This is a genomic window from Paenibacillus apis (assembly GCF_018333295.1).
Lineage (GTDB): Bacteria > Bacillota > Bacilli > Paenibacillales > Paenibacillaceae > Fontibacillus > Fontibacillus antibioticophila.
In genome coordinates this window covers 1-89299 of sequence record NZ_BORS01000019.1, presented here as the reverse complement: position 1 = coordinate 89299, position 89299 = coordinate 1, and the positions used below count along the sequence as shown (strand labels likewise).

Genomic DNA, 89299 nt, shown 5'->3' with positions numbered 1-89299 from the left:
TCCTGTTGTTCGATAAATTCGGTTGGCGAACCAAATTTATTGTAACATCGGGAGGAATTTTTTTGGTACATCGCTGGAAGCTCTCCTGAACCATACGCATAGCGTATGGTTTTCTTTTGACAAAAAAGACAGGAAGCTGAAGTACAGCTCCCTGCCAAAACAATTAAGTACTATATAAGTTGAACTAAAGATTGTACACTGGAGGCAACGTGTGAAGTGTGCTTACGATCGCTGTTGTTCGCGGATTTCTTTAATTGAACTAAGATATTATACGGTAGAAATCCACTCACAAAGGCGAACGCTTACGAGCATATGCTCCCGAAGTAGCTTCCTTTCAGAAAGCTTTTACTTCAGCACACTTCACACTTATGCCCTTTCTGTGCATTTTTTTAGTTCAACTTATATAGTTGATCAGCCTCTCTTAAATACCGTAGATCGCTTTGAATTTTTCCTCCAGATAAGCTGCGAGATAATCCGGATTCAGCGGCTCGCCCGTAATGTTCATGATAATCTCGGCAGGCTTGAGACTCTTGCCGTGTTTATAAATGTTCTCGGTCAGCCATTCCTTGATCGGCGTAAAGTTGCCATCTTCCACAAAGCCGTCAAATTGCGGAAGCTCCTTGCGGAGTGTATTTGTAATCTGTGCCGCATACATATTCCCAAGCGCATAGGATGGGAAGTATCCGAAGCTTCCTCCTGACCAATGCACATCCTGCAATACCCCCAGGCCGTCATTTGGCGGTGTTAGTCCCAGATAGGCCTTGTATTTCTCATTCCACACCTTTGGCAGCTCGCTGATAGGCAAGCCTTCGTTGAAGATCATCTTCTCAATCTCATAGCGAATAATAATGTGCAGATTGTATGTCAGCTCGTCCGCTTCCGTCCGGATCAGGGAGTTCTCGACCCGGTTAGCTGCGCGGTAGAACTGTTCTGCGGTCACGTCCTTCAGCTGCTCCGGGAAGTGCTGTTGAAGCTCTCCGTAATATCTTGTCCAGAATGCCTGGCTGCGGCCGATGATATTCTCCCAGAAACGGGACTGGGATTCATGAATGCCCATCGAGGTTCCCTGGCTCAGCGGCGTGCCTGCCAGCTCAGGAGAGACATTTTGCTCATACAAGGCATGACCGCCTTCATGAAGCGTACTGAACATCGAGCTGGTAGGATCATCCTGCAAGTAATGCGTAGTGATCCGAACATCACCCTGGTTCAGAGTAATTTCGAAGGGATGTACCGTTTCATCCAGACGCCCTGCCTCAAAGTCATAGCCAATTTGCTCGAGCAGGAAAAGCCCTATCTTTTCTTGCTGTCCTTTATCATACAGCTGATTCAAGAACGGAGCCTCCGGCTTGTTCGGTGAAGAGGTGATTGCATCCACAAGGGGGACGATTCTGTCACGGAACTGCCCGAATACCTGGTCCAGCTTTTCTACAGTCAAATCGGGCTCGTACATATCCAGGAGCGTATCATAACGGGTATCCTTCGGGCCCCAATAGTCAATAAACTCCTGCGTCAGCTCCACAATTCGGGTCAAGTAGGGTTCAAAGCCTGCGAAATCATTGTTTTCCTTGAAATCAGCCCATAGGGTCTCCGCATGCGCAGTAAGCTCAACATACTCCTGATACTTCTCCGGAGGAATTTTAACGCTGCGGTCGTATTCTTCTTGAACCAATTCCACCAGTCTGCGGCCTGTCGCATCCAGCTCGCCAAGCACAGTGTCATGATTAAGGTAGCTCAAGTATTGTCCCATTTCAGGCGAGGTTTGAAGCTTGAATGCTTCAGTCGAGAGAAGTCCGATCGTCTCAGATCGTGCTTCGGCTCCCTTTCTCGGCGCACCTGTACGCAAATCCCAGTGCATCAGGCTAACAGCCTCTTGGTAGCTGCTGATTTTACGCAAGAGATCCAGAAATAATTTCCATTGTTCTGCCGTTTCCTGCTTCATGAATACTACCACCTCGGTTTCATGATTTTTCTATTCTTCTTGATGATACTTTTTACAAACCGTATAATCAAATTTTAAGAACACTTATTTGCTTACCCAATTGCCAAAGGTCGCTAACAAAGGACACAAAAAAAAGGAGGAGATTCATTTGAGCCAGCTGCACTCAATACTTGATCACAACCAGGAGTTTGTAGCCAATAAGGAGTACGAGTCGTACATTACCGACAAGTTTCCGGAGAAGAAGATGGTCATCGTTACTTGCATGGATACACGGCTGGTGGAACTTCTTCCACGAGCAATGAATTTACGTAATGGAGATGCGAAGATTATCAAGAACGCAGGCGCGGTTATTTCCCAACCCTTCGGTAGTGTTATGCGCAGTCTTCTCGTAGCGATCTATGAACTGAAGGCCGCAGAGGTATTCATCGTTGGTCATACGGGTTGCGGGATGGCCGCGCTAAATGCTGACCGGGTCATTCATTCCATGCAGGATCAAGGCATTTCCGATGAGGTGCTTAACACACTGGAGAACTCGGGCATTAAACTGCACAAATGGCTGCGGGGCTTTGAGAATGAGAAGGAAGGCGTGATTCAAACGGTGAACATCGTGAAGAAGCATCCGCTGCTCCCCCCGAACATTCCTGTGCATGGCCTGCTGATTGATTCAACAACAGGTGCACTTGAACTGATCATCGATGGAAACAATGCATAAGAAAGCGAAGGTGAACCTCAGCTATGAACTTCAATGAATTGCCGGATCGTCGTGGAACCTTATCATATAAATGGGATCAACGGGAGAAGTTATTTGGCGGCGAAGATGTCTTGCCGCTTTGGGTAGCCGATATGGACTTCAAATGCTCCCCCGCGATTGTAGAGGCCGTCGTAGCGAGGGCGTCCCAGGGCATCTACGGCTACACGATCAAGAGCAAGGAATATGTGGACGCGATCACAGGATGGTTCCGAGACAGACACCATTGGACGATGGATTCTTCCTGGCTGACGGACTCTCCAGGCGTTGTCCCTTCCTTAAGCATAGCCGTTCGTACTCTTACCTCTCCAGGCGACCAGGTGATTGTAATGTCCCCGGTTTATAATCCTTTTTATGATGTGATCGTGAAAAATGAACGAACCATCGCGGATAGTCCCTTGATCCTCAAGGATGGGCGCTATGAAATGGATTTTGTCGCTTTGGAGAAGCACATGCGTGACGGCGCAAAGCTGGTTCTGCTCTGCAGTCCTCATAATCCCGGAGGACGCGTGTGGACGAAGGAGGAATTGCTTCAGCTTGGAGACCTGTGCATCAAATACGATGTGCAAGTCGTTGCAGACGAAATTCACTGCGATCTCGTCTTTGACGGCAACACGCACTATCCCTTTGCTTCCTTGTCATCCGCCTTGGCCGAACGGACCGTCACCTGCCTTGCCCCATCGAAGACGTTTAATATTCCCGGATTGCAGACCTCGTTCGTCGCTATTTCCAATCCTGATCTGAAGCGTCTTTTTGATGGAGAGGTGTCCGCTCTGTCTATCGGCTCGGTCAATTTCTTCGGACCTACCGCGACCATCGCCGCTTATACCCAAGGTGAGCCCTGGTTGGAAGCAGTGCTCACCTATGTCAAGGATAATCATGATTATGCGATTCAATATTTAGGCGAGCATTTGCCCGGCCTGACTCCGGTTCCTTCAGAGGGAACCTATCTCCTCTGGGTGGACTGTCGTTCCTTAGGACTTGCCCCCGCCGCATTAAAGCGGTTAATGTACCGGGATGCTAAAATTGCCTTCAACGAGGGTTCGATTTATGGCAAGACTGGCGTGGGCTTCCTCCGCATTAATCTGGCTTGTCCCAGAGATGTGTTGGCCGAAGCGCTCACGCGCTTTACGCAAGCTATCGAGCGTATCGGTTCTTAAAATGAACTGAATTCCCTATGCATCGAATGTCTTCCTTCCTCATACATCAATGGTATAGAGGAAGGAGGGATGTCGGTGAATTACGGTCCTTCGCTGGAACAGCGGGCCCTATTCTTCGCCGCAATTTGCGGACAGACTTATGTCCAATTCAACAATCCGGACGGCGTCTTCGTCGTTCCGTTTTCCTATCAATTCCACGGTACAATTTTCGCAAAATCTATATCCGGAACCAAGGAACGGTTTGGCTTCATCTTGGAGTCGTCCGAGGAGATCATTATCGCCTTTCGCGGCACAAGCTCGGCCCAAGACTGGATTTCCGATTTTATCGCCTCTCAAAAGCGTTATCCTTACCTGAAAGGCCCCCTGTACACACACAAAGGCTTCACTGACATTTACGCTTCATCCAGAAACAAATTAATTGCCTCGATTCGTAAGCTGCCTACCTCTAAGAAACTGTATATTACAGGTCATAGTCTTGGCGGGGCCTTGGCGACCTTATGCGCCTTGGATCTAGCCGCTAATACCTCTTTCACTTCTATCCAGCTATTTACCTTCGGTTCTCCCAGAGTTGGAGATCCAGCCTTCAGCAAAGCCTGTGCCCAATATTTATCTGACAGTTATCGCATTGCCAATCTGTTTGATATTGTGCCGCTTGCCCCTCCCAACGTTTACAAACCGCCCAGGCAGGAAGAGGTCTACTACTTCAATCATGTAAAATCTCGCTGGATGCTGGAATTCCAGAACGGCTCGGTCAGCCTGAATCATGTGATCAGCAGCTATTATCAAGAGCTTGCCAGGCAAAATCCTGAGTATGCTGCTTATTTAAGCCGCCAGAACCCAGGTTTTTGCCCCCAATAAGAAAAAGCATAAATACCCGTTGCTGCTGTACAGCGCCGGGTATTTATGCTTTATTATCCTCGTTATTCAATTGTCTTCTGTCCTCCAACCGTCAACCAATCCATATCCAAGACATGGTGTTCATTGATTTGACATCCGAATTTTCTCGCACTCCTCGTCGGGCGGTACCTCCATGTCCTGCATACAGGGGGTGAGTTCCCGCGTACACGATAGTCACAAGCCGCGCTGTCACGGACGCGTCTTCTCGGGTGAGGCTATCGCCTGTAGTACGCTTCGCTTACCTTTTCCATCGGAATCGCGCTCCTTCTTAGCAAGCTAATTCTTGCATGGAATGGAAAACTCCTACTGCGCATCATCATCGGAACCGCTTGTGAGCAGGTACTTCTGATGATGTCTTTATTCTACCTGCAAACACTTAAAATTTAAAGTTCTGTAAGCGCTCTTAAGCGCGTGTTCTACACTCTCCTCGGACGTGAACGAAGCTCAGTAAGATATTCCATACTTTTCCTCTCTATTTCTAACTTTTTCGAGTATTTTCAAATAGGCAAGCAAGGGCTTTTCCGCTTGGAAAAGCCCTTGCTCCATTTAGATAGAGGTGCTCTGAAGCGGTTTTCCCATCTCCAAAAGCTGTTTGTTCCGGGACAAAAGCAGAGACATGACGACCATCAACGCCCCTGTTCCAATAAGCAGCCATTCAATCGCAATGACATCCGCAATCGGACCGAATATCAGCATACCGATAGGCATCATCGACGTTGAGATCATGCTGAATATCCCAAAGATTCGGCCAAGATAGCTCTCATCAACCCTCTCCTGTATCATCACGGTTGTCGGCGTATTGAAGAGCGGTACGGCAATCCCGAAAGCGCCCATAAACGCCAGATAGAGCCAAAAGAACGGCGCTATACCGAGGGCAAACGTGCAGACGGCCATGATCAAACTGGCGAAAGCCATCGTATGGACTTTATTGCGGAATCCGCCCCAGGAAGCGATGATAGCACCACCGGCCATCATGCCGATTGAGAAGGCGATCTCAATCGCCGTCAGCCGCCATACATCGTCTCCAAATGTCCGGGTGACCTGAAGCGGAGTCAGAAACGATGCCGGAGCCATCAGCACGAAAAATACGGCAAAGAACAGGAAGAAGGATTTCAAATAGGGATGCTGTTGAATATAGGTCAACCCTTGTTTGAAATCGGCAAGATAGCTCGTTGTTTGCTCGGCAGCCGCCTTTACGTGTACCGGAATTTTAAAGAACAAAAGCAAGGTCAGAATAGCAATCGCTGCTGTAATCACATCAATGAAGAAGATCGCTTCGAGTGTAGCCATGGTAAGTAATGCTGCGCTGGCCATAGGAGCCACAAACATCATTACCGCTTGCAAGGTCCCGTTTATGCCGTTAACTTGTGTGAGCTTGTCGGAAGGCACGATCTGCGGCAGTATGGCTCCGACTGCAGGAGATTGGATTCCGGCGCCAACCGCCCGGATCGCTGCCATCACGAATAACAGCCAGATCTCCTTATATCCAAGCAGGAAAACAATCGCCAGAATGAATGTCGCAATGGCTATCATGCCATCTGCCATAATGATTAGCCTTTTTCGGTTATATCGGTCCGCCCATACGCCAGCAACTGGAGATAACAAAAAGGTTGGAATGAACCCGCATACAATGTATAAGGTCATCATCAGACCAGACTCGGTAGTGAGGGTGATGTACCACATGATCGCGTATTGCACAAGTGAAGATCCGAATAGCGAAATCGTTTGGCTGCTTAAAAACAGGATAATATTCCTTTTCCAATTCTCCATAAAAACCCCCAGTATTGTTTATTGAATATACTGTTTATATAGTACACTAATATTCAAGCTATGACAATCCAAACGAAGGAAATTAGAATAATACTAGTTTAGCCCAACTTAGCGGACTCAGCCATTCTCCTCAAACGGAGCTCGATGCCGTCCAGAATCAATTCGAGTCCAAAGTCGAATTCCTGATCCAGGTCCTCCATACCGTTGTCATCTGAGGAATTATCGCCGGACATCAGTAACGGATGCAAATTCGGGAATTGTTCCTCGCTTGCAAGCTCTTTGAGTATACGGCCATAATCCTCCCCTGTGAATTCGCCAAAGCTCTTTCCCGTCTGAAACGTCCTGGACATATCGACCAATAATTGTCCGCACGCTCTGGCGTAATTGCTCAAGAGCAGGATAATGCCTGTCTTGAAGTTCGGACCGATCTCGAAGCCGCTGAGTCCCTGAAGCGTCCAATCCACGATCCGCAGCGTATTCGGCGTAATCGGAACCCCCGAAATTGGAATATCGGTGATCCAAGGGTGGTTCCGAAAGACAGATATGGTGCTCCACACAAAATATTTCATGTTATCTCGCCAATCCGCCGAGTCTATGTGTTCCGGCAGTTTCAATTCATACACGGCCTCCTGCATGAGCAACAGAAGATCGTCCTTGCTGGGTATATAACGGTATAAGGACATAGCGGTGTGACCGAGCGAGGCTGCGACTCGGCTCATGGAAACCGCGGATAAACCATCTTCATCGGCGATGGCAATCGCACTGTCCACGATTTTCTGGATGCTTAGCTCCCGTTTTGGCCCGCGCTGCGGCTCTTTTACCAATCCCCAGGCAATAGCAACTCCTTGAGGCATCTTACTTAAGGCCGTGTTCAGCTGTTCATTGTCTTTCTTTGACATAGTTGAACGTCCCACTTCCCTCTCGATTTACTGTGTATTATCTAAACAGTATATCACAGCATAAAGCCTGCAGACCAAGTATCCGTCAGATACAGAGCTGCAGGCTGTTAATATGACGCTTTAATATTATGGGCCCTTTATTGTTTGACTTCGTTCGCTCCGGTCACTTTTCCATCAATCTTCGCAGAGTTTTTTACATCATCACTGGAGAAATACAGATTTCCATCAATGGTTGCCGTAGCATCCAGGTGAAAGCCTGCTGCTTCAACATAGACATCTCCCTTGACAGTCCCTCCCTGAATCAGAAGATTCTCACTCTTCACCGTTAACTTAGGCACACTCAGGGTATAGCTGTCTGTGATGTTATGGTCTGCATCCTGAGCATACAGGGCAATTTTACGATAAACATCTCCGTCTGCTGCCCCCTTGTCGTGGAAGGTCCCGGCCACGGTTACCTCCTGCTCGATCGCCAGATCATTCAGCGTCGCGATGATCCAGGTCCCTTGCTCGCTAACCGCATTTACGAATGCATCAGACTGGTTCACGATCGATGGGGTTGTCATGGCATCCGCATTTCCGTTTCCATTATTACCGGCATTCGTGTTGCCGTTATTTGTTGTTCCTGTATTTCCGGTATTTGTATTGCCGGTATTCCCGTTATTCGCATTATTTCCGCAGCCGGCCAATAAGGCAATTACCATTCCCCCAACCAATAAGCTCTTAGCAATCTTCACAGTTGTTTCCTCCTCGACAATGTTGAATTTTGTTTGCAGCCGAATATCTTTACGAAACTTTCCATCTGCTGCCGCGTTTAGAAAGATATCAGCACTCCGAATGGACATAGTCTTTCCTGCGTCCGGTTTGGATATTCCATTCGGATAATCATTACCCTTTCCAGGAAGGAAGAATCGATTCCATGAAAATTAACGCGCCAAAAGCTCGAAGATTCGGCGGAATTACGGTTACAATCTTGCTGTTCACTGCGATTCTGGTCTTCCTTGGCTATACTTACACTCATTATTACTCTGTGCGCGTATTCTATCTGGATCAGGCTAAGTATGCCCTTGATCATACTGAGAACGGCAAGTCTCTGTACACATCATCCTCGGGTCCTGAGGTTCTGGTTCAAGAAGCGGGAGACAACCGCGAGCTTTCAATCAACGGCAAGACCTTCTCGATTATTTACGAGAAGGCCTTGAGTGGATTTGCATATGAGGTTCGTTATCCGGAGGGTACGACGTATCGGGTAACCCGTCAAGGAGATATGTTCCTGGCTCTCAATGAACAAGGAGAATTTATTCCCGAGCTCATGTTTGAAGTAAACGGTACCAGAGTGCTTTCTCCGGGAGAAGAGCGATATTTCCCCTCTGCTCTGGTTACCGCAGCGTATCCCTATTTCCACGACTCGCAAGGAAGCTTCGGCATTTTGGTACTGTCCGTTGCTTTGTTTATGTTTGGCTGGTGTACTTTCCGATATGAAAAGTTCCAGCGCATCCTCTTCTGGGCTTCGCTCCGCTGGATTTGGTTCGAGCAGCCCGAGCCTAGCGACTTTTATTTCTTCACGTCCAAAATCAGCGGGATCGTCATCATGCTTGGTTCCATCGTGGTCGCCTTTCAATCTTTGTAGCTGCTCAGTTGAACTAATGATTATACACTAGAGGCCACGTATAAAGTGTACTTACGATCGCTGTTGTTCGCGGATTTCTTGGATTGAACTTAACCATGAAAATGAAGAACTCCGCTCTCAAAGGCGAACGCTTCGCTTCTAGAAGAACACTTTATACTCTTGCCTTTTTCGTGTAGCTTCTAAAGTTCAACTCTCCCTACCCAATACTTACCTTATCGGCAGAGGCGGAAGCGGCAACATCCCCGTACCAGAGCAGCTGCATTTCTTCATTCTGCTCAAGCAGATCATTCAGCGTCCCTTCCGCTTCAATCCGGCCATCCTTCATCACGATGATATGATCCGCTCTGGTAAGCGCCGCTCTCCGATGCGAAACTGCGATGCAGGTTACATCTTGTTCATGGAACAAGCCTTCCCACACCAACTGCTCGGTTTCCACGTCCAAAGCACTGGACAGATCGTCAAAAATATAGAGATCGGCGCTCGCCATCAACATTCTGGCCGTTGCAGCTCGCTGAATCTGTCCGCCGGACAGCATAACGCCCCTTGGTCCGACATAAGTCTCAAGCCCCTTCTCCAGATCCGTAACATCCTTCTCCATAACGGCAAGCCGCAAGGAACGATTCAATCTCCCCTCGCCTCCCCGGCTTCTGCCTTGCACAATGTTCTCTCTTAACGTATCACTGAACAAACGCGGAACCTGAGGAGTATATGCCGCTCTCGGCGGAATCATGAAGGAAGCAGGGTCGATTACCCGGCCGTTCCATAGGATCTGCCCCTCCTGCTTCGGCAAAAGTCCCAGCAGGGTGCGCACCAATGTCGACTTCCCTGATCCGATCCGTCCAGTAATGACCACAAATTGCCCCTTCTTCAAGCTGAGGCTGATATCCGCAATCCCATGCTCGCTGTCAGGATAACGATAGGTCAACTGCCGAACCTCCAGGGAGCGAAGCTGCTGCTTCGGATCGCCCTGAATCTCGGAAAGCTCCGGAGGCTCGGCGTTGAGGTAAGTCTCACGGAAATCCATGATCCGGTCCTCTTCCCCCGGTTGAAACAAGGTTCGCATCCGGTCATATGGAACTTTAAGGCGTTTATGTTGATAGACCATATATCCGAACAAGGAAATACCGTAACCGATGTTAACCAAATACGTGTTAAACAGGGCGAAATCCCCCACGGTGAAGGCGCCTGACCTCATCTCGGCCGCGCACATCAGCAGGATTAAACCGGTGGATATGCTGATAATGTTCTGGCTGATCGACTGCATCCACTGCTTGAACAAATTGTCTCTCAGCGCGGCTTGCCGCCGTTCTTCATTCAGCTTGGCAAATCTTTTATGCACGTGGTTCTCCGACTGTCCCAGCTTCAAGGCCTGCACTGCCCCAAAGCTCTCCGCAATGAAGCTCGTGATCCGGCCTGTCGCTTCCCGGTTCTTCTGCCCGTATTTACGAGCCCGATTCCCGGTTAAATTGTTCAGCAAAGTAACCACAACAAGCGGAAGCACGGCGACCAGTGTAATTTTCCAATTGATCGAAGCCATAATGGCAATGGACACCAGGGAAAATACAAGTCTTCCCCAGAAATCCACCCAGGACTCCACGTAATCGACAACCTCATTGACATCGTCCCGGAAGCGGCTCATAGCCTCGCCCGGTGAAGCCGGCAAGTTTCGCCCCGGCCAGCGCATGATTCCTGCCAGCATATTGGTACGCAAAATCGCCTGTATATGGTAGATATAAGTCACCCATTGATAGAAAGCGGTAAAGAAGGTGCCTACCCGGAACAATCTGGCAACCGCGATGCAAATCAGCGGCACAGCCAGCCACAGGTAATCGGCTTGTTGATCGGCTGCACGGTCAAAGAACCACTGCATGCCAATTCCGATAACGAGCGGAACCGTATGAAAGATGCACCACAATAATCCATTGATAAAAAAGAGAAACGGCGTAAATCGAAACAATCGCCGTATAAAACCCGATACCGTCATGCCAGCTCCTCCTCCCGTCCGGTCATCAGCAGTCTGGCATAATGAGAGCCCGGATCCTCTGCCAGCGCCGTCCGCTCTCCGAATTCCAACATGCGTCCGTTCCCGAGCACCATGATTTTATCGACCTGCTCCAGCGTTGCCAGCCGGTGAGCAATAATTACTCCTGTGGAGCGGCTCATCAGTTGGTCTACAGCTCCTTGCAGCAGCGATTCCGTTGCCGCATCTAATCTCGAGGACGGTTCGTCCAGGATAACTAGGCTGGGCTCTGTCAGAAATACCCGGGTCAAAGCAAACAGCTGCGCTTCACCAGCTGACAATGAAGATCCTCCCGAGCTTAAATGCGTATCTAGCCCTTCAGGCTGCGCGTCGATCCAATGGCGCAGTCCAAGCCGTTCTGTCGTCTCCAGAATTTCCGCATCCGTGATTTCCCCATTAAACAGGGTCAGATTATCGCGAAGGGAGCCGTCGAACAGCTGGACATCCTGCGTCACCATGCCAACCCTGCGGTACAGCGCAGGCAGCTTCATGCTCGTAATGTCAATTCCTCCGACCCGAATGACGCCGCTGTCGATATTATACAGGCGAAGCAGCACCCGGCTGAGACTGGATTTTCCGCTGCCGGTCCTGCCAATGATACCCAGCCGTTCTCCCGGCTTCACCCGGAAAGTAATGTTCTGGAGCACAGGCTTCTCTTCCGTGTAGCTGAAATTAACGTTATCAAATTCCAGCTCCAGAGCACCTTCAGGCAGCACATCTTCCTCCCCGCCCGCAATGTCGCTGTGCAGTGACAGCAGCTCCCGGGAACGCAGCATGCCTGATTTAGCCTTTTGAAATTCCTGAACCTGATCCCCCAACTGCTCAATCGGATCATTCAGCATCTGCGTGTACTGATAGATGAGAAACAAGGTGCCGAGGCTGATCTCCCCTGCAAAATAATACCGAACACCGAGCAGCAGCACTGCCGTCACCGCAAGCGCGAACAAGACCACGGTCGTGTTCCACGGAATCACCCGCATCATCCACGCTCGCCGGCCCTTCAGAAACACGGTGCGCATCAGCTTGAAATACCGGTTCATAACATAGCCCACGTTGCCGTTCCCTTGAACATCCTCGATGCCCGCAATGCGTTCTTCAATCAGTCCGAATAATGAAGCGCTCGCCTCGCGCTCCTGCTTGGAGGAATTAACCCCCCAATTGCGGATCACGACCATAAAGAGAATCGACAGCAGTGTAAATAGGGTCATGACCAATGCGATCGGAACATTGACCGTAAACATAAAGCCAAGGATTCCCGTTAAGAGCACAAAGCTCCCGATGACCTGCACAATGAACATCGCAAAGAAATTCGAGACACTCGTCACATCGCCATCGATCCGTTCGATCATCTCTCCCGGCGTTTTTTCATTGTGAAATTTCATGTCCAGCCGCAGGCAATGCAGAAGCAGATCGCCGCGAAGCCGATTTGTTGCCCGCCAGGAGACGTCATTGCCAAGGTAGCTGACCGCTACCACAATCAACTGATTGGAAAAGGCCACAACCAGAAACAGGCCGGCAAGAAAGAGCAGGCGTTCGAGCGTCCCGCCTTCCGCTGCAGTGTCAATAAATCGCTGGACCACTTGCGGATTGAACAGCTGCATACCGGTGGATGCAAGAAGCAGAACAAGCAGCAACAGCAGCCGCCACTTGACCGGACTTAAGTATTTCATCAGCCATGCCATTGATATTTTCTCTTTTTTGGGCACAGTGCCCACCCCCATCCGCAAACCAAAGATGCATTTGTAATAATTGAAAGGCTATAATTACCATTTTACATGAATATGGGCCGCAGCCAAGTGAAAGAACGATTATAATCTTTCCTTATGCCGCTTCAATTCGCATGCAATCGCTTTGACAGGCTTGCTCTCCAGCTGTCTGACAATTCCTCTACAGCCAGAATGGTACGAATGGCTTCCTGATTCTCCTTGTCAATGTACTTGATTCGGTTTGCGAAAGAGACGGTAACCCCCATCGGGTGCCGCTTTTCCAGGATCAATCTGTCCTCCCGCGAAACCTTCCCTTCCTTCAGCACACGAAAATAAAAACCGGTAAAGCCGGTCTCCTGCACCTTCAGCGGCATGTCCTGAGCTCCGTAACGTGCCGCCAGCTTGTAGCAAGGCTGCCGGGGCTGGCTTATCTGTACCACAGCTTCGCCAAGCAAATAAATGTCTCCGATGCACACTTCGGTCTCCAGAAGGCCCTTGGTCGTCAGGTTTTCTCCGAACGCACCCATTTCCAGCCTTGTTGTGAGCTCGCCTTCCCAATAAGGATAATGCTCGTACGGATATACGCATACCGCCTTGTCTCTGCCGCCGTGATTGACCAGATCCGCCTGCTCATCCCCGTCAAAATTGCAATGGGACAGGAAGATGGCATCCGTGACCGGAAGCTTCTTGATTGCCGACGCTACCTCTCTATTGTTGTACATAAGCGGGGCAGGCTTGCCCGTGTTTAACGATAGGATCTCAGCAGATTTCATCCCTGCCTTCAACCTCCTTGTCGACATTAAAGATTAAAAGAGCCCGAATAGCCTCTATAAACCTGTCTTCATACTCCTTCGACAGCCACTTCTTCGGAATCAGCACGTGCTTGGAAGCATTTCCTTGCAAATAGCTGTAGATAATCTGCGCTTCATCAATTTCGTCACGGGTAGGCCTTTCAGTAGAGGAGGTCGCCCGCTCATGAAGTCGGTTTTTGAGCAGGGATTGGATCTCAGCTTGAGTCCTAGGCGTCTCAAGCTCCTGAGCATGATAAACGCCGCTCCACAGCACCTTGTTTCTATGGATCAAAAACAGCTTGTACAATTCAGCATCCAGTGGCTCCAGACAAAGAATTGCATGATCCTCCTTCATAAATTCAATCACTTGATTCTTGCGCTGTAATGGAATAAGCAGGTTCAGGCGGTCCCTGAATTTCACAGCACCTTCAAAATCATATCTTTCTGCAGCTTCCTGCATCATTTGTTCCATAGCCCGTATTAATTGCTGATCTTCACCGCTAAAAAAGGCATGAATCCTGTCGATAATCCTTTCATACTCCTCCCGGGCTGCGTCATCCACGCACATCCCGATACATTTTCCAAGGGAGTAATTCAGACAGGGCTTGCCGGAGGGCGAAGTCTGATTGCAATCGATCCGGAAGCTGTCTAGAATCCCTTGGATCGCTTCCTCTATTCGATGAATGCTTGAAGTATAAGGTCCGAAGCTTATCCCCCCCTCCCATTCCTCCGGATGATGTGTGACTCGGATACGTCGCCGCTCTTCCCGGGGTTGAATCACGATATAGGTATAAGCAAGTGTATTTTTCATTTTTTTATTGTAGACAGGTTTATATTTATGAATGTAACTGCACTCTAGCAGAAGCGCTTCGAATTCCGTATCCGTCGGGTGAATCTCCAGATCCTTAATCTGGGAGACCATCCGTCTTACTTTGTTGGAATGGGCTTCCGAGAGATGAAAATAAGATTGAACCCGCTGTTTTAAATTTTTGGATTTCCCGACATAAATAATTCCTCCCGCTGCATCCTTCATAAAATAGACCCCCGGTACAGCAGGAAGCAGAGCCAGCTTGTCCTTTAACATTCCGGATTCCTCCTCTTCATCTCTTTGCAGACCACAGATAATACAAGGCCATATTTCAGTCTAACTAATCTCTTTTGATAAGGATAGATGCTTTTTACAGATTTTCAATACAAAAAAGATCCCGGCAGAGTGCGAAGGGTCTGCGCAGGACCTGGACATCAGGAACGGAAGCGCCATCAGCGAGCAAAATACATCGAATTCGCTGTATGGGGCAGGTTGGCCATATGATGTTGATTTACCGAAGCCAGATGTGTATTTGCAGGAAAGCAATCCAGCGGCGGGCCAAGAATCACCGATTGCTTCAGTGGAGCGACCGCTCTCTCGTATTCCTCCTCATTGATACAATAGGCCTGTTTAAAGACCTCTTTAGGCGTACAGCGCAGAAAGTCCGATGCGTATACAATGTCCGGTGTAGGCTCATCAAAAATCGCCAAGATATGGGCTTGCTCAGATTGAGTGATGATCCAGTGGAACCATCCTTTAGGAAGAATAGCTACCTGTCCCGGCTTCAGGCAATAGGTCATCAACCGTTGCTGAAAGGGATTAAAGACGGAAGTGATCACTTCTCCATGGATGACAAAGATCATTTCGCTCGCATTCGTATGCCAATGCGGATTCACCATTACGCCTTTTGTTAGATGAATATTGAAGAAACCGGTTCGGATCGCTGGCAGTTGTTCGCCGAACAATTGTGTAATGTAGTTATGCGGGTCCCGTTTATAATTCAAGACGATATTGGAATCACCGGCCAGTTGAAGATTATTCGATTGCATGAGGTAACCTGTCAAAGCTGTATTCCCCCTCCATAGGTATGTGTCTATCCAATGTATGTCTGATAGAGCCCATATGTTACAGAGAAGGATTCATCCTACATCATGATCTCTTCTACTACAATGTCGCGTTCTACTGATAAATCTACAAATCGTTCATTTACCTGCACCAGCGGACGGAAATAGTCGGTCGGATTATTCCATACGATTCGCGCCGTCTCTCCATTGCTGAGCTTTGCCTGCTTCCCGACGAAATGGGGGAGCAATTGTCGGGTCAGAGCCTGAACCGCCCGCTCGCTCAGTTCTCCAAAGCCCAGATCGTATACCTTCTTGAGCACCGTGAGCAGACCTGGCTTCCCGTTGATCCGATCCGCGGCCGTCAGGTCTACATATCTGTTTGCAACTGCCACGATTTTGGAATACGGATGGATATCATCGGCATTCAGCCCTTGCGGGTAGCCGGTTCCGTCCTCCCGCTCATGATGCTGCAGCGCTACCAGTGCCGGAGCGATATCCGGCATGGAGTCCCTGATAATTTCGTAGCCATAACGGGTATGCCGCTGCATCTCGTCTTTCTGGGCTAGGTTCATTTCCTCCGTTTGATTGCGAAGCTCCTGGCCTACCTTACTCTTGCCAATATCATGAAGACATCCGGCTTTGCCAATCTGGAAGCATTCCTCCCGGCTATAGCCGAGCCATGATGCCAGGTAATAGGACAAAAGACCCACCTGCAAGGAGTGGTTATAAATATTCACGTCTTCCTCACTGAACATAATCATCAGGGAGACCACATCCTTGCTGTGGTCAAACATTTCAACCATCGGCTTAAGACGCTCATCCACCATATTCTGGTTGATTTTGCCTGTTGTCAGCGCCTCCAAAAAGATGGCCTGAAATCCCTTTACCGTACGGTCATAATCTGCCTTGAGCCGCTGCATGAACTGCTCGCGGTTCAACCCTGTGAAGGAATCTTGTTCCTCCCGTTCAAAAATATCTGCGTACTCTATGCTATGGCGGATTAGGAGCGCAATTTCTTCCTTATGTATACTTGTGCCTGCAGGCAGGACATGCAGTCCCGCACGGTTGAAAATATCCGATCTAAGCCTGTCTCCATCGCGAAGGTCCATCACATGTGTCTTCATCCTATTTCCCTCCTTAATTCAACTAACTTAAATATCGTTCATTTGTCCTCTTTATTGAATAGTTCAAAAGTAGGCTCTTCAACGACAGAATAATTTTTCCATCTAAAGCCATTCTATATATTATTCTGTGCATCTAACTCATCAGAAAGGAGTCACAGCGATGCCATTCCGACGGAAAACGCCACTGCCTAAACAAAGAAAAGCCGCTAATTCCTCATCTTCTCCGCAGAGCCAAGACTATGGCACGGATTTGGAGTCCCGTCTGCATTGGCTCGAGAACGAATTTGAGAATTGCGCGGATATTATTATCCGCAGGTTTACAATTAGCACCGGCAATGATTGCGCCATTATATATATCCGCAACATGATCAATCAACTGACCGTACAAAATTCAATCATTCGAAGCTTGCAGCGGGAAGCCGCCGAGCTGGAAGAGTACAATATTTACGAATTCCTGTTTGATGCAAGAGGGCTAACCGCCTCCCAGAACGATGTAATCAGCGACTTGAAGCTGGGAATGGACGCCGTGCTTCGATCCGGAGTATTGCTATTGATTGATGGCGATGAGCGCATGCTCACATTTAATATCTCGGATTATCCAACCCGCTCCATCGAAGAAGCTCCTAATGAGTCGGTTATTCGGGGCCCCCGAGAATCATTTATTGAGGATTTGGAGAAAAATTTGACCTTCCTGCGAAGACGGATTAAGAGCAATCAATTAAAGATTGAGTTCAAAACTTTAGGCAGATTAACAAACACCTCGATTGCAATTGCCTATATTGAGGGGATCTGCAAGCCTGAATTGGTGAAAGAAATAAAGAGACGCATGGCTCATATAGATACGGACAGTATCGATGGAGCGACCAGCATTGAGGAAATCATCGAGGATAACCCCTACTCGCCCTTTCCTCAGCTGCAGTATACGGAACGGCCGGACGTGGTATCCGGATCCATACTCGAAGGTAGAGTTGCGATCTTGGTGGACGGGACGCCTATGGCTTTGCTTGCACCTGTAACCCTTCCCATGCTGTTGCAGTCTGCCGAGGACTATTATCAACGATATATCGCCGCGAACTGGATCCGCTGGATTCGATTCATTTTTGTTGTGGTGTCCCTGCTCCTGCCATCCCTTTATATCGCAGTCACTACATTTCATCCCGAGATGATCCCATCCAAGCTACTAATCACCATCGCAGCGGCTCGGGAAAATGTGCCTTTTCCGGCCTTAATGGAGGCCTTCATGATGGAAATAGCTTTCGAAGCGCTGCGCGAGGCCTCTGTTCGCATTCCGAAGTCAATCGGACAAGCGGTATCGATCATCGGTGCATTAATTATCGGAACAGCAGCTGTTGAAGCAGGAATCGTGTCTGCCGCGATGGTCATTATCGTTTCCTTGACAGGCATCGCGTCCTTCATCATTCCGCACTTTGACTTGGGGTTATCTTTCAGACTTCTGCGGTTTCCAATCATGCTGCTTGCCTCTGTATTGGGCATGTACGGCATTGCCTGCGGATTGATACTGGTCTTCGTCCATCTCGTCCATTTGAAATCGTTCGGAGTACCTTACATGTCACCGGTAGCTCCACTCATTACTAAGGATCTCAACGACACTCTGGTTCGTGCGCCTCGGTGGAAGATGGACAAACGACCGCTGCAATTAACACGCAATACTACTAAGCAAGCCAACCACGCACGAGCATGGACAAAGCAGAAAGGAGAATTGGAATGAGCTTTCTTAACAAACAGCGAAGGTTCCTGGCTATAGTCCTGCTTATTCTGCTTCTGTTTACAGGTGTCGGAGGATGCTGGTCCTCCATGGAACTGAATACCCGGGCTTTTGTTCAATCCGTGTTGATTGATCGGACTGAAGACGGTCAAATTCAACTCTATGTTGGCGTTCCCTTGCCAAATCGCATGGTACCTGGACAAGCGGGCGGAAGCGGCCCTCAAACAGCCGAGCCGTTCACCTTTGTAGGGAAAAAGGCCGAGAACATCTCTCAGGCGCTTCGCTTAATTCAAGTGGATATCTCCAGGAGCCTCTCATTTGGACAGACTAGAGTCATTGTTGTTGGCAGGAGAATGGCAGAGCACGGTATCGACGAGATCATCGAATTCGTCAATCGACAGCCCGCCTTCCGTTTAAGCGCTAATTTGTATGTCACAAGGAACAATGTTGACGAGGTCATGAAAATCCCTCTGGTGTTCGAACGATTTTTGTCCGATATCCTCAAGCGTTATGTGAGTACGCATGTTACTCTGGATACCACGGTCAAGGATTTTAAACTTGCCAAATATAAAGGCGGCGATATCCTCACCCCGCTGGTTGTCTTCGGCAAAGCATCCGAGATCAGTGCGGAGAATCCAAAGAAGAATATGTGGATGGGTTCCGGCGGCGCTGCAATTTTCAGCGGCGGAAAGATGTCTGACATCACCTTGAACCGGAAGGAACTTCAGGGAGCTCTCTGGATCAGCTCACAGATGAAATCATCCATTATTACAGTCTATTCTCCAACCGATGGCAAAGAGATCAGTTGTACAACGGAAGGGGTAAGCACCAGCATTAAGCCCATCATCAAGAATGGACAAATCTCCTTCAAAATCAAGAGTAAAGCCAAGGCCCATGTCCTGTCCTCGATGTCTGACATTGATTTTAAGGATCCTGAGGTCATTCTTCAGGTCGAGAAAATTCTCGATAAAGACACGGAAAGAAGATTACGGCTAGTCATCGATAAGACGCGTCAAGCCCGATCCGATTCCTTTCTTATGAGCCAGTATCTGGATTGGAGATATCCAAAAGCATGGAATTCCATTAAGCATCGATGGAAATCCTATTATGCGACCGAATTACCGATCGAAATCGATGTAAGTATCCGGTTAAATCGAACTGGCGGCGTTTATCGCTCTATTAAACAGGAAACCGAGAAAATACGGTAAAAAAAGGGGAGATACCATGATCGGAATATTGATTATATTCTTGATCACGATCGGGATCAATTGGCGGTTACAAAATAAAGATGATGGTGGAAACAAGGACAGAGTCATCGTTATGATCGTATCTGTCGGATTGTTTCTACTAGCAGAGCTATTCTTCTTCTATCAGGATCAATGGACCATTCCCATGCTGTTAAGAAAAGCTTCAAGCATGCTGTAATGCTAAATTTCCCGGGGCAAGTCAAGGATTGGAGGTCTGGATCATGAATACGAAGGTCACTAATATGTCCGTCTTTTCCCTGTTCAATTTATACAGCTTTACGACGATTATTGCGTTCATGCTTTGCCTTCTGGTCGACGGCAGTGCCTTTTCTACTCCGGCAGCAACGATAGCGGGAGCGATTCTGGGCTGTATGATCGCTTATCCGGCCTATAAAGTAGGTATGTCCAGACCTGGAGAGTTTTTGGGAAATTACGGTCATGAGCTGGTGGGAAAAATCCCGCATTACACCTTTATGATTTATTTTCTACTTGTCAACATCATTATTACGACCATTGATTTAAGACAACTCTCTGATTTTCTATTGGCTGAATACTTGAACGGAACGCCCGGTTGGGTGATTGTGATTATTTTTATGATCTGTGTGGCGTATGTGGTGTATTGCGGGATCGAGACGATTTTTACTGCCGCTCAAGGCATCTTTCTAATCAATGCGTTGTTCTTTTTGCTCATTCCATTCTTTGCATATCAGGAGCTTGAGATGGAAATGTTCAATGCTTTCGTAACCCATCTTCAACCAAAGCAATTCGGCTTTGGAATGATCAAGATCATCTTGACGTTCGGTCAATTAGGATTTCTGTTCCTGCTGTTCCCCTACTTGAAAAAACCGGAAAAGACATTCCGCACCTTTGTGTTTACCACATGCAGTGCGACGGTAGTCTTATTGGCCCACGTTATTTCCGTGCTTCTAACCTTTGGACCCGAGCTCACCGCAAATTTGATGTATCCAGCGATAGACCTGGTTCGTTTTGTTCGGGTGGGCTCGTTCATCGAAACCTTTGATCCAATTCTGATCATCCTGTTTCTAACAAGCGTATTTGTGAAAATATCCTTTAACCTGTTTTTATGTGTACTGTGCTTGAGTCATATTACGGGTGTAAAGGAGTACAAATCCTATGCCCTGCCTGTATCTGCCTTCGTCGGGGCCTACTCGCTTGTGGTTATCCAATCCCAACCTGAGCTGGTTGATTTCCTTGAATATGAATTCATATTCATCTTGGTGGTTGCCGAATTTCTGATCCCTTGGCTCTATTGGATTATGCTGCTGATCCGAACGCATATGCGCAAAGCAAAGCCCGCCGGCTAAACGCCAACGGGCTTGCTGAACAGTTTAAGGTGCAGGTGGAGTGGAGGTGGAGGTGCTTCCTGTGATCGATTGAAGATCAATGAATGGAGTGGCTCCTCCGGTAACAGAAGGGAGACGTCCATCCCATTTCTCCAAAGCCTTTTCCTGAACTTCGATTTGCTTCAGTTGAACCAGCTCAGGCGTAACCTCTTGCTTCTTCAGCTTGAGCGCAGCCGCTTCCGCTTCAGCCTGGGCGATCGTCTGTTGGGCTTCGATCTCGATCCGCTTCAGATCATTGCTGGCCTTCAATGCCTGCTGCTGAGCAACCTGCTTGGCTTCGATCGACTGATTAAAGGCATCGGAGAATTTGAAATTCACGATATTCACTTCGTTCACGATCAAGTCGTATTTGGCCAGACGATTGGTCAAATGCTCACTGATCTCACCGGCTACAAGATCACGTTTAGCGATCAAATCCTCCGCCTGATAACGGGCCGTCACTTCCTTCACAATCTCTTGAATCGCAGGATTAATAATGACCGCATCATAATTGCTGCCGACATTGTTCATCAGTTCGAAAGCCGATTCCTTGTTCACGGAGAAGTTTACCGCCACATGGGTGGATACGGGCTGCAGATCCTTCGAGGATGCCGTTGCATCGGTTTCCGATTTCGTCACCTGTGTATTAACCTGAATAACATTTTGAACAAATGGAATCTTTAAATGAAGGCCGGGTGCCAACACACTGCTGTGCAGCTTACCGAATGTCTTATACAATCCTACATGCCCGTATTCCACTTGAGCCACACTGCTCGCGCCAACAATCAACAATAATACTACCAGCACTGCCGTAGTCGTTAATCCCCTCATATTCCGCACTTTCTTAGGTGATTGGTTTACTGTCTCCATCCTGCTCTCCCCCATATCGTTCTGTTAGTAAGGCCATGTTTGGCAATCTTATCAGTAATACGGGAATAGCAAGTATTGGTCGCAAAAAATTCTAATTACATTTGCCGGGACAACCATGCCCGGTCCTGATTCCATTCCACATGAACCGGAATCTCAAAGAAAGAGGATAACACCTCGCTATTTAACATATCTCTCGTATTTCCCTGCTTGAAAATCTGACCCCGGCGGAGCAGTAATGTCTTGGAGAATAGAGGCAGGATCTCCTCCGTATGGTGGGTTACATACATCATATGAGGCGAATCCGGCAGAGCGCCAAGCTCGGCAATACTGTCCAGCAGCCCTTCTCTGGAGATAAAATCAAGCCCGTTCGCCGCTTCATCCAGAATCAACAGCTTCGGGTTAGCCATCAAAGCCCGGGCAATCAGCAGCTTCTGTTGTTCTCCCTGGGAGCAGGTCTGATACGTTCTGTCCCATAAATGGCCGCACCGTAATTGAACCATTAATTGTCTGGCCCGGTCAAAATCCTCGGGCTCCGGCTGCTCATAAATGCCAATCGACGCATACTTGCCGCTAACAACCAGCCGCTGAGCCGTCTCTCCCCCATGAATTCTCGCTTGAAGAGAAGAGCTGACCCAGCCAATGGATTTACGCAGCTCGCGGAGATCGACCTCTCCGTACTTTTCACCTAGCACTCGTATTTGTCCGGTTGACGGCCAGATATACCCGCAGATCAGATTCAGCAGCGTGGTCTTCCCGGATCCGTTCAATCCAAAGATCGCCCAATGCTCCCCGTCTTCCGCCTTCCAGCTCATATCGCTTAAGACTTCTTTGCCTTCCCGTCTCCAGCTTACCTGCTCCAGCTCCACATAATTGCTCATCACCATCTGCCCCCTTAGGAATTCAATACACCGAATTGAGCCTGATGCAGTCGGCTGTAATGGCCGCCGGCCCCTACCAGGTCTTCATGTCTTCCCTGTTCGGAAATTCCCTCTTCAGAGACAACCACAATTCGGTCTGCATTCTTGATCGTCGCCAGACGGTGAGCGATCACAAGCGTTGTGCGGCCTTCGGACAGCTCAGCCAGCGACTTCTGTATCGCCAGCTCTGTCTCGGTATCCAGCGCAGAAGTCGCTTCATCCAGAATCAGGATCGGCGGATTCTTGAGGAACATTCGCGCAATAGCCAAGCGTTGCTTCTGCCCGCCGGACAGCTTCACACCGCGCTCCCCGATCACCGTCTCCAACCCTTCCGGCTGAGCCAGAATGAATTCCTCCAGCTTGGCGCGGCGTGCCGCCTCCCAAATCTCCTCTTCGTCAGCATCAAGCTTGCCGTAAGAAATATTTTCCCGAATAGAACCCGAGAATAAGTACACATCCTGCTGCACAATCCCGATATTACGGCGAAGTGATGATAGCGTCATCTTCCGGATATCGGTTCCGTCAATGGAGATCGATCCGTCATTAGGTTCATAAAATCTCGGAAGCAAGCTGCACAGGGTCGTCTTCCCGGCTCCAGAAGGTCCGACAAAGGCGACGGTCTCACCGGCCCGAATCCTTAGTGAGATATCATTCAGCACATTGGCCTCGCCGTCATATCCAAAGCTCACGCGGTCGAATACGATATCCCCCTTCAGCCAGCCCGCATCAACTGCATCCGCTTGATCCGTTACATCAGGAGCTGTATCCATAATCTCGAGATAACGCTTGAAGCCCGCTATGCCCTTCGGATAACTCTCGATAATTGCATTAATCTTCTCGATCGGGCGCGTGAATACGTTAGCAAGCAGCAAGAATCCGATAAACTCGCCGTAGGACAGCTCACCGCGAATGACGAACCAGGTTCCGCATACCATAACAAACAAGGATACCAGACGCATCATCATATAATTGATCGACATACTTCCCGCCATAATCTTATAGGCTTGAAGCTTTGTCGTGCGGTATTTTCCATTATTCTCAGCGAACTGCTTCTTCTCGTGTTCTTCGTTGGCAAAAGCTTGGACGACGCGGATCCCGCCGATATTCTCCTCAACTCTTGCATTGAAATCAGCCAGAGCCCCAAACAATCCCCGGTAGGTCTTCGTCATCTTACCATTATAATGAAGCGCTACCCATACAAGCACAGGAACCACTAGGAAGGTCAGTACCGCAAGCTTCCAGTGAATGGACAGCATTAACAGGAAAGAGCCGATCAGCGTCATGAACGCAATAAAGACGTCCTCGGGCCCATGGTGGGCAACCTCGCCAATATTATCCAGGTCATTCGAAATTCGGGACATCAGGTGGCCTGTCTTGTTATTGTCATAAAAGCGAAAGGACAGCTTCTGCAGATGGCCGAACATTTTTCTGCGCATCCGGGTCTCGATATTGACACCCAGCATATGCCCCCAGTAAGTCACGATGTAATTCAATGCCGTATTCAAGACATAAACACCCAGCAATGCGGCGCTTGCCAGAATAATCAGATTCCAATCCTTCCCCGGGAGAAGCTTGTCTACGAATTGATTGACCGCGATCGGAAATCCCAGCTCCAGGAGTCCGGCAATGACCGCACAGCTGAAATCCAGAATGAACAGATTTTTATAAGGCTTATAATATGAAAAAAAGCGGCGTAACATCTATGTCTCTCCTATCTATCTATTTATCTAATGCTGAACACAGTAACACAATTATAACATTTTTCAAAGGCCAAAATTGAATTAAATCAATATTGTTGGCATGGTCATGGCGAAATAAGGTACAATAACAAGCGAATCGGTTTCCCTTCCCGGAAGCCGCTTGAGACACGGAAACCCGTTTACGCATGGAAGGATGGAAGACAAGAATGTATGTAGCAAACGATTGGAAAGATTACGAGGTTATCGATACCGGCAATGGAGAAAAGCTGGAGCGCTGGGGCGATGTAGTGCTTCGCCGTCCGGATCCGCAGATTATCTGGCCCATCCGGGATGAGAATGCCAAATGGCGTGACGTGCATGGCCATTATCACCGCAGCTCTTCAGGCGGCGGACAATGGGAAATGAAAAAATCTCTTCCGGATCGCTGGAGCATCTCTTACGACCGGCTTAAATTCCACATTAAACCGACCAATTTCAAGCATACCGGATTGTTCCCGGAGCAGGCGGCGAACTGGCGCTGGATGATGGACAAGATAGCATCCGCAGGCCGCCCGATTCAAGTTCTTAACCTGTTCGCTTACACCGGAGGAGCGACCGTAGCAGCCGCATCTGCCGGCGCATCCGTTGTACACGTCGATGCAGCCAAGGGCATGGTGCAGTGGGCCAAGGAGAATCTCGCCCTATCAGGTCTTGCTGATCGCCCTGTCCGCTTCATTACCGATGATGTATTCAAATTCGTGCAGCGGGAGCAGCGCCGCGGCAATAAATACGATGCCATCATTATGGATCCGCCATCCTATGGAAGAGGACCGGGCGGTGAAATGTGGAAGCTGGAGACGAGCCTGTACCCCTTCGTCGAATCCTGCATGTCCATACTTTCGGACAATCCGCTGTTCTTCCTGATTAATTCCTATACGACAGGCATCTCACCTACGGTGCTTCATAATATATTGTCCATGACCATCAAACAGCGCTGCGGCGGTACGATCTCTGCAGGTGAACTGGGCCTCCCCATTACCCGCTCCGGTCTGCATCTGCCTTGCGGCATTCTTGGACGGTGGGAGGAATCCTGATGCAAGACATCGCCATCCTGTTCGAGGATAACCACTTGCTTGGAATTGTGAAGCCGGTCAATATCCCGACCCAGGCCGATGCAAGCGGCGATAAAGATCTTCATAACCTGCTCAAGGAGGATCTCCGCCAGAGATATGCCAAGCCCGGCAATGTTTATCTCGGGCTAGTGCACCGGCTTGACCGCCCGGTTGGAGGAGCCATGATCTTTGCCAAAACCTCCAAGGCCGCCTCAAGATTATCGGATGCCGTTCGAACCAGAAAGCTGGAGAAAACCTATTTGGCCGTCGTTCGCGGCAAGCCGGCTCATCCCGAGGGAAGACTGAAGGATACGCTGTTGAAGGATGAACGGACCAATACCGTGAGCATTGTTCCGACTGGAACAATGGGTGGCAAAGAAGCGATTCTTGATTTCAAGATTGTCGGATATGATGCGGAACAGAACCTTAGCTTGGTTCGTGTCAAATTGCTTACAGGCCGCTCTCATCAAATCCGCGTTCAATTAAGCGGAATAGGCTGCCCTTTGTATGGAGATCAGAAGTATGGAGCAGGGCTGAACACTCCTGGGGAGCAACTGGCGCTGTGGTCCGTATATGTCGGCTTTCCCCATCCGGTCAGCAAAACGCCGGTTGACCTGATCTCTCTCCCGCCCAGGGTCTTTCCATGGTCGCTTTGGGAGGAAAGGATCTGCAGGCAAGCAACTGAGGATAGCGTAGCCGGAGGCAATGAATAGAGATTACTAGCATGCTTTATTGAGATCAGAGGACTAGTTAGGTGGGGCAACGGGGCTGTCCCCAAAGTCCCTGAACATAAAAAAGCCGGATGGAAAAGGTGATATTTCCCATCCGGCTTTTTTGTGTTTGCAGGAAGTGGCCGCAGCGCGACGCGAATGCTTTTTGTACGAATTTTCGTATATAACTGCTCCTTGATGCCATCGACTGGAAGAGTTTGAACGATAATTCATACAAATCGCCCTCGTCCCCTCGCTTCACGGGCGCTTTTATACGAAATTTCGTTCAAATTCCTGGATTCAGGCGATGCGGGAGGGATGTTGTGCGACTTTTCGTACAAAACTCCGCCATGGAACCGTCCACCGAGCGAGGTTGGCTGATATTTCGTACAAAAGTCCGGCAACGCTGTACTTAGTCCAATAAAAGAAATCCGCAAACAACAGCGATCGTAAGCATCCTTCACACATTGCCCCCACACGTATAATCATCAGTCGGCTTACAACAAACCCGTGTTCTATTAAAATTTGGACAGCTTGTGTACCGGCCACAATGCCCATCTCAAGAGGGGACGAGACCAATAAGCGAGCACCGTTGTTGCCGTCCACGAGCTGCGTTTATTCTGGATGTATTGATCGTTGATAATATAAGTCCGAGTTGAGGTTGGACTCTTCAGACCGAGCTTCTCCCATTCCGCTGGATCGTTCGAGCCTCCAAGCCTTTGAAGCATGTCCGTTGTTTCAACATCAATTCGGGCTGGAATTTGCTCATAGGCTTGGGTGATTTGCGTGTGAAATTCGTCTATAGGACTGCGGCTGGTCAGGCTCTCCAGATGAATACCCTCGCGAAGATATGAAACATAAGCCAGATGGTCGGCCCAATACTTGTCGATATAAAATAGCCGAACCCGCTGCTCTGCGGGACTCATCCGCTTCATGCCTTTCAGGATGCGGAGCCGCTCCTCATATAGAATTCGCCGCTGATCCTCAACCATATCAGAATAGCTGTTCAGCTCCTGGTGGATATCGAAGTTTTGCCCCATAACAACACGTTGAATATGCGCAACCTTCCTGATAAGCACCGGATCTTCTATGGCCTCCTCCTGCCTAGGAGCATGGAACATTTTATCCATACCGAACCGCAGCAACAGCTCATCCTCCAGGCTGACATAAAATATGGAGGAACCCGGGTCTCCCTGCCGGCCTGAACGTCCGCGAAGCTGATTGTCAATTCGCACGCTTTCGTTCACACAGGTGCCGATCACATATAATCCGCCTAGCTTGGCGACAGCCTCGGCCTGCTCGTCATTCCCTCCTCCAAGTCTGATATCAACGCCGCGGCCCGCCATATTTGTAGACACCGTGACCGCGCCTATTTCCCCTGCATTGGCAATGATTTCTGCTTCTTCCGAATCATTTTTGGCATTCAGCACATGGCAAGGTACATGGGCAACCGCCAGCGCTGCCGCCAGATTATCTGACTCCTCGACGCTTGACGTACCAATGAGAATGGGGCGTCCTGTCGCATGGACAGACGATATTTCCTGCACCAGCGCCTTCAGCTTGGCTTCTTTGTGCGTAAATATCCGGTGCGGATAGTCAATCCGTCTGTTTGGCAGATTCGGCGGGATTTGCAGCACCTGCAGCGCATAAATATGCTTGAAATCCATTGCAGAAGCGAGTGCGGTTGCCGTCATTCCACAGATTTTCGGATACAGGCTGATGAAATGTTGAATGGTGATGGTCCCTAGAATTTTCCCGCCAGACTCCCAATGCACTCCTTCCTTGGCCGCAAGTGCGGCCTGCAGCCCGTTCGGTAAATAACGGTTTTCCGCCACACGGCCAGTATACTCTTCAACCAGCTCAATTTTACCGTCCCTAACGATATAATCGATATCTTTTTTCATTAAAGTTTCCACATGCAGCGCGCAATTTAATGACGTTAACAAATCGGCATTATGACGATCATACAGATTGTCACAACCCAGCAGTTCCTCTGCTTTTGCGGCTCCTGCCTCAATCAAGTAGACATTTCGCTGAAATTCGTCGAATTCATAATGCTCATCCTGCTGCAGCTGCCGAGCCACCTCAGCAAAAGAAAAATCGTCGTTGCTGGAAAATTCCGAATCACCGGCGATGACCAACGGTACCCGAGCTTCGTCAAGGAGCAGGGAATCCGCCTCATCGACGATGACGTAGTGAAAAGGACGATGCACCATATCGGATGGATGTAAAGCAATCGTGTCGCGCAAATAATCGAACCCTGCTTCTTTTGCCGTCACATAGGTTACATCGGCATCATAAACTTCCCGTTTTTCGGACAAGCTCATACCCGCTTGAATCGATTGAACCGTTAATCCTAGAAAACGATAGATCGGTCCCATCCACGCTGCATCCCGCTTCGCCAAGTAATCGTTAAAAGTCAGCACATGTACACCTTCGCCGGTCAATGCATTCAGGTAAGCGGGCATAACCGCAGAGAGCGTCTTCCCTTCCCCGGTGTGCTGCTCGATCAAAAACCGCTCGTGCAAAGCGATGGCGGCCATGATCTGAACATCGTAGGGCTGTAATCCGATCGTTCTCTTCGCCGTCTCGCAGACCAGCGCATAGGCATCGATAAGCAGCTCGTCCAATGGCGTACCCGACTTTGCTTCCCTTTTCAGCCGGACCGATTCCGCTTGCAGCTGCTTATCATCCCATGCCTCCAGGCTCCGTTTCCTGATGAGCTCCACTTTGTCCCGATAGCTCTTCAGCTTTTGCAGATTATCGCGATCTTTAAGTTCTCGGATCAACTTGACGGCTAAATTCATCGGCATCTATCCCTCCCGCTCCTTATTTCTCTATGGCATATCCGTATAAGAAGTTTTTATCATTATATTCTATCTTCGATCCATCTGTCAGGCTATCATGAAGAAACGCGATTTCAGCGAGCGTAAATTAAAACAACGCGCACCGGCGAAATACCGATGCGCGTTGGCAGCTTAAGCCTATTAAACTTCTCTGATTCAGAGGTATAACAACCTCACTAATCTATTCCTATGCTTTCGTGCCTGAAATCTTGCCCAGCAAATAGACGAGAAGCTGCTGGTTATGGGTCGACAGCCGATCGAGCACACCCTCCAGATAGCTATCCCTAAGCCGTACGCCACGCAGGACTTCTTGCTTGCCTTTATCCGTAATCGAGACCCACACGATACGCCGATCTTCCTCATCCCGTTCTCGATGGATGAGTTCGCCGCGCTCCATGCGGTCGAGCAGCATCGTCACCGCGGCCGGAGTTATTGACAGGAACGGAATTAATTCAGAAGGCTTCAGGCTCCCTTCCCGTTCCAGATGCTCCAATACCGCAAGCTGGCTCATCGTCAAAGTTGGAGCCAGTTGCCCCTCCATATGCGTCTGATAATCCTTGGTAATTATCCCAAGCAGCTTGCCGAATTCAGCCGTATGCACATTCTGTCACCCCTCAAGAACGAATCCGAATGATCCTCTATATTTGTACTGTCATGCATTCTTCGACGCTTGAGAGGCAAACTCCTGCTTGACCCCAATGGATTCAAGGTGCTGAAAAGTTGGCTTTTTGAACTCACGCTTAAAGGATCACTTTTCTCCAACCGAATGGATCCTCCAGAACCCCTTTCTGGATTCCTGTAATCGTATCATACAACTTCTTGGAGATTTCGCCGGTATGTCCACCGCTAATTGTAATTTCTTCGCTGTCCCATTTCATCTTGCCGATCGGCGAGATGACTGCAGCCGTTCCTGTACCGAAGGCTTCCTCAAGGGTTCCCGCACTGGAAGCGGCAAACAGTTCCTCTACCGAAATTTTGCGTTCAGTAACCTGATGTCCCCAGGATTGCAGCAAGCGAATAACCGAATCTCTGGTGATTCCGGCAAGAATACTCCCCGAGAGCTCCGGCGTTACGATTTCGCCGGAAATTTTGAAGAATACATTCATGCTCCCGACCTCTTCAATATATTTCTTCTCTACGCCGTCGAGCCAAAGCACCTGAGAATACCCTTCCTTCTGGGCAATCTCCTGGGCCTTGATTCCGGAAGCGTAGTTGCCGGCCGTCTTGGCCGTGCCTGTACCCCCGCGTACTGCACGCACATATTGATTTTCCACAAAGATCGAAACCGGATGAATTCCCTCTGGATAGTAGGATCCGGATGGAGACAAGATTACCATCAGCTTATATTCTCTAGCAGCTCTTACGCCAAGCCCAGGCTCGGTTGCAATAATAAACGGACGGATGTACAAGGAAGACTCCGCCCCATCCGGGATCCAGTCCTGATCCTCCCGAACCAGCGCGATAATTCCATCCAGCAGCAGTTCCTCATCCACTTCAGGAATGCTGATCCGCTCGCTGGATTGATTCAGACGATGCATATTGGCATCGGGCCGGAACAGACAGACATGACCATCTGCTGTTTTGTAGGCCTTCATCCCTTCAAATACCTCCTGGCCATAATGAAACACCATCGCCGAAGGATCCAGCGTTATCGGACCGTAAGGCACGATCATTGGTTCATGCCAGCCCTGATCGGCAGAATAATCCATAACCAGCATGTGGTCTGTAAAATATTTGCCGAAGCCGAGACGATCTCCATCCGGCTTGGTCTTTGGCTGTTCATTGCGAATTACTTTGATCTCTTTCACTGAAATACGCTCCTTTTAAAAATGCCGTTTATATTTGAATTAACTATACGCTTAGCGCTTGCATTGATCAATACCATAGTATCGATTATAATCATAGAAATTATCTATACTATTTCAGTTAAACTGAAGGGGAGAAAAAAATGGAGCACCGTCTGCTTGACTACTTTCTGGTTCTGGCCGAAGAGCTGCATTTCACAAAGGCGGCCGACCGTCTGGGAATTACCCAGCCGACCCTCAGCCATCAGATCAAGCTTCTCGAGCAAGAACTGGGAACACCGTTGTTCCAGCGCTCCGGCAAGAAAACCTATCTTACTTCCGCCGGGAATATACTGATGGAGCATGCGCAGCAGGTGCATCACGAACTCGCCCAGGCCCGTTTGAAGATCGGCGAGCTGTCGGGCTTGAAGCGCGGCAGGCTGCGAATCGGCTGCTCCGGCAACCATTTGCTGACCGAATCGTTGATCTCGTTCCACCAGCTGTACCCGGATATCGAGCTGACCGTGATGGAGCTGGCGACCGATGAGACCCACGAGGGGCTGTTGACGAACCGGCTCGATCTTGGAGTCGTCTTCCTGCCGCTAGAGGATGAGCAATTGATCAGCCGACCGCTGTTCGATGAGGAACTGGTATGCATCATCTCCAAGCATCACAAGCAGGCCGGCATTCCGCAGATCAGCCTGCCGGAGTTAAGTGATGTACCGCTGATTCTGTTTCAGCAGAAATTTCTTGCAAGGCAAATGCTTGATCAGGCTTGCCGCCAAGCCGGGATTGCCTTAAGGCCGGTGATCGAGCTGTCCACCATGGATTCACAGATCCGGATGGCAGAGCAAGGGGTTGGCGCAACGATCCTGCCCGCCTCCTATGCGGCAATTACCCGCTCTACTGACCTGGCTATTATCCCTTTGGCTCCCGCTGCTCCCCGGAAAGAGGTCGGACTTGTCTATAAAAAATCAACCTTCCTAGACCCGGCATTAAATCAATTTATTCTCCATCTGGAGGCGCGTTACCTGCAAGGGAAATAAGCTTCGCAAGCCGCGTCAATGCGCGGCCAGCGAAGCTTATACCTAACTGAGGACGTAAATATCCGCAATATAATCATTTTTAGCGACAGGAACAAGATTCTTGCCCGTCGATTTGCGGTCGGCCAGCGGGGCAGCCTCAGAGCTGAAGCTATGATTCTCGCCTTCCTTCGTCACCGCAGACAACGGCAACGGATCCTTGCAATGGAATCCGCCTGCCAATACGCTGCCATTCGGCTTCACCCGCTTCCCTTCCTTGAATTCGAAGGTTTGCAGGCCTTTCCCGCCCCGGCTTTGCAGCGGGTAATCCAGAAGCAGACTGCGCTTGCCGTACCCGAGATCGGATAAGACGAGCACTTCCCCTTCATCGCCTTCTACCCACAGACCTGTGATCACTTCATCCTCCGCCTTGAGCGTAATGCCTTTCACACCCGCAGATACGCGTCCCATCGGATTTACCTCGGATTCGGCAAACCGGATAGCCATTCCCAGCTTGGTCAAGAGTAAAATCTCTTGCCGATTATAGCTGAGCGTAACCGAAATCACTTCATCACCTGAAGCTACCTTGCAGGCAGCAACCGCTCCGGTGCGCTTCGTCTCGTACTCCTTCAGTTCTGTCCGCTTCACCTGACCGCGCTTCGTAATGAACACCAGGCTGGCCGCAGCCTCATCGAAGCCGGCAAGCGGAATGACGCTGACAATCCGGTCATCCTTGGCGAGCGGAATTACATTAACGATCGCGGTGCCGTTATCCTTCCATTTGAACTCCGGTATCTGATGTACCGGAAGCACGAAATATTGACCATGCTGCGTGAAAATCAACAGATTTTGCAGCGTATTCACGTCAATGATCTGCCGGATGTAGTCGCCATCCTTGACTCCAGATCCGCTGCGCTCTGCTCCGGAACGAGTAAAGGACAGCATACTGGTGCGCTTGATGTACCCGTCGTTCGAAAGGGTGACCAGCACATCCTCCTGAGCCACAAGCACTTCCAGATTCACCTTGAGTTCTTCAACCTCGCCCTGAATTTGAGAACGGCGGTCGATACCGTATTTTTCCCGGATTTCAAGAAGCTCTTTCTTGATCAGTGCGATCAGCTTGCGGTCGCTTTCCAAAATTCCGCGAAGTGTGGCGATCTTCTTCTGAATATCCTCCAGTTCCTTTTGCAACGAGGTAATCTCCAGATTCGTCAGCCGATAGAGCTGCAGGGACAGAATGGAATCCGCTTGACGCTCTGTGAAGCCGAACATCCATTGCAGATTGTTCTGGGCATCCTGCCGGTTCTTCGAAGCCTTGATCGCGGCGATGACCTCATCCAGAATATTCAGCGCCTTCACCAGGCCCTCCAGCACATGGGCGCGATCCTCCAGCTTCTCCAGCTCAAACCGAGTACGGAAGGTAACGACCTCGCGCTGATGCGCAATATAGGCGTCAAGCATCGCTTTAAGTCCCAATTGACGCGGAGCCTTATTCACAATGGCAACCATATTGAAATTGTAGGTCACTTGAAGGTCCGTCTTTTTGAGGAGATAAGCCAAGATCCCCTGGGCATCCGCATCCTTCTTCAATTCCACGACGATTCTCAGGCCGGCACGCCCGCTTTCATCGCGCACCTCGGCAATACCGTCCACTTTTTTCTCCAGACGAATATTCTCCATGGCGGTTACAAGACGAGATTTTACAACCTGATACGGAATTTCAGTAATTACAATTTGTTGTTTACCGCCGCGCAGAGTCTCAATCTCTGTTTTCGAGCGTAAATAAATCCGGCCTTTTCCGGACTCATAGGCCTCACGGATTCCCTCTTCGCCCATAATAATTCCGCCGGTTGGAAAATCCGGTCCCTTAATGTACGCCCGAATATCGCCCAGCTCCAGCTGCGGATTCTCCATCAATGCTACGCAAGCATCTATGACCTCGCGCAAATTATGAGGAGGAATCTCCGTAGCGAATCCGGCTGAAATTCCGCTGGCACCGTTCACCAGCAGATTGGGGAATCTGGAGGGAAGCACGACCGGCTCCATTGCCGTGTTATCGAAATTATCCTTGAACGGAACCGTCCGCTTCTCGATATCTCTTAGCAGCTCCAACGCTATAGGCGAGAGACGCGCTTCCGTATACCGCATCGCCGCCGCCGGATCATCATCCTGCGAGCCCCAGTTCCCGTGTCCGTCCACCAGCACATGTCCCATCTTCCACGGCTGTGCCATCCGCACCATGCCTTCGTATATGGAAGAATCGCCATGCGGGTGATAATTCCCCATGACATCCCCGACCGTCTTGGCCGACTTCCGGTACGGCTTGTCCGGCGTGTTGCCCGAATCGTACATCGCATACAGAATCCGGCGCTGGACAGGCTTCAGTCCGTCTCGTACATCGGGAATCGCCCGGTCCTGAATAATATATTTGGAATACCGGCCAAAGCGGTCACCCACAACTTCCTCGAGAAAAGCCGGTAAAAAATTCTCCAATGAGCTCAATTCATTCACCTTCTATTCCTCATACTCCGTAAAGTCCACGTTTTCGACGATCCAGCGCTTGCGCGGATCGACCTTGTCCCCCATAAGTGTGGATACGCGGCGTTCCGCCTTGGCGGCATCTTCAATCTGTACCTGAAGCATTGTCCGGGTCTCCGGATCCATGGTCGTCTCCCACAGCTGCTCCGGATTCATCTCGCCAAGCCCTTTATAGCGCTGAAGCTCAAAGTTCTTGCCGAATTCCTTCAAATAGTTTTGCAATTGCTCATCGCTCCAGGCATAACGAATCGTCTCCAGCTTTCCGGAACGGCGGGTAATCTTATAGAGCGGCGGTTGAGCAATATACACCCTTCCCGCATCGATCAACGGCTTCATATAACGGTAAAAGAACGTCAGCAGCAGCACCTGGATGTGCGCGCCATCCGTATCCGCATCCGTCATAATGATAATCTTCGAATAGTTGCTGTCCTCGACGGCAAATTCATTGCCGATTCCCGCGCCTATGGCAGCTATGATCGCCCGATACTCATCGTTCTTCATAATATCGGCCAGCTTGGCCTTCTCGGGATTCATCGGCTTGCCCTTCAGCGGCAAGATCGCCTGAATTTTCGAGTCTCTGCCTTGCTTGGCCGATCCGCCCGCCGAGTCCCCTTCCACGATAAACAGCTCGGTCCGGGAAAAATCCTTGGACTGCGCCGGGGTCAGCTTGCCGCCCAGATTCGAGCTCTCGCTCCGCTTCTTCCCGGTGCGCATCTCGTCTCTGGCCTTTCGGGCCGCCTCTCTTGCACGGGACGCCTGAATCGCCTTCTTGATCAGCGTCTGGGCAACCTGAGGATTCTCCTCCAGGAACAGTGCCATTTTCTCGGATACTACAGCATCCACCGCACTTCTGGCCGATGCGCTGCCTAGCTGATCCTTCGTCTGTCCCACGAATTCAACCTCCGACATTTTGACGCTGATCACCGCCATCATGCCTTCCCGCAGGTCATTGCCCTCCAGATTTTTGTCCTTCTCCTTGAGAATCGCATATTTCCGGGCATAATCATTCATCACTCGGGTATAGGCCGTCTTGAAGCCTGTCTCATGGGTTCCTCCGCCCCGGGTCGGGATCGAGTTCACGAAGGAGACCAGGGTCTCGGTGTAGCCCGCATTGTATTGCAGCGCCACCTCCACCTCGATATCATCCCGCTCCGCGTAGAAATGCACCACTTCATGGAGCACATCCTTGCCATCATTCAGGAATTCCACGAACTGGCTGGCTCCGCCCTCGTAAAAAAACTCGTCGGAACGGTCGGACCGCTCGTCCTTCAGGCTGACCTTTAAACCTGAATTCAGAAAGGCGATCTCCTGCAAACGTTCCGCGAGTGTATCGTAGTTCAGTCCGATTCCATTCACAAACACACGTTTGTCCGGTTTAAACGTTACCTTGGTTCCGCTCTTGTTCGTATTGCCCAGTACCTCCAGGCCAGTCACTGGCTCGCCGACATGTTCGACGCCAAGGTCGTCCACCCAATATTCGAAGCGCATGCGATGAACTTTACCTTCCCGGTAAATCTCAACCTCCAGCCACTCCGATAACGCATTTGTTACCGAGGCGCCTACGCCGTGCAAGCCGCCTGATTTCTTATAGCCGGAGCCGCCGAACTTCCCGCCGGCATGCAGAATTGTATATACAACCTGTGGCGTTGGAACACCGGTCTTGTGCATCCCGGTTGGAATCCCCCGCCCATTATCGATTACCGTAACGGAGCCGTCCTTGTTCAGCGAAATGTCGATCTTGGTACAAAATTTGGCCAGATGCTCGTCGACCGCATTGTCTACAATCTCCCATACCAGATGATGAAGTCCCGACGAGCTCGTACTGCCGATATACATACCAGGTCGTTTGCGAACTGCGACAAGCCCTTCGAGCACCTGAATGTCGTCCGCGTCGTATCCCGAAGTTCCGGTTCCGGACGCAGGTCCGTTCGTCCCTTCGAACAAATCGATTTGTTCGGCCATTCATGCTCCCCCTTTTACTTCAATATGTAATCTAAACACACAAAAATGCAAACAGATGTTTTGTTATTCCTTGTCCATTTTAATTCAAGATATCCTGTTTAGTAAAGACAAGGAATGAAACAACCAGCGAACAGGCTGCCCATATCCCCAGCACCAGCAAGGAAAATCCGAGACTCATGCCTTCAATAGGGACCGGAGTCCCAGCTAAATAATCCGTTAGACCCAGATTGACCATAAACAGATATTTTGCACTCGTCCAGGCTGAGGCCATGTTGGTCAAAATGTTGCCCGCGATCAGCGAGGACATCATGATAATAATGCTTGCGGCCGTGCTTCTTACCAGCACCGAGACCATCAGTGCGAGAATCGCCACAACTACTCCTACGTACCAGACCAGACCCGCCTGCATGAACAGGTATTTCCATTGCGGCACTGCATGGACTGAGGATAGATCGACACTTGCTCCCTCCAACCGGAAGCCTGTGAAGACGGGAAGCTGAAATCCCTTGTAGCCAAAAAACATGCCCGAGATCAGATAGCATATCACAAATACAGCAAGCACTGTCAATGACACAAACATCAGCAATGTGATCAGCTTGCTTAGCAGGATCTTCCATCTGCGCACCGGGCGCGTCAGGAGCATCTTTATCGTTCCGGTCGTGCGTTCCGCGGACACGATATCGGATCCCAATCCCATAATCAACAATGGAATAAACAAGGTTGCGGCGTTATCCAAGAACTCGCGTGTGAAGGTAACTCCTCCCGGCGCGGCAGGATTCACGTCATGCTCCAGATAATACTTCATCTGTTGAATATAGACTTGGCGATACTTCTTCCATTCTTCGGGGACCCGGTCACTGCCCAGCGAATTCTGATTGTCCGTGATCGCCTGCTGGACCTCTCTGCGCCAGTCGGTGCCATACTTCTCCCGCTTGCTCTCCGCCTGCTTCATTTGCGCATAAGAGAATACCGGCACCAACACGAGCAGCACGAGCAGGACAACATAGAAACGCTTCTTCCTGATCATCTTCTCAGTTTCATTCCGAACAAGCCCGATGATTTGATTATTCAATGCTCTCACGCTCCGTCATCTCCAGGAACAGCTGCTCAAGAGTGGGATTAATCTTGTGGGCCCCCTGAATTTGAATTCCAGCCTTCACAAGCTGGGGGATGAGCTCCTGGATCTCCTCTTGCCTCATTGCTGTCAGAATGGATCCTTCCATGCTTCCGGTTAACAGCGCATCATCCAGCACCTCCCCCGGATGCTCGATCAGCTGGCAGCCAAGAGCGCGAAGCGCCTCTTCCCCCCGTACTCGGGGAACTAACTGCCAGGCGACATAGCTGCTGCTATTCTGGATCAGGTCGGCCACCGGCCCGGAGGCCAGCACCTTCCCCCGGCTGATGATCGCAACTCTGTCGCACATTAATTGAATTTCGCTCAGCAGATGACTGGAGACTACGACAGCCATTCCCTGATCCGCCAGGCTTCGGATAAACTGTCTGAGCTCCTTGATCCCTTTCGGGTCCAGACCATTCGTCGGCTCATCGAGAATCAGCAGTTTGGGAGCCCCAAGCAATGCCTGGGCAATGCCAAGCCGCTGGCGCATTCCGAGCGAGTAAGTCTTGACCTTGTCATGAATGCGCGCATCCAACCCGACCAAGGCAATTACTTCTTTCAGCCGTTCCTTGGAGATCCCCGGCTGCATCCGGGCAAATTGCTCCAGATTCTCATAGCCGGTCAGATAGCTGTAGACCTCTGGATTCTCCACAATGGAGCCAACATAGGACAGTGCAAGCTCGGGATTGCGATGAACCTGATGTCCGCAAATGCTCACGCTTCCTTCTGTCGGACGAATCAAGTCCACCAGCATCCGGATCGTAGTCGTCTTCCCTGCACCATTCGGACCGAGAAATCCGAAGATCTCGCCTTCTCGTACAGTGAAGGAGACATTCTCCACAATCGTCTTTTTGCCGATCACCTTCTTCAGCCTATCTACCTGAAGAACCACCTCAGGCAGTTTTGCCGCTCGATCCGCATGGCTTTCAAGCTTCATTTGCGCTCCTCCCCCGACACTGTAGTGACAGCAAGTGCCTGAACAATCCGCTCGGCAATCGCCTGGTATCCCTCGCGGTTCGGATGAAAATGATCCTCAGCCAGGTAGCGTCCCGAGTTGAAAGTAAATAAATCGGAAGTAGAAATCGCCAATCCTTGTCCCGTGGAGTCCATCACTGTCGCGGCAAACCGATTCCACTCCTGAACAATCCGGTTCCCCTGCTCCCTTACCTCCTCCAAGTCAGAGAAAGGGTTGTATAGCATGACATATACGAGCTGTGCTTCCGAATTAATCCCGCGGATGGCTTCAACAATCTTCGCAAACCGCTCTTCGGCCTGCTTCAGCTTAACTGAAAGCTGCTCCTCATCCGGCAACTCAGTCATTTGATCCGCTCCAGCGAACAGATCATTCGCTCCGATGGATAGGATGATTACACCAGCTTGACGGAGAGCATATTGCACACCGTCCTCGTCCAGCATTGGCAACAATCCGGAGGTCGTCAGCCCGTTAATTCCAAGGTTATTAACAAGCTTGGAATTGATCCCTTGCTCTTGAAGCAGCTCGGAGGTTGCTCTGGCGAACCCGCTTCCTGTATCGTCTCCGGTTCCCTTCGCCAGAGAATCCCCGACGGCCGTCACATCCATATTGCCAGGATGAATTTGCTGGTCCTTGGACGCTGTACCCTCAAGTCCAGTGGAGATCGTGTCTGACGGTACCGGAAAGATGACGTCGGATACAGCATATACAAATCCGCAGATCAACATCAGCGTGGCTGCTGCTGATGCTGCCCCCGTAATTTTCCAGACTCTGTTTCCCTTCCCCATTCCCTGCCCTCCTAAGGTTGCACTCCTATCTAATCTCTCCCATTCATGCATTAAACATAAAACATCTTGTCCATGAATTGCAAACGGAGCGGCAATAAGAAAGGGCAGTGCCGAAAGGCACTGCCTGGTATGAAACTACTAGCTTGCACGTATCACCCTGACATCGGCGGGAATGATCTTCTCGCCTTCATAGAGCATGAACCGGCCGTTCTGCCATTCCACCCGGAGCAATGCATAATCGTCGGATTGGAACTGCCACACATGCTGTTCTCCGCCTTGCATAAAAGGAGTTCGTCCGGTAACCGTCACCGCTCCGATATACTGCTCCTCCAAATGAAACAGATGGCCGTCCAGTTCAATCTCTACAGGAACCGCATCCGGTGTATCCAGCCTTCCGTCAATCGGCAGATACAGCTGATACTGCAAGGTCTCCCGCTCCTCGATGTGCAGATAGCTGATCTTCACTCCGTCCTGCAGGGTCAAGACGACCGCATTGCGGCTTGCGTTGTGTACGCGGCCTTGTACTGCATAGGTAACCAGCGATACCTCGCACATATCTCCCGGGGCAAGCGACAGCATGCTCTTCTCCACCGCCGGCGGCTCTGCCTTCGCGAACAGCTTCCCGATCCTTCTCCAGACACTCATATCAGACTAGACCTCACTATAAGCTTACTTCTTTTCCTCGTATTGCTTAAGCAATGCAGCCAGCTCATCTTCCACCTGCTGATCCTTGCCAAGCTTGTCAAACTCGTCATCCAGACTCGATGGCTTGTTGAGCATGTCGTTGCTGGCTTCCGCATGAGCTTCCATCTGGAGCATCTTCTCCTCCATCCGCTTCATTCCGCTGCTGGCAGAATCGGCGTTGAAGCCGCCCATTGCCTTGTTGATCTCGGTTTGAGCCTTCGCCGCATTGTAGCGGGCAACCAAGGTTTCACGCTTGTTTTTCATGTCAGCCAATTGCTTGCGCATTTCATCCAGCTTGCCGCGAAGATTGTCTGCGGAAGCTTTATTTTGCTCATACGCTGTCTTGTATTCAGCCATCTTGCCCTCGGCCGTTTTCTTCTCTTCCAGTGCGCGGCGGGCAAGCTCCACGTTCTGAGCCTGTGCGGCCGTATGGGCCTGTTGGGTCCGCTTCGCAACCAGAGCTTCCTGCTCCTCAAAAAGCGCTTTGAACTTCTTCTCAATCGCAATTTGTGCAGCGACAGCCTTTTCAGCGTCCTCCAGATCCTCTTGCATATCCCGGATATACTGGTCGGTCAGCTTGATCGGATCCTCCGCTTTATCAATCATGGCATGAATGTTAGACATGGTCAGGTCACGTAATCTTTTAAAAATCGACATTTAATTAGCCTCCCTAATAAAAATATAGATCTTGATAAATGTTTACGTGCCTTTCATTTATAGGTTTCAACTCTTTTAAATAAAATTGTTTCTATTTGCCTGTTCCGATAAATTCCTGCACCCAATAACCGTTGTAGTAGCCCACACCGATCAGATTATAGTTCTTGTTCAAAATATTTGCCTTGTGTCCCGGACTGTCCATCCAATCCTGCACAACCTCCTTGGCGGACCACTGCCCCTTGGCAATATTCTCGCCGGCGTAACGGTACGTAATATTGAACGCATCCATCATCTCGAAGGGAGAGCCATATACAGGAGATGTGTGATTGAAATAGTTTCTGTTATACATTTCCACGGCCTTGGTCTTGGCCATCTTCGTCAAGTTTGTGTGCACCGTTAGCGGCTTTAATCCGGCTTCGACCCGAATCTGATTAACCAGCTTGACCACCTCGGCGGCCCGTTCCTTCTGTATCTGGGCGTAAAGGGCAGCTACTGCGGTGTTTGTTGCCGCATGAGTGACTTGGCGGCCGGCTTGCCCTGCTCCAATCCCCGTTCCCAAGATGCAGGCGATCATGCCTGCAGAGATCCATTTAATGAATGGCTTCTTCATATGTAATCCTCCCACGAGCTAATCCGCGTTAAGTCGGCAGATGTTTTCTGGATAAAAAATGTGCTTCTTGTCATATTTTAGCATATCCAGGTGCGCAATTCATGGGAAAAAAGTGGCAAAAACCTCTCCGCAAATCAACGAAGGGTGATCGTGATCACCTTTCGGATGCGAAGAGGCATTTTTTTCAACGGAGTGATCCTTTATTTTTTGGAGGCATATTTCCGCATATCGAACGCTACGGCTGCTACAATGATGGCGCCCTTGATAATAAGCTGCCAGTAGGGTCCCACACCGATGAATGTCAAGCCGTAGTTAATGACTGTAAAGATCAGCACCCCCGCCATCACGCCAGGGACCGTGCCAATCCCGCCAGTGGTCGATACTCCGCCTACGACGCAGGCTGCAATTGCATCCAGCTCGTACATGTTCCCGTAGTTGTTGGTTGCGCCGCCGGTTCTGGCTGCTTCCAATACCCCTGCAAGGCCATAGAGCGCGCCGGCAATCGAATAGATGATGATCAGATATTTAGTCACATTGATCCCAGATACCCGCGCCGCTTGCTCGTTGCCGCCAATGGCGTACATATTTTTACCGAGCCGAGTCTTATTGAACAGCACCCATACGATAATACTTACGGCTATAGCGATCAGAACGATGAAGGGAATCTTAAAATCGCCGCTCCCGATGCTCCCCGATCCAATCCTTGTAAAGTCATCGCGCAGACCGCCGATCGGTTGGGACTGATTCGGATCCGTATCGAAATACAGGGAGTTAATTCCGTATATGGCTACCATCGTGCCGAGCGTCGCGATAAATGGCGGAACCTTGAGCTTGGAGACGATAATTCCATTGATCATGCCGAAGATCAGACCGACAACGATGGCAATCAAAATCGGAACAAGCAGCGGAAGATGCTGGAGATCCGGGAAGAATCGCCGCGGATAGTCCTCTACCTGAAGCATGGAAGCCGAAATGACGGCTGTGAGTCCCACCATCCGGCCTGCAGACAGGTCGGTGCCGCCGGTAATGAGAATGAAAGCCACGCCAAGCGCAATAATGACACGGGTTGAAGATTGAACCAAAATATCGCGGAACGTGTTGATGCCGATAAAGTTAGGATTATAAATGGCAATTCCGATAACCAGCACAGCAAGCACGATATAAATGGCGTTTTGAGACACAAACCCTTGTATTTTTCTAATATTTATATTCAAGATTTTATCCTCCTTCTCATTCCGTTAATGCTGGGCAGCCAAGCGCATCACTTCTTCTTCCGTAGCCTGGGCTCCGTCAAGGATTCCTGTGAGCCGGCCTTCGGACATGACCATCACTCGATCAGACATGCCCAGCAGTTCCGGCATTTCGGATGAAATCATGATAATGCTCTTGCCTTGCTTCGCCAGATCCGCAATGAGCGTATAAATCTCATACTTTGCGCCGACGTCAATCCCTCTTGTCGGTTCATCCAATAGCAGGATGTCAGGATCGGTAAGCAGCCAGCGGGCGAGCAGCACCTTCTGTTGATTGCCTCCGGAGAGATTCATTATGAGCGTCTTCGGTGTCGGCGTCTTTGTGCGCAGCTTTTCCACCATCTTGTTGACTTCTTCTTTCTTTCGCTTTTCATTAAGCAAAAAATAAGGGGTCACATAACGCTTCATATTAGCGATCGCCCCATTCTCGTGCACGGACAGCACAGGGAATATCCCAGTTGTGCGCCGCTCCTCGGTAAGCAAGGCCAAGCCATACTTCTTGGCGTCCTCAGGACTTGTAATCCTGACCTCCTTACCGTTAATCGAGACACTTCCCGACGAAATTGCCCGCAGTCCGAACAGCGCTTCGACCAGCTCGGTCCGCTGTGCGCCTACCAGGCCGCCGATCCCGAGAATTTCGCCTTTGCGGAGCTCGAAGCTAATATCCTTGAACGATTTCGGCTCCGGCGAGGTCAAGCCCTCAACCTTCAGGATGACGCCGTTAGGAACGTTAAACCGGTCCGGGAAGCGCTGCGTCAAATCGCGGCCGACCATTTTCGAGATAATCAGATCAGTCGTCAACTCGCTTGCCGGCCAGGTGACGATCTTTTTCCCATCCCGCATAATCGTGACGTCATCAGAGATTCTGAGAATCTCCTCCATCTTGTGTGAAATATAAATGATAGACACGCCGCGCTTCTTCAAATCATTGATGATTCGGAACAAGTGCTCTACTTCGACTCCTGTCAGGGAGGAAGTAGGTTCGTCCATCACGATAATTTGCGAATTAAAGGAAACCGCTTTGGCAATTTCGATAGACTGTATTTTGGAGACCGACAGTTTTCCGACGAGCGTATCCGGACTCAAATCAATATCCAATTGCTTGAACAGATCTTCCGTGTCCTTGTACATCTTCTTGTGGTTGACGAATTTAATCGGTCCCCAGCCCATCATCGGAAACCGCCCGAGCCAGATGTTCTCCATCACATTCCGGAAAGGCACCGGGTGGAGCTCCTGGTGAATCATCGATACCCGATGCCTTAACGCATCGCTGGAATTATTAATCTCAACCTTCTCGCCGTTAATTTTTATTTCGCCATCATCCTGCTTATAAATCCCGAACAAGCATTTCATCAAAGTGGATTTCCCGGCTCCATTTTCCCCCATCAGAGCATGAACGGTCCCCGGTCTGACTTGCAAGGTCACGCCGTCAAGCGCTTTGACACCGGGAAACTCCTTTGATATTCCGATCATTTCCAATGCATATTGCTGTTCTGACACTTGTTTCGCCCCCTAGCAAGGTTAATCGTACAGAGGCACAGTCCTGCTTCTCCTCCAGACTCCATTCCAAAAAATAAAGGAGGTCCGAACCGTCCGGTACGAACCTCCCATTGCTCAGCTGATTATGAGAAGTCCTGCTGCAGGTGCAGCGGCTTATTTGAAATCGGCTGCATTTTCTTTCGTCACTTTTTGATAAGGAATCCATACGTACTGGTTATCCGTAACTTCAAAGCCTACGCTGTCCTTATTCACTTCACTGCCCTTAGCGAGCAGGGAGGCCAGCACTACAGCCGCCTTGCCCTGGTTCTCGGCATCGTTCAGCACCGTGCCCAGCATGGTTCCTTGCTCCAGAGCCTGCAGTGCCGGCGCAGTTGCATCTACACCGACAACCGGCATGAATTTATCGCCTGTGAAATATCCCGCCGCTTTCAACGCTTCAATGGCACCGAGCGCCATGTCGTCGTTATTGGCGAATACAGCTTCAATCTTGTCGCCGTTGGCCGCGAGGAAAGCAGCCATCTTCTCTTGCCCCTTCACGCGGTCCCACATCGCTGTATCTTCCGCTACCTTCTCTACCTTGATCCCGGCATCCTCAACCGCCTGAATCGAGTATTGGGTGCGAAGCTCTGCATCCTGATGCCCTGGCTCGCCCTTCAGCATGACATATTGCAGTACGCCGTCCCCGTTCTTGTCGGCCGAAGGATTGGCATTCCAGTAATCCACAATGATTTGACCGGACAGAGTGCCTGACTCTTCCGCTCTGGCGCCCACATAATATACCTTATCCCATTTCTTCATATCTTCCGGCAGCGGCTCGCGGTTCAGGAAGACCACCGGCGTATCCTTCGCTTTGGCTTTATCGATAATGACGCCGGCCGCTGTACGGTCAACCGGGTTAACAATCAAGGCATTCGTCTTCTTCGTAAGGAACAGGTCAATCTTATCGTTCTGCGTCGGCTGCGAGTTCTGGCTGTCTACAATATCCACCTTGGCAATGCCGCTTGCATTTTTCTCAATCGCGTTGCGGACACCGGTCATAAAGGTATCGTCAAATTTGTAGATCGCTACGCCGATATTGGTCTCGCCGTTTCCTCCGCTGGACTTGTCTCCGCTCCCGGAGCATCCTGTCAGGGTGGCGCCCAGCAGTGCCGCCGCTAGGAGTGCAGTTCCGATTTTTTTCATGTTTTGACCTCCTGAATATTTTCTCTTTCAATTTGGATACGCTTTCATTATGCAGGCTTTTCTGGCTGCTGCGAATCAAATATCCTGAGATGTTTTATGAAAATTCTACTGTGATCAATTATTTGACAAAGGGGAATAACAGCTTCTGATGCTCCGGCCACAGCATATTATCCAGATCGATCAGCTTGGTATCCGTGGGGATTTTGTCTTCCAACCGTTCTCCGCGGGCCGCCTTGACTGCCGCCGCTACCGCCATGTAGCCGTTATTGAACGGATTCTGAACCACCATGGCCTGAACCGTCTCCTCCTGAAGCAGCTCCAGCATTTCCGGAGGATTGTCGAAAGCAATCATCTTGAAGCGGGAACCGAGTCCTGCTTCCTCTACAGCTCTTCCCGCACCGATCGAGGATTCAGCACTAAGCGATACGAGCCCGGTCAAGCCGGGATGCTGCTTAATCATTTCACGGGTTAGCCGGTACGCCAGCTCTTCATCGGAGCCGCAATACAGCACCTCCACAATCCGAACGCCCGGAAATCGGGCCGCATAGTCCATAAAGCCTTCCTCCCGCTGATCTGCATTCCGCGCACCCTGTACGAAATTCACGATACCGATGTCTCCCTGGCCGCCAGTCAGCTCCATAAGCCGCTCGGCTGCCTTTTGACCGGCCTCGTAATTGTTGGTGCCGACATAGGTCTTTACCTTCGTGGAGGCCACCTCGGAGTCCATGGAAATGACCGGGATATCGTAATAGGAGGTTCGATCCGTCACTTGGCCAAGAGCCTCATAATCGCTTGCGGCCAAAATAATCGCATCCGGCCGGCGGGCAATGGAGTCCTCCATCAGCTGAATTTGTCCTTGAACATCATTTTCATTCTCCGGAGCAAGCACATTCAGGCTGACATTATATTCCTTGGCGGCAACCTCAGCCCCCATCTGAATCGTGCTCCAATAATCGCCCCGGTTCATCTTGACAATCATATCAATCACAATGGCGTCTTCATCGTTGGGCAGATCTCCGGCTCCCGTACAGGCCGCAGTTATAATCAATAGCGTGATAGCGAATCCCGTCTTGAATAAGTGCAATAACTGCTTCATTCTATATGCCCCCTTCGCGGGAATTAGAGTCTTGGACGGTCAGCGGCAAGGTAATCGTCACCGTCGTGCCCTCCTCCGGCTCGCTCTCGTAATGCAATCCATAAGGCTTGCCGTAGTAGAGCACAATTCGCTCCTGCACATTGTTGACGCCCACGCCGGAGCCGCCTTCACTATGAAGCTTGCCGGCCTTCAGTCGGGCAAGCCTCTCCTTGTCCATGCCTACTCCATTATCGGAAATCATGATGTTCAGAAGCTCCCCTTCCCTGAACGCACGAATACGGATCAAGCCCGGCTCAGGCGACGGCTCGATTCCGTGATGAATCGCATTTTCCACAATCGGCTGGAGGATCAGCTTCAAGGTCAATGCGTCCAGAATGTCCTCCTCCGCCTCAATTTCATAACGGAATTTATTCTTGAACCGGATATTTTGAATAATCAAATAATGCCGGACATGCTCCAGCTCGTCCCGAAGCGGAATAATATGATCTCCTTTACTAAGGCTGATCCTAAAGAAGCGCGACAAGGAGGTAATCGTCGTTACCACCTCTTCGTTCCGTCCGAGCTCCGCCATTCGGGTAACTGAATTGAGCGTGTTATAAAGAAAATGCGGATTAATCTGCGATTGCAGCACATCAAGCTCGCTTTTCCGCTTCGCTTCCTGCTCGTTAATAATCTGATCCATCAGTTCCCTGATCCGGCGCAGCATCAGATTGAAGCGCTTGGACAGCTGCTCTACCTCATAAGCCCCGCTGACATACACATTAGTTCCGAAATCGCCCCGCTCCACCATCTGCACCGACCGTTCCAGGCGCTGAATCGGCTGGGATATTTTCGCGGACACATAAATATTGACGGCCATAATGATAATAATCGCAACCAAAAGAAACCCGTATAGAAATTGGCTCAATTCCTGGCGGGTCGTCAAGAACTCATCCGCATAGGCAACCCCGACAATCTTCCACCCTGCCGGCCTTACCGTCTGTATCGTAATCAGGCGCTTCTCGCCATCCAGATTGTCCATATAACTACCGTAGGAATAGTTAAGCACCGGCTCTAGATTTTCATATTTCAGCCCGGCATAGATCAACTGCTGCTGCGGGTGATAGACGATATTGCCTACGTTATCGATGATATAGACGTAACCCTTCTTGCCCAGGCTTACCCGCTGGCTCAGTTCATCAATGGTCCGGAAATTGAAGTCCATGACCAGAACGCCTTGCTTCTCTTGCGCCCCATCATTATAATGAACCAGCTTACTCATCGACACGACCCAGCGGTAATCCGATTTGAACAAGTTCTGAATATGCGGAGGTGAAAATTGCAGGCTACTCGGGTATTGCAGGGCGGATTCGAACCAGGTCTGCTCGGTCAGCCTGGTATTTTTGCGCATCCCATTCGAAGGCAGATTTCGCACGAGCTCCCCCTCCTCTGTGAAGAGAGCCATTGTTACCAGATCCTCCCGGGTGCTCAGAATGGTCTCCAACTGATCTCCCAGTCTGACATCGCTATGGAGATCCGGAGATTGCTGAATCCGCTTCTCTGCCACCGTGAACACATCCTGCATCCCGCCGACATACAGCTCCAGATTGGCATTCACCTGCTCGATGATCTGCCCCAGGTTCATGTAGGCGTTCTCTTCCGCCGTTCGCGCGGAACGCTCCACAAGCAGCACACTAACCAGAACTACGGCGACAATGGTCACAGTCACGGAAGACATCGAAATCAGCGACTGAATTTTGCGGAAATGGAAATTCCGAATCGCTTTGCCGATATAACGAAGCCAGCTCATAGCGGTTGGACTCCATTCCGGAATTCTTTAGGCGAGATCCCGAATTTCTTGCGGAAGCAAAAGCTGAAATAATTCGGATCGGCGAACCCGACACGCTCTGCTATTTCAAAGGACTTCATGTCCGTGGTCAGAAGCAAGTGCTTCGCAGCCTCCATCCTTAAGCCCATCAAATAACTCACAAAGGTCGTCTTCGTCTCCTTTTTAAAAATATTGCTGAAATATCCGGTGCTGATGTGGAACTGCTTGCATACCTTGCCGATGGAAAGCTCGCAGTCCTGATAATGCTCATTCATGAACTGCTTCGCTTCTTCTACCAGCTTCTGGTAGCCGGTCTGCCGCTCACTCGCAATGGATCGCTTCAAGGTGAAGCAGATCCCCGTAAACCAGCCCTTGGCTTCAGCCGAATAATTCAGCCGGGAGAACTGCCCCAGGAAAGCGCCCGTTTCTCCAAACAGCGCATCCAGATTTTCATGCATTTCCTGCGCGGCCTTAACCACAGCGGTCAGCATCAGAAGCAGGTATGCCTGCAAATCCTGATCTGTAGTGCGGCTATCCAGCAATCCGTTAAACAACTCATCCAGCAATTGCTCAAGCTCCTCATCGCTTCCGAGCTTCAGGCAACGGATGAGTTCTCGTTCCTTCTCTTTATCAAATATGAAGGGCACAACCTGCCTCATCTCCACATCATCAATCCAGATGACCTTGTTGTTGCCTAATATAAGCTGGTAATCCAGTGCCCGCATCGCATCCTGATACGAGGAATTGAGCTCGCTAAGCTCATTAACTGCCGAACCGGCTCCGATGGTCAGAGTCAGCTTCAAATAGCGTTCAGCCGTATAGCGGATCTCTTCAAGCAGCTTCAGTGTCCTGCTCGTCATTTCTTCGTGATCACGGCTGTCGAATACAGCCAGAACAATGACCGCGTTGAGATGAATGAATACAAGAGACCTGGAGCAGCGGCTTACCAGCTCTTCAGCGACATTCAACACGGCAAACAGCTGGAGCTCGGGGTCCTTCTCCTGAATTTCGTCTCGATGAATGACAGCAACCATATATCCTTCGCCCTGCAGGTCAAGATCATATTGGCTGCATTTTTCGAGGATTTCTTCCCTGCCCAGCACATGGCTGACAAGGCTGTTCAGGAACAGACTGCGAAGGACCGGAAGGTTTCGGAAATAATGCTCCTTGAGTTGCTGAATATCCTCCTTCGCCTGGCGTTGTTGATCCAGCCTGACCTTCACTTTATCGAGCACGGCACACAATTCTCCGGCAGAGAAGGGCTTGAGCAGATAGTCGTCAATGCCAAGCGAAACCGCTCTCTGAGCATATTCGAATTCCTCAAATCCGGTCAGAATAACGATTTTCGTGTCCGGATACACAGAACGGATCCATTCCGACAGCTGAAGACCGTTCATGAAGGGCATCTGAATATCCGTCACCACAATGTCAGGCAAATATTTCTCGACCAGCTCCATGGCTTCTCTTCCATTTTCAGCCGTATCTACCACCTCGCAGCCGATACTCTGCCAATCTATCAAATGCAGCAATCCTTCTCTTACATCGACTTCGTCATCCACCAGCAGCAGCTTGTACATCCGAATCAACCTTCTTCATCTAGGATTCTCACTCATTTCCAACAACCGATTCTACCCGATACTTGCATTTTTGTAAACGGTTTCTAAACGTTGCTGCTGCATCCGATCCACGACCTTGGTCCAGTTTCATTTTCCGTCCCTGGTCTATTTAAGTATTCCAAGTATTTCGATACCATGTTAATATCAAATGGAACAGACCATTTGGGAATTGTTAACCAATTATAATGTGGGTGTGGAATAAATATGAACAATGTACAAACCAAACAAATTTATGTCTTGCTCAGCAATCCCAATACCGTCGTCGCTAAAATGATCGGCTTTTACACCAGAGCCCCTTATAATCATGCATCCATTGCGTTCGATTCGGAGCTTAAAGAAATGTACAGCTTCGGCCGCAAGCATCCGATGCTTCCGATCCTGGGCGGCTTTGTTAAGGAAAACATTCATTCCCGCGTCTTCGACAAGGCTTCTTGTGCGATATACAGCTGTACGGTCAGTGAATCTGTATACCATCAAATGAGAGACTACGTCCGTCAATTTGAGGAGAATAAGGACTTGTACAGCTATAATTTCCTTGGCATTCTTGGCGTCGTGCTTAACATGGAGCTCGGAGGAAAAAATTCCTTCTTCTGCTCCCAGTTTGTGAGCAGCGTGTTTCTGAATTCAGGCATGCAGCTGTTGGACAAATCCGCTTGTTTGACGACGCCTGACGACTTGTCTACCTGCTCCTGCCTGAAGCTTCATTTCCGGGGGTCGCTGAACCACTACCGGGATAAATATTGCCATTCCAAGGCCGGATACGCGTTGCAGGAAAGAACCTTATTCCCGGCTAAAGCCAATTAATCACCGCAGAAATGATAAAAGGATCATCCGTCGGAAGCAAAGCTCCGCAGATGATCCTTTTTTTAGGAAATTTGAAATTATCCTTGTACTATTTTGCTCAAATGATAACCAGCACTCACAAAACCGCAGCGTTCATAAAAAGGCTTGCTGGAGAAGCTGCTCTCCCGGGCAATCGAAACATGCAGCTGTGAGCTATGGCGCACAGCGCCCCAGCGTTCGGCCTCATCCAGCAGACGTCGCCCTATCCCCTGTCCCCGATGTTGATCATCGACGATCAGAGCTGTAATAAAAGTTACAGGTTTACTCATATCATGCGTCTGATGCTGCTTAAGAAATACCGTACCTACCACCTTGCCATCCAATTCGGCAACCAGACAGGACATTTGCTCATGATTTTCCAGCATGGCAAGCCGCTCCTTCAATACATTGACCGTTGTCGGATAACGCAACTGCCGCATCAATGGAATCATGTACTGCACATCTGCGCAGGAACTTCTTCGAATCACCAGGACAGGACTGCAAACCTGACTACTCAATGGGACCACTCCACCTTTTGATATACTTGCCGCAGTTCTCCAAAAGCTGCGGACTAGGGTAACAACCTATGGTTGTTACTATCAGTTGATCGATGATTCTACTCTGTAGGCAACGTGTGAAGTGTGCTTACGATCGCTGTTGTTCACGGATTTCTCTAACTGAACTAAGCCATTAAATAGTAGAAATCCGCTCACAAAGGCGAACGCTTACGCTTTATGCTTCCGAAGTAGCTTTCTTACAGAAAGCTTTTAACACTTCACACTTTTGCCTTTTCTACGTAGCTTCTTTCGTGTAACTGATACAGAACCAAAAATAGCTTTACTCCTATTCTCCTGCTAGAGGAGCCGAAATGCAAGTACATAATTGCGAAATTCGCTAATATTCGACAAGTTACCACAAATTATTTAAAACTTTGTCTAAATCCGAGTTCAAAAAGTCAGCTTTCAGCACCGAGAAGGTTGCGAGAACCCGAAGAAGGAGGAACGGAGTGTAGGCAGAACCTACATGAGTAAAATGCTTCCAAAGGAAGCATACCTCGTAAGCATCCGCTTGGACTTCCAGGGTGAACGCAAGATTCGATGTCGAATCAACCCCTTGGAACACTTCGTAATCAAAAGATGACTTTTTGAACAACCTCTTCGAAGGATTCGACCTGTTTCAGCCTCTGCAAAAAGTCTCTCGTCTCTGCTTCATCCCCGCTCAGCGTCTGAATTCCGGTCATCCATTCGTTCCATTGGAGCTCGATGGATGCCGTCGCCTCGCGCAGTCTCCGGGAATAGCCTTGGGCATAATACTCAATAAGCCTTTGGCCGGCTTCCTCTACGGCGTCCTGAAGCACAGCAGCAAGCGGCTGTTCCAATGCCTGTTTTAGCTCGCGTCTCCCACCCCCTTCGAAAAATAGTTTCGGGCTCTTAAAGAAGCTGTCATAGTCTGCCGCCGCCAAGCTGTGTTCAAGTCTTCTCTTCATAAGAGAAGGGGTGTCCCAGGGACTCCTGTGCTCGGTGATAAATACAGGAGCATCTTCAAGCTCAAGGATGAGCTCGTCTAGCCCGCCGCGAATGTGGCTCGACATCATGCTTTCGCATTTCTTTTCCAATCGCAGCGAGGTGGCCTGGAGCTCCCTTTCAAGTTCTATAGAGAGCTGGCTCAACCAACCGTGAAAGGAAGCGCCGAATCTGGCTCGCCTTGAACCCGCTTCCTCAGACAGCAAAGAGGGATGGAAAAATTCCTGGAACAACTCCCCTGCGTACAGCTTCAGTCGGTTCCTAGCATGGAAAAGTAATTCCTCCGCCTCCTGCCTGAGTTCAGGAAGTCGAACCTCGCCCGTAAGCCTGGCTGTAAAAGCCAGCACCGCCTTCGTGTCCTCTTGCAATCTCGCAAGCTTCTCTTCGCGCTGCTCCCGGCTGTGTTCCAGTGCCTGCTGCCATTCTTTAGCCTGCGCAAGAACAGTTTGCAGCTCTTGCGATGCCGATTCCAGTGCCAGATGGGTAAGCTGACGGTTGATAAATGCATAGAAGTCCTGCTCAAATGCTGCCAATCCCGAAGCGTCCAGCAGGGAGAAATCCCCTCGCTCTTTGGCCTGACGGGCAAGCTTGCTGGAGAGGGCGAAAACCTGCGGTTCCGTAATACCAGCCCGGATTAAGCCTTCTTTAACATAGCCGGTTACTTCAGCAAGCTCCTCGCTGGATGAAGCAAGATCCGCCGCATTGACGATAAAGAACATTTTGTCCAATGCGAAGCTGCCTTTTACTCTGCCAAGATGGGTTAGAAACTGCCGGTCCACTCTGGAAAAGGCATGATTATAATACGTCACGTAGAGCAGCGCATCGCTTTGCTTCATATACTCAAAGGTGACTCCGGTGTGCCGCGCATGAATGGAGTCGGCCCCCGGTGTATCGACGATGGTCAGCCCCTGTTCCGTCAATGGACAGCTATAGTAGAGATCCATCCACTCTACAAAGCAGGCTTTGCCCTCCTGAGCTGCGTAAGCGGCAAACTCCTCGATATCCGTTAACTGCTGTGTCCCCAATTTCCTCTCATGAGCTTCCCATTGAGACGCCGCGGCTTTCAGGAAGCTGTAATGGGTTCTGCCCGGTGCAGGAATCTCGTCCGGCTTAAGCCGAGCCACTTCCTCTCTCCAGCGATTCGCTTTCCACCTGCCAAGCTGAAGCGCCTCATAGGAATGGGCGAGATCGGCCTGCATCGCCTCCGCCGACTTGAAGGCGATGCAGGCCTCCTTGTGCGCCCGTCCGGCTGGGGGCGCAACAATGCGCGTAATCGCCGCCGTTGTCGGATGCGGCGATACGGGCAGGACGAGTTCGCCGAGCAAGGCGTTGGCGAACGAGGATTTGCCTGCGCTGAAGGCACCGAACAGCGCAATGGTGTAGCGGCCCTCGCGCAGCTGGGCCGCCCGGGCGCGAAGCTCCCGCACACCCGAGCCGAAGGCCGGGTAGGGGGCGAGCGCCTCCGCCGCCGCAGCCAGCTGTGCTGCTGCGGCGTGCAGCCGTTGCCGGCCCACCGCGTCGGTGGCCGGCAGGGCCGTGCCCGCGCCAGCCGCGCGAGGCTGCGGCGCGGGCGTCGGCGCCTGCGGCTGCCGCTGCGCCGCTGGGCGCGGCAGCGCGGCGGGGACGCCCCTTCCTTCCCCTGCCTCTGCCTTTGGCAGAAGGCCTGCGGGGAGGGGCGTCCAGGCACCGAGCAGCGCATCCAGCTGCTCGGCCGTTTCACTTGCGGCTGCGCTCTGCGCCTGCAGCCGCTCGGCCGCCCGCACACGCTCAGCCAGCTCCGCGTGCCGCGCGGCCAAACCGGCTTGCTCCGCCGCAAGGCGTGGAGCAAGCTCCGCCAGCAGCCCCTCCGCAAGCGCGAGGGCTGCCCGGCGATAGCGGCCTCGAATCTCGGCCGCCACCGCCGAAGTATAATGAAGCGTATATTCGCCGGAGATCACAGCCCCGCTCCTGGCCTGATTTTCAATCCAGGCTGCCTCCATTTGCGGCATCTCTTCTTCCAGCCGAGCTTCCCGTTCCGCATCCCAAAGCTCCGAGGCTTTCCCCAGCTTGCGGATCATATCGCGCACATGCCAATCGATCTGCGCTTTTACCTGCTCATCCAATCTCTCGAGGAACTCCTGTTGCCTTCGTTGCCGCTCCTGAATGCTCTTATTTTTGAACAAGCGAAATCCCGGTTTGGCCTCAGCCTCACGGCTTTCCAGATACTTCTCTGCCGTCTCCCGCAAATCCGCGGTCATAAGATAGGCATTCTCAAGCAATTGATCCAGCTTTATTGTCCATTCTCGGCGAAGCGCGGCTTCCGGTGGTTCCTCCTGTCTAGAGGACATACGAAGCTCCAGCTCCTGGAGCTCCTGGCGAAGCTGATCAACGGTCACTGCTTCGTCACCCGCCAATGCCTCAAGCTCTTGGCGTCTCTCTCCTGCCGCTTCCTCGGTTCTTTTCTTGAACTGCCGTGCTTCATGATGCAGAGAGCAAGCAATACTGAATTCCAGCAGCGCCGCCTTCCGATCCAACAGTTCTATCACGACCCGCTTCAGCTCGGGCAGCTGATTCCGTTGATGCTCCGGCTCCTTTAAAGAGGTAGTGAAGATGGCGGCCGGAGCAATTCCCCAGACCGAGAAAGCATGCTCAACCGATTTCATGTACTGCTCAAAGGTCTGTTCTTCTTCCTGATGCTTGTCGACCTGGTTAATAATCAGATAGAGCGGCTTCTCCCATTCCGCGATACTGCGCGCGAAGCTCAGGTTGCTGCCGGATTGCACATGGTTATAATCCATGATATAGAATACAATATCCGCAAGATGAAGCGCTGAACTCGTTGCAAGCGCATGTGCCGCCTCACCAGAATCCACGCCCGGCGTATCCAGCAGCACGCCGCCATGACGAAGCAGGGGAATATCTCTCCAGATAGATACCCTTTCGTACTTCGCTCCATCACGGCAATAATCGTTCAATGCTCCGTCAAACGCACTTAGAGACTCCTGCGGGAGCTTCTCCCCTGCCTCATGACCACCGCCGATTGCCGGAGTCAACTGCATTCTCGGCGCACCGTCACGCAGCGCAGCAATATTAGCGGTCGTTGGAAGCGGACCTGAGGGCAACACGGAAGAACCGCAAAGTGCATTAATCAGACTTGATTTTCCTGCTGAAAAATGACCGCAAATCGCTATTGTCAGTTCTCCGGACAACTGTTTTTCAATCAAATCCTTCACTTTGCTTGCCGAATCCGCGGCGCCTTGTTCCAGATACCATGCTTCCAGCCGTGAGAGCTTTCCAGCCAAATCAGATTCAATTGCCGCCGTCATCTTCAAGTCGCTTCGTCCTCTCTGTCCATATCTCCCTTCATTTTATCATGGATATTTATTCGATTTAAGCTTTTACAGTGATATTAATCATTGCCAATTTGAGATAGATAAAAAATGTCTATCGACGTACATTCAAAGAAGAAAGACCGCTTTAGGATAAATAAAGAGCCGACAACCACGAGTTTCAAGCTCGTTGGTTGTCGGCTCTTCTGCGTCTTAGCGTCCGGCTTTCTGATTACAGACCCATTTCAAGCCAACTTGGCCAGAAGTGTTAGGCTGCCACTATGTTTCGTCAATAAGTGTGTTCAAGACTTCTTGCACATTAGGAGAGGCATTTATTTTCCCCTGTACTTTGATGCTTTCTATGGATTCTCTCGCCAAATCAGGTGTAACATCTTCTGAAAATGTCAGTATGCCAGTCATTTTAATGTTTGCCTTTTTGTTGGATGTCTTTAATTCTTCTAGATCCCTACGAGTAATAGTAACAATTCCAAGAGCAGCAGAGCTTGGTTTGCCGATAATATTCTCGTTGAACTCTGCCAAGAGATCATCCAATCCAATGCCGTTTCTTTTCATGCAAAAAACCTCCTAAAATATATTTTTATTTTATACATGCTGCATGTATGTATTTAGCCAAAAGAATTATATTTTTGTAATTCTCTTTTGTTTGTCTCATTTTTTGACTTCAACAACGATACCTTGGTCATTTATTACAACATGAGAAGTCAGGGCTTTATCGAGAACCGGCAACCCCAAAAAATCAACAATATCCTTTGCCAAATTAAATCTTTGCCACGCTTCTGCTTCGTTTTCCTGTGGGTATATTGTCGGCATCATCCAAACATTACAAATCAACAAAAACAGTTCCGCTGTTAATTTCGGATACTTTGCTTTGATTGAACCATCGTTTATACCTTCTTCAATAAGTTCAGCATATTTTGACGCTAAGAAGGTTCGCTGTTTTTCCATATATATCTTAAAAGCTGTCGGGCTGCTATCAATCAATGGAAGGATTTGAAAGTGAAGTACGGCATACTCTTCGCTCTCGTTTAAAATTTGCAAGGTCAGTTTTATTTTTTCTAAACCATTTATGTCAGTGCGGACCTTGATTTTTGCAAAAGGGTCTATATCATTAAATAATTTATCAGTCAGCGCAAAAAAAACTTCTTCCTTTGTTTTGAAATGGTGATAAAAGGCTCCCCGTGTCAGGCCGCCCATTTCATCGACTATATCAAGAATTGTTGTTTGCTCATAGCCCTTTTCGATAAACAGCTTTAATGCAGCGTCAAGGATGATCTGCTCTGTTTCTTCGGGATATTTGTTTCGTGGCAAGTCATTCACCCCATTACATACATTGTGTATGTATACAAATTATCCTACACGGTGTATGTTTGTCAAGAGGGCATTCAAGCCTTTGTAAAATAGAGCGTGCGACTTCGGGCCAAATAAAAAGCGTCCTCCAGCTTGCGGAGAACGCTTTTACTTCATTTCGGCTTAGATGGTCGCAGCTTCGATCTGGTCCTGCTCGGAAGGAATCAGGATTTCGAATACTTTACCATGCTGCAGAATTGTTATTCCCTTATTTTTATCGCGCATTACCACGACCTCAGGCTTCACGGACATCCGCTCCAGATAATGCTTAGGCACCTCTCCGGAATCGCTGATCGTCACGCCCTCCAGCTCTTGCTCATCATTTTCCTTCAGATCGATCTCGATGACCTTCTCGAACATGTCCGAGAACAATTCAAAATTGTCGGTGTAGACGGAAATACATTTCATTTAGAATCTCATCCTCTGCTATCAATATCTTTTTTTGTCACTCTTCTATAGGTTTGCTGACTTGTGACCTTTTCATACGTTTCTTGCCTTCCCTGCACACATCAAGCAGCGGGCAGATCTGACAATTTGGATTCTGGGCCTTACAGTGGTATCTGCCGAAAAAAATAAGACGATGATGTGTAATCGTCCACTCTTCACGAGGTACTCTCTTCATGAGCTTCTGCTCCACCTCAAGCACGGAGTCCTTCCAATTGGCAAGCCCCAGCCGCTTGCTGACCCGTTCCACATGAGTATCCACTGCGATAGCCGGTACGCCGAAGGCATTGGAAACAACGACATTAGCCGTCTTCCGGCCGACGCCCGGCAGCTTGACCAGCTTGTCATGCTCCGAGGGTACGTCTCCGCCGTATTGCTCAATCAAGATCCGGCATAGATTCTGAATATGCTTGGCCTTGCTTCTGAATAATCCAATCCGCCGAATATCCTGCTCCAGCTCCTCCAAGGGTACAGAGATATAATCCTCGGGTGTCCTGTACTTCCGGAACAGATCCGCTGTCACCTTGTTCACCGTCGCATCCGTACATTGTGCTGACAGCAGGACAGCGATCGTGAGTTCAAAAGCATTGCTGTGATTGAGCTCGCAGTGTGCATCCGGGAACATGGCTGCGATGGTAGTTAATATATGCTTTGCTTGTCCGGCATTCACTCCAAAACATTCCCCCCTGCTCATGTAAAAAACCGTCCTGAGCGGGAGCCCCCGCATCAAGACGGTTCTTCTCACAGAAATGATTTATTGCTTTTCAACCTCTACCAGCTTATCGCCGCTAAAGTACAAAACAATTTTATCATTATCTTTGAGGGATTGCACGGTTAATGTCGTGTCACCTTGGTGAATATACAAATTCGATGTCACAGCAAAACGATAATTGTCATCCTGAATCGTGGAACGATAGACCAGAATGTCGTTATTGATCGAGTCATACCGTTGGAATTTCCGTTCCAGCGAATTCAGCACCTTAATTAACAATGTCCCGTCCACATCCTTGCGCAGCTCAACATGATCGGAGGTTGTCAGCGTAGCTGTTCCTGAGGTTACCGAGGTTCCGCGAATTACTTTTACCCCATTCGCAATCGAGTGTACTTCCGGTGTGCCGGAGAAGGACTTCACAGTTACCGAAGAAGCATCAACCGCAGTAACCTTGCCAAGCGTCAGCTTCACCACTTGCAGGGAAGCAGCCGTACGGCCACTGAAGGTCACATTCACAGTCTGCCCTGCTTGCAGGCTGGATACTGTAATCGCAGCTCCGGCATCATTGAGCAAAGTAGCCTTATCTACATAGAAATTGTCGGTAACGCCATTACTTGACGCCTGAATCCGGCTATTGGATGTATTCACTGAAGAAATTTCGAATTGAACCGTCTTTTTTATGGCCAATGTTTGCAAGGTATCCTGGTTCGCGCTCAAAATCGCGGTTACCGGATCTCCCGCCTTCAAGTCGGCAATCGTAGCCGAGGTCTTGCCGTACAGTTCTATCGAAGGAGCTGTGCCTTGATAAGGTATTGCCACGGTCTTACCGCTTGGGAGCAGGATCGAAACCTTCTTGGCCGCTGTATCGGTCGATACATAAGTGCCTTCATACTTGTAAAACACCTGGATCTCAAGCACACGATCTCCGATATGAGTCACATTAATTTTTCTGCCTTTTGTAAGCAGCGATTCAACTCCGGTCAATGTCGGAGTGGTTGAATTGTATTCCGCCTTGGTCTTGTCATCCACGGTAAAGGCATGCACCTTATTCGCAGAGTCCACAACCATCAGCGCTTTATACTTCGGCTCATAATTGACGACAGACAAATCGGTAAGCAATTCAGTTTGACGGCCGGTCACAATAATTTTAGTGACTTGCTCGTCAGGGCTGATCGTTAATTCTACCTGATCCCCGCCCTTCACATCGGCAATCAGATCCCCCAGCGTCGCATCGGCGATACCGTTAATCACGACAACCGGCTTGGCAGCGAGTGCTTTGATTTCTGCCTTGCCTGCGGAATTCGTGAAGCTGAGAAGTGTGCTTCCTTCCACGGACAGCAGGGTCCCCTTTACGATGCGTTCCATTGCTTTCGTAACTTCCAGACGGGTAAATACGCTATTTTTCACCGTATAGGTTACAGCAGCACCGGCTTGAAGCTCGGCTGCTCCACCCAACAGTTGATTTTGATAAATAAGAATTGAAGTGTCGTCATAATTATAGGTTTCGATCGCACCCGTAGCATCGTCCTTGATGCGAATCGTCTTGTCCGAGACGTTGACCAGATCGACCGTGCCTGTACCGGACTTATTAACAACGCCAGATTTTACCTGGATGATCACGGGCTTCTTCGCCGACGTAAAGGTTTCTCTTTGCACGATAATCGTGCTATCTTCAGTCAAACTATCCACTGAAATGGCATTCCCGTTCTGATCCAGGAATGAAGTAGAGCTATCATAGGTATACTCAATAGAATTATTGTTGACCAACATGAGCAGGCGGTTGTCAGAAAGCTTCTTGAGCAGCGTGCCTTCTGTTTTCTCCAACTGCTGGCTGGCATCGCGAACCTCCACATAGGCTGCCGAACCAATTTTGTCTACAACTAATACTTTGGTATACAACTGAATCGCAGTTCGCGAGCTCTTGGCTTCGGAATCCTTTGTAAAATAGACGGAACGGTTATCCAGCGCAAAGCTCTTTAACTGTCCATTCGTAAACAAGGTCAGCTTCGAATCGGTCAATTCGGTAACAATGCCTTCATAGACATTGCTGTAGCCCGGAGTAACATACTCACTGCCGCGGCTTAAGAAGGTTGCGAGCTGGGCACGTGTTACTTTGCCTAACGGATCAAATCGGTTTCCTTCAACCCCTTTCGTCAGCTCAAGCTGCACGGCAACATTGACATACCCTCTGGCTGCTGGTGAAATGCTGGTATGGTCGGCAAAGCCGGTCGCAGCACTTCCAGCCGATTTAGCCTTGTCTTCTTGTCCCAAAGCCCGTACGAGCAGCTTGGCAACCCACTCTCGGGTAGCCGTCTTCGCCCCCCAGGACTCACTCGCTCCCGTCGTGCTAAGCTCCTCTGTCTTATCAATGAGTTTCTCGCTCAGAGCCAGCTCCAGATAAGGTTTAAAGTAGGCGTTAACCTTCATTTCTTCCGGTGCACCGCTGCCGCTGCCCAGCTTGCTCTCCAGGTTCATAAAGCGAACTGCCATCGTAATCGCTTCCTGTTGAGTAACACTGTCAGAAGGCCGGAACTTCCCGGCATCTCCTAAAATGATTCCTTCTGCAGCGAGCTTGTAAATATGCTTTTCCGCCCAGAAGCCGTCACTTACGTCGCTAAAAAGAAGTGCCGAGGCTGTCGAAGTTGTTACCGCCGTGCTCTGGGCTTCTTCAGCGAACACCGCCGCTCCTCCGCTGAGGCACATCGCCGTAACAAGCATGGTGGAAACTGCCCTCTTGGTGCTGCGTTTAAAAGTACGTTTATAAGATGACATTACATTCTCCCCTTTACAAATGTTCACTTACCATGTTTCGACAACCAAGGCCCATGTTCCTCTAAATCCTGATTATTTTCTTGTCATCGGATATTCAAGTTCTACATGCCCCATCAGACTCTCTGTCTGCTGACCATCCACGAGCAGCTCGATCGACTCGATCTCCTGGAACTGAAAAAGCGTGTTCTGCAAGGCCTCGACGGCCAACGCTTCCCCGCCGGCTCCAAGCCTGGCTTCATCAGGAAGAGTGATATCGACAGTCAGCATCCCTTCTGACAGCGTGGCCGAACGGAACTCAACCTTCCAGAGTGGAAGCAGCTCCGAATCCCCGCTGTCCTTTAATGTCTCGAGCGCTGCCATATACTTGTCCTCATCCTTGGCATAGCGAATGGTCTGCTCTTTTTCGGTCAGTTCATTTAATTGATCATCCGTATAATAGCTCTTAATGCTCAAAGTCTGTTGTTCAGGCGATTCCGTTCCAGTCTCGCCGCTCGTATTCTCAGCATTATTGCTGCCTTGATGATTAGTAGCCGGGCCAGCACCTTGTTCGACCTGTGGCTCCTCATTCCCTGACGTCTGAGCTGTTCCGGGCTTTTGACCGCATCCGGAAGCCAGTGCAAGCAATAACACCAGGCCGCAAATTCTCCAACTCATTCGGTTCATCTCTCATCCTCCTTCTGAAATCCGGATTATTGAAGTCCGAGATATTCCTTGATCCCTTTTACAATACCTGCTGCGACACGGTCTTGAAAATCCTCCGTATACAGTTTGGCATTGTCGCTCTTGTTGCTCAGATAACCGCATTCAAGCAGAACGGCGGGCATCTTTGTCTCTCTGGTGACATGCAGGCTCTTGGAACGAACCCCGCGGTCCGTGAGACCGGAGGAGGCTACGAGGTACTTATGCATGACCTTGGCCAGCGCCAGGCTTTCAGACCGGGTATAATACGTCTCTACGCCGCTTGCAGTTGCGCTGCCGGCATTGGCATGAATCGAAATAAACAAATCCGCATTTAAATCATTTGCAATTTTAACCCGATCGCTTAACGAAGGATAAGTATCGCTGCTGCGAGTCAATACAAAATCAATATTTGTTTCCTTCTTTAGCAGCTCTTGAACCTTCAGCGTCACGGCCAGATTGAAGTCCTTTTCTTTCTTGCCGGTAACACTGATCGCTCCCGGATCCTTCCCGCCATGGCCCGCGTCAATAACGACCAGCTTCTTGCCATTCGAGCCCGGGATTGATACTTCCTTATTCAAGTCAAGTATAATCAGGCCGTCGTTCTCATTAATGAGCTCACCCATTTTAACCACATTCATATCAAGGACAATCCGAACTGTGGACGGATTATTGTTGTACAGGGAATATCTAACCTTTGAGACTTCCGGATATTCCGTGATATCAATGAACCCGTTCTGTGTAGAATCCAGATGATATCCCGATGAGAACGTATCCGCAAATTTGGTGTTCGGCAGGTCAATGACAACACGCTGCGGGTTAGCCATGGTAAAGACATTAGGGGTTACATTTTGATCCACCGCGATCATAAGACGATTGTCGCTGAAGCTGATGCCTCCGACATTCGCCAGATTGTCAGTCTGACCGGGTTGAGTCCCCGAGTCTGTGTCCCCTGGCGGAGTCCCCGTATCGCCATCGCCGCCATCTCCCGGGCTTGTCTCGCCGCCATTCCCTCCTGCCGGAGTTACCAGGTATACCGTCTTCAGTTGATTATCCCAGCTTACAGAGAGCCCCATCTGTTCTCCCAAGAAGCGGAGCGGGACAATGACCGTATCGCTAACCAGCTTCGGAGCCACAGGCATCTGAATCTTTGTTCCGTTTACGAGCGCCGTGCTCTGATCCACGACAAGTTTCATTACTGTATCCTGCTGCTGTATAGTTACCGTTCGCGTCTTCTTCTCCCAATCGACGACATAACCAAGCTCTTCCACGACGACACGAATCGGAATCATAACCGATCCATTGATATTCTGAACCTGCCCGTTCTTGCTGAGCTCCAGCTTGTTACCATCCAGATAAATGCTGGTTCCCCCCGCAGCGGCCTGTCCAGTTTGAGGAAATAAAGCAAACCACATGACAAAAAACAATAATGCTGCTAATCCTTTTTTCATCCGTCACCCCTACCCTTTAGATATTTGCCTTATGATGACCGGACGAGATACCTGCTTCCAGGCATCACCAGACGACATAATAGACGCTTGGAACAGGCAAAAGTTGCGAAAAAATGCTAATTTATTGCCAAAAAAAGACCTCGGAGCGAGCCCCGAAGTCTTCATCTTCAAATAAATTATTTTGAGTATGGATGCTCAAGCTCCACATGTCCCATAAGAGTCTCCTCTGTCTTTCCATCCACCATAAGCTCAAGCTGCTTCACTTCATCAAACTGGAAGAAGGTCTGCAGCAAGGCATCGACAGCAAGCGCTTCTCCTCCCGCACCCAGTCTCGCTTCATCCGGCACTGTAATATCTATGGTCAGCAGTCCATCCTTAAGCTCTACTTGCCGCAAGATAATCTTGTTCCAAAGAGACAAGGTTCCCGGCTCCGCTGTCTGAAGTGCTGTGAAAGCTGCTTCATACTTGTCCGTCTCTGCAGGGTATGAGATCTCCCGCTCAACAGCTGTGAGCTTATCTAAATTATCATCGGTAAAGTAAACTTTAATCGTACTTGTCAGCATTTCCGGTTCCACACTTGAGTTCTCCGTATTCTCAGGGTCAACCGTCTCCACTGCGCCGCTTGCTCCTGAGGAGTCAGGCTCGGCAGCATCAGGGGCTGTAATCCCGGTATCCGTGTTATTGCCATTGCTCTCTCCTGGCGCTGATGCTTGGGGCTTATCGCCACAGCCGGCCAATCCAAGCATGAATACCAGCATCAGGATCATCCATCCCGTCTTCTTCATGTCAAAAACCCCCTATTTTTAGCTTGCGAAGACCCTATAATATTATAGACCAAGGTATTCCTTGATTCCAGCTACAATTCCCTCCGCAACTCTCTGTTGAAATTCATCTGTGTACATTAGCTTTTCATCATTGGAATTACTCAAATAGCCTACCTCCAGCAATACTGCTGGCATAGTCGTCTCACGGGTCACATGAAGACTCTTCTGTCTGACTTTGCGATCAGCGAGTCCAGTTGACGATACAAGATGCTTATGCATCACATCTGCCAAGGGAATGCTATCTTCTCGGGTATAGTACGTTTCAGAGCCAGTAATACTGCTCATTCCTTCAATACTGTTTCCATGAATAGATATAAATAGTGTTGCATTCAGATTATTTGCAAATTCGGCCCGCTCATTAAGCTCCAGATGGACATCGGTAGTGCGCGTCATCGCAAAATCAAATTCGGTTTCCTGTTTAAGGAGCTGTTCTACCTTGAGAGACACAGCCAGAGCGAACTCTTTTTCCAGCTTTCCAGTAATACTAACGGCTCCTGGTTTAATGCCGCCATGCCCTGCATCAATAACAACAAGAGGTTTGCCGGTACCTGTAACCGGATAACCAGACACAGCTGTCAAATCAACGGTAAACAGATCCGTTCCATCAATATTCATTTGATATTCAACCCGATGATTCAAGTCTACCACAATCCGAATCGTCGAAGTCCCCTGATCAAAGATCGAATAACGCACCTGTGATACATCCGGATAATCCGCTACTGCAAAGGCACCGTTATTGGATGCATCCAGAGGCAGCAAGGATGCGAAGCTATCCGAAAATGCAGCGTTCGGAATATCCACAACCAAACGTTCAGGACCACTCAGCAGGAAGACATTAGGCTTAACTCCCGGATCTGCAGAAACCTTTAGCCGATTATCGCTAAAGCTGATTCCGTATATGTATGACTTCCCTTGTTGCTCAGAAGAGCTATTGTCAGTCCCCGTAGTTGGCGGGACAACTTCAGAGGAGGTGTTCTCCGAAGAGTTGTTCGCTGGCGCCTCACTTCCCATGCCCGGTTGGACTTTACCGTCTGAGCCGTCGCTTGGTGTAGTCAGATAAGCCGATTTGGTCTGATTATCCCAGCTGACGGTCAGGCCTGTCTGTTCACCGACAAATCGGAGCGGAACCAATGTGACGCTATTTTGAATAATCGGAGGAGCTGTCAGCTTGACAGTTGTTCCATTCACAATTGCTTCACTGTGGTCTACCTTTAAATTCAACGTATTCGCACCTTGGACAATTGTAATCGTCTTGGCATTCTGATCCCACTCAACCTCATAACCCAAGCTCTCGACAATGACTCTTAGAGGGACGACCGTGCTGCCGTTAACAACCCCGGCTTTGGCCTGCTCGGGCTGCTCCAGCTCAACCCCGTCCAAAAAGATATGGGTGTCCCCCGATGCCGCATTCGACAGGCTCGGAAATGCGAGGAAACAAAATAGCAATGCGATCAGACATCCGATTTTTTTCATTCTGATATCCCTACCAATCTCGTAATTTACCGGACTTGGCCCCAAATAGAACCATGGCAATGAACCGACAACAACCTACAATAAACATTACTAATTGCTTCCATAATATCAGAAAATCTTCCTGACTGATAGACTTATATTTTCATAGAAGAACAAAAAAAGACAACCTCCGATAAGTGAAGCAAATATCGAACCTTCCAAGGCGGTGATAGCAAATGATGAAGGACTGTCCTCTTTGTCAGCTTAAGTTAATAGAACAGCAGCAGCTCGTCATTCGAAATGAACATTGCATCTTTCTTCAAACACCTCAAGAGGTATTGATCGGTTCAGGGTTGATTGTTCCTATTCAGCATCGTGAGACCGTGTTTGACTTAACTAAAGAGGAATGGTCTTCAACCTTTTCCCTATTACATAAAGTAAAGGCTCATTTGGACGAGAAGCATCAGCCTCAAGGGTACAACATCGGTTGGAACTGTCACCCTGTCAGAGGCCAGCACATTATGCACGCCCATTTGCATGTGATTCCTCGATTCAGTGATGAGCCTTATGCAGGCAAGGGAATTCGGCATTGGTTGAAAAGTTCGGACAACATGCGAAATATCCAGACACCGTAAAAAAAAGTGGGCTGCACGAATCTATGCAGTTTGGCGCGGTGCTGCACTGAGTGGCGCGGTGCTGCACTGAGTGGCGCGGTGCTGCACTAGACTTGGCGGAGTGACCGGAGCAAAATTAGTGCCAAGAGGCATTAAAATTGCAAATGCGAGTGTTGATGGGACGGACCCATGTAAGATGCAAGGATAGACTAAAAAAGCTGGGCGAGGAACAAGGTCATATCAGACCTTACATTCTCGCGCAGCTTTTTTTGGGGGCTTACTAGACAGCCGCCCCTTCTCTTACTTGTTACTTAGTTAGCAACCTGCTACACAGTTTAAGCAAATTTCTTCTGCTCGTATGCGGAGATCAGATCCTCGTGCTGAAGAGTCAAGCCGATGTCATCCAGCCCCTGGAGCAAGAACTGGCGGCGATGCTCGTCAAGGTCGAAATCCAGATCCAGACCGTAATCGTCGGTCAGCTTCTTATTTTCCAGATCGACGTGCAACTGATAGCCTTCATGTGCAGCCGTACGCTGGAACAGCTCCTCCACCTGCTCTTCGGATAACTTAATCGGCAGAATTCCGTTCTTGAAGCAGTTGTTGTAGAAAATATCAGCGAACGACGGCGCAATTACTGAGCGGAAGCCATAGTCCAGAATCGCCCAAGGAGCGTGCTCACGGGAAGAGCCGCAGCCGAAGTTCACGCGGGAGATCAGAACGGATGCTCCTTCATAACGCGGCTTATTCAGCTCGAATTCCGGATTGACATTCCCCTCGGTATCAAAACGCCACTCATAGAACAGGAATTGCCCAAAGCCTGTGCGTTCGATCCGCTTCAAAAACTGTTTAGGTATAATAGCGTCAGTGTCCACGTTAACCCGGTCAACCGGACCGACGATGCCCGTCATTTTTTTAAATGCTTCCATAGTCCTTCTTCCTCTCTTTCGCTTAGCTTACGACTTCGCTCTTGATATTCCATTCGCGCACATCCACGAACCGTCCCTTGATCGCAGCCGCCGCAGCCATAGCCGGGGAGACGAGATGCGTTCTGCCGCCGCGTCCCTGGCGACCCTCGAAGTTCCGGTTGGAGGTTGACGCACAGCGTTGTCCAGGTTGGAGAACATCGGGATTCATCGCCAGACACATACTGCATCCTGCTTCACGCCATTCAAAGCCTGCTTCCTTAAATACTTGATCCAGACCTTCCTTCTCTGCCTGAATCTTGACGCGGCCAGAGCCGGGAACGACAATTGCCGTTACTTTATCCGATACCTTGTAGCCCTTGGCAACTGCCGCAGCTGCACGCAGATCCTCGATCCGGCCGTTGGTGCAAGAACCGATAAATACATAATCGATCTCAATATTCGTCATCGGTGTTCCAGGCTCAAGCCCCATATATTCAAGTGCTTTCTCTGCAGCTTTACGTTCATTATCACTAGTAAAATCAGAAGGATTCGGCACGCGGTCCGTAATGCTTGTGCCCATGCCCGGGCTGGTTCCCCAGGTAACCTGCGGAATCAGAGAATCTACATCAAACAAGACTACACGGTCATACTCCGCACCTTCATCTGTCGTCAGCTGCTTCCACTGTTCAACAGCCTGTTCAAAGCTGTCTCCTTGAGGAACATGCTGCCGTCCGCGCAAATAATTAAAGGTCGTCTCGTCAGGCGCGATCAATCCTGCTCTTGCGCCGCCTTCGATCGACATGTTGCACACGGTCATGCGTTCTTCCATGGACAGCTCGGTGATCGCTTCACCGGTATACTCGATAACATATCCGGTAGCAAAGTCTGTACCATACTGTGCAATGACACCCAGAATCATATCCTTCGCAGTTACTCCAGGCTTACGCTTACCGACGAATCTCACTTCCAGTGTCTTGGCTTTCGCTTGCTGCAGACATTGCGTGGCAAGCACATGTTCAACCTCACTCGTTCCGATTCCGAAGGCCAGTGCGCCAAATGCGCCATGCGTGGAAGTATGGCTGTCTCCGCATACGATGGTCTTGCCCGGATGGGTCAAACCAAGCTCGGGCCCCATAACGTGAACTACGCCTTGGTCAATCGTATCGAGATCGTAAAGGGTTACGCCAAAATCCCGGCAGTTCTGCGACAAGGTGTCGATCTGCTGCTTGGAGATCGGATCTGAAATGTTGAAGCGGTCTTTGGTAGGAACGTTGTGGTCCATGGTCGCAAAGGTCAGCTCAGGACGGCGCACCTTGCGCCCGCTCAGGCGAAGTCCCTCAAAGGCTTGAGGAGATGTGACCTCGTGAACGAGATGCAAATCGATATACAAAATGCTCGGCTTGCCTTCCTCTTGATAGATTACGTGATTGTCCCAGATTTTTTCATACATCGTCTTTTTAGTAGTCATATCATTCACCCCATACCGAAATTATCGGACATTGCTTATTGGAATAAATATATCACGCCTCATGTCATAGTTCCAAGATATAATAACTATAGCTTTGATAGGATTGCCCTATAAGAGGCGGTTCAGGGCATCATCAAGGAACTGGCAGTATACCGTGACAGATTGGGTAGCTCAGGATTCTCCACGAGCCATACAAGAAATGTATGGCGAAAATAAGAACGTATTAAAGAATGTGCTTCCAATCACAAAACCTCTGTGAAAAAAATCATATGCTCATTTCAGAATTCCAATGCGTTAAGAGGTGCTGCGAACGATGAAGAAATACGCGAAGCCCGCTTTCTTAATTATATCTTGCATGATTGTTGTTTTCGCCGTTTGGAATTCCTCATCCCCCATTGAGCAGGAATCAACGGCTGAGGAGCCGGAGATTCAGCACATGAATCAGCCGCCGGTCGAACCGGTGATTCAACGCGAAGGCAATATCGTCAATATTGAAATGACCGCCCAGGTCACGGATGTGGAAATATCGGAAGGCGTATTCTACAATGCCTGGACCTTTAACGGAACCGTGCCCGGTCCCGTCATCCGGGTGAAAGAAGGCGATACGCTCAACTTTACATTGAAAAACATGGACCCGGACATGCCGCACTCCATGGATTTTCACGCCGTCCATGCCGCGCCGAGCAAAAAGTTTATCGACGTTATGCCGACAGAACAGGGCACCTTCACCTATCCGGCATCAACGCCCGGCGTATTTATGTATCATTGCGGCACGAGTCCTATTCTACTGCATGTATCCAACGGGATGTACGGCACAATTATCGTAGAGCCCAGCAACGGATACCCCTCTGATTCTCTAGTGGACCGGGAATATACCATCGTCCAGAGCGAATGGTACAGAGAACACGACGAGGATGCCTTTCTTGATGAAAATCCCGAATATGTCGTATTCAACGGTGACGATTTTACTTTGAAGGAACATCCGCTGCTCGCTAAAGTCGGAGATACGGTTCGTCTTTATGTTACGAATGTCGGGCCGAACGAAGTCTCTTCCTTCCATGTTGTCGGCACGACAATGGATCAGGTATACCTTGACGGGAATCCGAAAAACGTACTTTACGGCATGCAAACCGTCCTGATCCCTTCCGGCGGAGCGGCAGTCGTTGAGGTCACCTTGACCGAAGAAGGAGATTATCCGATTTTGACGCATCAGCTCAACGACGCTTCCAAGGGTGCAACCGCCATTTTAAGGGTAACAAAAGACGGCAAAGACAATCACGAGCCGGCCATGAATCATTAACTCAAAATAGAGGTGAGTTCAAATGGATAAGCAAAATGCCAAAATTGTTGAACTGGATGTAAGAGAACAGCTTCGCAACAAGCTGGAGCCCTTTCAGCTTATTATGGATACCGTGAAAACACTCGGTCAGGATGATATTTTCGTGCTGCACGCTACCTTTAAGCCAACACCGCTGCTCGGCTTTCTGAAGATGAAGGGATATGTCTCCAAATGTGTACAGCAAGATAAAGAACACTGGATCACTACATTTGTTAACAAAAAGAACAAGCAGTGGCTGGAGGATTCTGATGATGGCACCGGCGCAAAGTCTGCGTCATCGAATCAGGAACAAAGCCGGAGCGCTTCAGATAGCGACGGTCCGAAAGTGATCGAGCTGGACAACCGCGGTCTGGAGCCGCCGCAGCCGATGGTACGCACGCTTGCCGCGCTTGGCCGCTCCCGTCCGGGAGATGTGGTTAAAATTCACAATGACCGTGTACCGGTATTTTTAATTGAAGAACTGAACACCTTGGGATGCTCCTTTACCGTGGAGGATCAGCCGGACGGATCGGCAAAAGTAACCATTACTAAAGCTTAGGGGGAAATTGCCGTGAATGCTTCTATATCCCGTCTCCCCTTCTTATTCATATTGACCGGAATCTTTGGCTTCATCCTGTTTCATGTTACATCGATCATGTCGCTAACCGGCTGGATTGGCGAGGGAATTCGCGGACCGACTGGATGGTTCCATGTTCATCTGTTTGTGCTTGGATGGGCGACGATGCTGGCCATGGGGGCGATTTATCAGCTGATCAATGTGATCCTGCAGTCGAAGATCTACAGCGAGCGGCTTGGCTACGCCCACTATTTCCTGTTTACATTCGGGCTGTTCGGCCTCCTGTTTGGCTTCATTCAAGGGGAAATCGCATGGATCGCCGGGTTTGCCACTCTCGCCTTTGTTGGCATCGTTGCCTTTGTGTGGAATATGGCGATGACGCTGCTGCGTGCGGGCAAATGGGATCCCATTACGATCAGCACTGCGTGCGCCGTGTTCTATCTGTTGCTGACCGGGATTAGCGGCATGTCCATGGGCATTGACTTCGGCACCGGATTTTTGGGCGAGGCGCATGAAAATTTTTTCCGGGCTCATATCTTCCTCGGAACCCTGGGATGGTTCGGCTTGCTGATTACCGGATTCAGTTACAAATTGCTGCCCATGTTTTATCTGTCCCATGATTATGATACGCGTCTGCAGTATGTCACCTTGATCTTGTGGAATGCCGGCGTGCTTACTGGAGCGGTCTCTCTTCTGTTCGGCACGAGTCTATGGGTAACCTGCGGCGCCCTCGCGCTCATCGTGCTCGCACTGATCAGCTACAATATTCATCTCCTGCAAATCCGCAGCAAGCGGCATAAGCGAACGCCCGGTGCAGGCATTGCCTGGACCATCTATGGAAATCAATTGTTCGCTGTATTTGCCCTGGCCCTGCTGATCAAATTGCTCGGATCGCCGGAGCAGCTGATGACGACCAAAATGATGCTGATGATCGGCTGGTTTTATTTGAACTGCTGGGTGTCCTTCATGGTCCTGTGCTATGCTTCCAAAATCGTGCCGTTCCTGTGGTGGACCCATAAATATGGAAAATCGGTCGGCAAACCGGGAACTCCGGTCATGGCCGATCTCTTGAACGACCAGAAGGCAAATCTGGGTTTGATGCTGATTGCCTGCTCGAATCTGGCCGTGCTTGCCGGAATCGCATTGGATTCGCCGGTTATGATCGCGGTCTGCGGCACGATTTTCTCGCTGGTGTCGCTAGCGTATATATCGTTAATTGCCCTTGTCTTTTCTAGATAATCGTTAATCCTAATGGAGGTTGATTTACATGGATCGTACACAGTTTATTCGTGAGTTGCTGAAGGATGTTTATGACCCTGAGCTTGGCGTAAACATCGTCGATCTGGGACTCGTATTCGATATCCGGGATCAAGGAGATTCTGTCTATGTCCAAATGACCCTGACGACGCCAGGCTGCCCGATGCACGACACCATTGTCGGCGGCGTACGGCGTGTGCTGGAGGATAGCCTCGGTATTTCCGAGGTGGAGGTGGAGCTCGTCTGGGAGCCGCGCTGGTCCCCGCATATGATGTCCGAGGACGCCAAGCGTGAACTGGGCTTCTAAATCAGATCCTACAAAAAAGCGTAAGTGCCAAGGGCTTGATGCCCTTGGCACTTACGCTCTATTTAACTTATAAGTTGAATTAAAAATCTACATAGAAAGGGCATAAGTGTGAAGTATTTTGAAGAAGCGTAAGCGTTCGCCTTTGTAAGCGGATTTCTACCCTATAATAGCTTATTTCAGTCAGAGAAATCCGCGAGCAACAGCGATCGTAAGAATACTTCACACGTTGCCTCAAACGTAAAATTATTAGTTCAACTTATACAACCGATTTACTTCACAATCAGCTTGCCTGTCATGTTTTCATGATTTTTCCCGCAGGAAATGTTGCAGGAAAAATCGAATTCCCCCGCTTTATCCGCTACAAAGGTGATGGTCTTTCCGCCACGGACTTCCTTGTTGTAGCCCTCGATCTTTAGGGAATGCATCCCCTGCTCATTTTTGAGTGTGATCTTGACGGTATCGCCCTGCTTTACTTTAATTTCCTGTATATCGTAACCGCTGCTTCGGGCATGGACGGTAAATTCTTTAATCGGACCTCCGCTCAGGCTGACGCCTGCGGCAGGTTCCTCGATTTTTCCGCATGCGGATAACATCAGTACTGCGGCCAATGCAAGGCACCACATCCATGTGCTTCTCAGCTGCGCCATAAGCCTGCTCCTCCTTCTGTGACTGTAATACATTTATTCTAGAATGAGGAGGAATCAGGCATCGTGATTCCAGTCACAAAGGTAAAGAGCCGTTATCTATGGCTTCCATTTATGTCCGCAATCCCTGCAGCGGTTCACTCTCGGCATCATAAAGCTGAACATTGAAATAACAATGACGATAAAACCGGCAATGAGGAGCGGCCAGTAAATCATCAATCCTATCCACAGCAGAACTCCGCCCAATCCGAAAAATAACAGGAAATAGAATATTTTGCCCCGAGTAATTACATTCTTAGATTTACAGGAAGGGCATGTCTGCCAAGCATCAACCATTCTCTTCTCTCCTCAAGCCTATAACTGGATATATTTCGCATAAACTTATTAGTTCTTAGTATAAATACCCATGATATGGTTTTTCGGGATAGGCCCGATCACCCGGCTGTCACTGCTATGATTGCGGTTATCGCCCAGGACGAAAATGTGGTCCTCCGGAATCTCCCAGGTCTGATCCACACCCGTATCTACCATCTGTTCCTTAATATACGGCTCGACGAGCTGTTCTCCATTACGATATACGGTCCCGTCCTTGATCTCAATCCGGTCACCCTCAAGGCCAATCACACGCTTGACGTAAAAGATCTCATTCTCCGAGGTTCCCGATATAATCCGGATCAGCGGATGCTCCTTCAGATCATCCAACAGTGTCCGATTGCGGTCCACCCGGCTGTCAATGATAACCACGTCTTCGTAGTCAGGCAACTGATCCAGTGTATGGCGGATCTTCCATGCATATATGCGCTGATTATCATTTAACGTCGGCTCCATGGAATGTCCATCTACTTTGTAAGGTTGAATAACAAAAATCCCGATGATGAGACTGAGCAGGAAGCCAATTCCAACGGCTACTCCCCAGCCCTGAATTTCTTTCCATATTTTCATTAAAACAATTCCCTCCATATAAAGCTTATGTCTTAACCGCCCAATTCTTCTAGCCGCATACATCTATTATACATAGAACAAGCAGTCAATCACAAACATGTTCTGTCCGGCTCTAATTCATGATACTATCCTATATAGGACAAACTGTTAATAGGAAAAGCCTATCATTCAAATTTAAAGCAAAAGATCGGAGGCATGGTTCCGTGGAATTAAGACAACTTCAATATACGCTTCAGATTGCCGAGGAACGCAATTTTTCCCGTGCGGCCGAGAAGCTCCATATCGCCCAGCCCTCCTTAAGCCAGCAGCTTTCGAAGCTGGAGCAAGAGCTTGGGGTCAAGCTGTTTCAGCGGAATACCAGTACGGTTGAGCTGACTTATGCTGGAGCAAGCTTTATTGAGCATGCCAGAAAAATCATGGACGCCGTTGAGCAGCTTCGTCAGGAAATGGACGATATTTCCCAGCTTCGGGCTGGTCGGGTCGTGGTGGGAAGCATGCCGATTACAGGCTCGCACCTGCTGCCCTACGTTTTGCCTGCCTTCAAGGAGTCTTATCCGGATATTCAGGTTACGTTGCTGGAAGACACCTCATTGAATTTGGAGAAGCTGACTGCCGGCGGCGGGACAGATCTTAGCCTGCTCTCTCTGCCGTTGATCGAATCCTCGCTGGATTATGAGCCAATCGGTGAAGAAATGATTGATCTCGCCGTTCCTCCGCACCATGCGCTGGCCACAGCCTCATACGGCACGAAGGGCGTATCCTTGTCGGACTTGAAGGATGATCCATTCATTGTGCTGAAAAAAGGACAGGGCTTCCGCAAGCTGAGCATTGATCTGTGTCATGAGGCCGGCTTTGAGCCCAATATTGTATTCGAAAGCAACAATATTGAGACGGTTCAATCGCTCGTAGCCGCGGGAATGGGAGTTACGCTTGTTCCCCGCTTTATCGCACGCGCCAAGCGAAGCGAGCTGATTCCGGCCTATCTGCCTCTTGACGGACAGCCCAGCCGGACACTGGTGATCGCCTTTCGCCGCGGGCGCTATCTGTCCAAGGCTGCGGAAGCATTCATCGACACGTTCAAATCCATACTGGCCCAGCGAAATCAGTCATAATATTGCGGCTGCCGGTCGCTGAATACCGGGATACTGCTCCTTACCTCATGGACAAGCTGGAGATCAATCCTTCCGCTAACAATCTGTTCTCCCTCCCCGCCTTCTGCGGTAATATCCCCCCACGGATCAATAATCATCGAATGTCCGCAGAAGGATTGGGAGCCTGAGTCCCCGACCCGGTTGCAGGCCACCACGTACATTTGATTCTCGATAGCCCGGGCAATCAGAAGCGACCGCCAATGGTTCAGCCGGGGATGCGGCCACTGAGCCGGGACAAACATGGCGTGGACGCCTCGCAGTGCAAGCGCGCGCGACAACTCCGGAAAGCGGATGTCGTAGCAGATTGCCCCGCCGCAGGAGAGGCCCTCCAGATCGAAACGCCCTATGGCCTTGCCATGCTCCAGATATTTCTCCTCTTCCATCAGGCGAAAGAGATGGATTTTCGAGTAGGAGGCAATCTCCTCTCCCTCGCGGTTATATACATACATCGTATTATACAGCTTCCCGTTCCTCCGCTCTGCGACCGATCCCGCCACAATCTGAACTTGATACCGGGCAGCCAGCTCCGACATTCTCCGGCGGATTCCGGGCATTTCATCCCGTTCCGCAAGGGCTCTAAGCCGATCCATCGCATATCCTGTATTCCACATTTCGGGGAGGACGATGATATCCGGCTTCTCTGGCGCTTCAGCCGCCGATTGAAGCATTTCCGTTAATCTCCGTTCATTTACCGCAGGCTCGCCAAGCACGATATCACACTGGATCAGACTGATTCGCCGGTGGCTCATTCGCTTATCCACAGCTCTTACCCCCTCATGTTCCTTTTCTATATCTTAGCTGGATAAACTTCCGACAGGCAAGAGAAAACGGCCGTACTTACCGTTGTTTTCGGATTTATGCTTTGCATTGACTAATCCTGCGTGGTATTCTATCAGTAATTCATTTAAGGTTAAGCGAAATGACTATATGCAAGCAAACGTAATGACGGGACCAGTAGAAGCCCGACAGCGGCCCCAGAGAGCAGATTCCGTTGGCTGTGAGAATCCGCATACCGCTAAGCTTTGAACCCTATCCCTGAACGGCCGTTGTAACAAGACGGACAGTGCCCCTGTTATCGGGCTAACCAAGTCGGATGAGTTCTCTCATCAATAAAGGTGGTACCGCGGAAGCTAAACTTTCGTCCTTTGCATGCCAAAGGCGGAGGTTTTTTTGTTTTATCAGAAATCGGTTTGTGTCCTGAAGGAGTGGTCTTCATGCAACATCGTATTGTAATCAAAATCGGAAGCAGCTCGCTCACAACGGCGGAGGGCGGCTTGAACCGGGAGGCAGTAAGCTTCTTTGCTTCCGAGCTTGCCGGTCTAAGGGCAACCGGATACCAGATCGCGCTCGTCTCCTCCGGTGCGGTTGCTGCCGGATTCCGGGAGATCGGGTACCGGGAGCGGCCCAAGTTGCTTCATGAGAAGCAGGCCGCAGCCGCTGTAGGCCAAGCCTTGCTGATGCAAGCCTACCGTGAAGCGCTGGTTCAGCATGGTATCTCTGCCGCCCAGGTGCTGCTTACCCGTTCAGATTTTCAGAACCGGAAGCGGATGGGCAACGCCAGCATGGCGCTTGAGGAACTGCTTGGCCGCGGCGTTCTTCCTATCATTAACGAGAACGATACCGTATCGGTGGATGAGCTGAAGTTCGGAGATAACGATACCTTAAGCGCCCTCGTCGGCAATTTGATCAAAGCGGATCAGCTGCTGATTCTTACAGATATGGACGGATTATACACGAAAGACCCGCGACATGATCCTAATGCCGAACGGATCGCCAGAGTCACCGAAATTACCGAAGAGATCATGGGTGTTGCCGGAGGCGCAGGCTCCTCTGTAGGCACCGGCGGCATGCGCTCCAAGATCGAAGCTGCCAAGATTGCTTCCCGCGGGGGTGTGGACGTCTTTGTCGGCAAGGCGGATACGGCTGGCGACTTGCTTGCCGGCGCCCAAGGCCGTGGACGCGGGACCTATTTTGACACCCGCAATGCCGCCTTGCCGCGTAAGAAGCAATGGCTCGGGTTCCTGTCTACTCCCCTGGGCAGCCTAACCGTCGATGATGGTGCCGAAGAAGCAATTATTCTTCATGGACGCAGTCTCCTGCCTGTGGGCATTCGCTCCGTACATGGACATTTTCAGACCGGTGATGTGGTTGAAGTACAGAATCGGAGAGGCGAAGTGCTTGGACGAGGGATTGTCAACTATGATTCCGATCAGGTTCAGCAAATTATGGGCCTGCCAAGCAGTGAGGTTATGAAGCAGCTTAACGATGTACACAGGCTTGAAGTTATTCATCGGGATGAATGGATCTCCCTGAAGCCATAGTAGGTAAATTTATCATGATTTATGCATATTAAATTTGAGGAGGTTTTTTCAATGAGCGAAGTACGAATGAAGGCTGGATTGGCGGGCCAAGCTGCCACAGCAATGGCGAAATTGACTACAGAGCAGAAAAATCAGGCATTATTAGCCGCGGCCGACGCCTTGCTGGCGAGAAGTGATGAGATTTTACATGCGAACGAAGCAGATCTGGAGCGCGGGAGAGCAAACGGAACATCTGATTCCCTGCTGGATCGGTTGAAATTGACTCCTGAGCGCATCGGCGGCATTGCCGAAGGACTCCGGCAAATTGTGGAGCTTCCCGATCCGGTCGGAGATGTGCTGGAGACTATGGACCGTCCGAACGGACTTCATATCGTAAAACGCCGCGTTCCTCTCGGAGTGATCGGCATCATCTATGAAGCTCGGCCAAATGTAACCGTTGATGCCGCCGGGCTGTGCCTGAAGACCGGTAATGCCGTTGTTCTCCGCGGCGGTTCCTCCGCACTTTCCTCAAACCGGGCGATCGTCAAGGTGATTCACGAGGCACTTGCTGAAACCGCATTGCCTGTGGAGGCTATTCAGTTGATCGAGGACCCGGACCGCTCTTCGGTGGACGAAATGCTGAAGCTAAACGGATTGCTGGATGTCGTCATTCCGCGCGGAGGCAGCTCCCTGATCCAGAATGTCGTTCAGAACGCTACCGTTCCGGTTATTGAGACAGGGGCCGGAATTTGCCATACTTATCTGGATGAGACAGCCCAGCCGGAGATGGCTGCTGCCATCGCGTTAAATGCCAAGGTACAGCGCCCATCTGTCTGCAATGCGATGGAGACGCTGCTGGTGCATAAGGCTTATGCCAAGGCTCACCTCTCCCGGCTTGCATCCCAATTCAAGGAAGCAGGCGTGGAACTGCGCGGGTGTGAACAGACCCGAGAGCTGATTCCTTGGGCATCCCCTGCAACAGACGAGGACTTTGCGACGGAGTACAATGATTATATTTTAAATGTAAAAATAGTTCATGAACTGAATGAAGCACTAGCTCATATCGCACGCTTCGGTACGAAGCATTCGGAGTGCATTGTGACGGAAAATGAGGAGCATGCGGCACGCTTCCAGCAAGAAATTGATGCTGCGGCCGTATATCATAATGCTTCGACCCGCTTCACAGATGGCTTTGAATTCGGATTCGGCGCTGAAATCGGCATTAGCACACAGAAGCTGCATGCCCGGGGACCCATGGGACTCCCTGCTCTCACTTCCAGCAAATATATTATCTATGGCAGCGGCCAGATCCGCAGCTAATATCAGGAGGAGATGAAGCATGAACGACAATCGGTTGCATGAAACTGAACAAATTTGCTTTTCCGGAGCAGGCTCCATGGCAGAGTCCATCGTTCGCGGATTGATTCATAAAGGAGTGGCTAAGCCTGCTCAGATTATTATGCATAATCGCAGCAACCTGGAAAGACTTGAATACTTGTCCGGTGAATACGGTGTTCGCACAGCTTCGCAGGATGCAGAGAAGGATAAGGATCTTCAGGAGGCTTCGGTAATCGTGCTCGCCATGAAGCCGAAGGATGCCGCAGAAGCATTAAGAGCGCTTGGCACGAAGCTAAACGGCAATCCGTTGATCGTCTCCGTCATCGCCGGCTTATCGATATCAACGATACAGGCGCTGCTAGGCAGAGCCCTGCCGATCGCGAGAACAATGCCCAATACCTCCTCCTCCATCGGACTCGGAGCCACCGGTATATCGCTCTCCGCCGAGGTCAACGCGGAACAACAGCAAACCGTAATGAGCATGTTCGAGGCGGTAGGACAGGTCAGTGTGATTCCCGAAGCTCAAATGGAAATATTGACAGGTGTGTCCGGCAGCGGACCTGCATACATTTATTACATGATGGAGGCCATGATTACCGCAGGCATCGAAGGCGGATTGACCGCGGAGCATGCCCGTGAATTGACCGTACAGACCGTTCTTGGGGCTGCGGTCATGATGAAAGAAACGGGTGAAGACCCCGCGAAGCTTCGGAAGGATATCACTTCCCCGAATGGCTCTACCCAGGCTGCGATCGAGGTGCTTGATGCCCACCACTTCACCGCTGGCGTGAAGGCCGCGGTTCATCGCTGTGCCGAGCGCTCCCGCGAGATGGGTGAAGCGGTGAAGGCCGCTTTGTCACATTCAGAATAAATACATCTGGAAGCAATTCACTGATGAATCGATGAGAAACGAAAAGAAGCTGATCTTCAATAGATTATTATCTACTGGAGACACAGCTTCTTTTATTACTCTATTCCTGCTCCGGCTTTCTTCGCGACCGCAGGAACCAGATGACCGCAGCCAACCCGATGACCGCAATCAGCGCGTAGGCAATATATGAATACACATCCATAAATTCAACGATACTTTCCCAGTTTCCGCCGACTGCGGCGCCTACGGATACGAGAATCGTGTTCCAGATGGCGGTTCCGATCGTCGTAAACAGCAGAAACAAGCCGAATTTCATCTTCGACATCCCGGCCGGGATCGAAATGAGACTTCGAATAAGCGGGATCATTCGGCAGAAGAGCACCGTCCAGTAGCCGTAACGGTCAAACCAGGCATCTGCGCGGCGAACATCTTCTTTTTTTAGACGAAGGTACTTGCCATACTTGCCAATCCACTGCTCGAGCCGATCCACATTGACCAGATAACCGACACCGTACAAAATAATAGCGCCGATAATCGAGCCGATTGTTGCCACCACAATTACACCGAACACGGTCAAGTTGGTGTAAGTGGTCATAAATCCGCCAAATGTCAAAATAACCTCGGACGGAATCGGGGGAAACACATTTTCAACTGCGATCAAGAGCAGAATTCCCCAATAGCCAAATTGCTCCATCATGTTCGTAATCCAGTTCTCCACTTGCTCCTCCAATGTTTATATAATTTAGTATCAGAAACATTATAACAGACTAAGAGGTTCACTTTCTATCAGGCTAGACAAGTTAAACTAATGAACCTACGCAGGGGGCAAATTGTGAAGTGTTCTTACGAACGCTGACGCTTCTATGCTTCCGAAGCAGCTTTCTTACAGAAAGCTTTTAACATTTCACACTTATGCTTTTTTCGTAGCTTCGTAAGTTCAACTTACATCGCCCGGTCGGAGCGTGTCCGGTTCATCAGCATAATTCCCCCGCCGATCAACATCACGGCAATCAATACCGGACGCAAATATTGGGACAGAACGTATTGAATATGAAGATCCGGGAGTATGCGATCGATCATAGGGATAACAAACTCGGTTCCTACATAATATACGCCCAGTAAGACGAGAATCACACCCAGCCAGTGCTGACTCATTCCCCGCCACTTAACCAGAGGGATGTCCTCCATCGGCAAAATACCATAGCGGCTCGTCTGCTGCAGTCCGTCAAAGAAGCTGAAACACCAAATGACCGGCAGCAGGAACAAAAATGCAGGAATACGCAGGACATCGATCAAATAGAAGCTGCCTATGAACAGTATCATCATTTGAAGCCCCCGCTTCTGCAGGCCCAGGTACATTTGTCCCGCCCCGGGAAAGGCCGATAATAGAGTTGCCAGCACCTTGCTGCGGCGGCCTTCGATCCGGCCGCTCTCCCATTCATCCAGCAAAGAGCGGTCCATTAACGGTTCCCCAGCCTGTTTGCGGTGGATAAGCTGTGCGGCATCAAACATGCAGTACAACCAAATAATCGGGATCAGGCCCAGGAAGAGCAGGAATACCGGCTCATGCGTAATGCCTGTAATCACGACGGTCATCGTGATTAATCCGAAGAATAAAATTAGGAAGTTCAAGCCGCGCTGCATCAACCCAAGCTGAAAGTGCCCCAGTCCAGGAATAAAAGAGAGCAGCAACGTAAAGAACCGCTCCTGGCTTGCTTCCAGCGATCCCTGAAGTGCAGGATCACCATACATTCTCTGTTCCAATCGTCTCTCATCTCTTAGCATTACGATTATCAAATCCAACATTGAAATGCACCACAGAATGACTCCCATGATAAATGCGGCTAGAAAGAGCTCCCCATCGTCAGCAATCATCGATATCACAGCGCCGAGAAACAAGCCGCCAAAGAAGAAAAACGGGTATAAAAATGCTCTGACTTTCCTTCCCCAATAGAAATATCCCAGTCCGGGAATCAAATTGAGCAGCAAAGCAAGCATCTTACTTCGTGGATAAGTCATTAACGTTCCTTCCCTTCATTTTTGAAATCATCCATCCAGGTCCCTGCACGCTCCATCCATTTACTGCTGATTGACTTGCCGGGATCCGAAGTCCCTATAGAGGCGCCGACACCGGACGTCATTTGATCAAAAAATCCACCGCCCAAAAGCAAGATTGTAGCCGCAGCTGCAATTCCATAATTGATCCATTGCCGTCTTGAATCGGGATAAGTCCTTGTTGCTCCTTGCAAGCCTGCCTCCGGCAAGCATTGAAGGACCTCAGAGGCGAACCCAGCCTCATCACGGATTGACGGCAACTCCCCCTCCAATGACGTGAGTGCTTCAAAATACTTTGCAAACACGGCATCATCCCGTTCGAGCAAGTTCTCCAGCTTCATCATTAAATCTGGTGATAGTTCACCGCGTATATATTTCTTCCACAGCTCATTCTCATGTTCAGCCGGATCTGTCATTTCCAATCCTCCTCCTTCCAATGCTTGCGGATCCAGGCTCTGGCCCGGTACAATCTTGATTCAATCGTCTTTGGCGCTTGGCCTAATTCAGCTGCGATGCTGTCATTGCTTTTTCCCTCCAGATAAAAAGAGGTCACCACTTGACGGTGTGCAGGCGGAAGGTCGGTAATTCGCTGCTTGAGCTCCATGCTGCGCTCCTTGCGGACCATTCTCCGTACAAAGTCCTCTTCCCGGTCCGGCAGACTGTCAGCAACCTGGGCAGGATCCCAGTGCTCCTCCTGCCTCCGGTGCTTCTTCCGCTTCATATCAATCGCCTTATTCACAGCAATCCGGCTCAGCCATGTCTTGAACCCGGAGGATCGATAGTCAGGGAGAGATTTGTATGCCTGAAGGAAGGTCTCCTGCGCTGCATCCTTGGCATCCTGCTCGTCGTGCAATACGGAATAGGCAGCTCGATAGACAAGCGGACTATACTCGCGTACAAAAGTCTCAAAGGCTTCGCGGTCTCTTTTTTTGAGCAGTCTGATAAATTGCTCTGATTCTTCTCCGATCTCTCTCCCCTCCCTCCACAATAATATAGACGTATGAAACAGGACTTCCCCCTGCATAAAATAAAAAAAACATTCCCCTCAGACCATTTCAGTCATGAACGGGAATGTTAGTGTTCAAAAAAGTCAGTTTTCAGCACCGAAAAGGTTGCAAAATTCGAACAAGGAGGAACGGAGTGCAGGCATACCCTAACTCTAGAATTATCGTCCGCCTGTGCGGAAACGTTGAATATAGGCTTTCGCGTCCTCTGCGGTCCGTACCCGGTTGCGGTTCCACTCCAGCAGAATCCGGTCAATATATCGAAAATGAACCTTGCCGGCAAATACAGCTTCCTTCAAAGCAAGACGTATCAGTTCCTCAGGATAACGATCCTGATCAATCCAGCCGGAGATCGTCTCGCACTCCATTGGTGACAGAGGTCTGGCGAATTCCGTCTCGAATACGACGAACAGATTCCGTGCCTGCTCTTCCAGCTTGCGGTGCTCGGACTCTGCAGCAGGTGTTTCTCCTGAGACTGCTCGCCACTCCCGGGAATTCTCCTGCTCCGCAGCCATGGATTCAGCCAGCCGCTCATACATGCCGGACAGATTATAGCTCTCCGATTGGCGGCCGGTCGCTTCATCGGTGAATTGATCGATACTGATCCAGCCTTCCTTCAACAGCTTGCGTACAGTCTTCGAGACTTCTCCGGCCTGAAGCTGCATACGGTGCTCCAGCAGCTCCATGGAAGGGAACTCATCCTGATCCACCTGCTTGAACGCCAGCAGTTGCACCAGCAGCATTGCCTCTGTGTCGCCGAGTCCAAGACTCCGGTATTGTGTCAGCAAAGGATAAGGGATGCTCACCGTCCCTGCCTTCATGGCAAAGGACACCCCTTTGGTCCAGGCCTTCCAGGCATCGTTCATCATCGGGACACCCTCTTAAGGATACAGACGATACAGCGTCCGCGGGAACGGAATCGTCTCCCGTACGTGATCCAACCCGCAAATCCATGCTACGGTCCGCTCAAGCCCAAGGCCAAATCCGGAATGGGGTACCGAGCCGTACTTCCGCAGGTCCATATACCATTGATAGGTTTCAGCTGACAAGCTGTGCTCCTTGAACCGTTCTTCCATCAGCTCCGGATCGTCGATCCGCTGGGAGCCCCCGATAATCTCGCCATAACCTTCAGGCGCGATCATGTCGGCGCACAGAACAACCTCCGGACGATTCGGGTCCGGCTTCATATAGAAAGCCTTGATGCCGGCCGGATAATGAGTGATGAATACCGGCTTGTCATAGCGTTCTGCAATGGCGGTCTCATGCGGGGCACCGAAGTCTTCGCCCCAAGGAATATCGAAATCCTGACTGTTCAGGAATTCGATGGCTTCGTCATAAGTAATCCGCGGGAACGGAGCCTGAATTTGCTCCAGCTTGGACACATCGCGGCCGATGGCTTCCAGCTCAGTGCGGCAATTCTTCAGGACGGACTGCACGACATGAGAGATGAACTGCTCCTGAACCTTCAGGCTCTCTTCGTGATCCGTGAATGCCATCTCCGGCTCAATCATCCAGAATTCAATCAGGTGACGACGGGTTTTTGACTTCTCCGCACGGAATGTCGGGCCGAAGGAGTAAACCTTACCCAGAGCCATTGCGGCAGCTTCCATATACAACTGGCCGCTCTGCGTGAGGTAAGCATCCTCCTCGAAATATTTCGTATGGAACAGGTTCGTTGTGCCTTCCGCTGAGGTTGGTGTCAGGATCGGCGGATCGACCAGCGTAAATCCATTCTGATCAAAGAATTGCTGAACCGCACGAATAATCTCCGCACGGATCACCATAATTGCGCGCTGCTTGGAGGAACGCAGCCACAGATGGCGATGATCCATCAGGAAGTCAACGCCATGCTCCTTCGGGGTGATCGGATAGTTATCGGTCAGATGAAGAATTTCCAGCTCTGTTACCGTCATCTCGAAACCGGACTGGCTGCGAGGCTCTTCGCGGATAATGCCGGTAACATACATGGAGGATTCCTGGGTTAAGCTCTTCGCATTGTTCCAGGTATCCTCGGACACCTCGCTCTTGACTACAACGGCCTGAATGTAGCCGGTCCCGTCCCGAAGCTGAAGGAACTGGATCTTCCCGCTTGAACGTTTATTGTTAAGCCAACTGCCGATTACGACGGCCTCTCCGACGTGCTCGTTAACCTGACGAATCACGGTTTTGTTCGCCATGACTGATCTCTCCTCTTAATACTGTTATCAGTGAAGAATATTATTTGTTTTCCTGTACGATCCGGAACGTATCCCGGGCAATCACCAATTCCTCATTCGTAGGAATGACAAGCACGTCCACCTTGGAGTTTGGTGTGGAGATGCGGCGAGGATCGCCGGAGCGCACCTTGTTTAGTTCAGGATCAAGCTCTACGCCAAGATAAGTCAGGTTTTCGCAAACCTTCTCACGTACAACTGCCGAATTTTCACCAACACCGGCGGTAAATACGATCACATCGACGCCATTCATTGCTGCGGCGTAAGACCCGATGTATTTGCGCAGGCGGTATTCATACATCTCAAATGCCAGTGTAGCATTTGGTTCGCCGGCTTCCATGCCGTCTGTAATGTCACGCATGTCACTGCTGCTGCCCGAAATCGCCAACAGCCCGCTGTGCTTGTTCAGCATGGAGTTCACTTCGCTGATCGACAGCTCCTCCTTGTTCATGACGAAGGTGACCACAGCAGGATCCACATCACCGCTGCGCGTACCCATCATCAAGCCTTCAAGCGGAGTCAGTCCCATGGACGTATCCACAGATACGCCGCCTTGGACAGCTGTCAAGCTGGCGCCGTTGCCGATATGGCAGGTAATGATCTTCAGCTCTTCAAGCGGACGCTCGACAACTTCAGCAGCTACCTTGCTCACATAATCATGTGAAGTACCATGCATGCCGTAGCGGCGGATATGGTGCTTCTTGTACAGTACCTTAGGAATCGGATAGAGATATACCTTCTCCTCCATCGTTTGGTGGAACGCTGTATCAAATACAACCACTTGCGGTACGTTAGGCATATTCTTCTCAGCAGCCGTGATCCCCAAAATGGCAGGCGGATTATGCAGCGGTGCCAGGTCAAACAGACGGCGAATTTCCGACTTCACATCACCTGTAACCAGTGCAGAGCCTTTGAACGCTTCACCACCGTGTACAACGCGATGACCAACGGCTTGGATTTCGTCTACGGACTGCAATACGCCGCACTCAGGGTCAACCAGCTTGTCCAATACTTTACGGATCGCTGTAGTATGCTCAAGTATTTCGCTTACCTCTGTAACGTCTTCCTTGCCGGTAGGCTTGTGAGTCAGAATCGAAGAGTCCATCCCGATCCGTTCCACCAGGCCTTTAGCCAGAACAGACTCATCCGTCATGTCATAGAGTTGATATTTCAGGGAAGAGCTTCCCGCATTAATGACTAGCAATTTCATATCCGGTCACCATCCTTGTCGTATTTGAAAAAGCCTTCGCCCGTCTTCATGCCGAGAGAGCCTGCGCGGACCATCTTTTTCAGAACATAGGAAGGACGGTATTTCAAGTCCCCGAACTCGCGGAACATCCGCTCAAGCGCGGCAAGCACAGAATCCAGACCGAAACGGTCAGCCATTTCAAGCGGTCCGTATTGGAATTGATATCCGATTCTCATCGCATCATCGATATCCTCAGCGGTAGCAACGCCTTCACCCAGAACATGCAATGCCTCGTTAATCATCACGCAGATAATTCTCGATGTTACAAATCCAGGGGATTCATACACCATAACGCCGCGCTTCTCAACAACCTCTTCCACAAATCCCTTTGTCTCTTCGAAGGTTGCATCCGAAGTTTTTAATCCGCGGATCAGCTCAACAAGATTGATTTTAGCAACAGGATAAATGAAGTGCATGCCGATCACACGCTCAGGATACATTGTCGATCCGGCAATTTCTGTCAAGCTTAGTGTAGAGGTGTTGCTGGCAAGAATAATATTGCTCGGGCAAACCTGATCCAACTGCTTGAATACCTCTTTTTTCGCATCCAAATCTTCCGAAATGGTCTCGATCACCATATCGCAGGTACCGAGTTCGGCAAAATGTGTCACTTTATGAATTTTGGACAAGATCAATTTCTTCTCCGCATTGGTCAATGCCCATTTCTCAAGCTGCTTGTCAAGACTTGTCTCGATCATGCTGTAAGCATAATTGAGCTTGTCGCTATTTTCTTCGACCAATAAAACATCGAGCCCTTTGGAAGCCAGCATCTCGCTGATTCCTTGGCCCATGGTGCCGCCACCAATTACGCCAATTCTTTTGAAGTTCATACTTCTCTCTCTCCATCCTTTCGTGGTCTCTACACATATTGTACCCTTGATGTCGAATAATACTTCAGACTATACCCAACATATAATAATATCTTAGCATGACGGAAAAGTAAAAAAAATTACCGGCATAAAGAATTATGCCGGTAAATTCATGCTGTCACGAAATTGACAACGGAATTGTTCTCCAGATAAGCGTTCTTCCCGAAGCAGGATATCCAGCGATTTGTCGAACACCGCCGCATTGTCTATCAGCAGCTGCTTGGTTCTTGCGGCAAGCTCATCCAAAATCTTGGAGTTCTCGTGCATCAGCACTTCCTTGGTCACCATATCCATATGAATAATGCCAAGAGAAGTCAGTCCTGAGGTCATCATCGTATGCACCAGATTGAGTGCCTGCTCAAAATCATTACTGGACCCGGTGCTGCGTCCTCCGTAATAGATTTCTTCAGCAGCTGCCCCTGCCAAAGCAATCATGATCTGGCCTTCCAGGTAGCTCTTGGTGTACAGATACTTCTCTTCCTGGGGATTATGCCGTACGTAACCCAGCGCCCGTCCACGGGGGCTGAGCACAACCTGGTTCACGCTTCCCGGAGCAACAACCTCTGCTGCAACCGCGTGTCCCAGTTCATGAACAGCAACTCTCCGCTTCTCTTCCTCTGTGGATTGACGATCCGTCTTCTCCCCGAGCATCACCTTGTCTACCGCCATTGAGAGATGACGTTGGGTAATTTCCGCCTGATCATCCCGCATCGCATAGATCGCCGCTTCATTCATGACGCTTTCGAGCTGGGCGCCGGAGAAGCCGTAGGACTCTTCTGCGACCTTGTCCAGACTTACCTCTTCCGCCAGCGGCTTGTTCTTGCTGTGAATGTCCAAAATATGACGGCGTCCCTTTTTATCCGGAAGGTCAACCTGAATGTGACGGTCAAACCGGCCGGGGCGAAGCAAGGCACTGTCCAGCATTTCCTTACGGTTGGTTGCAGCGATAATCAGAATCTTCGGAGCCTCGGAGGTATAAATCCCATCCATTTCGGTCAACAGCTGGTTAAGCGTCTGATCGTATTCTCGCTGCTGTCCGCCTTCCCGTTTCCCGCCAATCACATCGATCTCATCGATGAAGATCACCGCATTCTCCTTCTTCTCCTTGAGCGCCTTGGTTCTGGCTTCTTTAAAAAGTTCACGGATACGGCTTGCGCCTACACCGACGTACATTTCAACGAACTCACTGCCCGAGGCTGCCACAAAGACGGCATTGGTATACTGAGCGGCCGCCTTCGCCATCAGGGTCTTCCCTGTTCCCGGAGGACCAGTCAACAGAATCCCCTTAATGGGACGGATTCCGAACTTGCTGATCTCTTCGTGCCGAACCATGAAATCCAGCGCTTCGCGAAGCTCCTGCTTGGCGCTGTCCTGACCGCCGATTTCTTCAAAGGTCAACCCGGTCGAAGCAACCTTTTTCCGTTTCCGTTCCTGGGATGCGGTAGCGGTAATTCCGCCGCGCATTTTTACCAGCATATAGACAGAACCGACCATAATCGCAAGAATGATCAACGGGGTAACATTCACACCCAGATAAGCCAGAAAAATCAGTAATACAGGTACGGACCCGACTGCAATTTCCATAGCAAGCTTACGCATTCGGCCACACTCCTATCGCCTGCGCTGTGCGCGGCAAAATGATAAATTTGCTGATTTGTCCATCCGTCAACGTAATATATACATTCTTCTCGTCCATGTCCGCTTTTGCCGAAATTCCGGCTTCACTGGCTTCCAACTGCTCCAGTGCGGCTGTGATCTCGGTATACTGTTTATTTTCCATAGCCTGGGCAATCGGGAATAAAGCCCCCTGCCAGACCTGTTCCAGCTTCTCCGATTTTTGATCCTTGATTGTCAACTTCAGCTCTCTGCTGCCGAGCAGCTTTTTGCCGTCAGCTTCAATCTGGCGAACCAGCCCAGCAAAATCAGTATCCGGTGCCAAATCAAGATTCAATTCGACCTGATTTGGGGTAATAGAGGTTTGTACACCCTTTACACCTTCCATTTGGCTAACCTTATGCTGAAACGGGTTCTCAACAGCCCATTGCTGGTAAGCAAACCAGCCGCCAAACAACAGCACGGCAGAGGCGACCACACTGACAACGACCGGTACAACTCGCAATTTCACGCAGATGTCCCCCTCATATATAAAAGTAGTATAAACAATGTTATAGATAAGAGTATATCACATCGTATATCAAATCTAATGAAAAATTGTGAAATATATTTTAAATTTTACTTAATAATAAAAGAATAGACCTCCACTGCTAGACCTGTGTGACGAAAGTAGTTAAGTCCAAGATTCGTTAAACATGGCAAGATAGAACCTCTAAGCGTCGTCTTGAAGACAGCGTGCTATGCATGGAATTTACCGGAAATCATTGCATTCTCCCTGTTCCCGCATGCCAAAACAATGGCTAAGTGCGACTCCCGCTCACCCTATATCATCCAGCCCCAATCATCCTATATTCAGCCCCAAACTTCTAAAAAGCTGAAATTGTGAATAAGCACGAATAGGCGAAACAACAGCGGTCGAAAGGATACCTCTACTCTAGTCATTCCACCGCCTCACGTCTGCTTGGGTCTGCTTGGGTTCACTCAGTGAATATTGGATTTTGCTTGATCAAGGTTATTAGAGTTAGAGAGTTGTACTAATACTAATGATTGTATGCCGGGGGCGTGTGAAGTGTACTTTCGATGCCGTTGTTTGAGAGATTCCTCTAACTGAACTAAGCCATCAAACCAAGCCATTATAGGATGGAGAAATAACAAAAAAGGCTGTTTCCCAAAAATACCTAAAAAAAAGTTGGGCTAGAAAAGATCCTCACCTTTTCAGCCCAACATTAGCTAGTTTCTATTCATTCATTTTTCTGCACTCAAATCGCCGCACGAGCTCCCACACCAGTAATTTTAATGCCTTTTTGCACTAAATTCACCGCATGAACACCCGTCCTAGCATTTTTAATGCTTTTCTGCACTATAATCGTCACATTTGCTCCCACGTCAGCATTTTTAATGCCTTTCCTGCACTATAATCGCCACATGAGACACCCGTCCCAGCATTTTTAATGCTTTTTCGCACTATAATCGCCGCACGAGCTCCCACACCAGTAATTTTAATGCCTTTTCGCACTATAATCGCCACACGAGGGTCAAGTCCATTATTGTGTGTAAAATCCTCGTCAGAGATTGTCTAGCCGATCCGAACTACTTTTGAATCTCCTTTTTTCCTGTTCTTGCGCCATTCTAGAAACTCAGTCATTTCGAGATACTTTTT

At 49.9% G+C, this 89299-nt stretch carries 78 protein-coding genes; 21 read left to right on the top strand and 57 right to left on the bottom strand.

The annotated features are described in order from the left end of the window. Nucleotides 1–421: 421 nt before the first annotated feature. Nucleotides 422–1939, bottom strand: coding sequence for a carboxypeptidase M32 (locus tag KI362_RS21815; protein WP_301630462.1), 1518 nt, complete (start codon nucleotides 1937–1939; stop codon nucleotides 422–424). A 148-nt stretch (nucleotides 1940–2087) separates the two neighbouring features. Between KI362_RS21815 and KI362_RS21810 the strand changes: the two genes are divergently transcribed. From KI362_RS21810 to KI362_RS21800, 3 genes are all read left to right on the top strand, one after another. Beyond that, nucleotides 2088–2651: a beta-class carbonic anhydrase gene (locus tag KI362_RS21810; protein WP_301630460.1), complete on the top strand. Its 564-nt coding sequence runs from the start codon at nucleotides 2088–2090 to the stop codon at nucleotides 2649–2651. A gap of 23 nt (nucleotides 2652–2674) precedes the next feature. After that, the gene (locus KI362_RS21805; protein WP_301630458.1) at nucleotides 2675–3847 is read left to right on the top strand and encodes a MalY/PatB family protein; all 1173 of its coding nucleotides are present in this window, start codon (nucleotides 2675–2677) and stop codon (nucleotides 3845–3847) included. Between the two features lie 69 nt (nucleotides 3848–3916). After that, the gene (locus tag KI362_RS21800) at nucleotides 3917–4705 is read left to right on the top strand and encodes a lipase family protein (protein WP_301630456.1); all 789 of its coding nucleotides are present in this window, start codon (nucleotides 3917–3919) and stop codon (nucleotides 4703–4705) included. A 585-nt stretch (nucleotides 4706–5290) separates the two neighbouring features. Here the strand turns inward: KI362_RS21800 and KI362_RS21795 are convergent. From KI362_RS21795 to KI362_RS21785, 3 genes are all read right to left on the bottom strand, one after another. After that, nucleotides 5291–6514, bottom strand: a complete 1224-nt coding sequence (locus KI362_RS21795; protein ID WP_301630454.1) for an MFS transporter — start codon at nucleotides 6512–6514, stop codon at nucleotides 5291–5293. Between the two features lie 98 nt (nucleotides 6515–6612). Further along, the gene (locus KI362_RS21790; RefSeq protein WP_301630452.1) at nucleotides 6613–7413 is read right to left on the bottom strand and encodes a TetR/AcrR family transcriptional regulator; all 801 of its coding nucleotides are present in this window, start codon (nucleotides 7411–7413) and stop codon (nucleotides 6613–6615) included. A gap of 137 nt (nucleotides 7414–7550) precedes the next feature. After that, nucleotides 7551–8147: a polymer-forming cytoskeletal protein gene (locus tag KI362_RS21785; RefSeq protein ID WP_301630450.1), complete on the bottom strand. Its 597-nt coding sequence runs from the start codon at nucleotides 8145–8147 to the stop codon at nucleotides 7551–7553. A 182-nt stretch (nucleotides 8148–8329) separates the two neighbouring features. On the opposite strand from KI362_RS21785, the gene KI362_RS21780 reads away from it, so the two are divergent. Continuing rightward, nucleotides 8330–9040, top strand: a complete 711-nt coding sequence (locus KI362_RS21780; RefSeq protein ID WP_301630448.1) for a hypothetical protein — start codon at nucleotides 8330–8332, stop codon at nucleotides 9038–9040. 196 nt (nucleotides 9041–9236) lie between these two features. Here KI362_RS21780 and KI362_RS21775 read toward each other — a convergent pair whose 3' ends face one another. The 6 genes from KI362_RS21775 to KI362_RS21750 all read right to left on the bottom strand — a co-directional run bounded on the left by KI362_RS21775 (nucleotide 9237) and on the right by KI362_RS21750 (nucleotide 16553). After that, nucleotides 9237–11024, bottom strand: a complete 1788-nt coding sequence (locus tag KI362_RS21775) for an ABC transporter ATP-binding protein (RefSeq protein WP_301630446.1) — start codon at nucleotides 11022–11024, stop codon at nucleotides 9237–9239. Continuing rightward, entirely contained in the window at nucleotides 11021–12742 is a 1722-nt protein-coding gene (locus KI362_RS21770) for an ABC transporter ATP-binding protein (RefSeq protein ID WP_301630444.1), read from the bottom strand. The genes KI362_RS21775 and KI362_RS21770 overlap by 4 nt, the downstream gene beginning before the upstream one ends. A 149-nt stretch (nucleotides 12743–12891) precedes the next feature. Further along, nucleotides 12892–13539, bottom strand: a complete 648-nt coding sequence (locus KI362_RS21765; protein WP_301630442.1) for an MOSC domain-containing protein — start codon at nucleotides 13537–13539, stop codon at nucleotides 12892–12894. After that, nucleotides 13526–14641, bottom strand: a complete 1116-nt coding sequence (locus tag KI362_RS21760) for a GIY-YIG nuclease family protein (RefSeq protein WP_301630440.1) — start codon at nucleotides 14639–14641, stop codon at nucleotides 13526–13528. The genes KI362_RS21765 and KI362_RS21760 overlap by 14 nt, the downstream gene beginning before the upstream one ends. A 176-nt stretch (nucleotides 14642–14817) precedes the next feature. After that, nucleotides 14818–15429, bottom strand: coding sequence for a cupin domain-containing protein (locus KI362_RS21755; RefSeq protein WP_301630438.1), 612 nt, complete (start codon nucleotides 15427–15429; stop codon nucleotides 14818–14820). A gap of 80 nt (nucleotides 15430–15509) precedes the next feature. Beyond that, the gene (locus tag KI362_RS21750; RefSeq protein ID WP_301630437.1) at nucleotides 15510–16553 is read right to left on the bottom strand and encodes an HD-GYP domain-containing protein; all 1044 of its coding nucleotides are present in this window, start codon (nucleotides 16551–16553) and stop codon (nucleotides 15510–15512) included. Nucleotides 16554–16713: 160 nt separating this feature from the next. Between KI362_RS21750 and KI362_RS21745 the strand changes: the two genes are divergently transcribed. Genes KI362_RS21745 through KI362_RS21730 form a run of 4 tightly spaced genes read left to right on the top strand, consistent with a single transcriptional unit; the run spans nucleotide 16714 to nucleotide 20851 of the window. Continuing rightward, nucleotides 16714–18282, top strand: coding sequence for a spore germination protein (locus KI362_RS21745; protein ID WP_301630435.1), 1569 nt, complete (start codon nucleotides 16714–16716; stop codon nucleotides 18280–18282). Next, entirely contained in the window at nucleotides 18279–19487 is a 1209-nt protein-coding gene (locus KI362_RS21740) for a Ger(x)C family spore germination protein (protein WP_301630433.1), read from the top strand. Before KI362_RS21745 ends, KI362_RS21740 begins: the two co-directional genes overlap by 4 nt. Nucleotides 19488–19503: 16 nt before the next feature. After that, nucleotides 19504–19704, top strand: coding sequence for a hypothetical protein (locus tag KI362_RS21735; protein WP_301630431.1), 201 nt, complete (start codon nucleotides 19504–19506; stop codon nucleotides 19702–19704). Between the two features lie 43 nt (nucleotides 19705–19747). Next, nucleotides 19748–20851 carry a GerAB/ArcD/ProY family transporter gene (locus KI362_RS21730; protein WP_301630429.1) on the top strand — a complete coding sequence of 368 codons (1104 nt, stop codon included), beginning with the start codon at nucleotides 19748–19750 and terminating at the stop codon, nucleotides 20849–20851. A gap of 24 nt (nucleotides 20852–20875) precedes the next feature. On the opposite strand, the gene KI362_RS21725 is transcribed toward KI362_RS21730, so the two are convergent. The 3 genes from KI362_RS21725 to KI362_RS21715 all read right to left on the bottom strand — a co-directional run bounded on the left by KI362_RS21725 (nucleotide 20876) and on the right by KI362_RS21715 (nucleotide 24356). Beyond that, entirely contained in the window at nucleotides 20876–21739 is an 864-nt protein-coding gene (locus KI362_RS21725; protein ID WP_044478826.1) for a prohibitin family protein, read from the bottom strand. A gap of 95 nt (nucleotides 21740–21834) precedes the next feature. After that, the gene (locus tag KI362_RS21720; protein WP_301630427.1) at nucleotides 21835–22617 is read right to left on the bottom strand and encodes an ABC transporter ATP-binding protein; all 783 of its coding nucleotides are present in this window, start codon (nucleotides 22615–22617) and stop codon (nucleotides 21835–21837) included. 14 nt (nucleotides 22618–22631) lie between these two features. Beyond that, nucleotides 22632–24356: an ABC transporter ATP-binding protein gene (locus KI362_RS21715; RefSeq protein ID WP_301630425.1), complete on the bottom strand. Its 1725-nt coding sequence runs from the start codon at nucleotides 24354–24356 to the stop codon at nucleotides 22632–22634. Nucleotides 24357–24562: 206 nt separating this feature from the next. On the opposite strand from KI362_RS21715, the gene KI362_RS21710 reads away from it, so the two are divergent. Next, nucleotides 24563–25429 (top strand): class I SAM-dependent methyltransferase, encoded by an 867-nt coding sequence (locus tag KI362_RS21710; protein ID WP_301630475.1) that lies wholly within the window; start codon nucleotides 24563–24565, stop codon nucleotides 25427–25429. Beyond that, nucleotides 25429–26160, top strand: coding sequence for an RluA family pseudouridine synthase (locus KI362_RS21705; protein ID WP_301630423.1), 732 nt, complete (start codon nucleotides 25429–25431; stop codon nucleotides 26158–26160). The genes KI362_RS21710 and KI362_RS21705 overlap by 1 nt, the downstream gene beginning before the upstream one ends. Before the next feature lie 515 nt (nucleotides 26161–26675). Here KI362_RS21705 and KI362_RS21700 read toward each other — a convergent pair. The 3 genes from KI362_RS21700 to KI362_RS21690 form a co-directional block, all read right to left on the bottom strand. Next, nucleotides 26676–28964 carry a preprotein translocase subunit SecA gene (locus KI362_RS21700; RefSeq protein ID WP_301630473.1) on the bottom strand — a complete coding sequence of 763 codons (2289 nt, stop codon included), beginning with the start codon at nucleotides 28962–28964 and terminating at the stop codon, nucleotides 26676–26678. Between the two features lie 226 nt (nucleotides 28965–29190). Further along, nucleotides 29191–29604, bottom strand: coding sequence for a MarR family winged helix-turn-helix transcriptional regulator (locus KI362_RS21695; RefSeq protein WP_301630421.1), 414 nt, complete (start codon nucleotides 29602–29604; stop codon nucleotides 29191–29193). 139 nt (nucleotides 29605–29743) lie between these two features. After that, nucleotides 29744–30817 carry a branched-chain amino acid aminotransferase gene (locus tag KI362_RS21690; protein WP_374705699.1) on the bottom strand — a complete coding sequence of 358 codons (1074 nt, stop codon included), beginning with the start codon at nucleotides 30815–30817 and terminating at the stop codon, nucleotides 29744–29746. Nucleotides 30818–30951: 134 nt separating this feature from the next. Here KI362_RS21690 and KI362_RS21685 point away from each other — a divergent pair, with 134 nt between their 5' ends. Further along, nucleotides 30952–31833 (top strand): LysR family transcriptional regulator, encoded by an 882-nt coding sequence (locus KI362_RS21685; RefSeq protein WP_301630417.1) that lies wholly within the window; start codon nucleotides 30952–30954, stop codon nucleotides 31831–31833. Nucleotides 31834–31875: 42 nt separating this feature from the next. Here the strand turns inward: KI362_RS21685 and gyrA are convergent, their stop codons facing one another. From gyrA to KI362_RS21615, 14 genes are all read right to left on the bottom strand, one after another. Then, nucleotides 31876–34311, bottom strand: a complete 2436-nt coding sequence (gyrA, locus tag KI362_RS21680; protein ID WP_301630471.1) for a DNA gyrase subunit A — start codon at nucleotides 34309–34311, stop codon at nucleotides 31876–31878. A gap of 12 nt (nucleotides 34312–34323) precedes the next feature. Further along, a complete protein-coding gene (gene parE / locus KI362_RS21675; protein WP_044478836.1) occupies nucleotides 34324–36309 on the bottom strand; it encodes a DNA topoisomerase IV subunit B in 1986 nt (661 codons plus the stop codon). A gap of 79 nt (nucleotides 36310–36388) precedes the next feature. Next, on the bottom strand, nucleotides 36389–37390 hold the full coding sequence (locus KI362_RS21670) for an ABC transporter permease (RefSeq protein WP_301630414.1): 1002 nt from the start codon (nucleotides 37388–37390) through the stop codon (nucleotides 36389–36391). Continuing rightward, entirely contained in the window at nucleotides 37374–38363 is a 990-nt protein-coding gene (locus KI362_RS21665; RefSeq protein WP_301630412.1) for an ABC transporter ATP-binding protein, read from the bottom strand. Before KI362_RS21665 ends, KI362_RS21670 begins: the two co-directional genes overlap by 17 nt. Continuing rightward, on the bottom strand, nucleotides 38360–39187 hold the full coding sequence (locus KI362_RS21660) for a GDSL-type esterase/lipase family protein (protein ID WP_301630410.1): 828 nt from the start codon (nucleotides 39185–39187) through the stop codon (nucleotides 38360–38362). Before KI362_RS21660 ends, KI362_RS21665 begins: the two co-directional genes overlap by 4 nt. Before the next feature lie 138 nt (nucleotides 39188–39325). Continuing rightward, nucleotides 39326–39832, bottom strand: a complete 507-nt coding sequence (locus KI362_RS21655) for a DUF4178 domain-containing protein (protein WP_301630408.1) — start codon at nucleotides 39830–39832, stop codon at nucleotides 39326–39328. A 24-nt stretch (nucleotides 39833–39856) separates the two neighbouring features. Beyond that, nucleotides 39857–40528 carry a PspA/IM30 family protein gene (locus KI362_RS21650; protein WP_044478841.1) on the bottom strand — a complete coding sequence of 224 codons (672 nt, stop codon included), beginning with the start codon at nucleotides 40526–40528 and terminating at the stop codon, nucleotides 39857–39859. Nucleotides 40529–40619: 91 nt separating this feature from the next. Beyond that, entirely contained in the window at nucleotides 40620–41138 is a 519-nt protein-coding gene (locus tag KI362_RS21645) for a CAP domain-containing protein (RefSeq protein ID WP_306432851.1), read from the bottom strand. A 200-nt stretch (nucleotides 41139–41338) separates the two neighbouring features. Then, nucleotides 41339–42352: a galactose/methyl galactoside ABC transporter permease MglC gene (mglC, locus tag KI362_RS21640; protein WP_044478844.1), complete on the bottom strand. Its 1014-nt coding sequence runs from the start codon at nucleotides 42350–42352 to the stop codon at nucleotides 41339–41341. Nucleotides 42353–42376: 24 nt separating this feature from the next. Continuing rightward, entirely contained in the window at nucleotides 42377–43861 is a 1485-nt protein-coding gene (locus tag KI362_RS21635) for a sugar ABC transporter ATP-binding protein (protein WP_374705698.1), read from the bottom strand. A gap of 180 nt (nucleotides 43862–44041) precedes the next feature. Beyond that, complete coding sequence (locus KI362_RS21630; protein WP_301630400.1) at nucleotides 44042–45070, bottom strand: galactose ABC transporter substrate-binding protein; 1029 nt, start codon at nucleotides 45068–45070, stop codon at nucleotides 44042–44044. Between the two features lie 118 nt (nucleotides 45071–45188). Next, nucleotides 45189–46166: a substrate-binding domain-containing protein gene (locus KI362_RS21625; protein ID WP_301630398.1), complete on the bottom strand. Its 978-nt coding sequence runs from the start codon at nucleotides 46164–46166 to the stop codon at nucleotides 45189–45191. A gap of 1 nt (nucleotide 46167) precedes the next feature. After that, nucleotides 46168–47955 carry a sensor histidine kinase gene (locus tag KI362_RS21620; RefSeq protein WP_301630396.1) on the bottom strand — a complete coding sequence of 596 codons (1788 nt, stop codon included), beginning with the start codon at nucleotides 47953–47955 and terminating at the stop codon, nucleotides 46168–46170. Next, a complete protein-coding gene (locus KI362_RS21615; protein ID WP_301630394.1) occupies nucleotides 47952–49550 on the bottom strand; it encodes a response regulator in 1599 nt (532 codons plus the stop codon). Before KI362_RS21615 ends, KI362_RS21620 begins: the two co-directional genes overlap by 4 nt. Nucleotides 49551–49793: 243 nt before the next feature. Between KI362_RS21615 and KI362_RS21610 the strand changes: the two genes are divergently transcribed. Beyond that, nucleotides 49794–50393 (top strand): hypothetical protein, encoded by a 600-nt coding sequence (locus tag KI362_RS21610; RefSeq protein WP_301630392.1) that lies wholly within the window; start codon nucleotides 49794–49796, stop codon nucleotides 50391–50393. Nucleotides 50394–50470: 77 nt separating this feature from the next. Here KI362_RS21610 and KI362_RS21605 read toward each other — a convergent pair whose 3' ends face one another. From KI362_RS21605 to KI362_RS21555, 11 genes are all read right to left on the bottom strand, one after another. Further along, nucleotides 50471–50938 carry a GNAT family N-acetyltransferase gene (locus KI362_RS21605; protein ID WP_301630390.1) on the bottom strand — a complete coding sequence of 156 codons (468 nt, stop codon included), beginning with the start codon at nucleotides 50936–50938 and terminating at the stop codon, nucleotides 50471–50473. Nucleotides 50939–51540: 602 nt separating this feature from the next. Continuing rightward, nucleotides 51541–55239 (bottom strand): dynamin family protein, encoded by a 3699-nt coding sequence (locus KI362_RS21600; RefSeq protein ID WP_301630468.1) that lies wholly within the window; start codon nucleotides 55237–55239, stop codon nucleotides 51541–51543. 282 nt (nucleotides 55240–55521) lie between these two features. Further along, nucleotides 55522–55815: a hypothetical protein gene (locus KI362_RS21595; RefSeq protein WP_301630388.1), complete on the bottom strand. Its 294-nt coding sequence runs from the start codon at nucleotides 55813–55815 to the stop codon at nucleotides 55522–55524. A 96-nt stretch (nucleotides 55816–55911) separates the two neighbouring features. Further along, complete coding sequence (locus KI362_RS21590; protein WP_301630386.1) at nucleotides 55912–56571, bottom strand: TetR/AcrR family transcriptional regulator; 660 nt, start codon at nucleotides 56569–56571, stop codon at nucleotides 55912–55914. 162 nt (nucleotides 56572–56733) lie between these two features. After that, the gene (locus tag KI362_RS21585; protein WP_044478854.1) at nucleotides 56734–57018 is read right to left on the bottom strand and encodes a hypothetical protein; all 285 of its coding nucleotides are present in this window, start codon (nucleotides 57016–57018) and stop codon (nucleotides 56734–56736) included. A gap of 37 nt (nucleotides 57019–57055) precedes the next feature. Next, nucleotides 57056–57724 (bottom strand): endonuclease III, encoded by a 669-nt coding sequence (gene nth / locus KI362_RS21580; RefSeq protein ID WP_044478855.1) that lies wholly within the window; start codon nucleotides 57722–57724, stop codon nucleotides 57056–57058. An 84-nt stretch (nucleotides 57725–57808) separates the two neighbouring features. Continuing rightward, a complete protein-coding gene (locus tag KI362_RS21575; protein ID WP_301630383.1) occupies nucleotides 57809–60538 on the bottom strand; it encodes an S-layer homology domain-containing protein in 2730 nt (909 codons plus the stop codon). A gap of 72 nt (nucleotides 60539–60610) precedes the next feature. Beyond that, nucleotides 60611–61201, bottom strand: a complete 591-nt coding sequence (locus KI362_RS21570; protein ID WP_301630381.1) for a GerMN domain-containing protein — start codon at nucleotides 61199–61201, stop codon at nucleotides 60611–60613. Nucleotides 61202–61227: 26 nt separating this feature from the next. Further along, the gene (locus KI362_RS21565; protein ID WP_212939085.1) at nucleotides 61228–62667 is read right to left on the bottom strand and encodes an N-acetylmuramoyl-L-alanine amidase family protein; all 1440 of its coding nucleotides are present in this window, start codon (nucleotides 62665–62667) and stop codon (nucleotides 61228–61230) included. A gap of 176 nt (nucleotides 62668–62843) precedes the next feature. Beyond that, entirely contained in the window at nucleotides 62844–63452 is a 609-nt protein-coding gene (locus tag KI362_RS21560) for a GerMN domain-containing protein (protein ID WP_212939086.1), read from the bottom strand. A 42-nt stretch (nucleotides 63453–63494) separates the two neighbouring features. Next, nucleotides 63495–64964 carry an N-acetylmuramoyl-L-alanine amidase family protein gene (locus KI362_RS21555; RefSeq protein WP_301630378.1) on the bottom strand — a complete coding sequence of 490 codons (1470 nt, stop codon included), beginning with the start codon at nucleotides 64962–64964 and terminating at the stop codon, nucleotides 63495–63497. 218 nt (nucleotides 64965–65182) lie between these two features. Here KI362_RS21555 and KI362_RS21550 point away from each other — a divergent pair, with 218 nt between their 5' ends. Further along, complete coding sequence (locus KI362_RS21550; RefSeq protein ID WP_301630466.1) at nucleotides 65183–65578, top strand: HIT family protein; 396 nt, start codon at nucleotides 65183–65185, stop codon at nucleotides 65576–65578. A gap of 314 nt (nucleotides 65579–65892) precedes the next feature. On the opposite strand, the gene leuD is transcribed toward KI362_RS21550, so the two are convergent. Both leuD and leuC read right to left on the bottom strand, forming a co-directional pair. Continuing rightward, nucleotides 65893–66483, bottom strand: coding sequence for a 3-isopropylmalate dehydratase small subunit (leuD, locus tag KI362_RS21545; protein WP_301630375.1), 591 nt, complete (start codon nucleotides 66481–66483; stop codon nucleotides 65893–65895). A gap of 22 nt (nucleotides 66484–66505) precedes the next feature. Further along, on the bottom strand, nucleotides 66506–67930 hold the full coding sequence (leuC, locus tag KI362_RS21540) for a 3-isopropylmalate dehydratase large subunit (RefSeq protein WP_301630373.1): 1425 nt from the start codon (nucleotides 67928–67930) through the stop codon (nucleotides 66506–66508). A gap of 355 nt (nucleotides 67931–68285) precedes the next feature. Here leuC and KI362_RS21535 point away from each other — a divergent pair, with 355 nt between their 5' ends. The 4 genes from KI362_RS21535 to KI362_RS21520 are packed head-to-tail and all read left to right on the top strand — an operon-like array spanning nucleotide 68286 to nucleotide 71389. Next, nucleotides 68286–69230, top strand: a complete 945-nt coding sequence (locus KI362_RS21535) for a multicopper oxidase domain-containing protein (RefSeq protein ID WP_301630371.1) — start codon at nucleotides 68286–68288, stop codon at nucleotides 69228–69230. 22 nt (nucleotides 69231–69252) lie between these two features. Beyond that, on the top strand, nucleotides 69253–69807 hold the full coding sequence (locus KI362_RS21530; protein WP_301630369.1) for a DUF2249 domain-containing protein: 555 nt from the start codon (nucleotides 69253–69255) through the stop codon (nucleotides 69805–69807). 12 nt (nucleotides 69808–69819) lie between these two features. Beyond that, nucleotides 69820–71064, top strand: a complete 1245-nt coding sequence (locus KI362_RS21525; protein WP_301630368.1) for a hypothetical protein — start codon at nucleotides 69820–69822, stop codon at nucleotides 71062–71064. A 28-nt stretch (nucleotides 71065–71092) separates the two neighbouring features. Beyond that, nucleotides 71093–71389 (top strand): metal-sulfur cluster assembly factor, encoded by a 297-nt coding sequence (locus KI362_RS21520; RefSeq protein WP_301630366.1) that lies wholly within the window; start codon nucleotides 71093–71095, stop codon nucleotides 71387–71389. 269 nt (nucleotides 71390–71658) lie between these two features. Here the strand turns inward: KI362_RS21520 and KI362_RS21515 are convergent, their stop codons facing one another. The 3 genes from KI362_RS21515 to lepB all read right to left on the bottom strand — a co-directional run bounded on the left by KI362_RS21515 (nucleotide 71659) and on the right by lepB (nucleotide 72975). Beyond that, the gene (locus KI362_RS21515) at nucleotides 71659–72036 is read right to left on the bottom strand and encodes a cupredoxin domain-containing protein (protein WP_301630364.1); all 378 of its coding nucleotides are present in this window, start codon (nucleotides 72034–72036) and stop codon (nucleotides 71659–71661) included. 96 nt (nucleotides 72037–72132) lie between these two features. Next, nucleotides 72133–72369 (bottom strand): hypothetical protein, encoded by a 237-nt coding sequence (locus tag KI362_RS21510; RefSeq protein ID WP_301630362.1) that lies wholly within the window; start codon nucleotides 72367–72369, stop codon nucleotides 72133–72135. 48 nt (nucleotides 72370–72417) lie between these two features. Beyond that, nucleotides 72418–72975, bottom strand: coding sequence for a signal peptidase I (gene lepB, locus KI362_RS21505; RefSeq protein WP_301630360.1), 558 nt, complete (start codon nucleotides 72973–72975; stop codon nucleotides 72418–72420). 203 nt (nucleotides 72976–73178) lie between these two features. On the opposite strand from lepB, the gene KI362_RS21500 reads away from it, so the two are divergent. Then, the gene (locus KI362_RS21500) at nucleotides 73179–74087 is read left to right on the top strand and encodes a LysR family transcriptional regulator (RefSeq protein ID WP_301630358.1); all 909 of its coding nucleotides are present in this window, start codon (nucleotides 73179–73181) and stop codon (nucleotides 74085–74087) included. Here KI362_RS21500 and KI362_RS21495 read toward each other — a convergent pair. Next, nucleotides 74078–74875, bottom strand: coding sequence for a carbon-nitrogen family hydrolase (locus KI362_RS21495; protein ID WP_301630464.1), 798 nt, complete (start codon nucleotides 74873–74875; stop codon nucleotides 74078–74080). The genes KI362_RS21500 and KI362_RS21495 overlap by 10 nt on opposite strands. A 465-nt stretch (nucleotides 74876–75340) precedes the next feature. Between KI362_RS21495 and proB the strand changes: the two genes are divergently transcribed. From proB to proC, 3 genes are read left to right on the top strand one after another with little or no spacing between them, the layout of a single operon-like run. Further along, nucleotides 75341–76447, top strand: a complete 1107-nt coding sequence (gene proB, locus KI362_RS21490) for a glutamate 5-kinase (protein ID WP_301630356.1) — start codon at nucleotides 75341–75343, stop codon at nucleotides 76445–76447. 51 nt (nucleotides 76448–76498) lie between these two features. Beyond that, the gene (locus KI362_RS21485) at nucleotides 76499–77746 is read left to right on the top strand and encodes a glutamate-5-semialdehyde dehydrogenase (RefSeq protein ID WP_301630354.1); all 1248 of its coding nucleotides are present in this window, start codon (nucleotides 76499–76501) and stop codon (nucleotides 77744–77746) included. A 19-nt stretch (nucleotides 77747–77765) separates the two neighbouring features. Continuing rightward, the gene (gene proC / locus KI362_RS21480; RefSeq protein ID WP_301630352.1) at nucleotides 77766–78635 is read left to right on the top strand and encodes a pyrroline-5-carboxylate reductase; all 870 of its coding nucleotides are present in this window, start codon (nucleotides 77766–77768) and stop codon (nucleotides 78633–78635) included. Between the two features lie 100 nt (nucleotides 78636–78735). Here proC and KI362_RS21475 read toward each other — a convergent pair whose 3' ends face one another. The 10 genes from KI362_RS21475 to KI362_RS21430 all read right to left on the bottom strand — a co-directional run bounded on the left by KI362_RS21475 (nucleotide 78736) and on the right by KI362_RS21430 (nucleotide 88150). After that, complete coding sequence (locus tag KI362_RS21475; RefSeq protein ID WP_301630350.1) at nucleotides 78736–79353, bottom strand: DedA family protein; 618 nt, start codon at nucleotides 79351–79353, stop codon at nucleotides 78736–78738. 224 nt (nucleotides 79354–79577) lie between these two features. Further along, nucleotides 79578–80654 carry a hypothetical protein gene (locus tag KI362_RS21470; protein WP_301630348.1) on the bottom strand — a complete coding sequence of 359 codons (1077 nt, stop codon included), beginning with the start codon at nucleotides 80652–80654 and terminating at the stop codon, nucleotides 79578–79580. Next, nucleotides 80654–81106: a hypothetical protein gene (locus KI362_RS21465; RefSeq protein WP_301630346.1), complete on the bottom strand. Its 453-nt coding sequence runs from the start codon at nucleotides 81104–81106 to the stop codon at nucleotides 80654–80656. The genes KI362_RS21470 and KI362_RS21465 overlap by 1 nt, the downstream gene beginning before the upstream one ends. Further along, nucleotides 81103–81678: an RNA polymerase sigma factor gene (locus tag KI362_RS21460; protein ID WP_301630344.1), complete on the bottom strand. Its 576-nt coding sequence runs from the start codon at nucleotides 81676–81678 to the stop codon at nucleotides 81103–81105. Before KI362_RS21460 ends, KI362_RS21465 begins: the two co-directional genes overlap by 4 nt. A gap of 177 nt (nucleotides 81679–81855) precedes the next feature. Continuing rightward, nucleotides 81856–82563, bottom strand: a complete 708-nt coding sequence (locus KI362_RS21455) for a DnaD domain-containing protein (RefSeq protein ID WP_301630342.1) — start codon at nucleotides 82561–82563, stop codon at nucleotides 81856–81858. 12 nt (nucleotides 82564–82575) lie between these two features. Next, nucleotides 82576–83871, bottom strand: a complete 1296-nt coding sequence (asnS, locus tag KI362_RS21450) for an asparagine--tRNA ligase (RefSeq protein ID WP_301630340.1) — start codon at nucleotides 83869–83871, stop codon at nucleotides 82576–82578. Nucleotides 83872–83911: 40 nt separating this feature from the next. Continuing rightward, nucleotides 83912–85117, bottom strand: coding sequence for an acetate/propionate family kinase (locus tag KI362_RS21445; RefSeq protein WP_301630338.1), 1206 nt, complete (start codon nucleotides 85115–85117; stop codon nucleotides 83912–83914). Further along, nucleotides 85114–85986, bottom strand: a complete 873-nt coding sequence (locus KI362_RS21440; RefSeq protein WP_044478880.1) for a 3-hydroxyacyl-CoA dehydrogenase family protein — start codon at nucleotides 85984–85986, stop codon at nucleotides 85114–85116. The genes KI362_RS21445 and KI362_RS21440 overlap by 4 nt, the downstream gene beginning before the upstream one ends. Before the next feature lie 135 nt (nucleotides 85987–86121). After that, complete coding sequence (locus tag KI362_RS21435; RefSeq protein WP_301630335.1) at nucleotides 86122–87624, bottom strand: AAA family ATPase; 1503 nt, start codon at nucleotides 87622–87624, stop codon at nucleotides 86122–86124. Continuing rightward, a complete protein-coding gene (locus tag KI362_RS21430; protein ID WP_301630333.1) occupies nucleotides 87617–88150 on the bottom strand; it encodes a hypothetical protein in 534 nt (177 codons plus the stop codon). Before KI362_RS21430 ends, KI362_RS21435 begins: the two co-directional genes overlap by 8 nt. Nucleotides 88151–89299: the final 1149 nt, after the last annotated feature.

Excerpts from the sequence above, each read along its gene's own strand:
- KI362_RS21815 (WP_301630462.1), bottom strand. The coding sequence starts at position 1,939 with ATGAAGCAGGAAACGGCAGAACAATGGAAATTATTTCTGGATCTCTTG.
- KI362_RS21805 (WP_301630458.1), top strand. The coding sequence starts at position 2,675 with ATGAACTTCAATGAATTGCCGGATCGTCGTGGAACCTTATCATATAAA.
- KI362_RS21800 (WP_301630456.1), top strand. The coding sequence starts at position 3,917 with ATGTCGGTGAATTACGGTCCTTCGCTGGAACAGCGGGCCCTATTCTTC.
- KI362_RS21795 (WP_301630454.1), bottom strand. The coding sequence starts at position 6,514 with ATGGAGAATTGGAAAAGGAATATTATCCTGTTTTTAAGCAGCCAAACG.
- KI362_RS21790 (WP_301630452.1), bottom strand. The coding sequence starts at position 7,413 with ATGTCAAAGAAAGACAATGAACAGCTGAACACGGCCTTAAGTAAGATG.
- KI362_RS21780 (WP_301630448.1), top strand. The coding sequence starts at position 8,330 with ATGAAAATTAACGCGCCAAAAGCTCGAAGATTCGGCGGAATTACGGTT.
- KI362_RS21775 (WP_301630446.1), bottom strand. The coding sequence starts at position 11,024 with ATGACGGTATCGGGTTTTATACGGCGATTGTTTCGATTTACGCCGTTT.
- KI362_RS21770 (WP_301630444.1), bottom strand. The coding sequence starts at position 12,742 with ATGGCATGGCTGATGAAATACTTAAGTCCGGTCAAGTGGCGGCTGCTG.
- KI362_RS21765 (WP_301630442.1), bottom strand. The coding sequence starts at position 13,539 with ATGAAATCTGCTGAGATCCTATCGTTAAACACGGGCAAGCCTGCCCCG.
- KI362_RS21760 (WP_301630440.1), bottom strand. The coding sequence starts at position 14,641 with ATGTTAAAGGACAAGCTGGCTCTGCTTCCTGCTGTACCGGGGGTCTAT.
- KI362_RS21750 (WP_301630437.1), bottom strand. The coding sequence starts at position 16,553 with ATGAAGACACATGTGATGGACCTTCGCGATGGAGACAGGCTTAGATCG.
- KI362_RS21745 (WP_301630435.1), top strand. The coding sequence starts at position 16,714 with ATGCCATTCCGACGGAAAACGCCACTGCCTAAACAAAGAAAAGCCGCT.
- KI362_RS21740 (WP_301630433.1), top strand. The coding sequence starts at position 18,279 with ATGAGCTTTCTTAACAAACAGCGAAGGTTCCTGGCTATAGTCCTGCTT.
- KI362_RS21735 (WP_301630431.1), top strand. The coding sequence starts at position 19,504 with ATGATCGGAATATTGATTATATTCTTGATCACGATCGGGATCAATTGG.
- KI362_RS21730 (WP_301630429.1), top strand. The coding sequence starts at position 19,748 with ATGAATACGAAGGTCACTAATATGTCCGTCTTTTCCCTGTTCAATTTA.
- KI362_RS21725 (WP_044478826.1), bottom strand. The coding sequence starts at position 21,739 with ATGGAGACAGTAAACCAATCACCTAAGAAAGTGCGGAATATGAGGGGA.
- KI362_RS21720 (WP_301630427.1), bottom strand. The coding sequence starts at position 22,617 with ATGAGCAATTATGTGGAGCTGGAGCAGGTAAGCTGGAGACGGGAAGGC.
- KI362_RS21715 (WP_301630425.1), bottom strand. The coding sequence starts at position 24,356 with ATGTTACGCCGCTTTTTTTCATATTATAAGCCTTATAAAAATCTGTTC.
- KI362_RS21710 (WP_301630475.1), top strand. The coding sequence starts at position 24,563 with ATGTATGTAGCAAACGATTGGAAAGATTACGAGGTTATCGATACCGGC.
- KI362_RS21705 (WP_301630423.1), top strand. The coding sequence starts at position 25,429 with ATGCAAGACATCGCCATCCTGTTCGAGGATAACCACTTGCTTGGAATT.
- KI362_RS21700 (WP_301630473.1), bottom strand. The coding sequence starts at position 28,964 with ATGAATTTAGCCGTCAAGTTGATCCGAGAACTTAAAGATCGCGATAAT.
- KI362_RS21685 (WP_301630417.1), top strand. The coding sequence starts at position 30,952 with ATGGAGCACCGTCTGCTTGACTACTTTCTGGTTCTGGCCGAAGAGCTG.
- parE (WP_044478836.1), bottom strand. The coding sequence starts at position 36,309 with ATGGCCGAACAAATCGATTTGTTCGAAGGGACGAACGGACCTGCGTCC.
- KI362_RS21665 (WP_301630412.1), bottom strand. The coding sequence starts at position 38,363 with ATGAAGCTTGAAAGCCATGCGGATCGAGCGGCAAAACTGCCTGAGGTG.
- KI362_RS21660 (WP_301630410.1), bottom strand. The coding sequence starts at position 39,187 with ATGGGGAAGGGAAACAGAGTCTGGAAAATTACGGGGGCAGCATCAGCA.
- KI362_RS21655 (WP_301630408.1), bottom strand. The coding sequence starts at position 39,832 with ATGAGTGTCTGGAGAAGGATCGGGAAGCTGTTCGCGAAGGCAGAGCCG.
- KI362_RS21650 (WP_044478841.1), bottom strand. The coding sequence starts at position 40,528 with ATGTCGATTTTTAAAAGATTACGTGACCTGACCATGTCTAACATTCAT.
- KI362_RS21645 (WP_306432851.1), bottom strand. The coding sequence starts at position 41,138 with ATGAAGAAGCCATTCATTAAATGGATCTCTGCAGGCATGATCGCCTGC.
- KI362_RS21635 (WP_374705698.1), bottom strand. The coding sequence starts at position 43,861 with ATGATCGGAATATCAAAGGAGTTTCCCGGTGTCAAAGCGCTTGACGGC.
- KI362_RS21630 (WP_301630400.1), bottom strand. The coding sequence starts at position 45,070 with ATGAAAAAAATCGGAACTGCACTCCTAGCGGCGGCACTGCTGGGCGCC.
- KI362_RS21625 (WP_301630398.1), bottom strand. The coding sequence starts at position 46,166 with ATGAAGCAGTTATTGCACTTATTCAAGACGGGATTCGCTATCACGCTA.
- KI362_RS21620 (WP_301630396.1), bottom strand. The coding sequence starts at position 47,955 with ATGAGCTGGCTTCGTTATATCGGCAAAGCGATTCGGAATTTCCATTTC.
- KI362_RS21615 (WP_301630394.1), bottom strand. The coding sequence starts at position 49,550 with ATGTACAAGCTGCTGCTGGTGGATGACGAAGTCGATGTAAGAGAAGGA.
- KI362_RS21610 (WP_301630392.1), top strand. The coding sequence starts at position 49,794 with ATGAACAATGTACAAACCAAACAAATTTATGTCTTGCTCAGCAATCCC.
- KI362_RS21600 (WP_301630468.1), bottom strand. The coding sequence starts at position 55,239 with ATGACGGCGGCAATTGAATCTGATTTGGCTGGAAAGCTCTCACGGCTG.
- KI362_RS21595 (WP_301630388.1), bottom strand. The coding sequence starts at position 55,815 with ATGAAAAGAAACGGCATTGGATTGGATGATCTCTTGGCAGAGTTCAAC.
- KI362_RS21585 (WP_044478854.1), bottom strand. The coding sequence starts at position 57,018 with ATGAAATGTATTTCCGTCTACACCGACAATTTTGAATTGTTCTCGGAC.
- KI362_RS21575 (WP_301630383.1), bottom strand. The coding sequence starts at position 60,538 with ATGTCATCTTATAAACGTACTTTTAAACGCAGCACCAAGAGGGCAGTT.
- KI362_RS21570 (WP_301630381.1), bottom strand. The coding sequence starts at position 61,201 with ATGAACCGAATGAGTTGGAGAATTTGCGGCCTGGTGTTATTGCTTGCA.
- KI362_RS21565 (WP_212939085.1), bottom strand. The coding sequence starts at position 62,667 with ATGAAAAAAGGATTAGCAGCATTATTGTTTTTTGTCATGTGGTTTGCT.
- KI362_RS21560 (WP_212939086.1), bottom strand. The coding sequence starts at position 63,452 with ATGAAGAAGACGGGATGGATGATCCTGATGCTGGTATTCATGCTTGGA.
- KI362_RS21555 (WP_301630378.1), bottom strand. The coding sequence starts at position 64,964 with ATGAAAAAAATCGGATGTCTGATCGCATTGCTATTTTGTTTCCTCGCA.
- KI362_RS21550 (WP_301630466.1), top strand. The coding sequence starts at position 65,183 with ATGAAGGACTGTCCTCTTTGTCAGCTTAAGTTAATAGAACAGCAGCAG.
- leuD (WP_301630375.1), bottom strand. The coding sequence starts at position 66,483 with ATGGAAGCATTTAAAAAAATGACGGGCATCGTCGGTCCGGTTGACCGG.
- leuC (WP_301630373.1), bottom strand. The coding sequence starts at position 67,930 with ATGACTACTAAAAAGACGATGTATGAAAAAATCTGGGACAATCACGTA.
- KI362_RS21535 (WP_301630371.1), top strand. The coding sequence starts at position 68,286 with ATGATTGTTGTTTTCGCCGTTTGGAATTCCTCATCCCCCATTGAGCAG.
- KI362_RS21530 (WP_301630369.1), top strand. The coding sequence starts at position 69,253 with ATGGATAAGCAAAATGCCAAAATTGTTGAACTGGATGTAAGAGAACAG.
- KI362_RS21520 (WP_301630366.1), top strand. The coding sequence starts at position 71,093 with ATGGATCGTACACAGTTTATTCGTGAGTTGCTGAAGGATGTTTATGAC.
- KI362_RS21515 (WP_301630364.1), bottom strand. The coding sequence starts at position 72,036 with ATGGCGCAGCTGAGAAGCACATGGATGTGGTGCCTTGCATTGGCCGCA.
- KI362_RS21510 (WP_301630362.1), bottom strand. The coding sequence starts at position 72,369 with ATGGTTGATGCTTGGCAGACATGCCCTTCCTGTAAATCTAAGAATGTA.
- lepB (WP_301630360.1), bottom strand. The coding sequence starts at position 72,975 with ATGAAAATATGGAAAGAAATTCAGGGCTGGGGAGTAGCCGTTGGAATT.
- KI362_RS21495 (WP_301630464.1), bottom strand. The coding sequence starts at position 74,875 with ATGAGCCACCGGCGAATCAGTCTGATCCAGTGTGATATCGTGCTTGGC.
- proB (WP_301630356.1), top strand. The coding sequence starts at position 75,341 with ATGCAACATCGTATTGTAATCAAAATCGGAAGCAGCTCGCTCACAACG.
- KI362_RS21485 (WP_301630354.1), top strand. The coding sequence starts at position 76,499 with ATGAGCGAAGTACGAATGAAGGCTGGATTGGCGGGCCAAGCTGCCACA.
- proC (WP_301630352.1), top strand. The coding sequence starts at position 77,766 with ATGAACGACAATCGGTTGCATGAAACTGAACAAATTTGCTTTTCCGGA.
- KI362_RS21470 (WP_301630348.1), bottom strand. The coding sequence starts at position 80,654 with ATGACTTATCCACGAAGTAAGATGCTTGCTTTGCTGCTCAATTTGATT.
- KI362_RS21465 (WP_301630346.1), bottom strand. The coding sequence starts at position 81,106 with ATGACAGATCCGGCTGAACATGAGAATGAGCTGTGGAAGAAATATATA.
- KI362_RS21455 (WP_301630342.1), bottom strand. The coding sequence starts at position 82,563 with ATGATGAACGATGCCTGGAAGGCCTGGACCAAAGGGGTGTCCTTTGCC.
- asnS (WP_301630340.1), bottom strand. The coding sequence starts at position 83,871 with ATGGCGAACAAAACCGTGATTCGTCAGGTTAACGAGCACGTCGGAGAG.
- KI362_RS21445 (WP_301630338.1), bottom strand. The coding sequence starts at position 85,117 with ATGAAATTGCTAGTCATTAATGCGGGAAGCTCTTCCCTGAAATATCAA.
- KI362_RS21440 (WP_044478880.1), bottom strand. The coding sequence starts at position 85,986 with ATGAACTTCAAAAGAATTGGCGTAATTGGTGGCGGCACCATGGGCCAA.
- KI362_RS21435 (WP_301630335.1), bottom strand. The coding sequence starts at position 87,624 with ATGCGTAAGCTTGCTATGGAAATTGCAGTCGGGTCCGTACCTGTATTA.